Source organism: uncultured Azonexus sp. (assembly GCF_937982035.1).
Lineage (GTDB): Bacteria > Pseudomonadota > Gammaproteobacteria > Burkholderiales > Rhodocyclaceae > Azonexus.
Genome location: NZ_CALJNI010000011.1, coordinates 1 through 109,176 on the forward strand (window position 1 = coordinate 1; position 109,176 = coordinate 109,176).

Here is a 109,176-nt window from a genome sequence, read left to right on the forward strand (position 1 = left end):
GTGCCCCTACCCTGTGAAAGCAAGACCATGAAACCCTCCGACGTGACGATCCGCGATACCGGTGACGAGCGCCGCGCGTGCGGCGAGCGGCTCTCCGCGCTGTTCGACGGCGAATGTGGCGGCGACGAGATCGCGGCGGCGCTCGCGGCGTCCGACCCCGAGACGCAGCGGCGCACGTGGGACGCGTACCGGCGCATCGGCGACGCGCTGCGGGCCCAGGCCGGCGGTGACGAGGCGGCGGATCCGGCGTTCGTGCGGGCGGTGATGGCGCGCGTGGCGGCACAGCCGCTGCCGACCGTGGCGGATGCGGCGGATGCGGTGTCCGCGCCCGCGGCGCTGCCGCGCGCGGCGGCCGCGGCCAACGATGCGGTCTTCCGCTGGCGGCTGGTGGCCGGCGTGGCGGCGGTTGCCGCGGTGGTGTCGATCCTGTGGCAAAGCGGCGCGGTGCCCGGCAGCGCTCCGGGCGAGGTCGCACAGGTGGCGCAGACGCCGGCCCCGCCCGCCGTCGTCGTGGGCGCTACCGCGGGCGTCGTGCCAGCCGCCGTGCCGGTGGCGCGGGTGCGTGATCCGCAGCTCGAGGAGCTGATGGCCGCGCACCGCCAGTGGGGCGGGGCGTCGGCGCTGCAGACGAGCGCGGGCTTTCTGCGCGCGGCCAGTTACGATGTCCCGGCGCGCTGAGCTGCACCGATGTCGCTGACGTCGTCTCTCCGTCATCTCTTCCGTGCCGTCGCCGGCGTTGTGGCGGCGGCGTTGTTTGCGTGGCCGGGCGCGATGGCGCTCGCACAGGCGGTGCCGTCCAACGGCGCGCCGCCGGCCGACGTGCGCGGCTGGTTGCAACGCCTGCACGACGCCACGCGCAACCGCGCCTACAGCGGGGTGTTCGTCGTCACGCGCGGCAGCGAGATTGCGACCGCGCGCATCGCACACGTGTGCGACGGGCGGCAGCAGGTCGAGCGCATCGAGTCGCTCAGCGGCCCGGCGCGCGTGACCTGGCGCCGCGACGACGAGGTGCTCACCGTCTGGCCCGAGCGGCAGTGGGCGCTGCGCGACCGGCGCGAGCTGCTGCGGCTCTTTCCCGGACCGGTCGGGGTGCCGGGCATCGAGGTCGGGGGCTACTACCGCGCCGAGCCGCGCGGCAGCGAGCGCGTTGCGGGCTACGACGCCTGGGTGGTGGACATCGTGCCAGCGGACGCGCTGCGCTACGGCTACCGCCTCTGGTCCGAAAAACGCACCGGGCTCGCGCTGAAGGTGCAAACCCTGCGCGCCGACGGCGAGGTGCTGGAACAGGTGGCGTTCACCGAACTGCAGCTCGACGCTCCGCTGCGCCTGGAGACGCTGGCGCGACAGATGGACGATACACGCGGCATGCGCGTCGAGCGGCCGGTGCTGAACAAGACGACGCTGGAAGCCGAGGGCTGGCGGCTGCGCGCCGAGGTGCCGGGGTTCCGCCCGGTGACCTGCTGGTCGCGGCCGGCCGAAGCGGGGCGCACCCGCGCGCCGTTGCAGTGTGTGTTTTCCGATGGGTTGGCGGCGGTGTCGCTGTTCTTCAGCACCGGCGAGGCGGCTGCCTCGCAGCGCGCCCAGGCCGGCGCGACCCACGTGCTCGTGCAAACCGTCGCGGGCACGCCGGTGACGGCGATGGGCGAGGTACCACTCGCGACGCTGGAGCGCTTCCTCGGCGCGCTGGAAAAGACCCGTTGAGTGAATCGGCAAGGAGCCACAACCGATGACGATGGACGTATCGAACCCCACGCACACCCCGACGCCGCCGGCGCGGCGGCCGTGGGCGCTGGCGGCCGTTTCCGCGGTCGCGGCGGTCGCGCTCGTGTGGAGCGCCGCGCAACACGGCGTCGGCGCGCAGCCGGTCGGTTCCGCCGCCCCGGCCCCTGCGGCCGCGGCGCCGCGCGTCACCGGCCTGCCGGACTTCACGGTCCTGGTGGAGGAGGTCGGCCCGTCGGTGGTCAACATCCGCACGGTTGAGCGCGTGCGGCGCGACGAGTCGATGGGCGACGACGTGGAAGAGCAGATGCGCGAGTTCTTCCGCCGCTTCGGCATCCCGCTGCCGCCGGGGGCGGTGCCGCGCGGGCCGCAGGGGCCCGACCGCGTGCCCGAGCAGCGCCAGCGCGGCGTGGGGTCGGGCTTCATTTACAGCGCCGACGGCTTCATCCTCACCAACGCCCACGTCGTCGACGGGGCCGAGGAGGTCATCGTCACGCTGCCCGACAAGCGCGAGTTCAAGGCGCGCGTGGTCGGCTTCGATCGGCGCACCGACGTCGCGGTGGTCAAGATCGACGCCACCGGGCTCAAGCCGGTGCGCATCGGCGACGTGGAGCGGCTCAAGGTCGGCGAGTGGGTGATGGCGATCGGCTCGCCGTTCGGGCTGGACAACACCGTCACGGCCGGGATCGTCAGCGCCAAGCAGCGCGATACCGGCGACTTCCTGCCCTTCATCCAGACCGACGTGGCGATCAACCCCGGCAACTCCGGCGGGCCGCTGATCAACATGCGCGGTGAGGTGGTCGGCATCAACAGCCAGATCTATTCGCGCTCGGGCGGCTTCATGGGCATCAGCTTCGCGATCCCGATCGACGAGGCGGTGCGCGTGGCCGAGCAGCTCAAGGCCACGGGCAAGGTCACGCGCGGGCGCATCGGGGTGGCGATCGAGCCGGTGGACAAGGAGCTGGCCGAGTCGCTGGGCCTGCCCAAGGCCATCGGGGCGCTGGTGCGTGGGGTGGAGGACGGCTCGCCCGCGGCCAAGGCCGGGATCGAGCCGGGCGATATCATCCTGCGCTTCGACGGCAAGCCGATCGAGAAGTCGGCCGACCTGCCGCGCATCGTCGGCAACACCAAGCCGGGCACGCGCGCGGCGGTGGAGGTCTGGCGGCGCGGCGCGACCAAGACGCTGACGCTGACGGTGGGCACCTTCGAGGAGGAAACGGCCGCCGCGCCCGCCGAGCCGAAGGTGGCCAAGGCCGGGCCGCTGGGCTTGACGGTGCGCGAACTCACCGCCGACGAGCGGCGCGAGCGCAAAGTCGCCGGCGGCGTGTTCGTCGCGGAAGTCGGTGGCCCGGCCGCCGCGGCCGGGGTGCGCGCGGGTGACGTGATCGTCGGGGTCGGCAACCAGTCCGTGGCGGGCGTGCGCGAGTTCGAGCGCGCCGTGGCCGACTGGCCCAAGGGCCGGCCGGTGACGCTGCTGATCCGCCGCGGCGACTGGGCGCAGTGGGTGCTGGTGCGGCCGTAACGCATGGTGTGCCGTGGCCCCGACCACGGCACGCGCCGGGCGTACGACCTACAATCGCACCTTTGCACCGAACGGGCGCGCTGGTTGGGCGCGCCCTTTTTCTGTGGCCATGAAGCACATCCGCAACTTTTCCATCATCGCGCACATCGACCACGGCAAGAGCACGCTGGCCGACCGCCTGATCGCGCGCTGCGGAGGCTTGAGCGAGCGCGAGATGACCGAGCAGGTGCTCGACTCCATGGACCTGGAGAAGGAGCGCGGCATCACCATCAAGGCGCAGACGGCGGCGCTGCAGTACAAGGCGCGCGACGGCAAGGTGTACAACCTGAACCTGATCGACACGCCGGGGCACGTCGACTTCTCCTACGAAGTCTCGCGTTCGCTGTCGGCCTGCGAAGGCGCGCTGCTGGTCGTCGATGCCTCGCAGGGCGTCGAGGCGCAGACGGTGGCCAACTGCTACACGGCGCTCGACCTCGATGTCGAGGTGGTGCCGGTGCTCAACAAGATCGACCTGCCGTCGGCCGACCCGGACAACGCCCGCCAGGAAATCGAGGACGTGATCGGCATCGATGCGACCGATGCGGTGCTGGCCTCGGCCAAGACGGGCCTGGGCGTCGAGGACATCCTCGAAGCCGTGATCGCCCGAGTGCCGCCGCCCAAGGGCGATGTCAGCGCGCCGCTGAAGGCGCTGATCATCGACTCCTGGTTCGACAACTACGTCGGCGTCGTCATGCTGGTGCGTGTCGTCGAAGGCGAGATGAAGCCCAAGGACAAGCTCTACTTCATGTCCACCGGCGCCACCCAACTGTGCGAACAGGTCGGCGTGTTCACCCCGAAATCGCTGCAGCGCCCGTCGCTTAAGGCCGGCGAGGTCGGCTTCGTGATCTCCGGGATCAAGGAACTGAAAGCCGCCAAGGTCGGCGACACGATCACTCTGGCCGACCGCAAGGCGAACGAGCCGCTGCCCGGCTTCAAGGAAATCAAGCCGCAGGTGTTCGCCGGCCTCTACCCGGTCGAGTCGAACCAGTACGACTCGCTACGCGAAGCGCTGGAAAAGCTCAAGCTCAACGACGCCTCGCTGCAATACGAGCCGGAAGTCTCGCAGGCGCTGGGCTTCGGCTTCCGCTGCGGCTTCCTTGGCCTGCTCCACATGGAAATCGTGCAGGAGCGCCTGGAGCGCGAATTCGATCAGGATTTGATCACCACCGCGCCGACCGTAGTGTACGAAGTCGTGCAGCGCGACGGCTCGGTGATCCAGGTCGAGAACCCGGCCAAGCTGCCGGAAATCTCCAAGATCGAGGAAGTGCGCGAACCGATCATCACCGCGACCATCTTCGTGCCGCAGGATTACCTGGGCAACGTCATCACGCTGTGCAACCAGAAGCGCGGCAATCAGGTCGACATGCACTACCACGGCCGCCAGGTGAAGCTGGTCTATGAAATGCCGATGGCCGAAGTGGTCATGGATTTCTTCGACAAACTGAAGTCCTGTTCCAAAGGCTATGCCTCGCTCGATTACGATTTCAAGGAATATCGCTCGGCCGACGTGGTCAAGCTCGACATCCTGATCAACGGCGAGAAGGTCGATGCGCTGTCGCTGATCGTGCACCGTTCCAATTCGCAGTACCGCGGCCGCGAACTGGCCAACAAGATGCGCGAGTTGATTCCGCGCCAGATGTACGACGTTGCCATCCAGGCCGCCATCGGCTCGCACATCATCGCCCGCGAGAACGTCAAGGCAATGCGCAAGGACGTGTTGGCCAAGTGCTACGGCGGCGACATCACCCGCAAGAAGAAGCTGCTCGAAAAACAGAAGGCCGGCAAGAAGCGCATGAAGCAGGTCGGTTCGGTGGAAATCCCGCAGGAAGCTTTCCTCGCCGTGCTGCGCGTCGATAACTGAGATAACGCATGAACTTCGCCCTGATCCTTCTCGTCCTGACCGTCTTCACCGGCATCCTGTACGCGATCGACGTCCTCAAGTTCCGCAAGCTGCGCGCTGCCAACGACAAGCAGCCGTTGTGGGTGGAGTGGGGTGCCGATTTCTTCCCGGTGATCCTGATCGTCTTCGTGCTCCGTTCCTTCCTCTTCGAGCCGTTCAAGATTCCGTCCGGTTCGATGATCCCGACCCTGCTGGTCGGCGATTTCATTCTCGTCAACAAGTACACCTACGGCATCCGCCTGCCGGTGATCAACACCAAGATCATCGACATCAACGAACCGCAGCGCGGCGACGTGATGGTTTTCCGCTATCCGGAAGACCCTTCGCTCGACTACATCAAGCGCGTGGTGGGCCTGCCGGGCGATACCATCGAGTATCACAACAAGCAGTTGCGCATCAACGGCAAGCCCGTAGCCATGGAAAAGCAGCCGGATTTCCTGCATGCGGAGCGTCTGTACTACTCCGAGCAATACACGGAAAAGCTCGGCGACGTCGAGCATAAGATACTGAATGATGCCGATGCGCCGGCCTTCATTCCCGGCGTTTCATCCTTTCCCTATCGGGAAAATTGCACATACAATGCCAGTGGCGTGACCTGCAAGGTGCCGGACGGCCATTACTACATGATGGGCGACAATCGCGACAACAGTCGCGACAGCCGGGCCTGGGGCTTCGTGCCGGAGCAGAATATCGTCGGCAAGGCCTTCTTCATCTGGCTGAATTTCGACGACTTCAGCCGTATCGGTGCATTCAGGTAAGGTGAGAACATGAAATATCAACGTGGTGTAGCGCTTTCCGGCCTGATTTTCTGGGGTATCGTCATCATCCTCGTGGCCGTGCTGGGCATGAAGGTGACGCCTTCGGTGATCGAGTACTACAAGATATTGCAAGGCAGCAAGGCGGTGGTTGCGAAGGCGACGCCGGATACGACCGTGGTCGAACTGCGCCGTTCCTTCGACAAGTATGCCGAAGTCGACCATCTTTCCTTCTCGTCCCGTGACCTTGAAATCTACAAGGACAAGCGTGGCCAGGTGGTCATCGACTTCGCCTACGAAAAACGCATTCCCTTGTTCGCCAATGTCAGCCTGCTGATTGACTACAAGGGGACGACTGCGGAATAAGCATGACACCGCAGAAAATCGCCGCAGGCATCGGGCATGAATTTGCCGATGCCAGTCTCCTGCGTACGGCGCTGACGCACCGCAGTTATGGCACGCCCAACAACGAGCGCCTGGAGTTCCTCGGTGACGGCATCCTCGATTGCGTGATCGCCGACATCCTCTATCAACGCTTCCCGGAATTGCCCGAAGGCGATCTTTCCCGTCTGCGGGCCAATCTGGTCCGTCAGGAAACCTTGCACGGACTCGCGCTGCAACTGGGTGTCGGCCAGGCGCTGCGACTCGGCGAAGGTGAGCTGAAAAGCGGCGGTGCGGCGCGCCCGTCGATCCTCGCCGATGCGCTCGAAGCACTGTTCGGCGCGGTTTATCGGGATGCCGGGTTCGATGTGACGGCCAGGTTGATTGCCCGACTCTATGCACCGCTGCTCGCCGATCTCAAGCCGGGGCAGTTCCAGAAGGATGCCAAGACCCGCCTGCAGGAATGGCTGCAGGGCAAGAAGAAGCCGCTGCCGCGTTACCAGTTGCTGGAAACCAGCGGCGCCGCCCATGAACAATCCTTCGTCGTTGCCTGCGAAATCGACAATCCTTCGCTGCGTACCCAAGGGTGCGGCAGCAGTCGCCGCATCGCCGAACAGAACGCCGCCGAAGCGGCCTTGAAAGCCCTGAATCCATGACCGAAATCCGCTCCGGCTACATCGCCATCGTCGGCCGACCCAACGTCGGCAAGTCGACCTTGCTCAACCACCTGATCGGCGAGAAGATCAGCATCGTTTCGCGCAAGGCGCAGACCACCCGGCACCGCATCACCGGCATCCTGACCGAGCCCGACGCGCAGTTCGTCTTTGTCGATACGCCGGGCTTCCAGACCAAGTTTTCGAACGCGCTGAACCGGGCGATGAATCGCGGCGTGACGCAGACCTTGAACGACGTCGATCTCGTCCTCTTCGTCATTGAGGCCGGCCGCTACGACGCCAAGGACAAGGCGGTGGTGCGCCTGCTGCCGAAGGACCGGCCGGTGATTCTGGTCATCAACAAGACCGATCTGCTGAAGAACCGGGAAGCGCTGCTGCCTTTCCTCGCCGAGGTCTCGGCCGATTTCGACTACACCGCCGTGGTTCCGGTCAGCGCCGCCAAGGGCCGACAGACGCAGGACCTGCTCAAGGAGGCGCGCAAGCACCTGCCGAACGAGGGCCTGATGTTCCCGGAAGACGATCTGACCGACAAGTCGGAGCGCTTCCTCGCCGCCGAATACATCCGCGAGAAGGTTTTCCGCCTGCTCGGCGACGAACTGCCGTACGCCACCGCTGTCGAGATCGAGAAATTCGAGGTCGAGGGCAACCTGCGCCGCATCTTCGCCGCCATCGTCGTCGACCGCGAAAGCCACAAGGCGATCGTCATCGGTAAAGGCGGCGACTCGCTGAAGCGCATCGCCAGCGAAGCGCGCCAGGACATGGAGCGGCTGTTCGACGGCAAGGTCTATCTCGAAGTCTGGGTCAAGGTGAAGTCGGGCTGGAACGACGACGAGCGCCTGCTCAAGAGCCTCGGCTACGAGTAAGCCCCTTACCTGGGTTATCTCGCCATGAGTCTGCGCAGCAAGGTCGACGGCCAGCCCGCCTACGTGCTGCACAGCATGCCGTTTCGCGAGACCAGCCTGATCGTCGAAGTCTTCAGCCGCGATTTCGGCCGCATGGCGCTTTTGGCGCGCGGCGCGCGCCGCCCGCGGGCGGCGATCCGCGGCCTGCTGATGGGTTTCCAGCCGCTGGAAATCGGCTGGGCCGGCAAGGGCGAGGTGCTGACGCTGATGAAGGCTGAATGGGTCGGCGGCCAGCCGCTGCTCGGTGGCGAGGCGCTGTTCTGCGGCTACTACCTGAACGAGCTGCTGATGCACCTGCTGCCGCGCGAGGACGCCCACCAGACGCTGTTCGCCCGCTACGCCGAAACCCTGCAGCGCCTGGCTGCGCACAGCGACGCTGCGACCCGCGAGGGCGACCTGCGCAGCTTCGAGAAGGCGTTGCTGCAGGAGCTCGGCTACGGCCTGATGCTCGACCACGATGCAGCCGGCGAGCCGATTGCCGCCGATGCGTTCTACACTTACCGGATGGAGCAGGGGCCGGTGCGCCTGGCGCATGCTGAAGCAGATGCCCAGGTGGTGCGCGGCAGCAGCCTGCTCGACCTCGGCGCTGGCGATTTCTCCAACCCGCGTTCGCGCGGCGAAGCCAAGACGCTGATGCGCACGCTGCTGAGCTATTATCTGGGCGGCCAGGAACTGGAAACCCGCAAGATTTTCAAGGAGTTGCAGGAACTATGATCGAACTCGGTGTCAACATCGACCACATCGCCACCGTCCGCCAGGCCCGGCGCACCTACGAACCCGATCCCGTCTGGGGGGCCGTCGAGGCGCATCTGGGCGGCGCCGACGGCATCACCGTGCATCTGCGCGAGGATCGCCGGCACATCCAGGATGCCGATGTCCGCCGGCTCAAGGAAACGACGCAGATCAAGCTCAACCTGGAAATGGCGGCGACCGACGAGATGGTCGGCATCGCCAGCGCGACCCGGCCGGAAATGGCCATGCTGGTGCCGGAAGGGCGGCACGAGGTGACCACCGAGGGCGGTCTCGACATCGTCGGCCAGGAAGCTCGCCTCAAGGACGTGATCGCCCGGCTGCGCGACGCCGGCATCACCACCAGCGTCTTCATCGACGCCGAAATCCCGCAGATCGAGGCGGCGGCGCGGATCGGTGCCAGCGTCTGCGAGATCCACACCGGCCCCTACGCCCACGCCTTCTACGAGAAAGGCCGCGACGCCGAGGCGCCGGCGGTGCTCGCCGAACTGCAGAAAATCCGCGTCGCCGGCCGCGCCATCCGCCAGCTCGGCATGCGCTTCAACGCCGGCCACGCGCTCAACTACTACAACGTCCAGCCGGTCGCCCGGCTGGCTGGCATCCGCGAGTTGCACATCGGCCACGCCATCGTCAGCCGCGCCGTGTTCACCGGCCTGCGCGAGGCAGTGCGCGAGATGAAGGCTTTGATGGTCGCTGCCGCGGCGAATTCGGAAGCCGAATGATCGTCGGCATCGGAACCGACATCGTCGCCGTCGCGCGGCTGCGCGGCATGTGGGAAAGGCACGGCGACAAGGCGCTGGACAAGCTGCTGGCGCCGGACGAACTGGACGATTTCGCACGCGCCGCCGACAAGGGTCGCTTCCTGGCCAAGCGCTTCGCCGCCAAGGAAGCCTTCGCCAAGGCCTTCGGCACGGGCGTGCGGCCGCCGGTGCTGCTGCCGACAATTGCCGTCGGCCACGATGCACTGGGCAAGCCAGTCTTCAATTTTCACGGTCAACTGGCGGAAATCGTTGAAAACCGCCGCCTGACCGCGCATCTTTCGATCAGCGACGAAGCCGAATACGCCGTCGCCTACGTTTTGCTGGAGCAAGCATGAGCACCAGGCTGCCCGGTCCGCTGATGATCGACATCGCCGGCACCGAACTCACCGACCTCGACCGTGAACGCCTGTGCCATCCGCTGGTCGGCGGCATCATCCTGTTTACCCGCAACTACCGCGACCGCGCCCAACTGACGGCGCTGTGCGACGAGATCCACGCGCTGCGCGAACCGCGCCTGCTGATCGCCGTCGATCACGAAGGGGGCAGGGTGCAGCGCTTTCGCGAGGGCTTCACCCGGCTGCCGCCGATGCGCACCCTCGGCTTGCTGCACGACAGCGATCCGGATACCGCATTGACCGCTGCCCGCGCCGCCGGTTTCGTGCTCGCCGCCGAACTGCGCGCCTGCGGCGTCGATTATTCGTTCACGCCGGTGCTCGACCTTGATTACGGCCCGTCGCGCGTGATCGGCGACCGCGCCTTCCACCGCGCCCCGGCGGTCGTCGCAGCGCTCGCCGGCGCGCTTGGCGAGGGCCTGAAAGCCGGCGGCATGGGCACTTGCGGCAAGCACTTCCCCGGCCACGGCTACGTCATTCCCGACTCGCATGTCGAACTACCGGTCGACGACCGGCCGCTGGCGGCGATGACCGACGACCTGCATCCCTATCGCGACCTGGCCCTCGACGCGGTCATGGCGGCGCACGTGATCTACGAGTGCTTTGATTGCAATACGGCTGTTTTTTCAAATAAATGGATTACTTATTTGAGAAACGACTTGAAGTTTGACGGCGTGGTTTTTACCGACGATCTGTCGATGGCTGGTGCCGGTGTCGTCGGCGACATGCTGGCTCGCGTCGAAACCGCCTGGGCTGCCGGCTGCGACATGCTGCTCGTGTGCAACGCGCCGGACGCCGTCGCCCAGGTGCTCGCCGGCTGGCAACCGGAAATCGATGCACGGCGCGGCGAACGCGTGGCCCGATTACTGCCGCCGGAAACGCGGCGCTATCCCGATCCGCACGTCTATCGCGAAGCGCTGCAGGTGCTGGCGCGGCTTGCCTGACTCAATCGTCGATTTCGTTGCGGCGCGCGGCTTTCAATGCCGAATGCCGGCGCTTGGCGTCCTGACGACGGCGCAGCGAGCCTTGCGTCGGCTTGGTCGGCCGGCGCGGGCGAACCACCGCGCTCGCAGCGGCAAGCAGCATTTCCAGCCGGCGCAGCGCTTCGGCACGGTTTTTCTCTAGGCTGCGGAATTCCTGGGCTTTGATCACCAGCACGCCGTCCTTGCTGATACGCCGGTCATCAAGCGCCAGTAACCGGGTACGAACGGATTCCGGCAACGACGATGCGGCAATGTCGAAGCGCAGATGCACGGCGTTCGAGACCTTGTTGACGTTCTGTCCACCGGCGCCCTGGGCGCGGATCGCGGTAAACTCGATTTCGTCTATGGGGATGGGGTAGGGCAAAGGCATGGTGGCGAACCGAATATCTTGAGCAGAGAGTGTATAACGACGAAACCAAGGGAACGCTTGAACACACCACAGACTCCAAGCAGCGCCCCGAACCCATGGAGAAGACAATGAATGACAGCCTTTACGATATTCCCCTGCAGACCCTGGACGGTCGACCGGCCAGCCTGCGTGACTACGCCGGCGAGGTGCTGCTGGTGGTCAACGTTGCCTCGCGTTGCGGCCTGACGCCGCAATACGAGGGCCTGGAAAAGCTGCATGAGGCGCTGGCGCCGCGCGGTTTCCAGGTGCTGGGTTTCCCCTGCAACGACTTTGCCGCCCAGGAGCCCGGCACCGCCGACGAAATCCGCGAATTCTGCAGCGCGACCTACGGCGTCAGCTTCCCGCTGTTCGCCAAGGTGCAGATCAACAGCGAACCGCGCCATCCGCTTTACGCCGCGCTGATTGCCGCGATCCCGAATGCCGTTTATCCGGAAGGCAGCGACTTCCGCGACAAGCTCGCCGGCTACAAGCTGCTGCCGGCGCGCGACACCGATGTGCTGTGGAACTTCGAGAAATTCCTGATCGATCGCCAGGGCAAGGTCATCGGCCGCTTCTCGCCGGATACCGCACCGGACGATGCGGCGCTGCGGGCGGCCATCGAGGCGGCACTCGGGTGAGTTCTCCGGCTGCCGGCAACAACTTGCCGATGATTGATGTCTACCTGCCGATGATGAAGTCGGCAGCGATCATCTCGGCCGGCCAGCTCGGCCTGTTCGAAGCGCTGGCCGACGGCCCCTTGAGCACCGACGCATTGGCCGGGCGCCTGGCTGTCTCGGTGCGCGGAGTCGCCACGCTGGCCGATTTTCTGGTCAGCATCGACTATCTCGAACGTGACGGCGCCAGCTATTCCAACAGCGCATCGACCCAGCGCTGGTTCACCTCGCGCGGCGCCGTCGATTACACGCCGGGCCTGTTGTGGACCGCCGAAGCCTGGCCGATGATGGGCGATCTCGGCAGCGCGCTACGCCGCGGCGGGCCGCAGACCACCTTGTGGGAAGCGATGCAGTCGCGGCCCCAGCTCGGCCAGACCTTTGCCGCCTACATGGCGGCCTTCGCCCGCGATCTCGGGCCGAACCTGTTGCGGTTGGTTCCGCTTCGACCGGACCAGCAGCGCCTGCTCGACCTCGGCGGCTCGCACGGCCTGCACAGCATCCGCTTCTGCGAACACTATCCGCAATTGCGTGCGCAGATCGTCGATTTTCCCAGCGCCCTGGCCGACACCCCGGCGCGACTGGCGGCGCACGGCCTGAGCGAGCGCATCGCGCTGACCCCGGCCAGTGTGCTCGACCATCAATGGGCCCCCGGGCAGGACGTGGTTTTTTACCTGTCGGTCGCGCACAACCAGACGGCCGACGACAATCGCCGGGTCATCCGGCGCATCCGCGACAGCCTCAATCCGGGCGGCCTGCTGGTCATCCACGAATACCTTGACGACCAGCCGCCGTCGCCCTATCTGGCAGCATTCAAGCTGACCCTGCTGTACGAGACCGGGACCAGCATCCATCGCGAAGCGGATTACCGCGCCTGGCTGGCCGAAGCCGGTTTCAGCGAGGTCAAACGCATTGACCTCGATCCGCTGGAGAAGGGCGCGTTGTTGTTGGCCAGCGTCTAGGGATTCAGTGCCGCCAGCAGCATGTCGAGAAAGGCCCGGGTCTTGGCCGGCATCAGTCGCCGGCCGGGAAACACCGCCCAGGCCGCATGCGCCGGCAGCGACCAGGCCGGCAGCACCCGGCGCAGCAGACCCTGACGGACCCACGGTGCGGCAAAGTAGTCCGGGACGGCCGTGATGCCGGCACCGGCGCGCGCCAGATGAATCAGCAATTCCGGTGAATTGGCGACGGTATGGGCGCGCGGTGATCCCTGCCAGGCTTGCCGTTCATCCGGGTGGCGCAGCTCCCAGACCGCCGGTTCGCCGGAACGGCCGAACAGGCGCAGGGTCGTGTGCTGCATGAGCGCGTCGGGATGCGCCGGTTCACCGTGCTCGGCCAGGTATTGTGGCGCGGCGTACAAGCCGCCGGGAAAATCGGCCAGTTTTCGTGCCGCCAGCGAGGCATCATCGGGCAGGCTGCCCATGCGGATGGCGAGATCGAAGTTTTCGCCGAGCAGATCGACGCGCCGCGGTGACAGATCGAGTTCCAGCGATACCGCCGGGTGCAGGGTGACGAAAGCGGCGAGCATGTCGGTCAGCAGCAGGGTGGCGAAATCGTTCGGCATCGACACGCGCAGCCGGCCACTCGGCCGGGCCTGGCGGAATTCGCTGAGGGCGCGCACGGCGTCGACTTCCGCGGCGACCTGGCGGGCATGTTCGAGCAACTGACGGCCGTAATCGGTCAGCGTCAGCCGGCGCGTGGTGCGCTGGATGAGGCGCTCGCCCAGGCGCTCCTCAAGCAATGAAACGCGCCGTGAAACGGTCGATTTCGGCAGACCGAGCTGCTCGGCGGCACGGCTGAAGCTTGCCGCATCGGCAACACGGGCGAAGATCAGCAGGTCGTTGGCGTCAAATTGTTCCATATACGGAACAATGTTATCCATTTACCCCGCTTAATCAAGTGATTCGGCTTAAATACAATGGATTCACCCTGACCCCAACGGAGAAACAACATGAACATCCTGCAGATCAACGCCAGCATCCGTGCCGCCGATGCCAATTCCACCCGCGTCGCCCGGCAGGTCGTCGAGCGCTTGCAAGCCGCCAATCCAGCCGCTACTCTCGACGTCCTCGATCTCGGCGCCAATCCGCCGGCGGTGCTCGACGGCGCCGCGCTCGGTGCCTTGTTCACGCCGGGCGACCAGCGCTCCGCCGAACAGGCTGCCCGTGTTGCCAGCGACGATGCGCTGATCTCCCAGGTGCAGGCCGCCGACGTGCTGGTGCTCGGCGTGCCGATGTACAACTTCACCATTCCCGTGCAACTGAAAAGCTGGTTCGACGCGATTGCCCGCAACGGCGTCACCTTCCGCTACACCGCCAACGGTCCCGAAGGCCTGCTCAAGGGCAAGACCGCCTACGTGGCGCTGGCGCGCGGTGGGCGTTACCGCGACACGGCACTCGACAGCCAGGTGCCGCTGATCAGGACTTTCCTCGGTTTTCTTGGCATCACCGACGTCCATTTCATTTATGCCGAGGGCCTGAACATGGGGCCGGAGGCGACCGCGCAGGGTTTCGCCGAGGCGGAAGCCGAGATTGCCCGCCTGTTTTCCTGAGGAGAAATCATGAGCACGCCAACCAACCCGACCGAAAGCATCCGGCAAAGCCGCCGGGTCGAACAGCTCGTCGCCGGCACGGCCACCTCGGACGGTGCCGGCGTGCGCCTGACCCGCCTGCTGACGCAGAACCTGCAGCGCCGCCTCGATCCCTTCCTGATGCTCGACGCCTTCGGCAGCGACAATCCGGACGACTACATCGCTGGGTTTCCCGATCATCCGCATCGCGGTTTCGAAACCGTCACCTACATGATCGCCGGCCGCATGCGCCACCGCGACAGCGCTGGTCACGAAGGCCTGCTGGAGAACGGCGGCGTGCAGTGGATGACTGCCGGCCACGGCCTGATTCACTCCGAGATTCCCGAACAGGAAGACGGGCGCATGGAAGGTTTCCAGCTCTGGCTCAACCTGCCGGGCAAAGACAAGCTGTGCGCGCCCTGGTACCGAGACTTTCCGGCCGATCAACTGCCGCGCTACGATCTGCACGGCGGCATTGCCGTCACCGTCATTGCCGGTGAAAGCGGGGGTGTGGCCGGCGCCGTGACGCGTGCGGCGACGCAGCCGCTCTACCTCGACATCCACCTGCCGGCGGATGCCAGCTTCGAGCACCCGTTGCCGGCTGGGCACAACGCCTTTGTCGTGGTCTATCGTGGCGCCGTGGACATCGCCGGCCAGCGCGTTCCCGAAAAGCAACTGGCCATCCTCGACAACGACGCGGCAGCCGACGGCGTCCGGGTCAGCGCCCGGGAAGACAGCCGTCTGTTGTTGATTGCCGGCCAGCCGCTCGACGAGCCGATCGCCCAGTACGGTCCCTTCGTCATGACTACCGAACAGGAAATCTACCAGGCGATCAATGACTACCGCAGCGGCCGGCTGGGTGCCGCGGAGGCACGCTGATGTCCCGCCTGCCCAGCCTGTTCGTGTCGCATGGGGCGCCGACCTTTGCCCTTTATCCCGGAACAGCGGGGCAGGCCTTGCGCGACATGGCCGCCCGCCTGCTCGAGGCTTACGGCACGCCGCGCGCCATCGTCGTCGTCAGCGCCCATTGGGAAACGGCCGAGGTGACCGTCGGTGCCAGCGAGCAGCCCGCGACCATCCACGATTTCGGCGGTTTTCCGGAAGCGCTTTACGCACTGCGCTACCCGGCCGCCGGTGCGCCGGATGTCGCTGTCGAGATTGTCGCCAGCCTCAACGCCGCCGGCCTGCCAGCCGCCATCGACCGGCAACGCGGTCTCGATCACGGTGTCTGGGTGCCGCTGATGCACATGTTCCCGCAGGCCGACATCCCGGTGATCCCGCTTTCCCTGCCCAGCCACGGCGGGCCGCAACAGGCACTGGCGCTCGGCCGGGCGCTGGCACCGCTGGCCGGGCGCGGCATCCTGATCGTCGGCTCCGGCAGCATCACGCACAATCTCGGCGACTATCGCCGGGCCTGGCAGCAGGGCGGGCAGACGCCGGCCTACGTCGGTGAATTCGCCGACTGGCTGGCCGCACGCCTGGCCGAAAACGACATCGCCAGCCTGCTTGATTACCGCCACGCTTCACCCCACGGCCGCCACGCCCATCCGTCCGAAGAACACCTGCTGCCGCTGTTCGTCGCCCTCGGCGCAGGCGGCGCAGACTGCCGGCCGGAACGTTTCCATGCCGGCGTCGATGACTTGGTGATTGCGATGGATGCTTACGTGTTCTCCTGAACGTATCCATCCGCAGCAGAAGACGATGGTGCATGCAGCTTAATTCGGAACGTAGTGCGTTCCAACTTGTGAACATGACGCAAAACGCCCGCATATTGCCGCCCATTCGGCCGTTTCCGGCTTTTGTCGGTCAAGGGGATTTCTTTGTGCGGTGCTTGATCTTGCTTTCCAGTGCCTTTAGCTCGGCTTCATCCTGCGCATCGGCGGCTTGCGCTTCCAGGGTCTTGCGGCGTTGGTCGTAGGCCAGAAACAGCGCGTTCACCTGCTGTTCCATGCTGGCATGGCTGACCGGGCCCGCGCCGCGCAGCAAGGGAAAACCGTTGGAGGTAATGATCTGGCCCACGTTCTCCTGCCAGATAGGCCGAAATGCGAGTTGGCGGGATTGGCTCGCGCCAGGATGAGTTCGGCGGCGGTCTGCTGCGTTACCGCATATAGCAGCATGTTCTGCACGGTGGCGAAAAATTGCTGGGTGGCGGTGTCGGTCTTGTCGTAATCGCTGGAGAGGGCAAAGAGGTCACGCACCTTTTGATAAAAACGCTTTTCTGAAGCGCGGATGTCGCGGATGCGCGCCAGCATCTCGTCGAAATAATCCGGGCGGCCATCCGGGTTCTTCAGCCGCTCGTCATCCATCGCGAAACCCTTGAGCAGGTATTCCTTCAGCACCGTGCTCGCCCAGCGGCGGAACTGCACCCCGCGCGGCGAACGTACGCGGTAGCCCACGGCCAGGATGGCGTCGAGGTTGTAGAGCGTGAGCGAGCGGCTCACCCGGCGGCTACCTTCGGTTTGAACTGTCAAGGATTCCTTGACAGTTGCCGCCGGGTCCAGCTCACCGTCGGCAAAGACATTTTTCAAGTGCAGCGAAATGTTCTGTTTGGTGGCGCTGAACAGTTCTGCCATCTCCATCTGGCTAAGCCAAACGGTTTGCCCATCGGCGCGCAACTGGATTTGGCTTCGGCCGTCTTCGCTGGTGTAGAGAATGAGTTGCGTCATTTGAGGTCACCCAGCTTGTCCAGTAGGTCGAGCTCGATTATTTGTTCTGATTTCGTCATGAACGCAGACCGGAAATCCTGAACGGGTTGTTACGGCCGCCAGATACAAGCGAAATGGCGCTTGAGTATTTCTTGCAAAGGTCATTTTTCAGCGTGTCGATTTTATCACCGGGTTTAAGCGCTGACTTCCTTGGAAAACACCTGCAGGCGCACATCCACGCTCAGCGCCAGGCGGCTGAGTTGTGCTGCCTTTTCCCGGCCGGCCGGGCTGGCGCGGTAGAAGTGCGGGGTCATCACCAGCAGGTCGGCGATTTGTTCCTGGCTGTCGAGTTCGATGCGGCAGGACAACGATTCGCGTTGTAGCAACGAAAATCCCGGTGGCGCCTGATCGTTCGGCGGTGCCGGGGTTTTCAGCGTCGGGTAGATGATTTCGCGCAGTTCGCGCAGGTGTTCGGGGCCGGCGTCGATCATGAGCAGTGTGCCGCCCGGCTTGAGCACGCGGGCGAACTCCGGATAGATCGGGAAACCGAACAGGCAGAGCACGCGGTCCAGTGTCGTCGGCAGTACCGGCAGCTTGGCGTTGCTGCCGACGACCCAGGTCGCCGTGCCGCGTTGTGCCTTGGCCGCCGCCTGGACGGCCCATTTCGAGATGTCGAGACCGAGCAGGGCCGGGGATTTTCCGGCAGCGTCGGCTTGCGCCGCGAGCTGGCGCAGGTAGTAGCCTTCGCCGCAGCCGGCGTCGAGGCAGGCGGCGTCGGCCGGCAGGTCGGCGAGCACCGCGCGCGCCGCCAGTTCGGCGATCGGCCGGTAATGGCCGGCTTCCAGGAAGCGACGGCGGGCGGCGACCATTTCCTTGCTGTCGCCGGGGTCGCGCGAGCGCTTGTGCTGAACCGGCAGCAGGTTGACGTAGCCTTGCGCGGCCTGGTCGTAGCGGTGGCCGGCCGGGCAGGTCCAGCCGCCGTCCACGCTCGCCAGCGGCGCGCCGTCGAGCGGGCAGGCGAGGGCGGTGAACGCTGTCGTCGCCATCGCCGGCCTCAGGCTGCCTTGAGCAGTGCCGATGCTTCCTCGCGGGCGCGCTTGGCTTCGTCGAGCAGGTAGCGCTGGTAGTCGTCGAGGTCGCCGTCGAAGGGGCCGACGCCGCCGCGCGAAACCAGCCAGAACTCGTCGCACACCGAGCGCAGCATGGCGCGGTCGTGGCTGACCAGCATGACCGTGCCTTCGAACTCGTTGAGCGCAACACACAGCGCTTCGCGGGTGTTGAGGTCGAGGTGGTTGGTCGGTTCGTCGAGGAGCAGCAGGTTGGGCCGCTGCCAGACCAGCATGCACAGCACCAGGCGCGCCTTTTCGCCGCCGCTCATGGTGCCGACCGCCTGCTTGACCATCTCGCCGCCGAAGTTGAAGTTGCCGAGGAAGTTGCGCAATTCCTGCTCGCGGCCCGGCACGTTGCTGCGCCCGGCGGCGATCGCTTCCTTGGCCAGCCGGATCATGTGTTCGAGCGGCGTGTCCTGCGGCCGCAGCACGTCGAGTTCCTGCTGCGCGAAGTAGCCGATGTTCAGCCCCTTGCCTTCGGTGACCTGGCCGCTGATCGCGCCGAGGTCGCGGGCGATGGTCTTGACCAGCGTCGATTTGCCCTGGCCGTTGGCGCCGAGGATGCCGATGCGCTGGCCGGCCATCACCGAACGGTTGATGTTGCGGACGATGGTCGTCGGCGGCGTGCCGGCCGGCGCGTCGTCGGGCGGCGGGTAGCCGATGGCGACATCGACCATCGACAGCATCGGGTTGGGCAGGTTCTGCGGTTCCTGGAACTCGAAGCTGAAGTCGGCGTCGGCCAGCACCGGCGCGATCTTTTCCATGCGCTCCAGCGCCTTGACCCGGCTCTGCGCCTGTTTGGCCTTGCTGGCCTTGGCCTTAAAACGGTTGATGAAGGATTGCAGGTGGGCGATCTTGTCCGCCTGGCGGGCCATCGTCGCCTGCTGCAGCGCCATCTGCTCGGCGCGCATGTCCTCGAACTTGCTGTAGTTGCCGCCGTAGCGGACCAGCTTGGCGTTGTCGATATGCAATGTGACCTGGGTGATCGCGTCGAGGAACTCGCGGTCGTGGCTGATCATCACCAGCGTGCCCGGGTAGCGCTTGAGCCAGGCTTCGAGCCAGACCATGGCGTCGAGGTCGAGGTGGTTGGTCGGCTCGTCGAGAAGCAGGATGTCGGACGGGCACATCAGCGCGCGCGCCAGTTGCAGGCGCATGCGCCAGCCACCCGAGAAACTGTTGACCGGCTGGTAGAGCTCGGAGACCTTGAAGCCGAGGCCGAGGATCAGCGCCTGGGCGCGCGCCTCGGCGTCGTGTTCGCCGGCGTCGTGCAGGGCCATGTAGGCTTCGGCCATGCGCATGCCGTCGTCGCTGGCTTCGGCCTCGAAAACCTCGTTGCGGGCGGCGAGCAGCGGGGTGTCGCCGTCGATGACGAAATCGGTCGCCGACTGGTCGGTTTCCGGCATGTCCTGGGCGACCTGGCCCATGCGCCACTGGCTGGGCATCGAGAAGTCGCCGCCGTCCTCGTGCAGCTTGCCGCTGAGCAGTGCGAACAAGGTCGACTTGCCGGCGCCGTTACGCCCGACCAGGCCGACCTTCTCGCCCGGATTGATGGTGACCGTGGTCTTGTCGAGCAGCACTTTCGTGCCGCGGCGCAGGGTGACTTTGCTGAGGACGATCAAACCAGACCAGCGCTTTCCTCGACGCCGAGATGCACGTTCATCGCCTGCACGGCGGCGCCGGAAGCGCCCTTGCCCAGGTTGTCGAGACGGGCGATCACCAGCATGCGCTCGGCGTTGCCGAAGACGGCGATATCGACGCGGTTGCTGCCGTTGTTGGCTTCGACATTGAAGAAACCGCCGTCGGTGGTCGCTTCGAGATCGACTGGCAGGACATTGATGAAGCGCTCGCCGGCGTAGTAGTCGGCGATGATCTTCTGGACGTCGGCCGGCGTCGCAGGGCGGGTGAATTGCCCCGGCTGCAGGTAGGCGGTGACGGCCAGGCCCTTGTAGAACGGGCCGACGATGGGCTGGAAGATCGGGGCCACGGTCAGACCGGTATAGGCCTGCATTTCCGGCAGGTGCTTGTGGGCCAGGGCGAGCGCGTAGGGACGCGGCGCCTTCAGTTGCGTGGTGCTGGCGGCGGCTTCGTAGTCGGCGATCATCGACTTGCCGCCGCCGGAGTAACCGGTGATGGAATTGGCGGCAATCTGCGTGGCGGCCGGCAGCAGCCCGGCGGCGACCAGCGGACGCAGCGCCAGGATGAAGGCAGTGGCATGGCAGCCGGGATTGGCGATGCGCTTGCTGGCGCGGATTTTGGCACGCTGTTCCGGGCACAGCTCGGGCAGGCCGAAGACCCAGTCCGGATCGACGCGGTGCGCCGTCGAGGCGTCGATGATGCAGGTATTCGGGTTGTCCACCAGGCCGGCCGATTCCTTGGCCGCCGCGTCGGGCAGGCAGAGGAAGGTGATGTCGGAGGCGTTGATCAGGCGCTTGCGCTCGGCGAGATCCTTGCGTTTGTCGGCGTCGATCTTGAGGATTTCGATATCGGCGCGCTGCGCGAGGTATTCGTTGATCTGCAGGCCGGTGGTGCCTTCCTGGCCGTCGACAAAGACTTTGTAGCTCATGGTGGGGTCCGCGGTTCGGGTTGTTCGAATGGGGAATTCTGGCAGAAAAGCATGTCGCTTTGGCGACACCCCGGAAAAAGCAAGGGCAGCCGAAGCTGCCCCTGGCGATTCCGGCAGAAGCAGGAATTACTTGCTGCGGCTGCGGTATTCGTCGGTGCGCGTATCGATTTCGATCTTGTCGCCGATTTCGACGAAGGCCGGAACCGGCAGCTCGAAACCGGTGGAGATCTTGGCCGGCTTCATGACCTTGCCCGAGGTGTCGCCCTTGACCGCCGGCTCGGTGTAGATGACTTCGCGGACCAGCGAGTTCGGCAGTTCAACGGAGATGGCCTTGCCGTCGTAGAACACGACTTCGCAGGGCATGCCGTCTTCGAGGTACTTGAGCGCGTCGACCATGTTCTCGGCTTCGACTTCGAACTGGTTGTAGTCGGCGTCCATGAACACGTACATCGGGTCGGCGAAGTAGGAGTAGGTCACTTCCTTCTTGTCGAGGATGACGACTTCGAACTTGTCATCGGCCTTGTAGACCGCTTCCGACGGGTTGCCGGAGAGCAGGTTCTTCAGCTTCATCTTGACGACGGCAGCGTTGCGGCCGGACTTGTTGTATTCGGTTTTCTGGACGACGAGCGGGTCGCTGCCGACCATGATCACGTTGCCGGAGCGGAGTTCCTGTGCGGTCTTCATGAGAGATATTCCAGAGGCTGAAAATAAAAACGCGCGATTATACCGCGTCGGCACAGAATTTGACGAGGCTTGCACTCAATTCCGGCAGCCGCATGCAATCCTGTTGCCATTTGCGCGCATGCCGGTCGATGGCCGGCAGATGCGCCAGGAAATCCTGCCAGGCGGCGGGCAACGTCGTCGGCGGCACCGGCCTGTTCCAGGCCAGGAAGATGTTGCGCACCGCCGTTGCGGCGGCGGATTCCAGCCCGACTGTGTAGCGGTCGATAAAGGCCGTCAGTTTGTCGAGGTGGGCGTCGTCGTCCTGCGGATAAATGTGCCAGACGAAGGGCCGGCCGGCGAGTTGGGCGCGGACGAAGGAATCCTCGCCACGCACGATGTTGATCGCGCAACGGCGGAGCAGGGCGTCGTAGTCGGCTTGCGCCAGGAAAGGCACCGGCTCGATGCGGGCTGTGCCGAGTTGCCACGGCCCGTCGCCGGGCAGGCAGGCGCGCACGGCAGTCAGCGGCTTGCCCGGCGAGACCAGGCAGCGCAGCGGTTCGGGCGCGCTGGCCAGGGCTTCCAGCCACGGTCCGATCGGGGCGTTGTCATAGCAGAACAGGCTGATCTCGCCAGTGGCCGGCTCGGTGGTCAGCGGCAGGCCCGGTTCGCGCAGCAAGCCGCCGGTCGCCGGGGAAAAGCCGGGGAAGAAGAAATACTTGATCAGCGGCAGGCTGGCGTGCGGCGAGGCGACGCCATGACAACTCTCGGCCCAGGCTTCGGCGGTCAGGTATTCGAGATTGATCCAGGCCGGCGCCTTGGGCAAATCGGCCATGGCTTGCAGGTAGCTGGCGGGCAGTTCGCAGGCAAAGGCCTCGATGACGACATCGGCAACCCGGTCGACGACAAAGGGCGTCGTCCATTGCCGGACCTCGATACCGTCAAGGTGTTGCGCGGCGGCCTGCGGATCGAGCGCCGGGCACAACTGGCGCATGCTGCCCAGGTCGTCGACCCACAGCCTGACCCGGCGGCCATGTACGCCCGACAAATGGCGGGCGAGTCGCCAGCAGACGCCGATGTCGCCGTAGTTGTCGACGACGCGGCAGAAAATGTCCCAATGAAGCTGCATGGCCGGCATGTTAACATCGCTCCCCGTGGCTTTCGACGCAAAATCCTTCCTCGCTTCCCTGACCGAGCTCCCTGGTGTGTACCGGATGATCGGTGCCGACGGCGCCGTGCTCTACGTTGGCAAGGCCAAGAACCTGAAGAAGCGGGTCGCTTCCTACTTCCGCGACAACCTGTCGAGTCCGCGCATCGCCCACATGGTCGGCCAGATCGACCACATCGAGACGACCGCGACGCGTACCGAAGCGGAAGCGTTGCTGCTGGAAAACAACCTGATCAAGTCGCTGGCGCCGCGCTACAACATCCTGTTCCGCGACGACAAGTCCTACCCCTACATCGTGCTGACGCGCGACAAGTTCCCGCGGCTCGGCTTCTACCGTGGCAACCCGGACCGCAAGGCCGATTACTACGGGCCTTATCCGTCGTCGTGGGCGGTGCGCGACAGCATCCACCTGCTGCAGAAGATGTTCCGCCTGCGCACCTGCGAGGACAGCGTTTTCGCCAACCGCTCGCGGCCCTGCTTGCTGTATCAGATCAAGCGTTGCAGCGGCCCCTGTGTTGGCTACATTGCGACCGACGACTACGCCGCCGACGTCCAATATGCGGCGATGTTCCTCGCCGGCAAGCAGCAGGAAGTGATCAAGCGCCTCAACACGGCGATGGAGAAGGCCGCCGAGAAACTCGCCTTCGAACTGGCGGCGATCTACCGCGACCAGATCCAGTCGCTGCACCAGGTCCAGGAAAAGCAGTTCGTTTCGAGCAGCAAGGGCGAGGATGTCGATATCGTCGTCGCCGTGCGTGAAGCCGGACAACTCTGTGTCAACCTGGCGATGGTGCGTGGTGGCCGCCATCTCGGCGACCGCCCGCTGTTCCCGAGCAATGCTGGCGATTCGACCGCCGCCGACGCGCTGACCGCCTTCCTGCGCCAGCATTACGAGCTGCACCCGGTGCCCGGCCGCTTGCTGGTCTCGCCGCTGCCGGAAAGCGAAGAGATCGAGGAAACCGCCGCCAGCCTGGCCGAACTGGCCGGCCGGCCGGTGCCCATCGCCGAAGCACGCACGCTGACGCAGAAGGCCTGGGTCGAAATGGCGCTGCAAAATGCCCGTCTGGCCATCCTCGCGCGCAACCAGGCGTCGGCACAGCAGGAACAGCGCCTGGCCGCGCTGCAGGAGGCATTGCAACTGAGCGAGCCGATTGCCCGCATCGAATGCTTCGACATCAGCCACACCATGGGCGAGAGCGCCGTCGCCTCGTGCGTTGTTTACGACGGTAACAAGATGAGCAAGCGCGATTACCGCCGCTTCAACATCCGCGACATCACGCCCGGCGACGACTATGCGGCCATGCGCCAGGCGGTGACGCGGCGCTACGACGGCATCGCCAGCGGCGAGGGCAGGGCGCCCGACCTGATCCTGATCGACGGCGGTAAAGGCCAGGTCACCTCGGCCTGGGCAGCACTTGCTGACCTCGGCCTGACCCACCTGAACATGATCGGCGTCGCCAAGGGTGAAGAGCGCAAACCCGGCTTGGAAAGCCTGATCTTTCCGGAGGCCGACGGCCGGCCGCCGCTCAACCTGCCGTCCGACCATCCGGCGCTGCACCTGATCCAGGAAGTGCGCGACGAGGCGCACCGCTTTGCCATCACCGGCCATCGCGGCCAGCGCGCCAAGAGCCGCAAGACATCCACGCTGGAAAGCCTGCCCGGCGTCGGCCCGGCTCGCCGTAAAGCCTTGATCGCCCGTTTCGGCGGCCTGGCCGGCGTGCGGGAGGCAAGCGTCGACCAGCTCGCCGAGATTCCCGGCATCGGTCGCGAACTCGCCGAAAAGATCCATTCCGCCTTACACTGACGGCCTATGCCATTCAATCTTCCCATCCTGCTCACCTGGCTGCGCATCGTCGCCATCCCGCTGCTGATCGCGGTCTACTACCTGCCGGCCGATTGTGCGACGGCGCAGGAGCGCAACCTGATCGCCACGCTGATCTTCATCGCCGCCGCGCTGACCGACTGGGCCGACGGCTACCTGGCGCGCAAGCTCAACCAGACCTCGGCCTTCGGCGCCTTCCTCGACCCGGTTGCCGACAAGCTGATGGTCGCCGCCGCGCTGATCGTGCTGGTCCAGCTCGGCCGCGCCGACGCCATCGTCGCCGCCATCATCATCGGTCGCGAGATCACCATCTCGGCGTTGCGCGAATGGATGGCCAAGATCGGCGCGGCGAAGAGCGTCGCCGTCTCAATGCTGGGCAAGGTCAAGACCGCCGCGCAGATGGCAGCGATCCCGCTGTTGCTGTTCCAGGCATCGCTGTTCGGCATCGATACGATGCTGGCTGGCGAGTGGTTGATCTGGCTGGCGGCACTGCTGACCTTGTGGTCGATGGGCTATTACCTGCGCATGGCGTGGCCGGAAATTGCCAGGCGTAGTGCGGAAAAATAGAAGAGGGTGTTGACAAATCCCTTGGAGCGTCTATAATGCGCGCTCTGTTTGACGCGGCAGTAGCTCAGTTGGTAGAGCGATACCTTGCCAAGGTATAGGTCGAGAGTTCGAGACTCTTCTGCCGCTCCAAATTCCTCGGGGAAGCATTGCTTCCTTGTTAGCAGTAAAAGTTTGTAGGCGTGGCGCGATAGCAAAGCGGTTATGCACCGGATTGCAAATCCGTGTAGGTCGGTTCGACTCCGGCTCGCGCCTCCAGAGACATGCGGCAGTAGCTCAGTTGGTAGAGCGATACCTTGCCAAGGTATAGGTCGAGAGTTCGAGACTCTTCTGCCGCTCCAGTCTGAAAAGGGAAAGCGCAATGCGCTTTCCCTTTTTCATATCTGCTTCCCGATATAATCGCGAAGCCGCCCGGATGGTGAAATTGGTAGACACAAGAGACTTAAAATCTCTCGCTCTTTGAGCGTACCGGTTCGACCCCGGTTCCGGGCACCACTAGGCCAGTCATGATCATCTACGACCTGAGTTGCGACAACGATCACCGCTTTGAAGGCTGGTTCCGCAGCCCCGACGATTTCGAAGCACAAAACGCACGCCAATTCATCCGTTGCCCGCAATGCGACAGCGCCAATGTGCGCCGCATACCATCGGCCGTGGCTATCGGCGGCCATGCCGAGGACAGGGAAGTGCCGACCGAATCCCGTTCAGCCAGCACGGTCAGCACGGCGATGGTGCCGGCGAACTCGCAAGTGGCCGCAGCCTACCAGGCGCTGGTCGACGCCATCGTTGAAAGCGCGGAGGACGTCGGCAGCAGCTTCGCCGAGGAAGCCCGTCGCATCCACTACAACGAAGCCCCGGAACGCTCGATCCGCGGCCAGGCCACCAGCGATGAACGCGAAGCCTTGCTGGACGAAGGCATCGATATATTCCAGCTACCGGTGATTCGGAACAAACACTAAGCATTGATCGCCGCTGATCGTATCCATCCCACACGTTCAGCGGCCAAATCGATATCCCTTGCGCAAACACAATTTAACATAATACAAATTATACGAAGTTATTGAAATGCGGGAAAAGGTGTTTTCCGCCTGCCGCCTTCTCCCATCATCAGAACCTTAGTATTTCTAACTACTGAGCCGGCTTCGTTGCTTGCTGGGCTGACACGGCGCGTAATTGTTCGGCGATATCCGTATTGTTGAAGCGAAGCGCGATATCCAGCGCAGACTCACCGCGGTCGGTTCGCAGTTCCGTGTTCGCCTTCGCTGCAAGCAAGGCGTTGACGATGGGCCGGAAACCTCCCCGTGCTGCCGCCATCAGCGCAGACATGCCGCTTTCGCTGACTGCATCGACGTTGGCGCCGTGGCGCAAAAGGAAGGCGACGATCTCCGAATGGCCGCCAAAAGCCGCATAAACGAGCGGCGGCCAGCCCGGAACTTCCTGGGATGCTCCTGCCGCGACCAGGATCTCGACAATGCGTTGGTGCCCACGCAATGCCGCCAGGGCCAGGGCCGTGTCGCCGGCGGCGTTACGGGCGTTGAGTTTGGCTCGGTGATTGACCAGTAATTCGGCCAATTGCGCATGGCCGTCGCGGGCAGCCAGCATCAATAGCGTATTGCCCTCGATGTCCGTCGTGTCTGCCGAAGCGCCACGGGCCAGCAGCCGGCCAATGGCGTTGGCGTCGCCCAGTCTGGCCCCCTGGATCAGATCGTCGTAGGTGCTGCCATGGACAAGCAGCGGCATGGTAGTGGCGAACAGTACGGCAACCAGCGTTTTCTTCAGCATTTTCATGTCTCCGGACGGAACAGGCGCCTGAAATTCTCGGTACTTGCAGCGGCAATGGTTTCAAGCGGCTGTTCACGCAGCCGGGAAATTTCCTCGGCAACATAGCGCACGTAAGCCGGTTCATTCTGTTTGCCGCGATATGGTGCGGGCGCCAGGTACGGCGCGTCGGTTTCGATCAGCAGGCGGTCGAGCGGACATCGGCGTGCCACATCCTTGACGATGTGCGCATTCTTGAATGTGACGATGCCGGAAAAGGAGAGATGGAAACCGATGTCCAGCGCCTGTTGAGCGATTTCCCAATTCTCGGTGAAGCAATGCATGACCCCGCCGACCGCGGAAGCCCCCTCCTCGCGCAGGATGCGGATGGTGTCTTCGGCCGATTCGCGAGTATGCACGACCAGCGGCTTGCCGCAGCGCAAGGCAGCGCGGATGTGGGTGCGGAAACGGGCCCGCTGCCAATCGGGCTTATCCTTGTGCCAGTAATAATCCAGCCCGGTTTCGCCGATACCGAGGACTTTCGGGTGACGGGCCAGCGCCAGCAGCCGCTCCTCGTCCGGTTCTTCGGCATCGGTGTATTCGGGGTGAACGCCCACCGTCGCGTAGAGAATCGGAGATTGCTCGGCAACGGCCAGGACGCGGGAAAAATCTTCGAGATTGACGCCGATGCACAGCGCGGCGCCGATATCGTTGGCCTGCATGGCCGACAGGACGTCCGGCAAGCGCTCGGCGAGTCCGGGAAAATCGAGATGGCAGTGCGAGTCGACCAGCATCGGTCGGATCAGAGCGTGTGGGTTGGGCGAGCCGACTGCAGGACGCCGCCGAGCAGACCTTCGATCTTGCGGCGCGCTTCCTGGCCACTCTCGTCATCATTGAAATGCACACCGATCCCCTGCGCGCGACCATTCTGCGCGCCGGCCGGCGTGACCCAGATCACGGTACCGGCAATCGGCAGCTTGGTCGGGTCGTCCATCAGGGAGAGCAGCATGAAGACTTCGTCGCCCAGGGTGTAGCCGCGTGTTGTCGGAATGAATATCCCGCCATGACGGAGGTGCGGCATGAAGGCCGCGTATAGGGCGGATTTCGAGTTGATGTTCAGCGACAGGACGCTGGGGCGCTGCGGGGCGGTTTTGGCTTCGCTCATCCTCGATCTGCGGAAAACAGTGCTCGGTAGTCCAGAAAAATGCTTTCCAGGAAGAGTCTCGCATTCAGCGGTTGCTCTGCTTCCTGGCGACGCAGGTTCATGTTTCGATAGAAAGTGATCAGTCGAACGGTGGGAATCATATCAGCCAGCATGCCGATTTTGGCCTGCTGGGCCAGAAAATATCTCGCAGAGAAGCCGTTCTTGCTCAGCGTGAGATCGACCAGCCACTTCTGCATGGCTTCTACAACCTGCTTGAGCTGCAGGCTGCCCTTGCTGTCCTTGATCAGCTTTTCCAGGTCGCCGGCCATTTGCAGCGGCGATGCGTTGCGCCCCTCCTGCAGGCGAGTCACCAGAACATCGAGCCAACTCCCCTGCCCGGCGGCGGCCATTTCTTCGGCAAAGCGCGGGGAGCCGCCGCTCAGTGCCAGCCAGCGCTCCGCGTCGGCAATACCGGATGCCTTGAGTGCGGCAACTGCCACCTGCTGGGGCGGCGTTGCCACGGACAGTATCTGGCAGCGGCTGCGTATCGTTGGCAACAAACCGGAAGGCTCTCCAGAAACCAATAAAAACAATATATTTGGTGGAGGTTCTTCAAGTATTTTCAAGATCGAATTCGCGGCATTCCGGTTCATTGCTTCGGCCGGGTTGATCAATACGATGCTGAGCCCGCCGCGGTGGCTGCCAACCCCCAGGAATTCGTCAAGGCCGCGAATCTGGTCAATGGTGATCTGCTGGCTGGGCTTCTTCTTGCCCTCTTCCACCTCGCTTGCCGCAGCGAGCGCTTCCGGTTGCAGCAAACGAAAATCCGGATGATTGCCCTGGGCAAACCAGTTGCAAGCCAGGCAATGGCCACAGGCGGTGCCGTTCTCGGTACGGCTCTCGCACAGTAGCGAAGCAGCAAACTCGCGGGCCAGCGCAAACTTGCCCAGGCCTTTCTGGCCAATCAGCAACAAGGCGTGCGGCAGGCGATCACGCCTGGACTGCAGGCTCTCCCAGGTGTCGGAATGTATCTCTAAAATGTTCATTAACAAATACTTGAAACAATAACTTCAAGTTGTTTGCGAATTTGTTCGATGCTGTTGTCGGCAGCCACCGTGCGAATTCTCGAGGGGCTGGCCTGAGCGCGATCCAGATACGCCTGGCGGACGCGATGATGAAAATCGGCGCGCTCCTGCTCGAATTTGTCGAGTACGCGGTTGGCCAGAACGATGCGTTCCCGCGCAACTTCGAGTGGCAGGTCAAACAACAGGGTCAAATCCGGTTGTAGATGTTCATGGACCCAGTGTTCAAGTGCCAGGAATTTGGCTTTGTCGAGGCCGCGTCCGCCACCCTGATAGGCCCAGGTGGCATCGCTGAAACGATCGCAGATCACCCATTCTCCGCGCGCCAGCGCCGGTTCGATACGCTGGGCCAGGTGTTCCCGGCGGGCGGCGAACATCAGCAGCGTCTCCGTTTCCAGGTGCATCGATTCGTTGAGCAGCAATTCACGCAGCTTTTCACCCAACGGGGTGCCGCCCGGCTCACGCGTAACCAAGACCGTGAGACCGCGACCGCGCAGGGTCTCGGCCAGCCACTCGACATGGCTGCTCTTGCCGGCCCCGTCGATGCCTTCGAAAGTGATGAATTTGCCTCTCATTTTCCGCCTCTCTGGTAACGGTTCACGGCACGGTTGTGCTCGTCGAGTGTTCGTGAAAACTGACTGGTGCCGTCGCCGCGCGCAACGAAATAGATGGCAGTGCTGTCAGCCGGTGAAATTGCCGCGCGCAGCGAGGCTAGCCCCGGCATGGCGATCGGCGTCGGCGGCAGACCGGCTCGCGTATAGGTGTTGTAGGGTGTGTCAGTCTGCAGGTGAATCTTGCGCAGATTGCCATCGAAAGCTTCGCCCAGCCCGTAGATGACCGTCGGATCGGTCTGCAGGCGCATGCCGATGCGCAGTCGGTTGACGAAGACGGCAGCGACATGGGCGCGGTCTTCCTCGCGGCCGGTTTCCTTCTCGATGATCGAGGCCATGGTCAGGACATCGTCCGCCGTCTTGTACGGCAGGCCCGCCGGACGTTGCGACCAGGTTTCGTCCAGTCGGGCCTGCATCGAGGCGACTGCCCGAGCGATCAGTTCGAGATCGCTCGACTCCTTGTCGAACAGGTAGGTATCGGGAAACAGCCTGCCTTCCAGACTGCTCAGCGGCAGTCCCAGGCGGGCGATGATCTGCGCTTCGCTCATGCCCAGCGTATCGTGCCGCAACGCCGGATGGGCATCGAGCCGGGCGCGGAATTGGCGGAAAGTCCAGCCCTCGACCAGCGTGATGCTGGCCTGGATGACTTTGCCGCTGGCCAGTTTTTCGAGCAGGCTGAGCGGTGTTTCGCCGACCGAAGTGCCGTATGTGCCAGGCTTGATCGCGCCACTTTTCCCTTGCCAGCGGGCGAGCAGGACGAACAGGTCGGCATCGACCGACAAGCCTGCCTCGTTCATTTGCCTGACCGCTGCCCGCAGGCTGCTGCCCGGCATGACGCGGAATTCAAGCGCATTTTCGGAAACCTCGATCGGCTGCTGGGTCCACCAGACGAAGCTGGCGGCCAAACCGATGGCGGCAATCAACAACAGGGCAACAAGACGAAAAACAAGACGCATGGGAACTCGTGACGCTTTGGCTGGTCTTGCCCGTCGGAAACGAGCATGGATGTGCGCACGAAAGCGTGCACCGAAACGGGCGATATAATAGCCCAAACCTCAAGGAGCCCTCATGAATCCCCATTGGCGCAGCTTTCTCGAATCGACCGACGCCTGCTTTGCCGCAGATGTTCCGGAAGTCCTGCACTTCGGCGACGCTCAGGCGGAATTGCTGGCAGCCAGCCGGCAAACCGTCCTCGTACCGCTGACGCACCTGGCGATCCTCCGCGCCAGCGGCGACGAAGCCAAGACTTTCCTGCACGGCCAACTGACCAGCGACGTCAATCATCTCGCCCAGGGCGCCGCCCAGCATGCCGGATGGTGTACGGCCAAGGGACGGATGCAGGCCAGCTTCGTCGTCTGGCACGAGAACGAAAGCTACCGGATGTTGCTGGCAGCCGATCTGCTCGAAGCCACCGCCAAGCGCCTGCAGATGTTCATCCTGCGCGCCAAGGTCAAGCTGCAGGTGGAAAGCGACACGGTCCTGCTCGGCCTGGCTGGCCCGCAAGCCGCCGAAGCGCTGACCGATGCCGGACTGCCTATCCCCGATGGCACCATGCGCGCCACGAGCAGCGGCGACGGCACCAGCATCATTCATGTCGACGCCCAACGCTACATCCTGGCTGCCCCGGTGGCCGCCTTGCCCGTGCTTTGGCAGAAGCTCGGCGTCAAGGCACGCCCGGCCGGCGTGCCGGCCTGGCGCTGGCTGGATGTGCAGGCAGCCTTCCCGTTGGTCAGCCTGGCCACCAAGGAAGAATTCGTGCCGCAGATGGCGGATTTCGAAAAGATCGGCGGCGTCAGTTTCAACAAGGGCTGCTACCCGGGGCAGGAAATCGTCGCCCGCACGCAGTACCTGGGCAAGGTCAAGCGCCATCTCTACCGACTGAGTGCCGACATTCCGCTGACTGCCGGTGCCGATCTTTATTCGCCCGACAACCTGGAACAGGCCAGCGGCAAGGTGATGCTGGGTGCGCCCTCGCCCGCCGGCGGTCACGTGGCGCTGGCGGTGGTTCAGTCCAACTACGCTGGCAACCTGCGTCTTGGCAGCCGCGATGGACAACAGGTGACAGCCAGCGCGGTCAATCCGGCCTGACCGGGATCGATGTGCCTGATCCTGGTCGGCTGGCAGGTCCATCCGGCTTACCCGCTGGTGGTCGCCGCCAACCGCGATGAGTTTCATGCCCGGCCGACGGCGTCTGCCGCTTTCTGGGAAGAAGATGCGCGGGTGTTTGGCGGGCGCGATCTCGAAGCCGGCGGCACCTGGCTGGGCGCCACCCGCGACGGTCGCTTCGCGGCCGTCACCAATGTGCGCGAGCCCGGCGCTGTCAAAGGAAAGCGCTCGCGCGGCGAACTCACTGCCCGTTTTCTGCTCGACCAGCAAGCGGCCCAGACCTACGCCGAAGCGCTGACGCCGGGCGATTACTCAGGCTTCAACCTGCTGCTTGCCGACCGGGAAACGCTGGTTTACGCCTCCAATCGCGACCCCGGCTACCGCAGCCTGCCGCCGGGTGTTTATGGATTATCCAACCACCGCCTGGACACGCCCTGGCCGAAACTGCTCAAGGCGCGCGAGAACTTTTCCCGGGCGCTCGATCGGCTACCCGATGAAGCCGCCTTCTTCGAACTCCTGGCTGACCGCAGCATCGAAACCGACGACCGCCTGCCGGATACCGGCGTGCCACTGGCCTGGGAAAGGCTGCTGTCGGCAGTTTTCGTGCAATCGCCGGATTACGGCACGCGCGCCTCGACGCTGCTGCTGCGCAATGCGGCCGGCGACATGGTGTTGTACGAGAAAAGCTTTGCCGCAGACGGCAGCGAAACTCAGTCTTCGCGGATTTCGACGGCCGTATAGCACGGCACCAGGTCGAACAACTCGATGATGTCGGCGTTGCGCATGCGGACGCAGCCATGCGATCCGGGAACCCCCATTTGCGCCGTATCCGGCGAGCCGTGGATATAGACGTAGCGGCGCATCGTATCGACGCAACCGAGACGGTTGTGGCCGGGCTCACACCCCGACAGCCAGAGGATGCGCGTCAGGATCCAGTCGCGTCCCGGAAATTGTTCGGCCAGTTCCGGCGTCCAGATCTCCCCGGTCGGCCGGCGGCGGACGAATACGGTGTTGGCCGCCTGACCGGCACCGATCTTGGCGCGGATGACGTGCATTCCGCGTGGTGTCCGGTAACTACCCGACTGCTCGCCGACCCCGGCCTTGGCGGTCGAAACGGCGTATTCCTTCAGGAGCGTACCATCGTCGTCCTTTACCTGCAGGCGCTGATGGGCGACCGAGATCATGAGTTTCATGTCGTTTTCCGGCGCCGCCCGGCAAAGAAGGCGGACAGCAACTGACTGCATTCGTCGGCCAGAATGCCGCCTTCCACGCTGGCATGATGATTCAGCCGCTGGACACCGAACAGATCGACCACGCTGCCATGAACGCCGGTTTTCGGATCGCGCGCGCCGTAAATGACCCGGCTGATCCTCGCATGCATGATCGCACCGGCGCACATCGCGCAAGGTTCCAGCGTCACGTACAGTTCGCAACCCGGCAAGCGGTAATTGCCCATCGTCCTGGCTGCATCGCGCAAGGCCGCGATTTCCGCGTGCGCCGTCGGATCATGCTCGCCGATCGGCGAATTGAAGCCGCGACCGACGATTTTTCCGTCGAGCACGACGACGGCACCAACCGGAACTTCGCCAAGGCATTCGGCCGCCCGCGCCAAGGATATGGCCTCGCGCATGAAATATTCGTCGCTCAAGCCGGACGGCTGGATATCAACAGTATTTTCCGAAGTCATTATTCGATGTGGCGAGCGAGGCGGAGGCGTAGTATACCGCAGCCTTGAAAGGCACTTCCCCCTCACCGTTTTCGTATTGCGATCATGTTCGAACATATACTGATGTTTATCCTGGGGCTTGCTGCCCTGACCCTGGGCGCTGAACTGCTGGTGCGCGGCGCGGCCCGTCTGGCGCTGACTTTCGGCATTTCACCGCTGGTCATCGGCCTGACCATTGTCGCCTTCGGCACCAGCGCGCCGGAAATGGCCGTATCCGCCGGTGCCGCGCTCAACGGTAGCGGCGACCTGGCGATTGGCAACGTGGTCGGCAGCAATATCGCCAATATCCTCCTGATTCTCGGCCTGTCCGCATTGATCGTCCCGCTGGCAGTCAATGAACAGATCATCCGCCAGGAAATCCCGATCATGATCGGCACCTGCCTGCTGTTCGTAGTTTTTGCCATGGACGGCAACATCGGGCGCGGCGAAGGCGCCCTGCTCTTCACACTGGTCATCGTCTACACGGTCTTCCTGGTCACGCAGTCGCGCCGCGCAAGCAAGGAGGCCGAAGCTGAGTTCGCCGATGAAATGCCGGACACCAGCAGCCGCTGGGATGCCCACTGGAGCGTGCAGGCCCTGCTGGTGATCGGCGGACTGGGCTTGCTGGTTATCGGTGCCGACTGGCTGGTCGATTCGGCTGTCGCGGTCGCAAAGATCTTTGGCGTCAGTGATCTCGTCATCGGCCTGACCGTCGTCGCTGTCGGTACCTCGATGCCGGAAATCGCCACCTCGCTGGTTGCCGCCTGGCGCGGCGAACGCGATATTGCCGTCGGCAATGTGGTCGGTAGCAACATTTTCAACATACTTGCCGTTCTCGGATTCTCCAGCCTCATCGCCGACGGTGGAATCATCGTTTCCGAAGCGGCACGCAATTTCGACCTGTGGGTGATGCTGGCCGTTGCTTTCGCTTGCCTGCCCATCTTTGTTACCGGTCGCGAAATTGCCCGCTGGGAAGGCGGTGTATTCATCGCGTATTACGTCGCCTACACGGCCTACCTCGTACTGGCAGCCACCCAGCACGACAGCCTGTCCGCATTCTCCTCGACCATGCTTGGCTACGTGCTGCCGCTGACGGTAATCACCTTGATCGTCAGTTTTGTGCGAAGTAACGGAAAACAGCCGCCAGCAAACAGCTAAAGAAAAACGCCCCTGGTTTCAGGGGCGTTTTTTATTTTCCCGGGATCATTCCCACTCGATCGTCGCCGGCGGTTTGCCGGAGACGTCGTACACCACCCGGTTCAGCCCGCGCACTTCGTTGATGATCCGGTTGGACACCCGGCCGAGGAGTTCATACGGCAGGTGCGCCCAGTGCGCGGTCATGAAGTCGCTGGTAACGACGGCACGCAGCGCGACGACGTTCTCGTAGGTGCGGCCGTCGCCCATCACGCCGACGCTCTTGACCGGCAGGAAGACGGCGAAGGCCTGGCTGGTCAGGTCGTACCAGGTCTTGCCGACATCAGCTTCGGTGCAGGCGCCGGCCGCGACATCGCGTTCGGTAGCCACGGTCGCGCGCAGCTCATCGATGAAAATGGCGTCGGCCCGCTGCAGCAGTTGCGCGGCCTTCTGCGTGACTTCGCCGAGGATGCGCACGCCCAGGCCGGGGCCGGGGAACGGGTGGCGATAGACCATTTCGCGCGGCAGGCCGAGAGCGACGCCGAGTTCGCGGACCTCGTCCTTGAACAGCTCGCGCAGCGGTTCGAGCAGCTTCAGGTGCATGTCTTCCGGCAGGCCGCCGACGTTGTGGTGACTCTTGATGGTGTGCGCGCCCTTCTTGCCCTTGCCGGCCGATTCGATCACGTCCGGATAGATCGTGCCCTGGGCCAGCCATTTTGCCGACACCAGCTTCTTCGATTCGGCCTGGAAGACCTCGACGAATTCCTTGCCGATGATCTTGCGCTTCTGTTCCGGGTCGGAGACGCCGGCCAGCTTGCCCATGAAGTCGTCGACCGCATCGACGCGGATGACCTTGACGCCGAGGTTGCGCGCGAACATGTCCATGACCATGTCGCCTTCGTTGAGGCGCAAGAGGCCGTGATCGACGAAAACGCAGGTCAGCTGGTCACCGATGGCGCGGTGAATCAGCGCCGCGGCAACGCTGGAATCGACGCCGCCGGACAAGCCGAGGATGACATCATCGCTGCCCACCTGGGCGCGGATCGCGGCAACGGCTTCGGCGATGTAGTCGCCCATCACCCAGTCGGTGCCGCAGCCGCAGATGCCGTGCACGAAACTTTCGAGGATGGCACGGCCCTGCACGGTGTGCGTAACTTCCGGGTGGAACTGCACGGCGTAGAACTTGCGGCTTTCGTCGGCCATGCCGGCGATCGGACAGGAGGGCGTGGACGCCATGGTCTTGAAGCCGGGCGGCAGTTCCATCACGGAATCACCGTGGCTCATCCAGACCTTGAGCATGCCGTGACCTTCGGCCGTGGTGAAGTCGGCGATGTCCTTCAACAACGCCGTATGGCCATGTGCGCGCACTTCGGAATAGCCGAATTCGCGCGCCTTGCCGGCCGCCTCGGCAGTCATCACCTTGCCGCCCAGTTGTTGCGCCATGGTCTGCATGCCGTAGCAGATGCCGAGCACCGGAATGCCCAGTTCGAAAACGATCTTCGGCGCGCGCGGCGTATCGCCCTCGGTGACCGAATTCGGTCCGCCCGACAGGATGATGCCCTTGGCGCCGTAGTTGCGGATGAAGTCATCCGAGACGTCGTAGGGATGGATCTCGCAGAAGACCTTGGCTTCGCGCACGCGACGGGCGATCAGCTGGGTGACCTGGGAACCGAAATCGAGGATGAGGATTTTCTGGTGGGACATGTTCACAACCTTGAATGAAAAAGGCGGCTGAATTAGCCGCCCTTCTGGACACTGGAACGATCAGTCGAGGTGATAGTTCGGCGCTTCCTTGGTGATCTGCACGTCGTGCACGTGCGACTCGCGGATGCCGGCCGAAGTGATCTCGACGAAACAGGCTTTCTCGTGCATGTCGGCGATGCTCGGCGTGCCCAGGTAGCCCATCGACGAGCGCAGGCCGCCCATCAACTGGTGGATCACGGCAAGTACCGAGCCCTTGTACGGGACGCGGCCTTCGATACCTTCCGGCACGAACTTGTCGACGTTACCGGTGTTCTCCTGGAAGTAGCGATCCGAGGAGCCGGCCTGCATGGCTCCCAGGGAGCCCATGCCCCGGTAGGACTTGTAGGAGCGGCCCTGGAACAGCTCGACCTCGCCCGGGGCTTCCTCGGTGCCGGCGAACAGGCCGCCGAGCATGACCGTGTCGGCACCTGCGGCAATCGCCTTGGCGATGTCGCCGGAGTAGCGGATGCCGCCGTCGGCGATCATCGGCACGCCGGTGCCCTTGAGCGCTTCGGAAACGTTCTGGATGGCGGTGATCTGCGGCACGCCGACACCGGCGACGATGCGCGTGGTGCAGATCGAACCGGGGCCGATGCCGACCTTGACCCCGTCGGCGCCGGCATCAACCAGTGCGCGCGCGGCGTCGGCGGTGGCAATGTTGCCGCCGATGACCTGAATCTGCGGGTAGTTCTTCTTGACCCAGCGAACGCGATCAAGCACGCCCTGCGAATGACCGTGGGCGGTATCGACGACCACCACATCGACGCCGGCCTCAGCCAGCAATTCGACGCGCTCTTCCGTACCGGCACCGACGCCGACCGCGGCGCCGGCACGCAAACGACCGCTGGCGTCCTTGTTGGCGAGCGGATGTTCAGTCGACTTGAGGATGTCCTTGACGGTAATCAGGCCCCGCAGTTCAAAATTGGCATTGACCACCAGCACGCGCTCCAGGCGGTGCAGACGGATCAGTTCCTTGGCATCCTCGACACTGGCTTCCTCGTTGACCGTAACCAGGCGCTTGCGCGGCGTCATGATCGACTTCACGGGTTGGTCGAGGTTGGTTTCGAAACGCAGGTCGCGGTTGGTGACGATGCCGACCACCTTGCCGTTCTTGTCGATCACCGGCAGGCCGGAAATCTTGTGCTGGCGGGTGATTTCAAGGACATCGCGCACCGTCATGTTCGGCGTCACGGTGATCGGATCGCGCAGGATGCCCGACTCGAAACGCTTGACCTTGGCCACTTCGGCGGCCTGGGCACGGGACGAGAGGTTCTTGTGAATGATGCCGATACCGCCTTCCTGGGCCATAGCAATAGCCAACCGGCCTTCGGTCACGGTATCCATGGCGGCCGACAGCAGCGGCAGGTTCAGGGTGATGTCGCGGGTCAGGCGCGTGGCGAGGCTGACATCGCGGGGAAGAACTTGAGAATGGGCGGGGACGAGCAGGACGTCGTCGAAAGTCAGGGCTTTTTGCAGAAGTCGCATGGCCTTTGATCCAAGGTCACAAAATCGTATTATACAGAAATCCTTTGCAAAGCCCGATGACCGGACCATGAAGAAATCGCTGATTGTTGCACTGGCACTGGCCTCGAGTGTCAGCCTGATGACCGCGCAGGCCCAGACTTACCAGTGGAAGGACGCCAGCGGCAAGACAGTCATTTCCGACACGCCGCCACCGGCAAGTGCGCGCGGCGCTCGCTCGCTTGGCGTACGGCAGCCGAATGTGGCGACCGGCACGACTGAGCCCGAAAAAGCAAACGCAGAACCGCCGGCCCAGACCGCCCCACAATCGGCGGCAGAACAGGAAGTCGAGTTCCGCAAGCGTCAGCAGGAAGCGCGGGAAAAAGCCGAGAAAGCCGAAAAGGAAGCCGCCGCGCTCAAGGAAAAACGCGAAACCTGCGAGCGGGCGCGCAACAATTACCGCATGCTGCAATCGGATACGCCGGTCAGTCAGGCCGCCAAGGATGGCAGCGTCTCGGTCATCAGCCCGGCTCAACGCCGGCAGGAAATGGACCGCACCCGCCGCATCATGCAGGATGCCTGCAAGTAAGCCTCAGGCGTCGGCATCGCCGGCGCCCTTCTTCATGACCTTGCCTTCGGCCGCCCGTTGCTTGCGTACCTCCTTGGGGTCGGCGATCAGCGGCCGATAGATTTCCACCCGGTCGAAGTCGCGCAACGCGGCATCGAGTTTCGACAGCTTGTTCCAGATGCCGAACTTGTTCTTCGCCAGATCGATTTCCGGGTATTTCTCGACCAGCCCCGAAGCTTCAACCGCCTGCTTCAGCACACTGCCGGCCGGCAGACGCAAACGGACAACTTCCTGCTTGTCGGGCAGCGGGTAACAGACTTCGATGTTGATCATTTCATCCGCCATGGTTGGCTCCATAGACCTGCGCGGCACGGCGCACGAAGGCATCGACGAAGGTGTTGGCGATGTGGCTGAACACCGGGCCGATGATTTTCTCGAACAATTTGCTGGAAAACTCGTAATGCAGCCTGAACTCGATCTTGCAGGCGTTTTCAGCCAAGGGGCGGAAATGCCAGGCCCCCTCGAGATGCCGGAACGGGCCATCGACCAGACGGATTTTCATCAGGGTCGGGAATTCCTTGTCGTTCTCGGTGGTGAAACTCGACTTCACCGCGTGGTAGTTGATGTGCAGCGTCGCCACGGTCTTCGTGTCGTCGCGCAACTTGAGCTCGGTGCGACTGCACCACGGCAGGAAAGCCGGATAGTCCTCGCAACGATCCACCAACTCGAACATCTGCTGCGCAGAATGTTCGATCAAGACTGTTTTTTCGACCAGGGCCATGCGGCGGCAGCGTTCCTGTAATCCTGTAGAATCGCGGATTTTAATGGATCGCGTGGCGGCATGAGCATTACGGTCAACAAAAAAGCCTTTCACGATTACTTCGTCGAAGAGAAGTATGAGGCAGGCATGGTCCTTGAAGGTTGGGAAGTCAAGGCGATTCGTGCTGGCCGCATGAACATCAAGGAATCCTACGTCATCATCCGCCATGGCGAACTGTTCCTGATCGGCATGCACATCAGCCCGCTGTCGACGGCATCGACCCATAACCACCACGACCCGGTACGCACCCGGAAATTGCTGCTGCACGCGCGCGAGATCGGCAAGTTGATCGGCAAGGTCGAGCGTGCCGGCTACGCGCTGGTCCCGCTCGACCTGCATTTCGTCCGCGGCCGGATCAAGCTCGAAATCGGTCTGGCCAAGGGCAAGAAGCAATACGACAAACGTGCCGACCAGCAGGAAAAGGAAGGCAAGCGCGAAGCTCAGCGGGCCATGAAGGAAAACCTGCGCTGACATGAGCATGGACGCCCTGCTCTACTGGGTCGGCATGTCCGCGGTGGCAGTCAACGCACTGACCGGTGTGCTCGACGCCAGCCGCAAGCAGATGGATCTCATCGGGGCGCTATTGGTCGCCGTGGCCACGGCGCTTGGCGGCGGCACCGTCCGCGACCTGCTGCTCGATCGCAACGTTTTCTGGGTGGCCGACCAGGCTTACCTGATGACTGCCCTGGCGACCGGCATGGGGGCTTTTTTCGTGGTCCGCCGCATCAACGTGCCGCAGCAGTTGTTCCAGATACCCGACGCCATCGGCTTGGCCCTGTTTACCATCATCGGCACCCAGATCGCGCTGCAGTGGCATGTGCCCTGGCTGGCCGCCAGCTTGATGGGCGTGATCACCGGCGTGGTCGGCGGCGTGCTCCGCGACATCCTGTGCAATGACGTCCCCAGCATCTTCCTCAAGGGAGAGCTGTATGCAACGGCAGCCTGGATTGGCGCACTGTCACTGATCGCCATGCAGGAACTCGGACTGCCTGCGGTCAACGCGGCCTGGGCCGCGATGGGTATCGTCTTGCTGTTGCGCCTGCTCTCCCTGCGTTTGGGTATCACCATGCCGGTGCTGGGCGCCCCAAGGTAAAACCCCAGTGGGTGGCACAAGGCGGCGGTTTTGGCATATTCTGTCCGCACGATGAATACCGTGCGAATAGTTTTAGTAGACGACCACTTGCTGGTCCGCGCAGGCATTCGGGCTTTGCTCGAATCGCTCCCCGGCTATCAAGTGCTTGCCGAATGCGCTGACGGCCGGCAGGCCATCGCGGAGATCGAACGTAGCTCGCCCGATGTCGTCCTGCTGGATATTGCCATGCCAGGCCTGTCGGGCATTGAGGTGGCGCGACTGGTCCGTCGCAGCAATCCGCAAGTGCGCATCCTGATCCTGTCGAGCATCGACCGGCGTGACGTTGTCGACCAGGCCTTCGATGCCGGCGCGAACGGGTATCTGCTCAAGGATTTCATCCTCGACGAGTTGCAGCAGGCCTTGCTGGCCGTCATGGAACAACGCCCCTTCCTGTCATCGAAAATCAGCGAACAACACGGCACCGATTCGGCTTCGCCTTGCGATGGACTCACCGCACGGCAAACCGAGATCCTGCGCCTGGTTGCCAACGGGCACACCACCAAGGAAATTGCCCGCGATCTCGGCATCAGCCCGAAAACCGTCGAGTTTCATCGGGCGCGTTTGATGCAGCGGATTGGCGTCCACGACGTCACCGGTCTGACACGTTTCGCCGTTCAGAACGGCCTGCTCAACTGAGATCGGAAGCCGGATTCTCTTCCTGGTAACGCCTCAGTTCGTCATGGACTGCGACTAGCGCATTGCGCAGTGCGGCACTGCGCGCCAGCCAGTTGATACCCGCTCCATCCTGGCGGTGGCAATGCAGGACGTATTCGAGTTCCCGCGCCAGCGCAACGGCACGGTGCGCCGAAAACAGGACGCAGCTTCCGCGGATGTCGTGCACGACATCCTGCATCGCTGCAATATCATTCTCCTTTGCCGCATGTTCGAGCCGGGCAAGCAAGTGGGGATGATTTTCGAGGAATAGCTGAACCAGCCGGTTGGCGGCCGCCCGATTACGACCAAGATTCACCAGCAGGTAATCGAGATTGCAAATTGGCCCGCCGTTGTTTGTGTCGAGGGGATTCGACATGGACGAACACCTTCTTCTTCTTTGTGTTGTTCGTCATAGCTTAAAAACAAAGGCATGCCGCGGGAACCGGGTATTACCCTAGGGGCTGTTAATTTTATTGATTTACCCGCTTCAGCAGCCGTCGGGCAAACAGTAGATCTTCCCAGGCCTTGGCCTTGTCCGGCAGGTTGCGCAACAGGTAAGCCGGGTGGTAAGTCACCGCCACAGGGATGCCCTTGTACTCGAAAGACTGGCCGCGCATGGCGCCGAGCGCCCGGTCATCGCCCAGTACCGAATGTACGGCAGCCTTGCCGAGCAGCACGATCACACGTGGTTTGAGCAACTCGATCTGGCGGACCAGCCAGGGGCGGCAGGCCGCCATCTCGGCGGCTTCCGGCGTGCGGTTGTTGGGTGGCCGGCACTTCACGGCATTGGCGATATAAACCTTGTCGCCGCGGGCCAGATCGAGCGCCGCCAGCATGGCGTCGAGCAGCTTGCCGGCCTGCCCGACGAAGGGCTCGCCACGCATGTCCTCTTCCGCTCCCGGCCCCTCGCCGATGAACAGCCAGTCGGGATTGCGGTCGCCCACGCCGGTAACCGCCTGCTTGCGCTGCTGGCAAAGGCCGCAGTTGCGGCATTCGGAGATCGCCGCCTCCAGCGTCGGCCAGTCCATCGTATCGGTGGCGACGGTTGATGGCGATGCCTGCTCCGGGACTAGCTCCACGGCCGGTGCGTCGGCCGCGACCACCGGTATCGGCTCGGGCGGCGATGCCGGCGGCGCGTCCCGCAACACCCACAGGGGCGAGATGCCCATTTCGACCAGCATCTGTTCCCGGCTCAGGCTCATGCCAGCTCCTTTTCGAAAACCAGCGCATCCTCGCGACCGATGGCCGCCGGATAGTATTCCCGACGAACGCCCAGTTGCCGGAAGCCAAAATGGCGATAGAGCTCGACCGCGCGCGCGTTGCTCGGCCTCACTTCAAGGAACATCCGGTGCGTACCGGCCATGCGGGCGGCGTCCATGGCATTGCGCAGCAAACGGGCGCCGTAGCCCTGCCCCTGATATTTACCGGCGACGCCGATGTTCAGCAGATGCGCTTCGTCGAGCACGCGCATGACCACCGAAAACCCGATCAGTTCGCCGCCCAGACGCGCTACCCAGGCACTGTAGCCGGCATGCAGGGAATCGGCAAAATTACCCCGGGTCCAGGGAAAAGCCTGCAGCGAGGCTTCCAGCGCAGCGACTGCGTCGAGATCGGACTCGGCCATCGGAAAATACTCGACGGTCAGCAACGGAAGCGGACGATTCACGCGCGCCCACCTTCGCTCAAGCGTTCACTGATCGTCTTGGCGACCTTGTCACGGATGTACAGCGGTGCCGCCAGCGCCGGATCGATGCCCTCGCCGGCCGCCAATTTCAATGCCCCGAGACGGGCCAGCCATGAGGCTTCCGGCAGGATGGACGGCATTAATGTCAGGGCAGCCCCCAGGCGTTCGGCCAGTGCCGGATAGGCCGTCAGGGCATTGCCGCAGGCTAGCCAGTCGGCGGATGGCAGATCGACATTGTCCGGTGCCGTGACCCGGATACCGCCTTGCAGAACCATGACGTCGCCCCGGCGCCGATAGCTGGCGCTGTAAACCTCGCCCATGCGGGCGTCGAGCAAGGCAAGCACCTGCTCTGCCCCGGTCGCGGCGGCCATGGCTTCCAGACTGACCACCGGCAGCAGCGGCAGGTCGGCGGCGACAGCCAGCCCTTGGGCGGCACCGCAGGCCACGCGCAAGCCGGTAAAGGCACCGGGACCCGTATCGAAGGCTATCGCATCGAGCTGGCCGATGGCGATGCCACTCTCAGCCAGCAATTCGCGCACGAGCGGCAACAGCGTTTCCGAATGCGAGCGCCCGGGCGGACAAATGCGTTCGATCACCGCGCCGTCCTGCCACAAGGCGCAGGAACCCGTTTCGGTGGAGGTTTCTAGGGCAAGTATCTGCATGGGGCATCATTCTACCGGAGAGCCCCAAGGCAGCGGTATTAGTCGCCCTTGCGCGAGCCGCGCTTGTCCCGACGATCATCGCGGTCATTCTGCTGGCGCATTTCCTCGCGCAAGCGGCGGCGTTCATCGGGGGGCAAATCTCGCCAGTTTGCCGGACGTGCATCATCGGCGCGTTGCGGGCCGATGTTTTCGCGATACCAGTGCTCCCGCATCTGCTGGCGCATTTCCCGCTTTTCTTCGGGCGGCAGTTCGCGCCGCGGTGGCTCGGCCAGAGCCGGCGCGGTCGCCATCAGCGAAAGAATCAGGATCAGTGAGCGGGACTTCATGGTGCGGCGTATTCTATCCTTTTCGGAGCACACTCATTGTCCGTCCACGGTTAACCCCACAGCGCGGCAAGTTGTAATCGAATGTTTCCCGGCGTGGCTCGTCGATATCCTTTGTTACCATTTGCCGTACTCCATTTTCCGTCAGGCGCTATCCTTCGAGCATGAACGAAAACAACCAACACCTCCTGGTCGTCGATGACGACGCCCGCCTGCGCGAACTGCTCACCCGCTACCTTGGCGAGCAGGGGTTTGTCGTCAAGGCGGTCGGCGACGGACAGCAAATGGACAAGGCACGCAGCCGCGAGCATTACCACCTGATCGTCCTCGATCTGATGATGCCGGGCGAAGACGGTTTGTCGATCTGCCGCCGCTTGCGCGGCCAGGGCGACCGCACGCCGATCATCATGCTGACCGCCAAGGGCGACGAAGTGGACCGCATCGTCGGCCTGGAGATGGGGGCCGACGACTACCTGCCCAAACCCTTCAATCCGCGCGAACTGCTCGCCCGCATCCACGCCGTCCTGCGCCGCCAGGGCAACATGCCGCCCGGCGCCCCGGAGGAAACCCCGGAAAGCATCCGTTTCGGCAATCTTGAAGTCGATTTTTCGGCTCGTACCCTGAAGCGCGGCGACGAACTGCTGCCGCTGACCACCGGCGAATTCGCCGTACTCAAGGTCCTGCTGCAGAACCCGCGCCAGCCGCTGTCGCGCGACAAGCTGATGACCCTGGCCCGGGGCCGCGAGCAAGGCCCCTTCGACCGGGCCATCGACGTACAGGTCAGCCGCCTGCGCAAGCTGATCGAGAAGGATCCCTCGCAGCCCCGCTACCTGCAGACGGTCTGGGGCTTCGGCTACGTCTTCATGCCTGACGGCGCCGCCAAGGAAAGCTGATGCCGCGCTCGCTGCTGGCGCGCACCTTCCTGTTGCTGGCCCTGCTGGTGCTGAGCAGCACGGCGGGCTGGCTGGCGCTGTTCAGCCATATCGATGTCGAACCGCGCGCCCGCGAGTCCGCCAACATGGCCACCTCGGCGGTCAACCTGATCCGTGCCTCGCTGTTCGCCGCGGCGCCGGACAAGCGCCCCGGGCTGTTCGCCGAGTTCTCGTCGCGCGAGGGCATTCGCCTGCTGCCGGCCGAACCCCAGGATCGCCTCCTGCCGATGCCGGATTCGCGCTTTCACCAGCTGATGCGCGAAGCGGTCGTCGCCCGGCTCGGCCCGGCGACGCGGATCGCCGCCGAGGTCAATGACGAACCGGGTTTCTGGATCAGCTTCCGGCTCGACGAGCGCGACGAGGACGAATATTGGCTGGTTTTGCCACGCGAGCGGGTCAGCCGGAGTTTCGCCACCCGCTGGCTGAGCTGGGCGGCGCTGGCCGTGGCACTGGCCCTGCTGGTCGCCTGGCTGATCGCCTCGCGCATTACCCGCCCGTTGAAAGCCATGGCCAGTTCGGCACAGGCCGTCGGCCGCGGCCAGACACCGTCGCCCTTGCCCGAGGATGGGGCGGAAGAAATGCGGGCACTAGCCTCTGCCTTCAACACCATGGCCAGCGATCTGGCCCGCCATGAGAAGGATCGCTCGGAAGTGCTGGCCGGCATCTCGCACGACCTGCGCACCCCACTGACCCGGTTGCGCCTGGAAGCCGAAATGAGCGTCGCCGACGAAAGCGCCCGCCAGGGCATCGTCGCGGATATCGAGCAGATGGAAGCGGTGATCTCGCAATTCATGGACTACGCCCGCACCGAGTCCGGCGAGGCGCCGGAAGCGACCAACCTGGCCGCCCTGCTCGCCGCCATCGGCGAGCGCCAGGCGGCCATCGGCCGCGGTCTGAAAATCGACCTGGACGGCGTATCGACCGCCAGCGTCCGCCCGCGCGCCATCAGCCGTGCCGTGGTCAATCTGCTCGACAACGCCTGGAAATACGGTGGCGGCGCCATCAGCCTGAAGGCGGTTGCGGTCGACCGGGAAATCCGCATCGAAATCGCCGATTGCGGCCCCGGCATTCCGGAAGGCGAAACCGAGCGCCTCAAGCGTCCGTTCACCCGCCTGGAAAACGCCCGCACCGACGCCAGCGGGACCGGACTCGGCCTGGCCATCGTCGAGCGCATCGCCCAGTTGCACGGCGGCCGGCTGGAATTGCTGGCCAACCCGGGCGGCGGCCTGCTGGCCCGGTTGATACTGCGCGCAGACTGAAGACGCTCAGCCGATGAAGCGGCTGATATCGACCTCGTCGATCTGCTCCGGTTTGAGGAAACGTTCGGCGTAGACGCGGTAAATGCCGGAGGTCAGGAACAGATCGAACAACACCGGATCGATATGCTGATCCTTCTTGAAGAAGGAAAGTATCTTGATCGATTCCGACAGCGTCTTCATCGGCTTGTACGGCCGGTCCGACGCCGTCAGCGCCTCGAAGATGTCGGCAATGGCCATGATCCGCGACGGGATGGAAAGATCGTCGGCGTTCAGCCGTCGCGGGTACCCCGTTCCGATCATCGTCTCGTGGTGCGTGCCGGCGTACTCGGGCACCCGGCGCAGCGATTTCGGCAGCGGCAGTTGTTCCAGCATCAGGATCGTCTGGATGATGTGTTCGTTGATCTTGAAGCGTTCCTCTTCAGTCAGCGTGCCACGGGCAATTCCCAGGTTGTATACCTCGCCGAAGTTGTACAGGTTTTCCGGCACCGTCACCTTCCAGCCATGCGCCGGATCGAAAGTCTGGCGCCCTGGCTCGCGCGGGACCACATGCCACGGCTTGTCGGCCAGCAGCTTCTCGCGCACGGGCAGGGGCTGGGCCGGGAATGGTCCGCGCCGACGGATTTCTTCCTGCGACAGTCCCAGGCTGTCGTCGAAATGACGCAGCCAGGTCTCTTCGGCAATCTGTCCGACGCGCGCCACCTTTTCCGGCGCCATGAATTCGCCGCCGATATTGGCCTCGGCGATGAAGGCAAAATCGTCGAGCAGTTGCGCCCGCCGCTCGGCAAAGCGGGCATCGGCCGCTGCCGCATCCTCGCCGCGCTCGTGGATCGCTCGCAAGCGCTCGATCTCGGCGTCGCGCAGCAGGACCTCGAAACGCGTGCGAACTTCGTGAATCCGGTTATAAATCGTTTCGAGCTTGGTTGCCTTGTCGACCACGTATTCAGGTGTCGTCACCTTGCCGCAATCGTGCAGCCACGCGCCGATGCGGAATTCCCGCCACTCGTCTTCACTGGCGAAACGAAAATCTGCCAGCGGTCCGCTGTCGACCGCGGCAGCCGCTTCGGCGAGCATCATCGCCAGTTCGGGCACCCGTTCGCAATGACCGCCGGTATAGGCACTCTTGGCGTCGATTGCGCCGGCCACCAGCTTGATCAGGGCATCCATCAACTGCTTCTGCGACTCCAGCAGATTGACGTTCTCCAGCGTGACTGCCGATTGTGCGGCCAGGGCCTCGACGAAACTCACCAGTTCCGGAGCAAAGGGGATGACTACCCCGCTTTCCGGATCGAGGGCGTTCATCAACTGCAGCACCCCGATCACCTCGCCCTCGCGTGGCGACAGGGGAATGGTCAGCATCGACACCACGCGCATCCCGGTTTTCTCGCTGAACTGCATGGTCCCCGAGAGATCGAAGCGGGTATCCCCGTATACATCGTCGATGACGACAGTCTCGTTATTCAGCGCCACATAGGTCGATACGTAGCCGGTCATGGGTGCGCCGCTCACCGGATCGTGCAGCGGCACCTCGAAATCATGCAGGTCATCGCTGGCGGTACGCAGGGCAAAGCGCAGGGTATCGTGCTCGGTTTTCAGATATAGCGTCGCCGCCGCACAACGGGATATTTCCTGGGCACTTTTCAGGATGTGGCGCAGCAATTTCTCACGGTTTTTTTCCCGCGACAGCATCAGCCCAATTTCAACCAGGTGCTGCAGCTTGTCCTGGGCCACATTCAGCGCCGAGGTACGGTCCCGGATCGAGTGCTGCAGGACGATCTGGGCATCGCCCAGAGCATTGATCTCGTAGAGGAACGAGGCCGGCTGCTGCGGCTCGACGGAGAAATCCAGGCGCTTCAGGCGCTCCGAATTCCGCGCCAGGGCGGCAAGTGCATGGACTACCCGACGCGAGCCGAGCAAGGCCAGCGGCACCAGCAGCAAGGTGATGCCGATCGAGACCGCCATCACGTCGCCGCGCGCTTTCTCGATCGGACCGGAAAAGTCGCTGATCGGTGCCAGGGCGATGACGGTGAAACGCGCTCCCGGAAATGCCTCGCTCAATTGCCGGACAACCACGAAATCCGCCGGCTTGCCCGACTGCGCAAGCTGCACGACGGCCGCACCATCCTGCTCCTTGAGCGTGGCCAGGCCCTGCAAGGTCGGGTTGAGAATGGCGTCGAGCCGGGTCAGCGGTTCGATTGCCAGAGCCGAAAAAGCCTCACCGCGCAGGCTGTAACCGATCACCCGGTTCTCAGCGTCAAGCAGCATGATCGCGGCATTGGGCGACAAGGGCAGCTCGCCGAGAAAATCCTGCAGTCGGGACAGATTGATATCGACGGCAAATACGCCGGCCTGGCCGGACACGGCACGGGAAATGGTCAACCCCAGCTGGCCGGTGGAGGCAAAGAGATACGGGGGCGTCACCGCCAGCCCCGGATTCTTCATGGCGCTCTGGAACCACGGTCGCGAGGTCGGCGCAAACCGTGCCGCATTTTCCCGCTGGCCCAGCAATTCACGATGCCGGTCAAGGAAGGTCCAGCGCTCCTGACGTTCTCCACCCGTCACGGTTGTGATCCGGCGAATGGCGAACCAGGTGTCGGCCGGCGCCTGCAGCGTCTCGATCAGCCGGCTGTCGCCGCGTATCCCGATGACCTGGACGAACCCATCGTCGGGCAGGCCAAAATACTGACCGTAGAAATCGGGGTTGACCGCCAGTGAGGCAAGCAGCTCCGGTACCGCGCCATCCGGATCAAACGGGCGGCGGTCTTCGGCTCGATTGCCGGCAATCAGTCCCGCCTTGCCGACCAGTTCGCCGGTGGCTTCGATCGACTGGCGGGCGAGCAACGAGAAGCGCTCGCGGGCGTTGTCTTCCATCATCGACTGGAACTTGCCGAAGACCGTAAACAGGAAACCGGCAGTCAGCGACAGGACGATCAGCATGAGTACCGACAACACCCAGTACTGAAAACGGAACTGGAACCTTGCGGGCATGATCAATCCTTTCGGCTGTTCAAGGCAGCGGTCGATTCCTCAACGTCAGCGCAGGGAGATTTCAACCCGCCGGTTGCGCGGTTCGCTGACCTCGTCCCCCGTGGCCACCAGCAGGTTGCGTTCGCCGTGCGATTCGACGCTCAGCGCATGGACTTTCAGTCCCCTGGCCTTGATCAGATCGGCGATCACCTGGGCACGCTGTAAAGCCAGCGCCTCATTGACCTCGGCCTTGCCGATGGTGTCGGTGTGGCCGATGATCGAGACGTCGACCGCCGGACGCCGGTTGGCGGCAGCGATGATTTTCGGCAACAGCGCTGCCGAGGCTTCGGTCAGGCGGGCACCGCCGCTCTCGAAATACAGGAGGAAGCGTTCGGGCAGTATCGGCCGGGCCGCCATGGCGCTACCGAAGTCACGCTGTATTGTTTCCGCCGCCACCGGCGCGGCGCGGGTCGAGCCGTCCAGCGCGGCACCGTGGCCGGACTGATCGACGACCTGCTCCCCCTTGCTGCCCTTGATCACCACTGCACCGGTGGAGCCATCGGGATTGTCGAGCAGGACGACATAGGACTTGCTGGCACAACCGCCGAGCAGGCCGATGCTCAGAAATGCGGCAAGCAGTTTGGCATGAATTCGGCGCATGGTTTACTCCCCGACATTGACCAGAAAATGCGTGCCGCGCACGCCGATGGTGCCGGTCGGGGTTTCTATCGAAACCGCATCGGGCTGCAGTTTGGCGATCACGCCGGAAACATAGTTGAGGCTGCCGCGGGTCAGCTTGCTGCCCATTTTGAGCTTGCCTTGGCCGGGCGCGTAGAGATATTCGGTCACCGTCAGTTCGGTATTGGGGCCAAAGGACATCACCGTCTCGTCCTTGAAGGTGACCCCGAGCGATGCCTGGGCTGCCGTCCTGAGGACCGAACCGGCGAATACCGGCGTACCCACCTCGGCCCTGACCGCTTTGCCCTGATGGCTGACCGAGGCTTCGCCGTTGACCGTCTTGACGAAACCGACCGGCGAATCCGCCGCCAGCACAAGCATGGGAGCGGACAACATCAATGCCAGTATCTTGTTTTTCATTTTGCAACCCTCCGAACAATGTCGTGCATGCTCAAACGACTCGCCATCAGGCTTCAGCGTATCATAGGAAAGTACCGGATAATCAGCCAAATAACCGACCCTGTCAGGTCTTGCGATGAAAAGCGTTTCCCGCTGGACACTTCTCCTACCGCTCGCCGTCATCGTCCTGGTCATCGTCGTCCAGGCGCTCGCCGATACCTCGATGCAGGTCGTCCGCCATGCGGTATTCGATCAGTATCAGCGCTGGCAGCCGCGTGTCTATGTCGAGGTGCCGGTACGGGTCATCGACATCGATGAGGCGAGCCTGGCGCGCTTCGGTCAATGGCCCTGGCCGCGCAACCTCGTTGCCCGGATGAGCGCCCGTTTGACGGATGCCGGCGTCGCCGCCATCGGATTCGATGTCATGTTCGCCGAACCCGACCGCACATCGCCGACGGCCATCGCCGAGCTGTGGCAGCTGGCGGGCGGCCTGCGGCAGGAAATCGAGGCATTGCCCGATCACGACCGGCTGTTTTCCCGACAACTGACGCAGTCGGACGCCGTGCTCGGTTTTGCCCTGACGCGCACCGGCAACGAGGCGAAATCGCCAGCACGCAAGGCCGCCTTCGTCAATCTCGGCGAAAGCCAGGTCGCCTGGGTGCATGGCTTTGCCGGCGCGGTCCCCGCCCTGCCTGAACTGGAAAACGCCGCTCGCGGCAACGGCGCGCTGATTTTCGTGCCCGATAACGACGGCGTGGTCCGGCGTGTGCCGCTCGTCCTGCGCCAGGGCGACATCCCGTTACCGACCCTGGTCAGCGAAAGCTTGCGGGTAGCCCAGGCGGCGCCGGTAATTTTCCTGCGCAGCGCCGGCCATCTGCAACAGATGACCGGCAATCGCGACAACGCCGGCGTGGGGGAAATCCGGATCGGCGAACTGAGCATCCCGACGACGCCGCAGGGGGAAATCTGGGTGCATTACAGCGGCCACCAGAAGGCTCGCACCCTGCCAGCCTGGCGGGTCCTCGAGGACGATGCCGCACTGGCTTCGCTGGCCGGCCATATCGTGCTGGTCGGCAGTTCCGCGCAAGGCCTGATGGACCTGCGCTTCAGTCCGTTCGGCCTGATTCCCGGCGTCGAAGTTCATGCCGAAGCGCTGGAGCAGATCCTGACCGGGCATTACCTTGAACGCCCGGCCTGGGCCCAGGGACTCGAATTTGCCGCGCTGCTCGCCGGCGGCCTGCTGGCCGGTTTCCTGGCGCTGCGCACGCGCGCCATGATGGCAGCCGGCGCCTGCCTGTTGCTGATGCTTGCCGTGCTCGCCGGCTCCTGGCTATCGTTCGCCGGCAGCCGCCTGCTGATCGACCCGACCTTGCCCCTGCTCGGCATCCTGTGGTCGTTCGCCCTCTGCAGCCTGGCCCACCATTTCATCACCGAGCGCGACCAGCGCTGGATCAGGACGGCCTTTGCCCGTTACGTCTCGCCCAACCGCGTCGCCCACCTGATCGAGCATCAGGAAGACATGGCGCTCGGCGGGCAGCGGCGGACCTGCAGTTTCATCTTCACCGACCTGGCCGGTTTCACCTCGCTGATGGAGGGCATCGACCCGGCACGCGCTGTCGCGCTGCTCAACGATTACCTCGACGGGATGATCGCCATCGCCTTCCGTCACGAGGGCACGCTCGACCGGATTGTCGGCGATGCCGTGGCGATCATGTTTTCCGCCCCGCTGGCGCAAGCCGATCACTGTGCCCGGGCGCTGGCCTGCGCGCAGGAGATGGAGGTTTTCGCCAGCGACTACGCACGGCGCCTGAACGAACAAGGCATCCCTTTCGGCGCCACCCGCATCGGGGTGCATGCCGGCGAGGTGATCGTCGGCAACTTCGGCGGCAAGACGATGTTCGACTACCGGGCGTTGGGTGATCCAGTCAATACCGCCGCGCGCCTGGAATCGGCCAACAAGCATCTGGGCACTTACGTCTGTATCTCGGAAACCATCCTGGCCGAGGTGCCCGGCGCCGAAGTGCGACCGGTCGGCAAGGTGGTGTTCAAGGGCAAGACCCGCGCCCTCGCCGTGTTCGAAACCTTGGGTCCATCCAGCGCTGCAGGCCGGGCGCCGCTTGATCGCTACCTGACCGCCTACCGAGCCCTGGTTGCCGATCCCGCCGCGGCGCCGCGCTTGTTTGCCGAACTGCACGCCGAGCACCCCGACGACCGGCTGGTCGCCATGCAGCATCGTCGCCTGCAGGACGGAGCAAGCGGTGAGTTGATCGTGCTCGCCGAGAAATAGGCGCGGCCCGGGCCCGGCGCCGGCTCAGAGGTTTTCGTCGCGACGGACTATTAGAACGACCGCCTGCGCCTCGATCGCTTCCTCGCGACCGAGATAACCGAGCTTCTCGTTGGTCTTGCCCTTGATGTTGACGCAGTCGGCGGCGATGCCGAGATCGGCGGCGACGTTGGCGACCATCGCCGGCGCGTACGGCGCGAGTTTCGGCTTCTGGGCGATCAGCGTGGCGTCGACATTGACCGGTTGCCAGCCCTTTTCAGCCAATAGTGCAACGGCAGCGCGCAGCAGCACGCGACTGTCGGCGCCGGCGTAGCGCGGGTCGGTATCCGGGAAATGGCGGCCGATGTCGCCGAGCGCGACAGCACCGAGCAGCGCGTCGGTGATCGCGTGCAGCAGCGCGTCGGCGTCGGAATGACCGAGCAGCCCGGTCGGATGGTCGATCTCGACGCCGCCGAGGATCAGCTTGCGGCCTTCGACCAGCTTATGGACGTCGTAGCCCTGCCCGACTCGGATATTCATTTGCGGCCTCTCAGGATCATCGCGGCCAGCGCCAGGTCGGCCGGAAAAGTGACTTTCAGGTTGGTCGAATCGCCGCGTACCAGTTTCGGTTTCAGCCCCAGCGCCTCGATGGCACCGGCTTCGTCGGTGACGGCATTGTGCTTTTCCAGCGCCTCGACCAGGCGGCCATAACGGAACATCTGCGGCGTCTGCGCCTGCCACAGGCCGTCGCGCGGCTCGGTCGCGGCGACGCGTTGTTGGTCGTCCGCGCGCTTCAAGGTATCGGCAACCGGCACGGCGAGGATGCCGCCGACCGGGTCGCCGGCCAGTTCGTCGCACAGGGCATCTAGCATCTGCCGGCTGAGACAGGGGCGCGCCGCGTCGTGTACCAGGATCCAGTCATCGTCGGCCGCCGCCAGCGCTGCCGCCTGCAGGCCGTTGCCGACGCTCTCGGCGCGGGTGGCGCCGCCGCAGCGCACGGTTTCGAGCTTGGCGCCAAGTTCGGACCAGTCGTAACGCGGCCACCAGGGGTCGTCCGGCGCCAGCACCACCCACACGCGTTCGATGGCGGGATGCGCGGTCAATGCCGCGAGCGTGTGGAAAATCAGCGGCCGACCGAGCAGGTCGAGGTACTGTTTCGGCTTCTCCGCGCCAAAGCGGGAACCGCTGCCGGCAGCGGGAACGATTGCGTAATGTCTGGGCATGGCTTAATTTTAACGAAGAACACGCAAAAGAGAGGAAAGGCATGAGTTTCGTCGCCCCAGAACTGGCCGCCCCGGTCGAAGCTTTCGCCACGGCGCTCGGCATCGGCCTGCTGATCGGCATGGAGCGCGAGCGGCGCCCGGACTCCGCCGCCGGCTTGCGCACCTTCTCGCTGGTCGCCATGCTCGGCTGCCTGTTTGCCATGCTCGGCGAGAAAAGCGGCAGCCCGTGGCTGCTGGCGGTCGGGCTGGTCGTGCTGGCGGTGTCGATGGTCGCCTCCAACTTTTCCACGCAACAGGAAGAACAGTATCGCGGCTTCACCTCGGAGGCGGCGATCATCGTCACCTACGGCCTGGGCGCCGCCGTCTGGCTGGGTTACGCGACGCTGGCGGTAATGCTGGCGATTACCACGACAGTGCTGCTCTATTTCAAGGCCGAGCTGAAACAGTTCAGCGAGCGGACGACGCCGAAAGACCTCAATTCCATCCTGCAGTTCGCCGTGCTCTCGCTGGTCATCCTGCCCATCCTGCCCAACCAGAGTTTCGGCCCTTACGACGCGATCAACCCACGCCAGGTCTGGTGGATGGTGGTGCTGATTTCCGGCCTGGCACTGGCCGGCTATCTCGCCTTGCGCATCATCGGTGCCCGCCACGGCGCGGCGCTGCTCGGCATTTTCGGCGGTCTGGCCTCGTCGACCGCGACGACCATGATGTTCTCCCGCCACGCCGCCGAACACGGCCATCTGGTGCGCATGTCGGCAATCGTCATCCTGATCGCCAACGTCATGGTCATGATCCGGCTCGGCATCATCGCCAGCGTCGTCGCGCCCAGCATGATCGGACCGATCGCCATCGTCTTCGCCTGTGGCATCGTGCCCGGCGTGATCATGTCGCTGTACGGCTGGAAGATACTCAACGATGCCGGCGAGTTGCCGATGCCGGAAGTGAAGAATCCGACCGAGCTGAAAACCGCCGTTTCCTTCGGCCTGCTCTACGCCGTCGTGCTGCTGGCAGCCGCCTGGCTGCAGGATATCGCGGGCAACAGCGGCCTGTTCATCGTTGCATTGGTATCCGGCCTGACCGACGCCGACGCCAGCGTACTGTCCACGCTGCGCATGTTCAATCTGGAACGCGTGCTGCAGGCCGATGCGGTCATCGCCGTGACGCTGGCGCTGGTCGCCAACCTGGTGTTCAAGATCGGTCTGGTCGTCAGCATCGGCGGCAAGACCCTGGCCCGCCACGCCCTGCCCGGCCTGCTCGCCATCGGCGGCGGCATGGGTGTCGGGTTGGCGCTGGTTTGAGGCAGCCATGACGATCCGACCGACCGCCGTCGCCGGCATGTTCTACCCGGCCGACCCCGCCCAGTTGCAGGCAACGGTCGATCAACTGCTGGCCGTGGCCCAGACGCCGCCCCTGCAGCAACCCAAGGCGCTGATCGTGCCGCATGCCGGCTACGTCTATTCCGGCCCGACCGCGGCCCTTGCCTACGCCACGCTGGTACCATGGCGGGCGACGATCCAACGCGTGATCCTGCTCGGCCCGACGCATCGGGTTGCCGTGCGCGGTCTGGCCTTGCCCGATTGCGAAGCATTCGCCACCCCGCTCGGCGAGGTGCGCCTGGATGCGGCAGCACGCGCACTGATCGCGCAACTGCCGCAGGTCGGCGTCAGCGCGGCGGCACACGCGCAGGAACATTCGCTGGAAGTCCACCTGCCTTTCCTGCAACGCGCCCTCGCCGATTTCACGCTACTGCCGCTGGCCGTCGGCGACACCACGCCGGAAGCCGTTGCCGAAGTGCTCGAACGCCTGTGGGGCGGCCCGGAAACCCTGATCGTGGTCAGTTCCGACCTGTCGCATTTCCTGACTTACGCCACCGCGCAAAAAGTCGACCGCGACACCTGCAGCCACATTCTCGACCTGGCCACCGACATCCGCCCTGAGCAAGCCTGCGGTGCCTTCCCGGTCAACGGTCTGTTGCTCGCCGCGCAACGGCACGGCCTGTGCCCGACCTTGCTCGACCTGTGCAATTCCGGCGACACCGCCGGCGACCGCCAGCGTGTCGTCGGCTACGCCGCCTTCGCGTTTCACGCAAGCGATCATGGATGAACTGGGTCAGGTCCTGCTCCAACTGGCGCGTCGGAGCATCGGCGAAGCACTGGGCGAGGCCGGGCCAGCAACGCCCGACCTGCCGGCGCTGCACGAAAATGCCGCGACCTTCGTCACGCTGACGCAAGCCGGCGAACTGCGCGGCTGCATCGGCAGCCTGGAAGCGCACCGGCCGTTGATCGACGACGTACGCGCCAACGCTCGCGCTGCCGCTTTTCGCGATCCGCGCTTCCCGCCGCTGACCCGCGACGAACTGGCGCGCACACGGGTCGAGGTTTCCCTGCTGTCCCCGGCCGAACCGCTGTTCGTCACCGACGAAGCCGACGCGCTGACCCGCTTGCGGCCACAGGTGGACGGCCTGATCCTGGCCGTTGGCGGACGCCGGGCCACTTTCCTGCCGCAAGTCTGGGAACAACTGCCGGAGCCGGCCGTCTTCCTCGCCCGCCTGAAACAGAAGGCCGGCCTGCCGGCAGCTTACTGGTCGCCGGAACTCCGGCTATGGCGCTACACGGTGCAAAAATGGCAAGAATCTCCCCGTTGACCGCAACGAACCTGTATCCCGCCCGCTGGTGGCACCCCCTGGCTGACGGACGCATCCAGTGCGACCTGTGCCCGCGCGACTGCCAGTTGCACGAAGGCCAGCGCGGCGCCTGCTTTGTCCGCCAGATGCACGACGGGGCGATACAACTGACCACCTACGGCCGCTCCTCCGGTTTCTGCATCGATCCGATCGAGAAGAAACCGCTCAATCATTTCTACCCGGGCAGCAGCGTGCTGTCTTTCGGCACCGCCGGCTGCAACCTCGCCTGCAAGTTCTGCCAGAACTGGGACATCTCGCGGTCGAAGGACATGGATCGCCTGATGGACGAAGCCACCCCGGCGATGATCGCCGACGCCGCCAGGCGCCACGGTGCCGATGCCGTCGCCTATACCTACAACGACCCGGTGATCTTTGCCGAGTACGCCATCGACACCGCACTGGCCTGCCGCGAGCAAGGCATCCGCAATGTCGCCGTCACCGCCGGCTACATCCATGCCGAGCCGGCGCGCGAATTCTTCGCCGTCATGGACGCCGCCAACGTCGACCTCAAGGCCTTCACCGACGACTTCTACCGCAGCCTGTGCGGCGCCCGCCTGCAGCCGGTGCTCGACACCCTGAGCTACCTGCACCACGACACCGCTTGCTGGCTGGAGATCACGACACTGCTGATTCCGGGCCGAAACGACAGCGCCGACGAGATCGCCGCACTGTCCGGCTGGATTGCCCGCGAACTCGGCCCGGACGTGCCGCTGCATTTCACCGCCTTCCACCCCGACTGGAAACTCGACGACATCCCGCCGACGCCGCCGGCAACGTTGACGCAGGCCCGGCGCATCGCCCGCGATGCCGGGCTGAACCATGTCTACACCGGCAATGTCCACGATAGCGAGGGCGGCACGACTTACTGCCCCGGCTGTCATGCCGCCCTGATCGTCCGCGACTGGTACGAAATCCGGCGCTACGACCTTGATGCGCTGGGGCAATGTCCACATTGCCGGAGCCGCCTGGCCGGCCGCTTCGGCAGCCAGCTCGGGCACGACGGCAAGGCTTTCGGCGCCCGGCGCATTCCCGTTCGCCTGGCGCCATGAACCGACACCTGAACATCCAGACCTCGCACGGCACCCTGCTCGGCCATCTGGCCTTGCCGGAGCATCCGCGCAGCCTCGTCCTGCTGCCACAGATACAGCCGTTGGCGGTGGACGATCCGTTCGCCGGCAATCTGTTCAACCGTGGTCATGCGGTACTCACCATGGAATTGATCAGCGAACGCGAACGGCATTTCGTCGATACGACCCAGGACGTTTCGCGTCTGGCACGTCGGATGACCGACATCCTCGACCTGATCCGCCGCGATGGCGACATGCAGAACCTGCCGCTGGCGATTCATGCCGGCGGTGATGCTACCCCGGCGGCGATCCGGGTGGCCGCCCTGCGCGACACCCAGGTCAGCACCTTGAGTTGCCATGGCGGACTGATCGACCGGGCCGGTCTGCAGGCGCTGGAAATGCTGGTGGCGCCGCTGCTGATGCTGATCGATGACAACGACCCGGTAGCGCTCGCCTCATGGCAAAGGGCATACCGTCATCTAGCCTGTCCCAACCAGATGCACTTACTGCAGGCCGGAGAGAATCAGGAAGAACCCGTCTCGGCGTGGTTCGCGCAACACGCGAAGCGTCTGCCGGAAATACCCGGTTCGCTTACTTGACGCCGCTACCGGCCTGTTTCTTGTAGCGGGCGAACTGGGTCGCCCATTCGACGAAGGATATCTCCATCAAGGCAACCTGCCGGCGCTCGGCGGCGCGACGTTCAATCATGATCCTGCCGGTGCGTTCGCGCCCGACACGACGTTCCAGACCTGCACGTTTTTCTTTGAACAAGGACATCTGAATGACCCGGATTGAGCGCTTTCAAGATATGAGGTCGCAATAATATAATGACATCGCCAATTTGCGTACCCTCCCTTGCTTCCTGGACACGACATTGTTCCGAAAACTCCGCATCCTGATTCTCCTGCTCGCGCTCGCCACCGTCGGCCTTGCCGCCTGGCGCGCCACAACCCGTCTCAGCGCCTGGGAACACACCGTCCATGTCGCGCTCTACCCGATCGCCGCCGACAACTCTGCGGCAACCAGTGCCTATCTGAACACGCTGGAGAACGAAAGTTTCGAGGATATCGGCCAGTGGATCGCCCAGGAGAGCCGGCGCTATGGAAAAACCGTGCTGCAACCGGTGGTGGTCCGGGTCGCGCCGCCGCTGCGCGAACAGCCGCCGCTGCCGGTCGAGCACGGCAGTGCACTCGACAACATGCTGTGGAGTCTGAAGCTGCGCTGGTGGGCCATGAACAACGACAGCATTGCCGGCCCGCAACCGCAGGTCCGCCTGTTCGTGCTCTACCACGACCCCGAGCGCAATGCGGAACTGCCGCATTCCACCGGCCTGAGCAAAGGCCAGCTTGGCTTGATCCACGCCTTTGCCAGCCGGCGTCAGCACCGCCAGAACAATGTCGTGATCGCCCACGAATTGCTCCATACCTTTGGTGCCACCGACAAGTACGATCTGGCGAGTCTGCAGCCCATCCATCCGCACGGTTATGCCGAGCCGGATAAAACACCGCTGTTGCCGCAGCGCAGCGCCGAGATCATGGGCGGGCGGATTCCGCTGACCGCCGAGCGCGCCGAAATCCCGGCCAGCCTGCTGCATACCCTGATCGGCGAACAGACGGCACGCGAGATCGGGCTGCTCAAATAGCCATTGCCGGCAAGGCGGTCAACGGCTAACGGCTATAATCGCAACCCCTGTCGTTGCCCTGTAGTCACGCCGTGTCCGTCACCCCGCTCCTGTTGTCCCTCCCCGCCCTGCCCAAGGCCGGCCAGCGCATCGACCTGCCGGCCCATGCCGGTTCCGCCGATGCCCTGACACTGGCCGAACTGGCGGCCAGCAACCCGCAACGGACCTTCGCCGTGGTCACCGCCAGCGCTGCCGACGCGCAGCGACTGCTCGAGGAAATCCCGTGGTTCGCGCCGCAGCTCAAGGTGCGCCTGCTTCCGGACTGGGAAACCCTGCCCTACGACCATTTTTCGCCGCACCAGGACCTCGTTTCCGAACGCCTGGCAACGCTGTGGGCGGCGCTGCAGGGCGAGGTGCAGATCCTGCTGGTGCCGGCGGCGACCGCGGTCAACCGGCTGGCGCCGCCGGAGTTCATGGCCGCCTACACGTTTGCATTCAAGAAGGGCCAGACGCTCGACGCCGAGAAGTTCCGCGCCCAGGTCACGCTGGCCGGCTACGCCAACGTCACCCAGGTGGTGTCGCCCGGCGAATACTCGATCCGCGGCGGCCTGATCGACCTCTTCCCGATGGGCTCGCAACTGCCCTACCGGCTCGACCTGTTCGACGACGAGGTCGAGAGCATCAAGACCTTCGACGTCGACACCCAGCGCACCGTCTACCCGGTGCCGGAAGTGCGCCTGCTGCCGGCACGCGAGTTCCCGTTGGACGACAAGGGCCGCACGCATTTCCGCCAGGCCTTCCGCGAGCGTTTCGAGGGCGACCCGGCGAAGTCGGGCATCTACAAGGACATCTCGACCGGCATCGCCAGCGCCGGCATCGAGTACTACCTGCCGTTGTTCTTCGACGAGACGGCGACGCTGTTCGATTATCTGCCCAAGGATGCGGTCTTCGTCACCCACGGCGACGCGCCAGCCGCCATCGCCGCCTTCTGGAACGACACCCGCTCGCGCTACAACCTGCTGCAAGGCGACAAGGCGCGGCCACTGCTGGCGCCGGAGGAACTGTTCCTGACCGACGAAGCCTTCTTCGTCGCGGCAAAATCCTACGGTCGACTGGCGCTGGACGCGAAAAATGCCACCGCCGGCAAGCTGCCCAACGTCGCCGTCGACCGGCGCAGCGACGACCCACTCGGCGCCTTGAAGAACCATCTCGTCAGCTATCCCGGGCGCGTGCTGCTGCTCGCCGAGACCGCCGGCCGCCGTGAGACGCTGGCCGCGACGTTCGCCGAACACGGTCTCAGGCCCGCTGCCTGCGCCGACTTTGCCGCCTTCGCCAGCGGCAAGGAAACGCTGGCGCTGGCCGTCGGCCCCTTGCAGCAAGGCTTTGCGCTCGACCGCGTCGCCTTCGTCAGCGAAACCGAGCTGTTCGCCGGCAGCCCGCGCCGCACCCGGCGCGAAGCGGCGCGCAAGGCGAGCTTCGACAACTGGCTGAAGGACCTCACCGAACTCAAGGTCGGCGACCCGGTGGTGCATGAAAGCCACGGCATCGGCCGCTATCGCGGCCTGGTGCGCATGGATCTCGGCCTCGGCGAGCAGGAATTCCTCGAACTGCACTACGCCAACGATGCCAAGCTCTTCGTGCCGGTGGCGCAACTGCACGTGATCTCCCGTTATTCCGGCGCCGAGCCGGACGCCGCACCGCTGCACACGCTCGGTTCAGGGCAGTGGGAAAAAGCCAAACGCAAGGCCGCCGAGCAGGCACGCGACACCGCCGCCGAACTGCTCGCGCTGTACGCCGCGCGCGCCGCCCGTCAGGGCCACGCCTTCGACTTCTCGGAAAACGACTACGAGGCTTTCGCCGACGGCTTCGGTTTCGAGGAAACCGCCGACCAGGCTCAGGCCATCGCCGCCGTCATCGCCGACATGAAGTCGGGCAAGCCGATGGACCGGCTGGTCTGCGGCGACGTCGGCTTCGGCAAGACCGAAGTCGCGCTGCGCGCCGCCTTCTGCGCGGTGGCCGGCGGCAAGCAGGTGGCCGTGCTCTGCCCGACCACGCTGCTTTGCGAACAGCATTACCAGACCTTCGTCGACCGTTTCGCCGACTGGCCGGTGAAAGTCGCTGAAATCTCCCGCTTCAAGACCGCCAAGGAAACCGCGCAGGCGCTGCAGGACCTGGCCGAGGGCAAGATCGACATCATCATCGGCACGCACAAGCTGATCGGCAAGGACGTGAAATTCAATCGCCTGGGCCTGGTCATCATCGACGAGGAACACCGCTTCGGCGTGCGCCAGAAGGAAACGCTGAAGGCGATGCGCGCCGAGGTCGATGTGCTGACGCTGACCGCGACGCCGATTCCACGCACGCTGGCGCTGTCGATGGAAGGCCTGCGCGACTTCTCGGTGATCGCCACGGCGCCGCAAAAGCGCCTGGCGATCAAGACCTTCGTCAGCAAGTTCTCCGACGGCATCATCCGCGAAGCGGTGCTGCGCGAATTGAAGCGCGGCGGCCAGGTGTATTTCCTGCACAACGAGGTCGACACCATCGAGAACATGCGCGAGAAGCTGGAAAAGCTGGTGCCCGAAGCGCGCATCGTCATCGGCCACGGCCAGATGAACGAGCGCGAGCTGGAAAAGGTGATGCGCGACTTCACCGGCCAGCGCGCCAACCTGCTGCTGTGCACGACGATCATCGAAACCGGCATCGACAACCCGCACGCCAATACCATCCTGATCAACCGTTCCGAGAAATTCGGCCTCGCCCAGCTCCACCAGCTGCGCGGCCGGGTCGGCCGTTCGCACCACCAGGCCTACGCCTACCTGCTCGTCCAGGACGAGAAGGCGATGACCAAGCAGGCCAAGATGCGCCTGGAGGCCATCCAGGCCATGGAAGAACTCGGTTCCGGCTTCTTCCTGGCCATGCACGACCTGGAAATCCGCGGCGCCGGCGAGGTGCTCGGCGACAACCAGTCGGGCGAGATGCAGGAAGTCGGCTTCACGATGTTCAGCGAGATGCTCAACCGCGCCGTCGCCCACCTGAAACAAGGCAAGGTGCTGGAAACCGCCGATCTGACGCAGCCGATCGGCGTCAGCGGCGAAATCAACCTGCGCACCCCGGCGCTGCTGCCCGACGCCTATTGCCCCGACGTGCACGAGCGGCTGACGCTGTACAAGCGCCTGGCCAACTGCGAGGCCGACGACGAGATCGATACGCTGCAGGAAGAACTGGTCGACCGTTTCGGCGAATTGCCGCTACAGGCGCAGGCATTGGTCGCCACGCACCGGCTGCGTCTGCTGGTCAAGCCACTGCTGGTGCAGAAGCTCGACGCCGGCAACGACCAGGTGACGATCCAGTTCGCGCCGGAATTCTCGAAGAATCCGCCTATCGAACCGATCAAGATCATCAATTTGATCCAGAAGAACCGCAGCTATAAGCTGGCGGGACAGGATAAAATCTCCCTTTTGCGCCACTGCCCGGCCTTGCAGGACAAGGTTGCGGCGGTGAAAGACATGATACGCGAGCTGACCAAATGACCCAGATTCTCGAAAACATCAACGTTTCCGCCTTCGATGCGATGCCGACGCCGGCGGAAATCCACCAGAAACTGCCGCTGACCGCCAAGGCCGAAGCCACCGTCAGCGAAGGTCGCGAGTTGCTGCGCAACATCCTCGACCGCAAGGACCACCGCCTGTTCGTCGTCGTCGGCCCGTGCTCGATCCACGACCCGGTCGCCGGCATGGACTACGCCCGCCGCCTGAAGGCGCTGGCCGAGGAACTCGGCGACACGCTGCAGATCATCATGCGCGTCTATTTCGAAAAGCCGCGCACCACTGTCGGCTGGAAGGGCTACATCAACGACCCGTTCATGGACGACTCTTTCCAGGTCAACGTCGGCATGGAAAAGGCCCGCGACTTCCTGCGCCAGGTCAACGAACTCGGCCTGCCCGCCGGCACCGAGGCGCTCGATCCCTACGGCCCGCAGTACTACGGTGACCTGATCACCTGGACCGCCATCGGCGCCCGCACCACCGAATCGCAGACGCACCGCGAAATGTCGTCCGGGCTGTCCACGCCGGTCGGCTTCAAGAACGCGACCAGCGGCGACCTGACCGTGGCCACCAACGCCATCCTCTCGGCCTCGCGCCCGCACTCCTTCCTCGGCCTGAACAACGAAGGCCGCGTCGCCATCGTCCGCACCACCGGCAACCCGCACGGGCACGTCGTCCTGCGCGGCGGCGACAGCGGCCCGAACTACGACACCGTCTCGGTCGCCGTCGCCGAAGCGGCAATGGTCAAGGCCAAGCTGCCGACCAACATCGTCGTCGACTGCTCGCACGCCAACAGCTCGAAGAAGCCCGAGCTGCAACCGCTGGTCATGGCCGACGTGGTCAACCAGATTCGTGCCGGCAACAAGTCGATTCTCGGCGTGATGATCGAATCGAACATCGAGCCCGGCAACCAGCCCATCCCCGCCGACCTCTCGCAACTCAAGTACGGCTGCTCGGTCACCGACGGCTGCGTCGGCTGGGACACGACCGAGAAGATGCTGCGCGATGCGGCCGTGATGCTGCGCGATGTGCTGCCGGAACGCCTGAACTGATGAATCTCATCATCCAGGGCGGTGCCCTGCCGACTTTCCTGCTGGACCGCATTCTGGCCGCCACCGGCGCGTCGGCCGCAGAACCCTTGCCGCCGCAGGTGGTTCGTCTGCGCGATGCCCAACGTACGCCGGAATTCGACGCACTGATTCCGCTGATCGAAGCGGAAAAACTGGACTGGGCGTTCATCGAGGCGGGACGCAAGCTGTCCGATTTCGGGCTGATCTGCTTCGACATGGATTCGACGCTGATCACCATCGAGTGCATCGACGAACTGGCCGATTTCGCCGGCAAGAAGGCTGAAGTTTCGGAGGTCACCGAAGCCGCGATGCGCGGCGAGATCGATTACCGCGAGAGCCTGCGCCGCCGCCTGGCGCTGATGGCCGGGCTGGATGCCCGCGTGCTGGCGCGGGTGTTCGGCGAGCGCCTGCTGCTCTCCGACGGCGCCCGCGAACTGCTGGAAGCCGTGCAGAACGCCGGCCTGCGCACGGCCATCCTGTCCGGCGGCTTCACCTATTTCACCGAGCGCCTGCGCATCGAGCTGGGTTTCGATTTCGCCACCTCGAACGAACTCGAAATTTCCGGCGGCAAGCTGACCGGCCGGGTCGTCGGCGACATCGTCGATGCCGCCGCCAAGGCGCACCACCTGGGCCGTCTGCGCGACGAACTGGGGCTGCGCAAGGATCAGGTGATCGCCGTCGGTGATGGCGCCAACGACCTGATGATGATGGCCGAAGCCGGCCTGTCGGTGGCCTTCCACGCCAAGCCGGCGACGCGCGCCAAGGCTGACGTGGCGATCAATTTCGGCGGTCTGGACGCCCTCCTCAACCTGTTCGAGGATTAAGCGCCGGCTGTTTCCGGTGCGACCGACTTGCGCCGGAAAATCAGCGGCATCAGATTGTCGGCGAGTAGCAGGCCGACGGCCAGGACGGCGCCGGTGAGCAGCATTTCGGTGATCAAGGCGATGCCGGCGGCGCTGTCCTGCGCCATCAGCGCATGCAGGCCGCGGAAGCCCATGCTGCCGGGGACCAGCGTGATCAGGCCGGGAATCTGCACCAGCACCGAGGGCCGGTTGCTGACGAACTGGTAGAGATGCCCGGCCGCGGCCACGGCAAAAGCGGCACAGAAAGCACCAACGACATTGCCCATGCCGGTGCCAACCACGGAATACACGGCCCAGGCCAGCAGGCAGCCGCCGGCCGAGACCAGCACCGCCGACCACGGCGCCTGCAGCACCGCCAGCAAGGACACGCCGAGCACCGCCACCGCCGGCCAGATCACCCAGGCCGGCAGGCTGGTGACGACGCCCAGGGTTTCGACCGGATAGAGCGTCTGGCCGATCTTGGTGCCGATGGCCAGCCCCGCGCCCATCAGGAAAAGTTGCAGGAAGGCGCCGATCAGCCGGCCGCTGCCGGCGAGGTAGTTCTGGGTCGCCAGTTCGGACATGGCCACGGTGAGCATGAAGCCAGGCAGCAGGAAGACGACGCCGGCCACCGCCGAGACGAAGGGACTCTGCTGTGGGAAGAACCAGGCCAGCGCCTGCGCCATCAGCGCCGCCAGCGTGCACAGGATGACCGGTACCGCCGGGCCGAGCCGTGGAAAACGGGCGCAGCCGAGAACGCCGGCGACAAAAGCGGCCCCGACCGCACCGCCACAGAGCATTTCCATCCAGCCACCGCGCAGCAGCAGGGCCACCGACGCCGACAGCAGGAAACCCATGGCGACGAAAGCCAGGCCGGACCAGGGTGCCGGCGTGGCCATCGCGGCGGCCAGGCGCTGTTCGTAGGCGTCGAGTCGTTCGCTGCCGTCGATCTCGCGGCACAGCGCTTCGAGTTCGATCAAGCGGGCCATGTTGTAGTCGTAGGGCGGCAGACGCAGCATTTCCACCCGCCGCTTGCCGTCGGCGTCGACCAGCGTCAGCGCCAGGAAGGTGAGCACGGCAAAACCTTCGACGCGTACCCCGAGCTGCCGGCCGGTTTCGTTCAGGCGACGCTCCAGTTCGTGCGCCGGCGCCCCGCTGAGATGCAGGGCCCGGCCGAGATCGCGCAGGAAGCGGCCGAGTCGGTAGAGGCGGTCGTCAGTCATCGTTATCCGGATTTTTCCGGCGCGCCAGTTGCCGCGCAAAGGCCTCGTCGCTCTTGGTCATGCGGCGCACCGGCTGCGGGCCGGTGGCATCGACCAGGCGGACGAAATCGTCGAGCGGGAGCGCATCCGAAACATCTCTGTCGTTGCCGTCGATGCGCTCGCGCAACTGGAACAGCCCGGCGCCGGTCATCACCATCAGGTAGTGCCGGCCTGCGCTGCGCTGGTTGAGCCGGGCAACGGCGGCAGTGGCACGGGTCGAGCGCATGTTTACTTGTACTTCTTGTAGACGGCTTTGGCGTCGAGGTGCGCGCGGTCCAGCGTACAGATCGCCGGATTGTCGTCGTGGCCACTGAAGAAATCGTCGGCCTGGGCGCGCATCACCATCTTGATTGCTGCCTGGTCGGCAACATCGTACTTTTCGGTGATCAGCGTGGTCACCTCGTCGAGGTGTTCTTCGTAAGTCATGGCTGCTCCTGTCGTGCAGGCGGGGTGTAATACAGGGTGCGCACGGCGACGCAGTCGCTGTCGCCCATGGCAAAATCGCGGCAGATGTCCGGCCGGCGCTCGTAGATGGTGCAGCGCATGCTGCCACGGTCGAGCGCCGCGCACCAGCCGTCGTCCAGTCGGCGCATCACCTGCCCGCCCCAGCGGTCGTCGGCAACGAAGCGGGCCGGCACGTCCCGGTCGCAGATCAGCATGACCTCAAGCTGGCAGCAACAGGCTGCGCAGCGCTCGCAGGTAACGGCCGGGGTTGCAGAAGATGGGGAGTTCATCGCTGGCATTTTCCCACGACTGGGCATCGGCGTCCGCAGGATTGCACCAGCACGGTGCCCAAGCACCGAAACGAGACCTGCGCTTGTCACATTTTCCAGACAATATCCGGCAAACACGCCCGTTGGCGACTAGTGGAAATGGGCATGTGACTTGCTTCGTATCGCCCATCAGGCAGCAAGCAGGAGTCAGGCGTGGCGAAATACAAGGGAATCGAAGTCAAGGACAGCGTGCGTCAGTTGTTGCCGCACATGCCGCTGATCGAGGAATACCGGGAAATGCTGCAGTCGTTGCAGGCCGTCTGGGACAACCTCAACCTGCTCGGCCAGTTGTCCGGCACCACCGCCGAGATCGGCCAGACCCGCGAGGCTTTCGCCAGCCTGACCGGCGACCTGCTCAACAACCTTGCCGAACAGACGCTGGCCAAGCGCGAACAGGAAATGAAGGCGCGTTCTCAGGTGGTCATCGACATCCTCGTCCGCAATCTGTTCGAACGGACCGCCGACATCGGTTTTCTCAGCACCGACGACGCCATCCGGCAGTTTGCCGCCGAACCGGGCGACCTGTGGACGCTGCAGCAGCGCTTCCAGGAATACGTGCGCAAATACTCGGTTTACGAGGATCTGGTGCTGACCGACCGCAACGGCCGCATCCTCGCCCGGCTGCAGCCCGATGACCGCGTCACCGCCATCCGCGACAATTGGGTCCGCGACGCAGTCAACACCACGGACGCGTATGTCGAATCCTATGCCCATTCCGAACTTTTCCCCGAGCAGGGGCGCTCGCTGATCTACGCCTACCGGATCAAGTCCGAACGCGGCGAAACCCTCGGCGTGCTGGCGCTCTGCTTCCGCTTTGCCGATGAAATGCAACGCATCTTTCACGGCCTGGCGCTGCCCGACGATCCCGGCGTGATGGTCCTGCTGGATGGCGCCAGCCAGGTGATTTCCAGCAGCGACCCCTGGCAGATCCCGATCGGCGCGGAATTGCAGCTCGCCTCCGGCAGCCTGCAGCGCCTGCGCTTTGCCGGGCGCAGTTACCTCGCCTTCGCCAGCGACACCAAGGGCTACCAGGGTTACCAGGGGCCGGGCTGGCGCGGCCTGGTGATGATGCCGGTGGCTCAGGCTTTCGACCTGCACGACGACGATACGCTCGACATCTCCGAACCGGCGCTGCTGGCCTCGGTGATGGCCGGCGGCCGGGCGTTTTCCGAGGAATTGCGGGCGATTCCGCTGAAGGCCGAAGCGATCCAGCGCGATCTCAGCCGCGCCGTCTGGAACGGCACGGTACGCCAGGGCACGGTATCGGCGGCGGTCAACAGCGCGTTCTCGAAAATCCTGCTGCGTGAGATCAGCCGCGTCGGCATGAGCATGCGCGAAGTCTTCTCGCGCTCGATCGGCAACCTGCAGTCGACGGTGCTTTCCTCGCAGCTTGCCGACAGCCAGTTCTTCGCCGCACTGGCCATCGACATCATGGACCGCAATCTCTACGAGCGGGCCAACGACTGCCGCTGGTGGGCGCTCGACTCGACCATCCGCGCCCTGCTCGCCGACACCACGGCCAAGGGCCGACGTGAAGGCCTGGAGCGGGTCATCGGCTACATCAACAGCCTGTACACGGTGTACGACAACATCCTGCTGTTCGATACCGAGGGCCGGGTGCAGGCCGTTTCCAACCCGGACCATGGCGAACTGGTCGGGCAGATGCTCGATGCGCCCTGGGTCGAGGAATGCCTCGGTCTGCGCGACAGCCAGGCCTATGCGGTCTCACGCTTCGACAACAGCCCGCTCTATGGCAACCGGCCGACCTATGTTTACCTGTCGGCGGTGCGTGCGCCAGGCAATCAGCCGGTTGTCGGCGGCATCGCCATCGTCTTCGACAGCGCACCGCAGTTTTCCGCCATGCTCAATGACGCCTTGCCGCGCGAGGCCAACGGCGAACCCGTAGCCGGCAGCTTCGCATTGTTCATCGACGACCAGGCCCGGGTCATCGCCGCCAGCGACACCTGCTACCGTCCCGGCCAACAACTGGCGCTGTTGCCGGAACTGCTCAGGCCCGACACCAACGGCTGTGCGCGCCTGATCGCGCTCGACGGCCAGGTGATGGCCGTCGGTGCCGCGCCGTCCGGCGGTTATCGCGAATTCAAGGGCAAGGACGACGCCTATCGGAACGAGGTCACGGCGCTGGTCTTCATCCCGCTGGGCACCTATGACGCCAATGCCCGCCTGAACACCTCGGCCGGTGAAGTTGCCATGCGCCACACGGCCTTTGCCGCCGATGTGGCGGTACGCGAAATCGCCACCTTCCACCTCGGCGCGCACTGGCTGGGCCTGCCGGTTTCATCGGTGATCGAGGCGGTCGAACTGAACGGTGCGACCACCCTGGCCAACGCACCGAAACAGGTCTATGGCGCGATGATCCACCGTGACGAAACGCTACCGATCTACAACCTGCACGCGGCCCTGGGGCTGCCCGAGCCGGCGGAAAACACCGGCATCCGGCAGCAGGTCGTGGTGGTGCGCGGCGATGACGGCAAGGCCTTCGGCATCCTGGTCGACCGACTGGGCGAGATCATGGAAGTGCCGGAAAGCGACATCGACGATCTCTCGAACATCTATGTCGGCATCGCCTCTGTGCTGGCCTCGGTGGTCAAGACACAACCGGGCAGCGGCCAGCCGATGCTGGTGCTGCTGTCGGTGGCCAGCATGAGCGAGCAGTTGCGCGGCAGCGGCATTGCCGCGGCGGTCGACGCCTGATCAGGCGACTTCGTCGATCCAGGCCTGCTGGATGGCTTCGAGGATTTTCTCGCCGCAGTGCTTGGGATCGTCGTCGAAGCCGGGCAGCGCCATCACCCAGTCGCGCAGGTCGACGAAATTGACCTTCAGCGGATCGGTGTCTGGCTGGCTGTCGGCGAGTTCGATGGCGATGTCGTTGATGTCGGTCCACTTCATTTGCGATGTCCCTCCTTCGCCATGTTGATGCTGTACTTCGGAATCTCGACCACCAGCGGCGTGTCGCTGACGATCGCCTGACAGCCCAGGCGCGAATTCGGCTCCAGGCCCCAGGCCTTGTCGAGCAGGTCTTCCTCGATTTCGCTTGCTTCTTCCAGCGAAGCAAAACCTTCGCGCACGATGACGTGACAGGTCGTGCAGGCGCAGGACATTTCGCAGGCGTGATCGAGTTCGATCTCGTTGGCGAGCAGGTTCTCGCAGATCGACTTGCCGGCTTCGGCCTCGATCACGGCACCGTCCGGGCACAACTCAAGATGCGGCAATACGATGATCTGGGTCATTCTTCGTCTCCCGTGCCGATTTCCTCGACCTTGCGGCCGGACAGCACTTTCTTGATGCTTTGATCCATGCGACGGTGGGCAAATTCCTGGGTTTCGAAGCCGAGGTCGTCCATCGCAATGTTGATGATGCGGCGGTTGTCGCCGGCCGCCGCTTCCTGCAGCTTGGCGATCGCGCTGCGGATCCTGGCGGTTTCCGCTTCGTTGAGCAGATGCGGGTCTTCGGCAAGTGCCGCTTCGGTCGCCTCGATCATGCGTTCGGCCTCGACCTGCGCTTCGCGCAGTGCACGCGCCATCGCGTCGTCCTTGGCGTGGGCCAGCGAATCCTGGAGCATGCCGGCGATCTCGTCGTCGGACAGGCCGTAGGACGGCTTGACGGTGATGCTCGATTCGACGCCGGTGGTCTGTTCGCGCGCGGTGACCGACAACAGGCCGTCGGCGTCCACCTGGAAGGTGACGCGGATGCGCGCCGCACCGGCCACCATCGGCGGAATGCCGCGCAGTTCGAAGCGCGCCAGCGAGCGGCAATCGGCGATCATCTCGCGCTCGCCCTGAACGACGTGGATGGCCATCGCCGTCTGCCCGTCCTTGAAGGTGGTGAATTCCTGGGCGCGCGCGGTCGGGATCGTCGAATTGCGCGGGATCACCTTCTCGGTCAGCCCACCCATGGTTTCCAGGCCGAGTGACAGCGGAATCACGTCGAGCAGCAGCCAGTCGTCCTTGCCGGTCTTGTTGCCGGCCAGCAGATTGGCCTGCGTCGCCGCGCCGAGCGCGACAACCTTGTCCGGGTCGAGATTGGTCAGCGGTTCCTGGCCGAAGAAGTCGCCGACCGCCTTCTGGATCTGCGGCATCCGCGTCGCGCCGCCGACCATGACCACGCCCTTGACGTCATCGGCGCGCAGGCCGGCATCGCGCAGCGCTTTCTTGACCGGCTGCAGCGTCTTCGAGACCAGCGTCCGGGTGATTTCGGCAAAGGTCGCGACATCGAGCTTGAGATCGACCATCTCGCCCGTGGACAGGCGCGCGGTGATCGGCGCCTCCGGGTTCTTGGTCAGGAATTCCTTAGCCTCCCGGCAGCGCATCATCAGCAACCGGCCGTCGGCCGCCGACAGCGGCTGCAGCTTGCCCTGCTCGATCACCCAGCAGAAGATGCGGTGGTCGAAATCATCGCCACCGAGGGCCGAATCGCCGCCGGTGGCCATGACTTCGAAAACGCCCTTGGTCAGCTTGAGGATGGAGATGTCGAAGGTGCCGCCGCCGAGGTCATAGACTGCATAGACCCCCTCGGCGCCGTTGTCGAGCCCATAGGCAATGGCTGCCGCAGTCGGTTCGTTCAACAGGCGCAGAACGTTGAGGCCGGCCAGTTTGGCGGCGTCCTTGGTGGCCTGGCGCTGGGCGTCGTCGAAATAGGCCGGCACGGTAATCACGGCGCCGACCAGTTCGCCGCCGAGACCGGCTTCCGCCCTCGCCTTCAGCGTCTTCAGGATTTCCGCCGAAACCTCGACCGGGCTCTTGATGCCGGCCTGGGTCTTCAGCTTGACCATGCCCGGCGCATCGACGAAGTCGTAGGCCATGCTCTCGATGTGGGCGATGTCGTGCTTGCCCCGGCCCATGAAGCGTTTGACCGAGACGATGGTGTTCTTCGGATCGACCGCCTGGTCCTTGCGCGCGTCGTAGCCGACGACCGTGCTGCCGTCGGCGTTGTAATGGACGACCGAAGGCAGCAGCGGCCGCCCCTGTTCGTCGTTCAGGCAGACGGCAATGCCGGAACGCACCGTGGCGACCAGCGAATTGGTGGTGCCGAGGTCGATGCCGACCGCCAGTTTATGCTCGTGCGGGGCTGCGGATTCGCCGGGTTCGGCGATCTGGAACAAGGCCATTGTTATATTCTTTCAGTCGTCCAGCGACGCCAGTGCGTCGTCGATTTCGTAAAGCAGTTTTTCCAGGAACATCAGCCGGCGCACACGGTCGGTGGCCAGCGCGTAATCCCTAGCGTCGTCGAGCAAGGCGGCAACCTCGGCGTAACGACCGTCGATGTCGCCGCGCAGGCGCTGGTAGAGATGTTCGAGTTCGTGATGATCGCCGCCGGTGCGCGCTTCCATCACCGCCTCGCGCCATTCCATCTGCTCCATCAGGAAATCGGCCGGCATCGCGGTATTGCTCTCGGCCTGCAGGTCGTGCCCGGCCAGCTCAAGCAGGTACTTGGCCCGCTCCAGCGGCTTCTTCAGCGTCAGGTAAGCCTCGTTGGCCCGCGTCGCCCACTGCATCGACAACCGCCGCTCGCCCTCCGGTGCATTGGCGAAACGATCCGGATGCACCTGCGCCTGCACGTCGCGGTAACGCGAATCGAGCTCGGACAGGCTGAGCCGGAACGTTTTCGGCAAGCCGAACAAAGCGAAAAAGTCAGCGGTTAAATCCATCAAACGTTGAAGGACTCACCGCAGCCGCACTGGTCCTTGACGTTGGGGTTATTGAACTTGAACCCTTCGTTCAGGCCTTCGCGGGCGAAGTCGAGCTCCATGCCTTCAAGATACGGCAGGCTCTTGGCATCGACCACGACCTTGACGCCCGAGGTTTCGAAAATCAGGTCGTCTTCATTCACCTCGTCGACGAATTCCAGCTTGTAGGCCATGCCGGAACAGCCGGAAGTCCGTACGCCAAGGCGCAGGCCGATGCCTTTGCCGCGCTTCTGCAGGAAATTGGCAACATGCTTCGCCGCCGAGTCGGTCAAGGTAACGCCCATGCTTATTCTCCGTGCTTTTTCTTGTAATCCGCCACGGCCGCCTTGATGGCGTCCTCGGCCAGGATCGAGCAGTGGATTTTAACCGGCGGCAGCGCCAGTTCTTCGGCAATCTCGGTATTTTTGATGGACAGCGCCTGATCGACTGTCTTGCCCTTGACCCACTCGGTGACCAGCGACGACGACGCGATAGCCGAGCCGCAACCGTAGGTCTTGAACTTGGCGTCTTCGATCACGCCGGACTTGTTGACCTTGATCTGCAGCTTCATCACATCGCCGCAGGCCGGCGCGCCGACCATGCCGGTGCCGACGCTGGAATCGTCCTTGTCGAGCGAACCGACGTTGCGAGGATTCTCATAGTGATCAATGACTTTTACGCTATAGCTCATGTTATTTCTCCGTTGTTTCGTTCAGTGGGCAGCCCATTGAACCGTGTTCAGATCGATGCCTTCCTTGTACATATCCCAGAGCGGGGAAAGGTCGCGCAGTTTCTGGATCTTGGTGTGCAGCAGCTTGACCGCGTAGTCGATTTCTTCCTCGGTGGTGAAGCGGCCGATGGAGAAGCGGATCGAGCTGTGTGCCAGTTCGTCGTCACGCCCGAGTGCGCGGAGCACGTAGGACGGCTCCAGGCTGGCCGAGGTACAGGCCGAGCCGGACGACACGGCAAGATCCTTGATCGCCATGATCATCGACTCGCCTTCGACGTAGGCGAAGCTGATGTTGAGGTTGTGGGCGACGCGATGCTCGAGGTCGCCATTGACGAAAGTCGCTTCAATATCTTGAAGTCCTTTCAGAAGTTTATCGCGTAAGGCTTTGACCCTATTGTTTTCTTCGACCATTTCCTCGCGTGCAATGCGGAAGGCTTCACCCATACCGACGATCTGGTGCGTAGCCAGCGTGCCGGAGCGGAAACCGCGCTCGTGGCCGCCGCCGTGCATCTGCGCTTCCAGGCGGATACGCGGTTTACGACGCACGTAGAGGGCGCCGATGCCCTTCGGGCCGTAGGTCTTGTGGGCCGAGAAGCTCATCAGGTCGACCTTGAGCTTGCTCAGGTCGATATCGACCTTGCCAGTCGCCTGCGCCGCATCGACGTGGAAGATGATGCCCTTCTCGCGGCAGATTTCGCCGAGTTCGGCGATCGGCTGAATGACGCCGACTTCGTTATTGACGAACATCACCGAGGCGAGCACGGTATCCGGGCGAATCGCCGCCTTGAACACTTCCAGATCGAGCAGGCCGTTTTCCTGGACGTCGAGGTAGGTCGCCTCGAAACCCTGGCGCTCCATCTCGCGCACCGTGTCGAGGACCGCCTTGTGCTCGGTCTTGACGGTGATGATGTGCTTGCCCTTGGTGCCAGCGTAGAAATTGGCCGCACCCTTGATCGCCAGGTTGTTCGACTCGGTGGCACCGGAGGTCCAGACGATTTCCTTGGGATCGGCGCCGACCAGCGCGGCAACCTGCTCGCGCGCTTCCTCGACACCGGCTTCGGCAACCCAGCCGAAACTGTGCGAACGCGAGGCCGGATTCCCGAAGTTCTCGTAGAGATAGGGAATCATTTTTTCCGCAACGCGCGGGTCGACCGGCGTCGTCGCCGAGTAATCCAGGTAGATGGGCAGTTTCATCGTCATTCTCGCTAGGTCGTCGGGTGGTTTCAGACGGTCATCGCCGTCAGTCCCTGCAGGCGTCCGACCGTAGCCCGCAAGGCATTGATGAATTGTTCAACGTCGTTTTCGTCGTTGCCGGCGCCGAGGCTGACCCGGACCGCGCCGCGCGCGATCTCCGGGGCCACGCCCATTGCCCGCAACACATGCGACGGCTCCGGATTGGCGCTCGAACAGGCAGCGCCGCTGGCGACCGCAAAACCTTCGCGATCCAGTTTGCCGACCAGGGTTTCGCCGTCGATATCGGCAAAGGCGAAATAACTGGTATTGGGCAGGCGCGACGCGTCGACCGCAAAAATTCTTGCGCCGAGTGCGGTCAGGCCGCGCTCCAGCGTATTTCTCAACTGCGCCAGACGTGCGGGCAATTCGGCAACGCGCTGCGCCGCAAGTTCCGCCGCCACGCCAAAACCGACGATGGCCGGCACGTTTTCCGTACCCGAACGCAAACCGCGCTCGTGGCCACCACCGGCAATCAGCGGCTGCAGTTCGACACGCTTGTCGAGCACCAGCGCCGCCGCGCCCTTGGGGCCGTTGATCTTGTGCGCCGACACCGTCAGGGCATGGACGCCGGCTGCATTAAGCAGACGGAAATCGACCGGTAGTTTGCCCAGGGCCTGCACCGTATCGCTGTGGAACCAGGCACCGCTCGACCGCGCCGCCGCAGCCAGTGCGGCGACATCCTGGATCACGCCGGTCTCGTTGTTGGCCAGCATCACCGAAACCAGCGCCGGGCGCTGCTGCAACAGTTCGGCGTAGTCTTGCGCCTCAACCCGGCCAGCCGCATCGACCGCGATTTCCCGCAGCGTCCAGCCCTGGCGCAGCAGTTGCGCCGCCGGCTTGAGCACGCAGGGGTGCTCGACCGCGCTGACGGCAAGCAGCCCCGGCTTCATGCCGGCTGCCGCGCCCTTGATGAACAGGTTGTTGGCTTCGCTGCCGCCGCTGGTGAACACCACCTCGGTCGGATGCGCGCCGAGCGCCGCCGCCACTTTCTGGCGTGCCTCGTCGATCGCCTGCCGTGCCCGCCGCCCGTATTCGTGCCGGCTCGACGCATTGCCGCACAGGCCGTCAAGCCAGGGCAGCATCGCCGCCTTCACCGCAGGATCGAGCGGTGTCGTGGCATTATGGTCGAGATAGACAGGCTGGAACATGATAGCTCTCAGGCGAGCGCCACAGCCTTTTCACGCACGACGCGACGCGGGTGCGGGCCCAGCGGGCCGCTGATCACCGCTTCACCGCGTGCGGCAGCCTTGACTTTCTCGCGATCGACGAGATCGGCCAGAGTAACCGAGGCCAGGTATTCGAACATTTTCGCGTTCAGCGTGGACCACAGGTCGTGCGTCATGCAGCGATGCTCGTCTTGGCAGTTCTCCTGGCCGCCACACTGGGTGGCGTCGAGATGCTCGTCGACAGCACGGATGATGTCGGCAACGGTGACCCGCTCCAGCGGCCGGGCAATCCGGTAACCGCCGCCGGGACCGCGCACGGAATCGACCAGCTTGTAACGGCGCAGCTTGCCGAACAACTGCTCCAGATAAGACAGCGAGATGCTCTGCCGCTCGGCAACGCCGGCCAGCGCAACCGGCCCTTCCTCGCCGCGCAGGGCAAGATCCATCATCGCCGTTACGGCAAAACGTCCTTTGGTGGTCAAACGCATTTCGGTCTCCCGATCAATAACCTAGTGTTGCGGTCAACTATATACAATCCAGACAAAATCAGTCAACTATTTTGCTCAGGTATTTCGGATCGAAATCGTCGGCCGCCTGGACTTCCTGATCGCACTTCACGCCCTGCGCCTCCAGCTCCTTCAGCAGCGAGGCCAGGCGGCGGTCGGTTTCGGCGGCGTGATCGAGCAGACCGTGGATGGCCTTGGCCAGCGGATCGTCCTGATCGCGGCCGACGGCATAGGCGGAAAAGCCCAGCTTCTCGGCCTGCTGTTCACGTTCGCGGGTCTGCGGATCGAGAACGCGCGCCGGATTGCCGACCGCGGTTGCGCCGGCCGGAACCGGCTTGGTGACGACGGCGTTGGAACCGATCTTGGCGCCGGCGGCAATGACGATGGGGCCGAGCACCTTGGCCCCGGCTCCGACCACCACCCCGTTCTCCAGCGTCGGATGGCGCTTGCCCTTGTTCCAGGAGGTCCCGCCCAGCGTGACCCCGTGATAGAGCGTGACATCGTCCTTGATATCGGCCGTCTCGCCGATCACCACACCCATGCCATGGTCGATGAAGAACCGACGGCCGATGGTCGCCCCGGGATGAATCTCGATCCCGGTCAGGAAACGCGACAGATGCGCGGTAAACCGCGCCAGCCAGCGCAGCCGATGCCCCCACAGCCAGTGGGCCACCCGATGCAGGATCAGCGCATGAATGCCGGGATAACAGGTCAGCACCTCCCAGAACGAGCGAGCCGCCGGGTCGCGGTCGAAGACCGCGCGGATATCCTCACGCAAGTGCCGGAACATGGGGTGCTATCTCCCTATTGAAAGGGGGTGAATTCTAGAATACTCGACTGAATTTGTCAGCTATTTCCTGCAATGTCGACCAGCAGTCGCCCGACACCGGCCAGACAGGCCTCGCGTACAGCAGGCGCGGCCACACTGTCGGCAAGATAGGCGGCAACCAGCCAGGGGTTGCCGCCCGGCGGCCAGACGACACCGATATCGTTGCTATCGCTGCGATTGGTACCGGTCTTGTCGCCAATCAGCCAGCCAGATGGCAAGCCAGCCTTCAGGCGTAGCCCGCCAGTGGTATTGGCCAGCAACCAGCCTTGCAGGACTGCCCGCGACGCCGGCGAGAGCACGTTGCCCAGCAGGAGTTTCTGCATGGTAAGAACCATCGCCCGGGGCGATGTCGTATCCAGTTCGCCTTCGGGATGTTTCGCATTGATCTCAGGCTCATTGCGATCAATGCGCGTCACCTTGTCATTCAGTTGGCGCAACCAGGCGGTCAGCGCCAGCGGTCCGCCGTAGCTTGCCAGGATCAGGTTTGCCGCTGCATTGTCGCTGGTCGTGATGGTCGCTTCGCACAGTGCCGCCAGCGTCATCCCTTGCCCGTCGGCATGGCGCTCGGTCACCGGTGACCAGGGCAACAGCACCGAGCGGTCGAAGACAATGCGCCGATCCAGCATTTCCAGCCCACTATCCACACGCTGCAGAACGAGCGCGCAAGCCAGCAGTTTGAAGGAACTGAGCAGCATGAAGCGCTCGTCCTGGCGATAGCCGTACGCCGCGCCTGTTGCGCTATCCAATACATGTACTCCGAGGCGCCCTCCTGCCTGCTGTTCCAGCTCGCGCAGGCGGGAAAGAACCTGTGCATCGGTCATCCGGCCAGCTGCACGGGCAGCCCCGACGACAGAAAATGTAGCCAGGGAAAAAACGAAACGTCTTCTATTCATCACCTCGATATTCTGCCATCACCCTCAGCCAGCCGCCCAGGAAATCGGCTCGCCGTCGGCGCTCACGCTCAGGCGACCGTCAGCGGAGAAATTCAGGGTGATACTGGCCGACGGGCGACTATCGGCGAACAACCAGGCATATTTGGCGACCACCTTGGCGGCGTCGGCAGCAGAATTGGCCGCGCTGTATTCCTCATGGAACGGGAGGCTTTTCTGCATTTCGACATGAACTGATGAGAGCGCAGCAGCCGTCTGCATGCTTCTGGCCATGACTGGATCGCCGACCAGCGCCGCCTTGAATTCCTTGGCGTAGGGATAATCGGCCGGCAACTGGAGCGCACCGTTGCGGTCGTAGCTGACGCTGGCGGGCGCCTCGGGAATGCCATGGCTGGCCAGGAAACCCGGCATGCGTGCGGATACATGATCGGTCAGGGCCTTGATGTTGTTCGCCGACGGCATCATCAACGGCGGCAATTCGGCGAAACCACCGGGTGGCGGCTGAAAATAGGCATCGATATCGAGCGTCATCGCTCCCTGGTTGGTATCGAAAACCGCCGTCGATGCCGCCGGGTTGCCAGCAGCCTTGGTTTCGGCAGCCAGCAAATCCCGGGCAGCCTGGGAAATGTTCGTCCGGTCGGCAAGATTTTCCGACGCTGCAACATTTGCCGCAGCAAGACCCTCGGGATGATCGAGCCGGACTCGGGAAGAAATGGCCGAAACGGCGGCAGACCAGGTACTGGCAGGCTGAATGAACACGGCGACTCCTGTTTTTCGATGCTTTGAGCGCCACCTCCGCAAGGCTCATGCCATGGCAGCCTGCTCCCTCGCCAAACCCAGCCGCCGGACCAGTTCCGGAATCATCGCCGCGTCGGCCATGCCGTAACCGAGGACCAGGCCGTTGGCGGCACCGGCCCCGGCGAAGTAACGACTGAGCGCCCGGGCGCTGACACCCTGGCCGGCTGCGGCGGCGGCGATTGCGGTATCCGGCGGCGCCGCCGGCAGGTGCAGCGTCAGGTGCAGGCCGGCGTTGCCGCCGGCGATGCGTGCCTCCGGAAAATGTCGGGCCAGCGCCGTGCGCAGCACCTGCTGGCGTTCGCGGTAGATCGGCGCCATCGCACGCAGATGGCGGGTCAGCCTGCCGCTGTCGAGAAAACGGGCCAGCGCACGCTGTTCGACCGCCTGCCCGCCCCGGTAAAGATCGGACAAGGCCTGACCGAAGCTGTCGACCGCCCAGCGCGGGACCACCAGGTAGGCGATGCGCAGCCCCGGATAGAGCAGCTTGCTGAAGGTACCGAGATAGACCACCGGCGCATCCGGGCGCAGCCCCTGGATTGCCGGCAACGGTCGCGCACCGGGACGGGCGTGATTGAATTCGCTGTCGTAATCGTCTTCGATCAGCCAGTTGCTGCCCGCCTCGAGGCGGTTGAGCAAGGCCAGCCGCCGCTCCAGGCTGAGCACGCTGCCGCCCGGATATTGGTGGGACGGCGTCAGGAAGATCAGGCGAGGCGGCTGCGTCCGCCACAAGGTCTCGTCCGCGGCCATGCCGTCGTCGTCAACGGCAACCGGCACGGTACGCAAGCCGGCGGCCAGCATGGCATTTCGTGCCACCTGGTAAGCCGGATCTTCAAGCCAGGCAATGTCCCCGGGGTCGGCCAGCAGACGGGCGCAGGCGTCGAGCGCGACATTGCCGCCCGGGACGATGAACACCTGCTCCGGCGCACAGGCCACGCCGCGCCGGGCCGCCAGGAAATCGGCGACCGCCCGGCGCAGCGCCGGCTCACCGCCGGCGGCGGCATACGCCAGATGGCGCGCCCCGACCTCGCGCCAGGCCGTCTGCAGCAGACGCGCCCAGACCGGCCACGGAAAGGCGTTGAGATCGGGCACGCCCGGCGCGAAGGGCAAGGTGGCCTCACCCGCCTGCATGGCGATCAGGCTGCCGGCGCGCCGCGACAGGACACCGGCCCGCGCCACGCTGGCTGTCACCGTCTTGCGCTGCGGCAAGGCGGCGACCCGGGTACCGCCACGATCGGCTTCGAGAAACCCCTCGGCGACCAGTTGCTGATAGGCGTACAGCACGCCGTTGCGGGACATGCCGCAATCGAGCGCCAGTTGGCGGCTGGCCGGCAAGCGCAGGCCGGCGTGCAGGCGCGCGTCGAGAATCGCCTGCTTGAGCACGCGATAGAGACGTTGCTGACGCGCTTCGCCCGCAAGCGGCAAACGAAGTTCGGCAAGGACAAGTTCGAGGGCCATCTGGCTCCATGAAATCAGACGATCGTGGTTCCATGAATGGTGCCACATGGCGCGCATACTGGCCGAACTTTCCAGGAGACCTCATGCAACATCCAGCCCCCAGCCTGCGCACCCGGGTTCGCCGCAAGCCGCAACGCGGTCATTACGATCCGGCCACCATCGCCGCCATCGTCGATACCGCCCTGATCTGCCAGATTGCCTTCAATCAGGGCGATAGCGTCCATTGCCTGCCGACGGCCTGCTGGCGGGTCGGCGACGCGCTGTACATCCACGGCGCCAACAACTCGCGCCTGACGCAAACCCTGCTCGACAGCGACTGCTCAGTCTGCATCGCCCACGTCGATGGATTGGTCATGGCGCGCTCGGCCTTCCACCACTCGATGAATTTCCGCTCGGTGGTGATTTACGGGCGATTTGTCGCAGTCGACGCGCCGGACGAGAAGAAGGCTGCCCTCACCGCCTTTGTCGAACACGTCAGCCCGGGGCGTGCGGCGCTGGTGCGGCCGCCGAGCGATGCGGAACTGGCGGGTACGGCCGTCCTGCGCCTGGCGCTGGACGAAGCTGCGGCCAAGATCCGCAACTGGGGTGTAGAGGACGACGCTGCCGACCTCGACATCGCCGTCTGGGCAGGCGTTGTACCGCTGCGCCAAGTTGCCGGCCAGCCCGAAAGTGATGCCGGTGCGGCAGAATTCACACCAGCCGCCCTGCCCGAATGGCTGATTTCCTGAGCACCAAAGCAATTCGCCGGCACGAGGCCGGCGAATCGTGTTTCAGGCAGTGGCAATCAATGCGCGCCGGGGTGCGACTGCGTCCGCGAAGCGCCGCCCTCCTTGTTGATCTGCTTCACTGCGTAATAGCCGATATAGACGGCCATCACCAGAATGAATGCAATCGTAAACAGGCTGAGCAAGCCGATATCGGATGTAAAAAGCAGATTCCACGCCATTGCTGTTCTCCCTCGAATTGTTTGAAAGTGCCGATTAAGCGGACATGCCAGCGCAATAAACATGCCCGCTCGATGGAGGCACGGCGACACTTCATGACATTCAGCGGAAACGACCGCAACCAGCGGCTTGCCGGACTACCGACGAAAATCGGGGAGCAGGAAGCATGGTCGCCCATGGCGCATTTCGCGCCATAAATGACAGTCACGCTCCGCCAGCCTTGACAATTTCGACACAGTATCAGCGCCGAGCCGCCACCAGGAAAGCGTCGAGCACAGGTGCACAGTCAAGCAAACCGCCGTCGCCGTGGTGGTGGAACTCCGGGTGCCACTGGACACCGCAGACGAAACTGCGCCCCTTCCAGCGGATCGCTTCGATGATGCCGTCGTCGGCCTCAGCCTCGACAATCACCTCGTTCCCCAGGCGATGCACCGCCTGGTGGTGGATCGACACCACCTCACCCCCCGCCGCACCGCCGAACCAGTGCGTGAACTGGCCGTCGGCGGAAAAACGTACGCCATGCGCATGGCGGTCGTAATCCTCGTGCTCGTGAGCAATTGCCGTCGGGCACTGGGTCGGCAGGTCCTGGTACAGGGAACCGCCGAGTGCGACATTGATCAACTGCATGCCGCGACAGATGCCGAGCACCGGCTTGCCCGCCTCCATGAACTCGTGCAGCAGCTCCAGCTCGTAGGCGTCGCGCACCGGATCGCCGGCCCATGCCGACTGCAGCGGCGTTTCGCCGTAGGCCAGCGGGCTGACGTCGGCGCCGCCCTGCAGGATCAGGCCGTCGAGATATTCGGCATAGTCGCGCAGGCGGATGTTGCTGCGCATCAGGATGCCGTCCTGCAGGACCGACGGCACCATCAGCACCAGCACGTCGCGCGATTGCACCCACTGGGCAATCGACTGCTCCAGCACCTGCAGCGTACGCGTATGGATACCCCGGCTGTCCGGCTGCGGATGGTGGATCCGCGCCGACAGGCCGATATGGATGGGACGACGGCGAAAGATCATGATTCATCTCCCCGGAAAGTGCGTACCGCGGCATCGACCATACCGCGCAGTCCGCCTGACTCGCCATGCCAGCGGCGCAAGTCGCCGGCATGGTTGCCGGTAGCAACCACCCGGCGCAGCACATCGAGCGCACCGGTGCTACCCAGAACGGCAGCGTGCGGTGCCAGTTGGTTCAGGGTTGCCAGCACATCGTCGCGCAAGGCCAGCGTTTCATGCCGGCGCGGATGCACCAGCGTCGCGTCGAGCCCGAAACGGCAAGCCTGGAAGCGGTTGTAGTTGTAGACCAGGTAGTCGTCTTCGCTGACCGGCTCGCCCTGCTCGCGCAGCATCCGGCACAGGGCCTGCAGGTAGGCGGCCAGGGCAGCCGCCCGCTCGACGCTGAGCGGGGTGTCGCAGACGCGCAGTTCGATGGTCCCGTACTCGGGCTTGGGCCGGATGTCCCAGTAGAAATCCTTCATGCTCTTGACCACGCCGGTGCTTTCCATCTTGGCGAAATAGCCCTCGGCAAAATCCTCCCAGCGCAACAGGAAAGGCGCTCGCCCGGACAAGGGAAAGGCAAACACCGAGTTCAGCCGCGCCGAATCGAACAGCGTGTCGACCCCCTGCAGAAAGGGCGACGACGCCGACAGCGCGATGAAATGCGGCAGATAACGATTGAGCGCGTGCAGGAGGTAGAGTCCCTCGTCGGCGCTGGCGCAACCGATATGCACATGCTGGCCGAAAACCGTGAACTGCTTGGCTAGGTAACCGTACAGTGCCGATAGTTCCTGGAAGCGCGGCTTGTCGAAAATACGCTGTTCCGACCAGCGCTGGAAGGGATGCGTGCCACCACCGCAGATGCCGACGTTGAGGCGGTCGCCGGCCTCGACCAGGGCGTTCCGCATCTGCCCAAGCTGGCCGAGCAAGGCGCCGTAATCGGTGTGAACGTCGGTCGAAATCTCGATCATGCTCTCGGTGATTTCTGGCTTCACATCACCCGGAAAAGGCTGCTTGCCGAGCAGGAAAAGCATGTCGGCCGCCGCCGCGGTCAGGTCGAAATCGGTCAGGTCAACCAGTTGCAGCTCCAGCTCGACGCCCATGGTCAGCGCTTCCCCTGCCTTGAATGCTTCCAGCGTCATCTCAGCTTCCCTCCTCGCGCCCGGCTTCACCGGCCAGGATCAACGCCCGCTGCGTCGCCACCGGCCCGAGCAGTTCGAGCGCCAGCACCAGCAGACCCAGACCGGCCACCTGGGCGAATACATCGATACCGAGATGGCGCGTCTGTTCGAGCAGCAGGATGGCGAACACCGACATCGGCGTCAGCGCCAGCCCGGTCAGCGCCCCCTTGCGCCAGCCGATGCCAGACAGACCGGCGAAGGCCACGCAAGCACCGACCTTGCACAGCGTGCGCACCACCAGGACCGCCAGTGCCAGCCCGGCACCCTGGGCCACCTGCGACCAGGACAAGGTCGCCGAAGCATAGACGAACAACAAGATGGTCAGCAGGCTGCCCAGCGTGCCAAAACCACGATCCGCACCGGAAAACACGATGCGCCGGTAACGTACGACCAGCCCAAAGACCAGCGCCGCCAATAGGGCCGAGAACTGCAGGGCGTGCGTCAGGGTCACCAGCAGCAGCGTGGCGATGGCGAGGATCACCGTCGCATCGCCACCACCGCGCCGCTGCCAGCGCAGCAGGGTCGGCACGGCGACGCCGAACATCGCACCGATCCCCGCCGACACGCCGATCACGGCCAGGCTGCTCCACAAGGCAGGAAGCAGGCCGCCGGCGCTGGTCAGCACCCAGTAACCGGCAATCGCCTTGAAGACCAGCACCGCGAAAACGCAGTTGAACGCCGACAGATGCAGCATGCGTTCGGTGACCTGACCGGAACAGCGCAGTTCGTTGGCCACCCGCAGCGCCGCCACCGGCGACGAAGACATCGCCAGCGCCGCCAGCAACAGGGCCGGCAGCGGTGCCAGGCCGAAGCCCCGGGCCACCAGCAGCACGACGATAAAGGTGCCGAAGGCCTCGACCAGGCTGGTCACGGCCAGCCAGCGGTTATGCCGCAGCCAGTTCAGGTTGATGCGCTGGCCGAGTTCGAACAGCACCAGCGCGATGGCGAAATCGGCCAGCAGCGCCACCGGCGTTCCGGCCGGCTGGGGCAACAGGCCAAGCTGACCGCTGGCCAGCACGAAACCGGCCAACGCATAGCCGCAGACGCGCGGCAACGACAGCCAGCGGCTGATCGCTTCACCAGCCAGCCAGGCCAGCAGCAAAGCCAGCGGCCAGGCCATGCCGGCAAGCGGATTTCCAAGAGACTCAAGCATCATGACGACTCCCGCGATGATTCGGTTGTGTCCTGCGCAGCCTTGAGCTTAACGCAATTTTCGCCGCACATGCCAGAAGTTGCCGACATGCTGCCAGCCAGATCAATGAAAATCCCGGCTACGGGTTTCCAGTCGCCCCAGCCAGGCGGACAGGTCGACCAGGCGCTGGGCGACCAGATGCACCACGCCATCGGCACATTGAAGTTGACCGTAAACCCCGAGCAATGGTGCCCCGAGCAATTCGCGCCGCTGTTTTTCGACCAGCGCCGGCTTGACGACGACGTTGGTCCAGCCGGTTTCATCCTCCAGCGTGACGAAGACGATGCCGGTCGCGGTGCCCGGACGCTGGCGGCCGGTGACGATACCGGCGACGCGGACCAGCGCGCGGTCGCCGCACTGCGCCAGTTCGCCGGCACTGAGGAAGCGCCGCGCTGCGAGATGTTCCCGCAGCAAGGTCAGCGGGTGCGGGCGCAGGCTGTGGCCGAGCTGCTGGTAATCGGCGACCAGGTTGTCGGCCAGCGTCGGCGCCGCCAGCTCGACCGCTGCTTCCGGCGCCGGCAGGCCGGCGAAAAGATCGCCCTGGATCGCCTGCCGGCCGCTGTCGGCGACCGCCCAGGCCGCCTGCCGGCGATGGCCGGCCAGGCTGCGCAGTGCATCGGCAGCAGCGAGCTGATCCAGATCGCGCTTGCCCAGAGCGCAGCGCGCCGCGAGGTCGGCGACGTCGGCAAACGGCGCCCGCCGCCGCGCGTCGGCGATCCGCACGGCCGCTTCCCGGCTCAGCCCCTTGATCTCGCGCAGGCCGAGGCGCACCGCGCCACCCTCGTCGATGCGGCTGTCCCAGTCGCTGGCCGTGACATCGGCGGGCAGCACGCTGACGCCATGGCGGCGGGCGTCCTGGATCAACATCGACGGCGAATAGAAACCCATCGGCTGGCTGTTGAGCAGGCCGCAGAGGAAAGCCGCCGGATGGTGACGCTTGACCCAGGCCGAGGCATAGACCAGCAGCGCGAAGCTGGCGGCGTGCGATTCGGGGAAGCCGTATTCGCCGAAACCCTGGATCTGGGCGACGATGCGTTCGACGAAGGCGGCCGGCACGCCGTTGCGCGCCATGCCGGCGCGCAGCTTGTCCTGATAGCGGGCGAGATTGCCTTTACGCCGCCAGGCCGCCATCGCCCGCCGCAATTCGTCGGCCTCGCCGGGGGTGAAGCCGGCGGCGACGATGGCCAGTTGCATCACCTGTTCCTGGAAGATCGGCACGCCGCAGGTACGCGCCAGCACCGCGTCGATGGCCGGCGTGATCTCCTCGATGCGCTCTTTACCCTGGCGCCGCTTCAGGTAGGGATGGACCATGTCGCCCTGGATCGGCCCGGGCCGCACCAGCGAAACCTCGATCACCAGGTCGTAGTAGTTGCGCGGCTTGAGGCGCGGCAGCATGCTCATCTGCGCCCGCGATTCGACCTGGAAAACGCCCATGCTGTCGGCGCGGCAGAGCATGTCGTAGGTCGCCTTGTCGCCTTCGGGGATTTCGTTCAATGCCAACGGCCCGATCATCGCCAGCATCCGGCGCAGCGCCGACAGCATACCGAGCGCCAGCACGTCGACCTTCATCAGGCCGACCGCGTCGAGGTCGTCCTTGTCCCACTGGATCACCGTGCGCTCGGCCATCGCCGTGTTCTCGACCGGCACCAGTCGCGCCAGCGGTCCGCGCGACATGACGAAGCCGCCGACGTGCTGGGTCAGGTGGCGGGGAAAACCGCGCAGTTGCTCGGCCAGCCACAGCCACTTGGCGACGCGCGGCGACGCCGGGTCCAGCCCCTGCTCGGCGAAGCGTTCCGGCATCTGTTCGCGCTTGTCCCACCAGGCGAGCGATGCGGTCAGCGCGTCGATGCGGGCGATGTCGAAGCCGAGCGCGCGACCGGCGTCGCGCAACGCGCCCTTGGTCCGGTAGGTGATGACGGCGGCGGCCAGCGCCGTGCGCTCGCGGCCGTATTTTTCGTAGATGTAGGCGATGACCTCGTCACGCCGCTCGTGCTCGAAATCGACGTCGATGTCGGGCGGCTCGCCGCGCTCCTTGGAGACGAAGCGCTCGAACAGCATCGCCGAGCGCGCCGGGTCGACCTCGGTGACGCCGAGCGCGAAACAGACCGTCGAGTTCGCCGCCGACCCGCGCCCCTGGCAGAGGATGCCGGCGCCGCGGGCGAAGCAGACGATGTCGTAGACGGTCAGGAAATAGGCTTCGTAGTTCAGCTCGGCGATCAGCCGCAATTCGTGCTCGATGCGCTCGCGCACCGCGTCCGGTACGCCCGCCGGATAGCGCCGGCGCAGCCCGGCCTCGGTTTCGTGGCGCAGCCAGGAGGTCGGCGTGTAGCCGGCGGGGACGATTTCCTCCGGATATTCGTAGCGCAACTCATCGAGCGAGAACGTGCACAAGGCCGCGATGCGCAGCGTCTCGGCCAGCAGCTCGGGCGGATAGAGCCGCGCCAGCCGCAGGCGCGAGCGCAGGTGGCGCTCGCCGTTCGGGAACAGCGCGTGGCCGGCGTCGAACACCGAGGTTTTCAGGCGCAGCGCTGTCAACACGTCCTGCACCGGCCGCCGCGCCCGCACGTGCATGTGCACGTCACCCGCGGCCACCAGCGGCAGGCCGCAGGCGGCGCCGAGCGCCTGCAATTCCGCCAGCCGGGCCGCATCGTCCGGCCCGGCGTGCAGTTCGACGGCGATCCAGCAACGCCCGGGGAAACGTTCGGCCAGCCAGCGCCCGTCGGCGACCGACGGTGCCGCCTCGGGCACCCAGAGCACCAGGCAATCGGGCAAGGCGCCATTCGGCGAGATGGCGTTCAGGTCATGGCGCTGCAGCGTGTAGGCGCCCTTCTCCGCCCGCCGCCGGGCGAGCGTGATCAGCGCCGACAGGTTGCCGTAACCCTCGCGGTTCTGCGCCAGAAAAACCAGTTTCAGGCCGTCGACCGTGCGCATCTCGCTGCCGATGATGAGACGCGTAGCCCCGCCTTGGGCCCGGAACGCCTGATGCACGCGCACCACGCCGGCCAACGAGCACTCGTCGGTCAGCGCCAGCGCCGCGTAACCCTGCGCCACTGCCTGCGCCGCCAGTTCCTCCGGGTGCGAGGCACCACGCAGGAAGCTGAAGTTGGACAGGCAGTGCAGCTCGGCGTAGTCGGGGAGCGCAGACGGGACGGTCAATGCGGGCCTCTGGCAAACAACTGTATTTTCATACAGTCATTTTAGCCCAGCCCGTGTTTCAGTCCCAGCGCTGCTGATAGGAAAAGGTCGGCAGCTTCCAGGCGAAGCGCAGCGCCAGCATGCGGAAGGCGAAACCGGCGCCGAAGCAGACCAGGGTGATCAGGTCGCTGTCCCAGCCGAGGCCGCGCAGCACCAGGAAGAGCACGCAGACGAACAGCGAGACGCTGGCGTAGAGCTCGCGGCAGAAGACCACCGGCACCTGGTTGCACAGCACGTCGCGCAGCACACCGCCGGAAATCCCGGTGAGCATGCCGGCCATGATCACGACCACCACCGGGTAATCGAGTTGCAGCGCGACGTTGCAGCCGATCAGCGAGAAGGCGACCAGGCCGAGCGCATCGAGCATCAGGAAGACGCGCTTCATGTGGTGCATGAAGCGGGCGATCAGCGTCGTCGCCAGGCCGGCGAGGATGACCAGATAAACGTACTCGGGATGCTGGGTCCAGCCGATCGGGTAGTTGCCGAGCACGACGTCGCGGATCGTGCCGCCGCCGAGCGCGGTAACAAAGGCGATCACGGCGACGCCGAAGAAATCCATGTCGCGGCGGCCGGCGGCCAGCGCGCCGGACATCGCCTCGGCGGCGATGGCGACCAGGTAGACGACCAGCAGCAGATCGAACTGCTTGGTGGCGAGCGGTTGAAAAACGTGGGCGAGACTGTCGAACAGCGAGGCAAACATCAAAAGGACTCCGTCAGAAAGCGGAAACCCCTGAACGGGTGTTTCCGTGACGCCTCTCCCCCTGTCCTTTTACCTGAGAGTTTCGGCTCCTCGGAGCCTGCCCCTTCGGTGAGTTGCCAAGCGCCGGGACGCTCGCAACTACTCTCCAGCCGGCGAATCATTTCTGCAGTTCGGCATGCCTGAGCGATTATGGGAGTTTGCGCCTTCGGCGGAGCCTGGCGAACCAGCACTCTCTCTCCTGCAGAGCGGCGGATTATCGGCAGCGCCAGGGCCGCCTGTCAATCGATTCAGGCGAACAGGCCGTGCAGGAACCAGCCCTGCGCGTCGCGAAAGATCCACGCCCACTGCCCTTCGCCGTTGCGGGCGACGAAGTAGTCGCGGCGCAGGTCGCCGACGGCAGACGCCTCGCCGCTGTCCCACCAGCCGCTTTCCAGCCGTTCGCCGCGGGTGACGAGTTGCAGCGGACCGTGCCAGTGTGGGCCGTCGACACGTTCGGCCAGCGGCTGCGGTGCCGGCAGCAGCCAGAGCGGGCGCGGCTTGCCGAATGTTGCGGTCGACGTGGTTTTTGCGGCAAGAATGCCGGCCGGGTCGTCGCTACGGCTGGCGCATTCCGGGCGATGGTCGGCATGCAGCGCCAGGCTGCGCACGGCGTCGTCGCCGAGCCGGGCGCGCAGGCGTTCGATGCAGGCGGCAACACCCTCGCCCAGCACCGCCTGGTCGAACAGGCCAGCGCTGGCGTCGGGCCGGGCGACGAACTCGTCGGCCGTCAGATGCAGCGCCTCGACCGGCGCCGCCAGTTGCAGGCGACCGAGATGCTCGCGCAACAGGCGCATGAAGCGGCCTTCGTCGGCGCAGGGCTCGCCGAAACGCAGCGGCAGCGTGCTGGTCGAGCCGTCGTCGTGGGTCAGCTGCAGCATGCCGACGCGCAGCAGCGACTGGCGCACCTGCAGCCACCCGGCCAGCGCGGCAAACAGACGCTGCGCGGCGAAGGCCAGGCCTTCGGCGAATTCGACGCGCGACGGCAGTTCCAGCCCGGCGGCGAAACGCTCGGGAAAGTCGAAGGCGCGCTGCGGATCGGGCAGTTCGCCGCGGGCGCGCAGCAGGTCGTCGACCGGGCCGTTGCCGATGCGCCGGCGCAGGCCACCAGCCGGCTGCGCGCTCAGTTCGCCGAGACGACGCAGGCCGAAGGCGTCGAGCCGGGCGACAACCTCGGCCGGCCAGTCGGGCACGGCACACGGCAAATCGTCCAGCGCCGCCTGCAGCGCGACCAGGCTCTCGTAGCTGGCCGCCGCGCCGGCACGCGCCAACCAGCGGGCGCCGAGCGGCGTCGGTGCGACTGCCCAGTCCACACTCCAACCCTGTATCCGGCAGCCATCAAGCACGGCCGCGACAATCGCTTCGATACCGCCGAACAGCCGGCGACAGCCGCCGATTTCGAGCAACAGCCCGGCCGGCGGCGCCAGGCTGACGGTCGGCGTGAAGCGCCCGGACCAGCAGGCGAGATCGGCGAGCGCCCGGGCTTCGCGCGCCGGATCGCGCTCGCAGGCGCGCAGCCCGGGCAGCAGGCCGAGTGCGGTCGACAGCTTGTGGCCGGGCAAAATGCCGGCCGCTGCGGCAACCGGATCGGCGGCCAGAACCCGGCCGCGCGCCGTGACGACGCTAGGCGACTGCCGCAGCGGCAGGGCTTCCAGCGTCAGCTGCGGAAAATGCAGGGCCAGCCACAACACGTGTTTTCCTTCCCGGTCTGGGGATCTCGACCTGCAACAGACGCGACGCCGGCCGACCGCGCCGCTTGAGGATGCGCAGCGCCAGCCGGTCGGCACCGGCGGCCAGCGTCAGACGCAAAGGTGCCGGCGACGGGATTGCGGCGTCCACGGTCGACCGCCACAAAACGGCAAAAACCGACTGCCCCTCAGCCGCCACCTGCAGGCGGCGCAGCGCCCGGGCATCGATGCCGGCGTCCGGCCAGGCAAGCAGGCCGGCGAAGCCGCCGCATCTGAGTAATTGTTCGACACACCAGGCCAGCTGCTTACCGGGCCGGATCACCAGCAGACGCTCCGGCGCCACGCCGGCCGCTGCCCAAGCCGGCGCATGCGGCAGCCAGGGCGGTGCGACCAGCGCCAGGCGACCACCCTCGCCCGAGAGCCGGGCCAGCGCTGGCAGCAGCAGGCTGATTTCGCCGATGCCGCTGCGATCCACGAGAATTTCGGTGAGATTTCCGCGCGGCCAGCCGCCGCCCGGCAGTTCGGCGTCGAGTTCGGCGTAACCGCTGGCGATGGTGCCGGCCGGCAGGCCGGGCAAGGCATCGCCGCGCCAGATGTCGCCGCGCGCCAGGACCGCCGCCAAACTCACCGGCGACGGCTGCGCGCTCATGAGAGTTTCGAAATGGCTCCGCGGATCAAGCCGACAGCGACGCCCTCGATGGCGAATTCGACTTCGCCCGGGTTGATCACGATGGGCTCGAAATCCGGGTTTTCGGCGATCAGGCGGATCTGGTTCTTGCCGCGTTCCAGGCGCTTGACGGTGACTTCCTCGTCGATGCGGGCGACAACGATCTCGCCGTCGCGCGCCTGATTCGTCTTATGCACGGCGATCAGGTCACCGTCGAAGATGCCAGCATCGATCATCGACAGGCCGCGCACCTTCAACAGGAAATCGGCACGCGGATTGAACAGGCCGGCATCGAAGTTATAGCGCCCCTGCACGTTCTCGACGGCGAGGATGGGCGAACCGGCGGCGACACTGCCGATCAGCGGCAGACCGAGTTGCTCGACCAGGCGGATGCCGCGCGCCGAGCCAGGTTCGAGGTTGATCGCACCCTTCTTGGCCAGCGCCTTGAGGTGGTCTTCGGCAGCGTTGGCCGAGGCGAAGCCGAAAGCGGTGGCGATTTCGGCGCGGGTCGGCGGCGCCCCGAGCACCTCGACGGTGTTCTTGATGAAATCGAGGATTTCCTGCTGACGCGGGGTGAGTTTCATGACGGGGCTCCGGCAAAATGCATTGCCTGTATTTTTGTACAGTAAGCAGATTTTGGCAAGCGGAGATTGCCGGAAAAATCGGCTAATATCCGCGCACGCCCCGACTCGCCCCGCCCCAGGACCGCGCATGAAACTCCAGCATCTCGCCATTGGTGACCGCTTCGAATACGACGGCAAAATCTTCGTCAAGACCGGCCCGCTGACCGCCTCGTCGGATCAGGGCGGGCAGCAGATCATTCCCCGCTATGCCGTACTCACGCCGCTCGATCAGCCGGCGTCGGGAAACAAGACAGCCGGCCGTGACCGGGTCAACAAGGCGGCGGTGCTCGCCGCTTTCGACCGTTTCTACCGGACCAGCGAACGGCTCTGCGACACTGCCGCGCAGGCCGAGCTGGCAAAGGCGCGGAGCGAATTTCTGAAGATCTTCGAGTAATCAGGTCGGCAGGTCGACACCCTTGAGCTTGCGATACATGTCGACCGCGTAGGAGTCGGTCATGCCGGCGACGAAATCGGCCACCTGCAGTAGACGCACGTAGGGATCGGCATCCGGCTTGCCATCGTGGCCGAGGAATTGCGTCGGCAACAGCCGGAGCAGCATGCGCTCGCGCGTCGTCATCCGGGTTCCCGGCACTTCCGCAGCCGCCTCGACGGCGTTGGTATAGAGCGCCAGCAAGGCACCGAGCACCTCGAAACCGGCGGTTTCGATCTCCAGCGCCGGCCGCGCCGTATAGATGGTTTCCTTGGCCACGCGCAACACCGCCTGCAGCGGCACGCCGACCGGCGACTGGTCGAGCAGCTCCTCGTCGAAACTGCCGTCGAGGATGGCCGCCTCATTTTCCAGGAAGACCGCCGCCGCGCTTTCCAGCAGCCGACCGATGGCCTTGGCGCGCAGGTATTCCAGCCTTTCCTTGGGGTCGTGCAGGCGGTCGAGCCGGCCACCGTTGATCGTGTTGCCGGCCAGGTCGGCAAGCAGGCATTCGGCGTCCTTGTACGGCACGAAGCCGAGCCGGGCGGCATCTTCGAGATCGACGATCAGGTAGCAGGTATCGTCGGCCACCTCGACCAGAAAGGCCAGCGGATGGCGACGCCAGGCGGTGCCGAGAATGCGCTCGACCAGGCCGGTGGAAGCGGCGACACGGGCGAAGTTGTCGGCGTCCTGCTGGAAGAAGCCGAATTTCTTGCCGCTTTTACCGTCCAGTTCGCCGGCCACATGCGAAGGCCGGGGATATTTGGTGAAGGTGGCCAGCACCGCGCTGGTCAGTTGCAGGCCGCCGGGATTGGCCGGGCTCTGCAGGCGGGAAACGATGCGGAAGCCCTGCGCGTTGCCCTCGTAGCGCTCGAAATCGGCACGTTGTGCGGCGGTGAAATCATGGCGTTCGAGCAGGCCGGAAATGCGGAACCATTCGCGGATCGCATCCTCGCCGGCGTGACCGAACGGCGGGTTGCCGATGTCGTGCGCCAGGCAGGCGGCGGCGACGATGGCGCCGAAATCGCCCGATTCGACATCCTTCAACCCATGCCGGGCGATGATCTCGCGGCCGACCACGGCACCCAGCGAGCGGCCGACACAACTGGCCTCCAGGCTGTGCGTCAGGCGGGTGCGCACGTAATCGCTCTTCGACAGCGGAAAAACCTGGGTCTTGTCCTTCAGCCGGCGAAAGGCCGAGGTGAACACGATGCGGTCGTAATCCTGCTGGAAGGCGGTGCGCTCCGCCGTGCCCGGCGCCTTGCCGGCGCCCAGGCGCTCGCTGGAGAGCAGTTTTTCCCAGATTTTCTTCTTGCCCATGTGGCGTCCGTCGTCATTGACCATGGGCGCCGAGTTTACTCCGCTTCGAGCAAGGCCCGCACATGATCCGGCAAAGGCACGGATTTTCCGGTCTGCGTATTCATCCACACCACCTTGGCCGCGCCCTCGGCGTACAACTCACCATCGATCAGCATGTCGACATAGGTCTGGCAGCTGGAACGACCGACCGCGCCGACATAGGTGCGCACCTCGACGGTACCCGGATAGTTCATCGGCTTGAGGAAGGTACAGGCCGCATTGACGATCACCGGACCGTCGCCGCCGGGACGGACCATGACCTTCATGTCCTCGATCCATTCGACCCGAGCCTGCTCCATGTAGCGGAAATAGACGGTGTTGTTGACGTGCCCGTAGGCATCCATGTCGCCCCAGCGAATGGGCAGGCTTGTTGTGTGGATGAGCTTTTTGCGATGGTCCATGAAACGGTCGTTTGAAAAGGGGTTGAAGAAAGGTTTTCCATACTGTACCGTATTGAAAAAACACCGACAACAAACGGAGGAGACAATGATGGAACGCGAAGCCATGGAATTCGACGCGGTCGTCGTCGGCGGTGGTCCCGCCGGCCTGGCCGCTGCCATCCGCCTGAAGCAACTGGCGGCGGCAAACAATCAGGACATCTCGGTCTGCCTGATCGAGAAAGGCGCCGAGATCGGTGCCCACATCCTCTCCGGCGCGGTCATGGACCCTCGCGCCCTCGACGAACTGCTGCCCGACTGGAAAACGACCGGTGCGCCGCTCAACGCCCCGGTCAGCGAAGATCGCTTCCTGATCCTCTCGGAAACCGGCGCCACGCAGGTACCCAACGCCCTGCTCCCTGGCTGCTTTCACAACGAGGGCAATTACGTCATCTCGCTCGGCAACGTCTGCCGCTGGCTGGGCGAACAGGCCGAAGCGCTCGGTGTCGAGATCTACCCCGGCTTTGCCGGCAGCGAAGTGCTGTTCGACGAGAACGGCGCGGTCAAGGGCGTGGCCACTGGCGACATGGGCCGCCTGCACGACGGGTCGGAAGGCCCGAACTTCCAGCCGGGCATGGAACTGCACGGCAAATACACCTTCTTCGCCGAAGGCTGCCGCGGCCACCTCGGCAAGCAGTTGATCGCGCATTTCGCGCTCGACCGCGACGCCGACCCGCAAACCTACGGCATCGGCCTCAAGGAACTCTGGGAAATCGACCCGGCCAAGCACCAGACCGGCCTGGTCATCCACAGCGGCGGCTGGCCGATGCAGCCCGACACCTACGGCGGCGGTTTCCTCTACCACCTGGAGAATAACCAGATCGCCATCGGTTTCGTCGTCGGCCTCGGCTACGAAAACCCGCACCTGTCGCCCTACGAGGAGTTCCAGCGCTTCAAGACGCACCCTGAAATCCGCAAGTTCCTCGAAGGCGGCAAGCGCATCGCCTACGGGGCCCGGGCACTGACCGCCGGCGGCCTGCAGTCGCTACCGAAAACCACCTTCCCCGGCGGCGTGCTGATCGGCGACGACGCGGGGTTTCTCAACGCCGCCCGCATCAAGGGTTCGCACTGCGCGATCAAGACCGGTGCGCTGGCCGCCGAAGCCTGCTTCGAGGCACTGGCCGGCAACCGTCAGCGCGACGAACTGCTCGCCTACCCGGAAGCCTTCCGCCAGAGCTGGCTGTACGAAGAACTGCACCGCGCCCGCAACTTCAAGCCGTGGATGAGCAAGGGCCTGTGGCTGGGTTCGCTGATGTTCGGCATCGACCAGTTGCTGCTGCGCGGCAAGGCGCCATGGACGCTGCGCCATAGCCAGCCCGACCACGCCAAGCTGAAACCGGCCGCCGACTGTCCGAAAATCGCCTACCCGAAACCGGACGGCGTGATCACCTTCGACCGCCTGTCGTCGGTCTTCCTGTCGAGCACCAACCACGAGGAAGACCAGCCCTGCCATTTACGCCTGAAGGACGCCAGCGTGCCGGTCGCGGTCAATCTCGCCACCTACGACGCGCCCGAACAGCGCTACTGCCCTGCCGGTGTCTACGAGATCCTTCATGACGAAAACGGTGCGCCGCGCCTGCAGATCAACGCCCAGAACTGCGTGCATTGCAAGACCTGCGACATCAAGGATCCGACGCAGAACATCACCTGGGTCGTCCCGCAAGGCGGCGAAGGACCGACCTATCCGAACATGTAGGCGTTATAGCCGGGCTTTTCTCGGTTTATAATCTCGCGGCTAAACCCCTTTGGGAGAATAAACACATGGGCTTTCTCGCCGACAAGAAGATTCTGATCACCGGGCTGCTGTCCAAGCATTCCATTGCCTACGGCATTGCCAAGGCCTGCCACCGCGAAGGCGCCCAGCTGGCGTTCACCTACCAGAACGAACGCTTCGAAGACCGCATCAAGAAATTCGCTGCCGAATTCGACAGCGACATCACCATTCCGCTCGACGTCACCAGCGACGAGCAGATCACCAACCTCTTCGTCGAACTCGGCAAGCGCTGGGACGGCCTCGACGGTCTCGTCCATTCGATCGCCTACGCGCCGACCGAAGCCATCGAGGGCGACTTCCTCGAAGGCATCACCCGCGACGCCTTCCGCATCGCCCACGAGATTTCCTCGTACAGCTACCCGGCGCTGGTCAAGGCCGCCCGGCCGATGATGCGCGGCCGCAAGAGCTCGGCGCTGGCGCTGTCCTACCTGGGCGCCGAACGGACCATGCCGAACTACAACACCATGGGTCTGGCCAAGGCCAGCCTGGAAGCCGCCACGCGTTACCTGGCTTTCTGCCTCGGCCCCGAAGGCATCCGCGCCAACGCCATCTCGGCCGGTCCGATCAAGACCCTGGCCGCTTCCGGCATCGGCAACTTCGGCAAGCTGCTCGCCTACAACTCGCACAACGCCCCGCTGCGCCGCAACGTGACCATCGAGGAAGTCGGCAACGCCGCCGCCTTCATGCTGTCCGACCTGGCCAGCGGCATCACCGGCGAAATCACCTACGTCGATGGCGGCATGAACACCGTCGCCCTGGGCAACGCCGAGCCGCTGCCGGCCTGACCGGATTGCGGTCGAGCCGCAAGCACGCCATGAAACGCCGACCCGGCATGTCCCGGTCGGCGTTTTTCTTTGGACCAAGGATTTCCTGATGCGCCTGCTGCCCCACTGGGCCTCGCCCTACCCCCGCCAGCACCTGGGCAGCGACGTCCTGGCCGGCATCATTGTCACCATCCTGGTCATTCCGCAGAGCCTCGCCTACGCGCTGCTCGCCGGTCTGCCGCCGCAGGCCGGGCTCTACGTTTCCATCCTGCCGGTGATCGCCTACGCGCTGTTCGGCAGCAGCATGGTGCAGGCGGTCGGCCCGGTGGCGATCACCGCGATCATGACCTATTCGGTACTGGCACCGATTGCGCCACCGGGTTCGCCGGCCTACATCGGACTGGCGGCAGTCGTCGCGCTGGGCTCGGGCGTCCTGCTGGTGCTCTGCGGCAGCCTGCGCCTGGGTTTCCTGGCCAATCTGCTGAGCCGGCCGGTGATCGCCGGTTTCATTTCCGGTTCGGCCGTGCTCATCGTTTTCAGCCAGTTGAAACATTTCTTTGGCGTGGAACCTCAGGGCAGCGATGCGGCCACGGTCATCCGGGCGCTGCTCGCCGACGGCCGGCTGGACATGGCCAGCGCCATCGGCCTGACGGCCGTCGCCATCCTGGGTTTTGCCCGCCTCTGGCTGGCCGGTCTGCTGGAACGCTGCGGCCTTTCGCCTGCCGCCGGCGGCTTCGTCGTCCGCCTGTTTCCGCTGCTGGTCGTGCTCGGCGCCACGGCGACGGTGATCGCCGGCGATCTCGACCGACTGCATGGTGTCGCGGTGGTCGGCCGCATCGCCGAAGGCCTGCCCGGCCTCACGCCCTTCCTGCCGGCGGCCGGCGAACTTCAGCAACTGGCCCTGCCGATCCTGCTGGTGGCGCTGATCGGCATGGTCCAGAACATTTCCATGGGCCAGGCACTGGCCATCCGTCGCCGCGAACGGCTCGACGCCAATGCCGAGTTGCGCGGCCTGGGCTGCGCCAACATCGTGGCCGCCTTTTCCGGCGGCATGCCGGTCGGCGGCGGCGTATCGCGGACTGCCGTGAACGTCGCTGCCGGTGCCCAGACGCCGCTGGCCAGCATCGTCTCGGCCTTGGCCATGCTCCTGGTCGTTGCCGGTGCGGCGCCCCTGTTTGCCCGCCTGCCGCTGGCCGTCCTGGCCGCCAGCATCATCGTCGCCGCGGTCAGCATGATCGACCTGCGCAGCCTGCGCCAGGCCTGGCGTTACGACCGGGCCGACGGGCTCGCTGCGCTGGGCACGGCAGTCGGCGTTTTCGTGCTTGGCCTGGAAGCCGGCATCGGGCTGGGCATCCTGTTCTCGCTGGCGACCCTGCTCTATCGCGCCAGCACGCCGCATATCGCGGTCATCGGCCGGATTCCGGACAGCGAGCATTTCCGCAACGTCGAACGCTACGCGGTCGAAACCCTGCCCGGCACGCTCTTCCTGCGCATCGACGAAAGCCTGTTCTTCGGCAATCTGCATGCGCTGGAAAGCCGCCTGGCGAGCGAACTGGAAAAAGCCGGCGACACCCGGCACGTGGTCCTGATCATGAATGCGGTCAATCGCGTCGACGCGACTGCGATGGAGGTTCTCAGCGACCTCAACCGCGACCTTTGCGGTCGCGGCATCGCCCTGCACTTTGCCGAAATCAAGGGGCCGGTCCAGGACCGGCTGATCGGCACACCGCTATGGCAGGAATTGTCGGGACGGGTCTTCCTGTCGGTCAATGACGCCTATACGGCGCTAGCCAGCGGAACCCCGCCCCGGGCGGACTGAACTCAGCGCTCGCTGGTGCTCAGCGCCTTCTCGTTGATTTCCACCTTGTAACGCTTGCGCAGGGCATCCAGGTACATCTGGATGTCGTCCTGGGCAGCCAGCGTACGCAACTGGCCGATCAGACCCTGGCGACGCACGTCGTCGAGCTTCTCGCCGGCTTCGACCTTGTTCAGGCGATACAGCGCGTAACCGGCGCCGGGCAGTTCGACGCCGGCGTAGGACGGCAAGGCGTCGGTACGCATGCGGAACACCGGCTGCACGGCCTGCGGCGGCAACTGACGGGCATCCATGCGCGAAACGCGACGCGACGCGCCCCAGACCTGCTTGTCGTCGCCGGACTGCAGCGCAGCCAAGCGGGCTTCGCCGTCGGCCTTGGCCAGCTTCATCGCTTCGCGCTCGGTCAGCATGCGCTCGATCACCGGCTTCATTTCCTCGAAGGGCTGCAGCGCTGCCGCCTTGTACTCGACGATGCGGGCAGCGACCAGGGTGTTCGGTGCAACCTCGACGGCTTCGGTATTGCGCTTGTTCTTGACGGCGTCGTCGGAGAACAGGGCTTCCAGCAGCTTGGCGTTGGCCAGCGGGCCGTTGGCCGGATTGGGCTGGCGACCCAGCCAGTCGCTCTGCTGGATTTTCAGCTTGAACTGTTCGGCGGCCGGTTGCAGGCTGTCGGCCTGCTCGTAGACGATATTGCTGAAGGCTTCGGCAGCTTCGGCAAACTTGCGGCCGGCTGCGGCCGCCTTGAGTTCGGCCACGATCTCGCCGCGCACTTCGGCCAGCGGCTTTTCCTTGGCGGCGCGGATGGCGGCCAGCTTGATGATGTGGAAACCGAAATCGGATTCAACGATGCCGGAAACTTCGCCTTCCTTCATGCCGAAGGTGGCCTCCTCGAACGGCTTGACCATCATGCCGCGACCGAAGAAGCCCAGGTCACCGCCCTGGCCGGCCGAACCCGGATCGTCGGAATGCTGGCGGGCCAGTTCGGCAAAGGCCGCCGGCTTCTTCTGCACTTCCTTGAGGACCTCTTCCGCCTTGGCCCGGGCCTTGTCCTTGCCCAGGGCTTCCGAAGCGATCAGGATGTGGCTGGCACGGCGTTCCTCGGGCTGCTGGTAGCGCGCCTTGTGGCCGTCGTACCAGGACTGGACCTCGGCATCACTGACTTCGACCGCCATGCCTTCCTGGCTGAGGACGACGAATTCGGCGCGGGCCTGGTCCGGCGTCCGGAACTGCTGGCTGTTTTCGTCGTAGAACTTGCGGGCGGCATCGTCGGCCAGCTTGACCTTGGCCAGGTAGCTGCCGGCCGGCAGGATCAGTTCCTGAATCTGGCGCTGTTCGGTCTGCAGGGCCAGGATGCGTTCGCCGACGGTGGTCGACAGCATGCCGGTCTGACCGATGGTGCCGGCCAGTTGCTGCAGGGTCAGATCCTGGCGGACCTGGGCTTCGAAGCCGGCCGGGCTCAGGCCCTGGGCGCGCAACAGGGCTTCGTAGCGCTCATTGGAGAACTGACCGTCCTGCTGGAAGGCCTCGATCCCGGCAATGCTGTTACGCACCGCGTCGTCGGTCACGAACAGGCGACGCTGGGCCGCTTCCAGGGCCAGCAGGCGACGATCGATGACGTCGTCGAGAATGGCCTTGCGGAACTCGGGGTTGTCGAGCATCTTCGGATCGACCTGGCCGAGCTGGTTGCGCAGGCGCTCCTGCTGCTCGCGCATGACCTGCTGGAATTCCTGTTGCGAAATCCCGACACCGCCAACGGTGGCAACATCGGCACCACCAGCGCCATCACTGACGTAGGATTCGAGACCGAAGAAGGCAAACGGGAGGGCGATCAGCACCAGGAACACCTGGACGATCTTCTTGTTGTTGCGGACTGCGTCGAACATGAGCAGAAAATCCTTCGAATTCGTTCAGAACGGCAAGGCGAAGCTTGCCCAAAAAGGGGCAATGATACCGTAGTTGCTCATTTGGCGCCCCCGAACAGCAGCCCCAGACGGCGAACGGCATCGTCGATTTCCGGGGTGTGCGGATTGCCGCAATTCAGGCGCAGGCAATTGCGGTACATCCCGCTGGCCGAGAACAGCGCGCCCGGCACATAGGAAAGCTTCTCGCGCAGCGCCCGCCCGTGCAGTTGCGTGGTGTCGATGTGCTCGGGCAACTCGACCCACAGCACATAGCCCCCCTGCGGCTGGGCAATGCGCGTGCTCGCCGGAAAATAGCGGGACACCGCCGCCTGCATGGCCTCCACCTGGTGCCGGTAACTGCGCCGCAAACCGCGCAGGTGGCGCTCCATGGCACCGGATTCCAGATACTCCGCCAGCACCATCTGGGTCAGCGGGTTGGTGCCGCCGCTGGTGATCGTCTTCTGCAGCGCCACCGCCTGGCGGTAACGGCCGCTGGCGACGAAACCGATGCGCAAGGACGGCGACAGGCATTTCGAGAACGAGGCGCAGAGCATCACGTTGCCGGCCGTATCGAAGGCCTTCAACGGCCACGGTCGCTCGTCGGAGAAATGCAGGTCGCCGTAGATGTCGTCCTCGATCACCGGGATGCCGCGTGCCGCCGTCAATGCCGCCAGACGGCGCTTCTTGTCGTCGGGCATCAGGCTGCCCAGCGGGTTGCTGCCGTTGGCGACCAGCAGGCAGGCGGCGATGCCGCCGTTGCGCGAGGCCAGTTCCAGCGCCTCGACCGACATGCCGGTACGCGGATCGCAGGGAATTTCCAGCGCTTTCAGGCCCAGGGTCTCGAGCAACTGCAGCATCAGGTAATAGCCGGGCGACTCGACGGCAACGGTGTCGCCGGGCTTGGTCACCGCCCGCAGGCAGAGATTGAGCGCCTCGGTGCAGGAATTGGTGATGATGAATTCCTCCGGCGCCAGCGGCCCGCCCCAGGCCAGCGAGCGACGCACCAGCTGACGCACCAGCGCCGGCTGGTCCATGTTGACGTGACTGTCCACCTCCAGCAGATGCGGATGGCGCCGGGCGACCCCGGCGTAGAGGCGGTGCAGCGCCGCAATCGGCAGCAGGGAATTGGCCGGCAAGGCTGCCGACAGCGGCGCCACGTCCGGACGGGCACCGGCCTGCAGCACATGCACCAGGCGTTGCGAGATATCGACCGGCATCGGCGCATCCGGCGTCGACCGCGTTTGCGGTTCGCTGCGCACGACCGGTGCCGGGCGGACGAAATAACCGGATTGCGGCCGGGCCTCGACCAGCCCGCGCTCCTCGAGCTGGCGCAGCGCCTGCACCACGGTGGACACCGACAGCCGCCGCTCCTGTGCCAGACGGCGCACCGATGGCAGGCGTTCGCCATGCGACAGGATGCCGCCGCTGATCATGCCGGCCAGTTCGCCGGCCAGTTTCTCGTAACGAAGGGGTTCAACGGCCATGGGTCACCAATACAGTTGTCATTCAAACAGACCAGCACAGTTGGAAACACGAGCAACTGTAATGGTCACAATTTTGTTTTTGTGTGACTGTATCAGTATTTCTTTCGCCCCTAAACTGTGCGTGCATACAGAAAGGAGATGCACATGAAGATCGATCTTGGTGAAAGGGAACTCCAGTTGCGGGAACACTGCCCGCTCCGCCTCTCGGACGCATCGGGCATCATCGTCCGCTGCACGCGCGGCGTCCTGTGGATGACGATTACCGGCGACGCCGGCGACATCGTGCTGGCCAGCGGCGAAAGCTATCGCGTTCGCGGTGCCGGCCGCATCGTCATCGAAAGCATCGGCGGCGACGCGGCGGTCCGCTTCGAACACAGCGCCAGCGTCCGTCTGGTCCGCGCCATTACCCAGATCGGCGACAAAATGCGGCACGCGGCAGCCATGGCGGTCGGCCGCCTGACGGCCTGAGCCAATCAGGTACCGAGATAGCGGCCAGCCTTGTGGTTGGCCGCCAGCACCAGATTCAGCGCCAGCGCCCCGACAATCGACAGGGCCACGGTAAACGGGTCGCGGATGTACAGGCCGGCAACCAGGATCAGCACGTCGGCCGCCATCTGCACCTTGCCCGCCGGCCAGCCGCGCGTGTTCTGCAGGTAGAGCGCAAGCACGCCGAGGCCGCCGAGACTTGCCTTGTGGCGGATGATCATCAACAGACCGACACCGATCAGGAAACCGCCCATGACGGCGGCGAACAGGCGGTCGACACTCTCCAGCGCGATCACCCCCGGCAACACCGCCGTGTAGATCGACAGCAGGCCGACACAGAAAAAGGTCTTCAGCGTGAACACCGTCCCCATCGCCCGCCAGGCAAAGGCATAGAACGGCAGGTTGATCAGGAACACGACCCAGGCCATCGGCCAGTCGTAGATGTAATGCACCAGGAAGGCCAGGCCGACGGTACCGCCAGTGAGCAGGCCGGCATGCTGGAACAGCATCACGGCGAAGGCGACGAACATCGGCGCCACCAGCAGGGCCTGGGCGTCCTCGAACAGACTGTGGCGGGTAACCTGCTCGGGCTTCATGCGCTGACGACGTTGCGGGCCAGCCGACGCACGGCCGCCGACATGGCGATCCGCCCGCTGCTGGCGAAGGCTTCGAGATTGCTCTCGATTTCCTCGGGGTCATAGCAGTAATTGACCATCATCCCGAACGACTGGGCAAACCCCTTGGCCGAGTTGTCGGCGAGGAAATTCAGACGCTCGACCCGGGCACCGTTGCCCAGATGGAAGCGCGACACCGGATCGTAGGGTGGGCCATCGGCCTGCCCGCCGCGTTTGGCACTGGCCAGGTAACGCGCGGTCAGCCGGGTCAGCGGGTCGCGCAGCCGGCGGACCATCTCCCGGTCCGCCGCCCAGGCGCCGTCGCTCATAGCGTCCTGCGACAAGGGAATGCCGGCCTCGGCCAGCGCCTCGGGGTTCCGGCGCAGCCAGCTGGCCAGCGCCGGAATCGGCGACAGCGTGGCGAACTTGTCGAGCTTGGGGAAATCGCGCTTGAGGTCGTCGATCACGCGCTTGAGCAGGAAACTGCCGAAGGAGACGCCGCGCAGTCCGACCTGGGTATTGGAAATGGAATAGAAAATGGCGGTGTCGGCCTTGCGGTTGTCGAACACCGGTGCGTGCTCGTCGAGCAGCTCCTGGACGTTGCCGGCCAGATGGTCGGTCAGCGCCACCTCGACGAAGATCAGCGGCTCGGCCGGCATGCGCGGATGGAAGAAGGCATACAGGCGGCGGTCGGAATCGAGACGGTTCTTCAGGTCGGCCCAGGACTGGATTTCGTGCACGGCCTCGTATTCGATCAGCTTTTCCAGCAGCGACGCCGGCGTATTCCAGGTCAGCCGCTGCAGCTCAAGAAAACCGACGTCGAACCAGGCATTGAACCGCGACTCCAGTTCGCGGTCGAGGACCGCCAGCTCGCGGTCGTTTTCCAGATAACGCAAGAGGTCGGCGCGCAGATCGACGAGGAACTTGACGCCCTGCGGAATGGCGTTGAACTGGGTCATGATGCGGATGCGCGAGGAGCGCATGGCCGTGCGCAAGGCGGCTTCGGCCCGCCACTGGCCGTCGGTGCCGACCGCCGCCTGGTAGGCCGCATGCGCCGCCGCCACCTTGGCCGGGTCCGGCCCGAATTCGAGCGCGATCAGCTTCAGGAACTGCTGCCGGCCGGCGTCGTCCAGCCCCAGATAGGTTTCCGCCAGCCGCGCCGCCCGCGCCCGCGCCGACACCTCGCCGCCCTGCCCGGCCGCGCATTCGCGCAACTGCGCCCGCAGGCGTTCGATGCCACGCGCATTCAGCGGCGCCGGCCGGGTATCCGGGGCGATCAGGGAACGCAATTTTCCAACCAGGCTGTCGTTCGTCATCGGCTTCTCTCCTCCCCGTCATTTTGCCCGAGAAGCCAGACTGAGTCAGCCTCGGCACCTGGCGGTCTTTTCATGCAATCTGTCCGCGCTTGCAATCGCCATGCCGCCAACAAGGTTCTATCATCATCCGACAATATTCATTCAACAAGGAGACAGCAGATGTCAGCATTTCAGGATTTCTACCCGGAGAACGTCGCCCACTGCTACGGCTGCGGCCGGCTGAACGAGCACGGCCACCAGATCAAGACCTATTGGGACGGCGACGAAACCGTCACCCGCTTCACGCCACGCCCCGAACACACGGCCATTCCCGGCTTCGTCTACGGCGGCCTGCTGGCTTCGCTGATCGACTGCCACGGCACCGGCTCGGCCGCCGCCGCGATGTATCGCGCGGAGAACCGGCCGATGGACAGCGAACCGCCCTTCCGTTTCGTCACTGCCTCGCTGCACGTCGATTACCTGAAGCCGACCCCGCTCGGCCCGGAACTGGAAATCCGCGGCCGGATCAAGGAAATCCGCGGGCGCAAGGTCATCGTCGAAGCCACGGTCTATGCCGAAGGCGTCGCCACCGCCCGCGGTGAAATCGTCGCCGCCCAGATGCCGCCCAGTTTCGCTGCCTGAACCTCGGCAACACATCGTTACAGATACCCCCTGTAAAAAGACGGGGGGTATCGGCACAATGCAGCCATCCCAACCTCGTAGAAAAAAGCCATGACCCCGGAAAACGCCGTCCTGACCATCAGCCTGTTCGCCGCCTTCGCCGATGGCAGCAATGACGACCGCGAACGCGAGCACATCCGTCGCTTCGCCGAATCGATGGGCGCCGATGCGCCGGAACTGCCGAAGCTCTACCAGGACGTGCTGTTCAAGCGGGTCACGCTGGACGCTGCCGTGCAAGCACTGAGCGAACTCGGCCAGCGCCAGTTCGCCTACGAAATGGCCGTCTGCGTCTGCGATGCCGACGGTGTGCAGACGGCAGCCGAGCAGACCTTCCTGGCCAATCTGAAAACCCGTCTCGGCCTCGATGGCGACGCCGAAGTCACCGCCTTTGCCAGCCAGGCCGACACGCTCGCCGCCACCGCCGCTGCCGCCGCACCGGTTGCCGTCGCGGCCGCCGCCAGCGCGCAGCCGGCGGTCAACGAGGCCGAACTCGACAAATCCATCCTCAACTATTCCATCCTCAACGGCGCCCTCGAACTGCTGCCGCAATCCTGGGCCTCGGTGGCGATCATTCCGCTGCAGGTGAAGATGGTCTACCGCATCGGCAAGGCTTACGGCGTCGAACTCGACCAGGGCCATATCCGCGAATTCCTGGCCACCGTCGGCGTCGGCCTGACCTCCCAGTACCTCGAACAATTCGGCCGCAAACTGCTCGGCGGCCTGCTCGGCAAGATGGCCGGCAAAACCGCCGGCAAGATCGGCCGCGCCGCGACCGGCATGGCCTTCTCGTTTGCCAGCACCTATGCCCTCGGCCAGGTTGCCAAGCGCTATTACGCCGGTGGCCGCCAGATGAGCACGCAACTGCTGCAGGAAAGCTTCCAGGGCCTGCTCGGCCCGGCCAAGCAGATGCAGACCCAGTATCTGCCGCAGATCCAGCAACGCGCGCAAACCCTGGACGCCACCCAGATCATGAACCTGGTCCGCGGCGGCGGCGTCTGAGCCCGATGCGCGGGGTTTTTCCGGCGCTGCTGCTGACCCTTGCGCTGGGCGGCTGCACCACGGTCAATAGCTGGTACGACCCCGGCAAGGCTCACCACCGCCCCGACGGTTTCGTGAACAACGATCCGAGCGTGCGCGGCGGCGCGCCCTGGTATGAAGTCATCCAGCGTCGCTGGCGCGGCGACTTCCGCCCACTGGCCGAACCCGAAGGCGGTTACGCCGCCTTTGCCGAACGCTGGCTGGCAACCCCGGATCGCGCCCAGCTCAATGACCCAGCCGGCCCACCGCGCATCACCTGGCTCGGTCACGCCAGCCTGCTGCTGCAGGCGGGTGGGCGCAACATCCTGATCGACCCCAACCTGTCCGACCATGCCGGCCCGTTTTCCTGGCTGTCGGCCCGGCGCCAGGTGCCGCCGCCGCTGACCGTCAAGGAACTGCCGCGCATCGACCTGGTGCTGATCTCGCACAACCACTACGACCACCTCGACGAAGCCACGCTGACCGCCCTGCTGGCTCGTGGCGACACGCCGGAATTCATCGTCCCGCTTGGCGTCAAGGCCTGGTTCGACAAGCTCGGCATGGCCCGCGTCCGCGAACTCGACTGGTGGCAGCAAATCGATCTGAGCGACCTGCGCATACATTTCACACCCGCCCAGCACTGGAGCAAACGCACGCCGTTCGACACCAACACCACGCTGTGGGGCGGCTTCTTCCTCGACATCAACCACGACGGCCGCCGCAGCGCCTTCCTCTACACCGGCGACACCGGCTACTCGGCTGACTTCAAGGAAATCCGCCGGCGCCTCGGCCCGGTCGACCTGCTTGCCGTTCCCATCGGCGCTTACGAGCCGCGCGACTTCATGCGCCCCCAGCACAACAATCCGGACGAGGCCGTCCAGATCATGGAAGACACCGACGCGCGCCACGCCATCGGCGTCCATTGGGGCAGTTTCGCGCTGTCGCAGGAAAGCTTCGACCAGCCGCCACGCGACGTCGCCGCTGCGCTTGAAAGGCGACAATTGCCGGAAAGCCGTTTCTGGCTACCCCGCCAGGGCGAAACCCGGGCACTGCCACTGCGTTGAAATCGCAAAAAAGGCTTGGCAAGTCACGAGCCAGGCATTAGAATCCGCGCCTTCTTTCGACGCCTGCCCAGGTGGCGGAATTGGTAGACGCACTAGTTTCAGGTACTAGCGGGTAACACCGTGGGGGTTCGAGTCCCTTTCTGGGCACCAACGAAAAAACCGGAGAATCGCCTCGTTTCTCCGCGTCCGCGCAAACGGACCAATGCTCTGGTGGTGAAATTGGTAGACACGCTATCTTGAGGGGGTAGTGCCGCAAGGTGTGCGAGTTCGAGTCTCGCCCAGAGCACCAAATTCCTCGACAGGCCCGGGTTTGCCGCCTATCCTCGCAGACATTGCGCACGGATTCGAAAAGCCTCACTCATGTCCCTCGACACCTGGTTCGCCTTCTTCATTGCCTGCTGGGTCATCAGCCTGTCGCCTGGTGCCGGCGCCGTTGCCTCGATGTCCTCCGGACTCAGTTTCGGTTTTCGGCGCGGTTTCTGGAACGCCATCGGCCTGCAACTGGCGCTGATCCTGCAGATCGCCATCGTTGCTGCTGGAGTGGGCGCCATCCTTGCCCGCTCCGAACTGGCCTTTGCGCTGATCAAATGGTTCGGTGTGTTCTACCTGCTCTATCTCGGCTGGAAACAATGGACCTCACCGCCCGGCGACCTGCATGCCGAGGCGGTCGACAAGCGTCGCGGCCATCCCGGCGCGCTGGTGCTGCGCGGCTTCATCGTCAATGCCAGCAACCCTAAGGCCATTGTCTTCATTCTCGCGGTCCTGCCGCAATTCCTTGATGCAACCCGGCCGCTGCTGGCGCAATACCTGACCATGACCATCACCATGGTCGGCGTCGACCTGATCGTCATGGCCGGCTACACCGGCCTCGCCGCCCGCGTTCTGCGACTGCTGCGCGAACCCGGACAACAACGCCTGCTCAACCGGGTTTTCGGTGGATTGTTCGGCGCCGCCGCCGCGCTGCTGGCGACGCTCAGGCAGGCGGCGCACTAGCCTGACGCCACCCACACTGCTCTCCAGACGTTGAAGCGGCACTGAATTTGCTTACCAGGTTCTCCTGGTTGCTCAATCCCGCATTTTTGTCGAGAACCCGACACATGCCCGGATGTGCACCAGTTCATCCACCAACGCAAATTCTCAGGAGAAATCCCGATGTCCGTTGCCAACATCAAGGCATTTTCCGAAAAAGCCCGGGCCGACGCCGCCCTAGGCGAAGCACTCAAGGCCTGCCAGAAACTCAAGGAACTGCGCAGCCTCGCCCGCGAGCATGGTTTTGAATTCGACGAAGACTCGCTCTACCCGCCGAACGAACCGCAATTCACCCACGAACAGCTCTCCGAGCGCCTGGTCAAGAACCTGCTGCCCAGTTGAGTGAATTGAAGAGGCCGGGATCGCTCCCGGCCTTCTTCATTTCCAGCGCAACAATGCGGCAAACTAGAAAATCAAGGGCTTTTCGTGCCGCATCCTCCCAACACAAATCAGAATAGCTCACAAGATAACAAGCCAATTATTGGCACGATCATGCTAATATCTGGACATGTCGATTGCCACCGCCCTTTTCTCCGATAGCCAAGCACGAGTTTTCCGCTGGCTGTTCGGTCAGCCGGAACGCAGCTATCACCTTAGCGAACTGCGTCGCCTGACGCTGCTCGGCAGCGCCTCACTGCAACGCGAATTGAATCGGCTGGTCGATGCCGGACTGGTGCTTTCAGAACACGTCGGCAACCAGCGCCGCTTTCAGGCCAATCCCGATAGCCCGGTGTACGGCGAATTGCTGGCCCTGACTCGCAAGACACTAGGGATCGCGCCGCTGATCGCCGAAGCCCTGCAGCCCCTCGCTTCACGCTTGAGCATCGCGTTCATCTACGGCTCTGTAGCCAAGGGAAGCGATACCGCGCAAAGCGACATCGACCTGTTGCTGGTCGGCGAGCAGCTTTCGCTGAACGAAGTCCTGACCCTACTCCTGCCGCTCGAAGGACAACTCGGGCGGAAAATCAACCCCAACTGCTATACTCAATCGGAATACACGAAACGCTTGGCCGAGCCGGATTCCTTCATCAACCGCATCCTCGCCCAGCCGACCCTGCCTCTGATCGGAGAAAACCTTGCCGCAAGCGGCGCTGGATAACCTGGTTCGTATCGGCCAACTGAAGGCCGAAGCGCGCAACAACCTCGAAGTTGTTCGCCTGCTGAGCATGGCCCGGACCCGCTTCGACGACGCGCAAGTTGCCAGCATTTCCGCCGAAGGCCGCTTCACCTCCATTTACAACGCCGCCCACGCCGCCGCACTGGCCGCATTACGCTGGCACGGCTACCGCAGTGAAAACCGCTACACCGTTTTCCAGTGCCTGCCTCACACGCTAGGCTGGTCGGCCGTGCAATGGCGCATTCTCGACAGCGCGCATCAGAAGCGGAATCTCGCTGAGTACGAGGGATTTCTTGAGGTCGAGGAGTCGACCATCAGCGAGTTGTCTGAATTGGTTGCAGCGCTGATCGCAGCGGTTGATCGATTAACCAAAGACAGAGAATAAAAAAAAGGCCGGGATCGCTCCCGGCCTTTCTGGTTTTTACACCACGATTGATCGCAAGGATCAGCCCTTCTTGTGCGTCGCCAGGCGCGTCCAGGTATCGACGACGGTGTCCGGGTTCAGCGAGATCGAGCTGATGCCCTGATCCATCAGCCACTCGGCGAGGTCCGGGTGGTCCGACGGGCCCTGACCGCAGATACCGATGTACTTGCCGGCCTTGTTGGCAGCGGAGATGGCCATCGCCAGCAGCATCTTGACGGCCGGATCGCGCTCGTCGAAGAGGTTGGCGACCAGACCGGAGTCGCGGTCGAGGCCGAGGCTGAGCTGGGTCAGGTCGTTGGAGCCGATCGAGAAGCCGTCGAAGATCTTCAGGAAATCGTCGGCCAACAGGGCGTTCGACGGGATTTCGCACATCATGATCAACTTCAGTTCGTTCTCGCCCTGCTTCAGGCCGTGTTCGGCGAGCAGGTCGACCACCGCCTGGCCTTCGCCGACGGTGCGCACGAACGGGACCATCAACTGGACGTTGGTCAGGCCCATCTCTTCACGCACGCGCTTCATGGCACGGCATTCCATCTCGAAGCAGTCGCGGAACGACTGCGCGATGTAGCGCGAGGCGCCGCGGAAGCCGAGCATCGGGTTTTCTTCTTCCGGCTCGTACAGTTCGCCGCCGAGCAGCTTGCGGTATTCGTTGGACTTGAAGTCGGACAGGCGGACGATCACCGGGTTCGGCCAGAAGGCGGCGGCGATGGTGGACACGCCTTCGACCAGCTTCTCGACGAAGAAGTCCTTCGGGCTGGCGTAGCCACGGGCGCGGCGCTTGATCTCGTCGCGCTTCGAAGCCGGCAGGCGCTCGACGTCGAGGATGGCCTTGGGGTGGATGCCGATCACGTTGTTGATGATGAACTCGAC

General features: G+C 64.5%; 118 protein-coding genes, 6 tRNA genes and 1 riboswitch (1 of these 125 only partly in view). Of the genes, 59 read left to right on the forward strand and 65 right to left on the reverse strand.

The genetic code is table 11. The annotated features are described in order from the left end of the window. The 12 genes from Q0799_RS08400 to nagZ all read left to right on the forward strand — a co-directional run. On the forward strand, window positions 1–678 hold a 678-nt coding region (locus Q0799_RS08400), incomplete at its 5' end, for a sigma-E factor negative regulatory protein (RefSeq protein ID WP_298397023.1). A 9-nt stretch (window positions 679–687) separates the two neighbouring features. Continuing rightward, a complete protein-coding gene (locus tag Q0799_RS08405; protein ID WP_043703757.1) occupies window positions 688–1,701 on the forward strand; it encodes a MucB/RseB C-terminal domain-containing protein in 1,014 nt (337 codons plus the stop codon). Between the two features lie 25 nt (window positions 1,702–1,726). Beyond that, the gene (locus Q0799_RS08410; protein WP_298397030.1) at window positions 1,727–3,241 is read left to right on the forward strand and encodes a DegQ family serine endoprotease; all 1,515 of its coding nucleotides are present in this window, start codon (window positions 1,727–1,729) and stop codon (window positions 3,239–3,241) included. Between the two features lie 109 nt (window positions 3,242–3,350). Continuing rightward, on the forward strand, window positions 3,351–5,141 hold the full coding sequence (lepA, locus tag Q0799_RS08415; RefSeq protein WP_298397033.1) for a translation elongation factor 4: 1,791 nt from the start codon (window positions 3,351–3,353) through the stop codon (window positions 5,139–5,141). Window positions 5,142–5,149: 8 nt separating this feature from the next. Continuing rightward, window positions 5,150–5,938, forward strand: coding sequence for a signal peptidase I (gene lepB / locus Q0799_RS08420; RefSeq protein ID WP_298397036.1), 789 nt, complete (start codon window positions 5,150–5,152; stop codon window positions 5,936–5,938). Between the two features lie 9 nt (window positions 5,939–5,947). After that, window positions 5,948–6,301 (forward strand): DUF4845 domain-containing protein, encoded by a 354-nt coding sequence (locus Q0799_RS08425; RefSeq protein ID WP_298397039.1) that lies wholly within the window; start codon window positions 5,948–5,950, stop codon window positions 6,299–6,301. A 2-nt stretch (window positions 6,302–6,303) separates the two neighbouring features. Further along, complete coding sequence (gene rnc, locus Q0799_RS08430) at window positions 6,304–6,972, forward strand: ribonuclease III (protein WP_298397042.1); 669 nt, start codon at window positions 6,304–6,306, stop codon at window positions 6,970–6,972. Beyond that, complete coding sequence (gene era / locus Q0799_RS08435) at window positions 6,969–7,853, forward strand: GTPase Era (RefSeq protein WP_298397045.1); 885 nt, start codon at window positions 6,969–6,971, stop codon at window positions 7,851–7,853. Before rnc ends, era begins: the two co-directional genes overlap by 4 nt. 24 nt (window positions 7,854–7,877) lie before the next feature. Beyond that, complete coding sequence (gene recO, locus Q0799_RS08440; protein WP_298397049.1) at window positions 7,878–8,606, forward strand: DNA repair protein RecO; 729 nt, start codon at window positions 7,878–7,880, stop codon at window positions 8,604–8,606. Continuing rightward, the gene (locus Q0799_RS08445; protein ID WP_298397052.1) at window positions 8,603–9,364 is read left to right on the forward strand and encodes a pyridoxine 5'-phosphate synthase; all 762 of its coding nucleotides are present in this window, start codon (window positions 8,603–8,605) and stop codon (window positions 9,362–9,364) included. Before recO ends, Q0799_RS08445 begins: the two co-directional genes overlap by 4 nt. After that, complete coding sequence (acpS, locus tag Q0799_RS08450; protein WP_298397055.1) at window positions 9,361–9,738, forward strand: holo-ACP synthase; 378 nt, start codon at window positions 9,361–9,363, stop codon at window positions 9,736–9,738. Before Q0799_RS08445 ends, acpS begins: the two co-directional genes overlap by 4 nt. After that, window positions 9,735–10,739, forward strand: coding sequence for a beta-N-acetylhexosaminidase (gene nagZ / locus Q0799_RS08455; protein ID WP_298397058.1), 1,005 nt, complete (start codon window positions 9,735–9,737; stop codon window positions 10,737–10,739). The genes acpS and nagZ overlap by 4 nt, the downstream gene beginning before the upstream one ends. A gap of 1 nt (window position 10,740) precedes the next feature. Here the strand turns inward: nagZ and arfB are convergent, their stop codons facing one another. Further along, window positions 10,741–11,148: an alternative ribosome rescue aminoacyl-tRNA hydrolase ArfB gene (gene arfB / locus Q0799_RS08460; RefSeq protein WP_298397061.1), complete on the reverse strand. Its 408-nt coding sequence runs from the start codon at window positions 11,146–11,148 to the stop codon at window positions 10,741–10,743. 107 nt (window positions 11,149–11,255) lie between these two features. Here arfB and Q0799_RS08465 point away from each other — a divergent pair, with 107 nt between their 5' ends. Further along, window positions 11,256–11,804 carry a glutathione peroxidase gene (locus Q0799_RS08465; RefSeq protein ID WP_298397064.1) on the forward strand — a complete coding sequence of 183 codons (549 nt, stop codon included), beginning with the start codon at window positions 11,256–11,258 and terminating at the stop codon, window positions 11,802–11,804. Next, the gene (locus Q0799_RS08470; protein ID WP_298397067.1) at window positions 11,801–12,799 is read left to right on the forward strand and encodes a methyltransferase; all 999 of its coding nucleotides are present in this window, start codon (window positions 11,801–11,803) and stop codon (window positions 12,797–12,799) included. The genes Q0799_RS08465 and Q0799_RS08470 overlap by 4 nt, the downstream gene beginning before the upstream one ends. Here the strand turns inward: Q0799_RS08470 and Q0799_RS08475 are convergent. Next, complete coding sequence (locus Q0799_RS08475; RefSeq protein ID WP_298397070.1) at window positions 12,796–13,698, reverse strand: LysR family transcriptional regulator; 903 nt, start codon at window positions 13,696–13,698, stop codon at window positions 12,796–12,798. The two genes, Q0799_RS08470 and Q0799_RS08475, sit on opposite strands and share 4 nt — an antisense overlap. A 90-nt stretch (window positions 13,699–13,788) precedes the next feature. On the opposite strand from Q0799_RS08475, the gene Q0799_RS08480 reads away from it, so the two are divergent. The 3 genes from Q0799_RS08480 to Q0799_RS08490 are packed head-to-tail and all read left to right on the forward strand — an operon-like array spanning window position 13,789 to window position 16,082. Further along, window positions 13,789–14,388, forward strand: coding sequence for an NAD(P)H-dependent oxidoreductase (locus Q0799_RS08480; RefSeq protein ID WP_298397073.1), 600 nt, complete (start codon window positions 13,789–13,791; stop codon window positions 14,386–14,388). 9 nt (window positions 14,389–14,397) lie between these two features. After that, window positions 14,398–15,285, forward strand: a complete 888-nt coding sequence (locus tag Q0799_RS08485) for a pirin family protein (RefSeq protein WP_298397076.1) — start codon at window positions 14,398–14,400, stop codon at window positions 15,283–15,285. Beyond that, window positions 15,285–16,082, forward strand: a complete 798-nt coding sequence (locus tag Q0799_RS08490) for a class III extradiol ring-cleavage dioxygenase (RefSeq protein WP_298397079.1) — start codon at window positions 15,285–15,287, stop codon at window positions 16,080–16,082. The genes Q0799_RS08485 and Q0799_RS08490 overlap by 1 nt, the downstream gene beginning before the upstream one ends. 130 nt (window positions 16,083–16,212) lie before the next feature. On the opposite strand, the gene Q0799_RS08495 is transcribed toward Q0799_RS08490, so the two are convergent. From Q0799_RS08495 to Q0799_RS08525, 7 genes are all read right to left on the reverse strand, one after another. Beyond that, the gene (locus Q0799_RS08495) at window positions 16,213–16,356 is read right to left on the reverse strand and encodes a hypothetical protein (protein WP_298397082.1); all 144 of its coding nucleotides are present in this window, start codon (window positions 16,354–16,356) and stop codon (window positions 16,213–16,215) included. Then, the gene (gene rhuM, locus Q0799_RS08500; protein WP_298397086.1) at window positions 16,341–17,072 is read right to left on the reverse strand and encodes a RhuM family protein; all 732 of its coding nucleotides are present in this window, start codon (window positions 17,070–17,072) and stop codon (window positions 16,341–16,343) included. Before rhuM ends, Q0799_RS08495 begins: the two co-directional genes overlap by 16 nt. Window positions 17,073–17,245: 173 nt before the next feature. After that, a complete protein-coding gene (locus tag Q0799_RS08505; RefSeq protein WP_298397089.1) occupies window positions 17,246–18,097 on the reverse strand; it encodes a putative RNA methyltransferase in 852 nt (283 codons plus the stop codon). Between the two features lie 8 nt (window positions 18,098–18,105). Further along, on the reverse strand, window positions 18,106–19,779 hold the full coding sequence (locus tag Q0799_RS08510; RefSeq protein WP_298397092.1) for an ATP-binding cassette domain-containing protein: 1,674 nt from the start codon (window positions 19,777–19,779) through the stop codon (window positions 18,106–18,108). Then, a complete protein-coding gene (gene argC, locus Q0799_RS08515) occupies window positions 19,776–20,723 on the reverse strand; it encodes an N-acetyl-gamma-glutamyl-phosphate reductase (protein ID WP_298397094.1) in 948 nt (315 codons plus the stop codon). The genes Q0799_RS08510 and argC overlap by 4 nt, the downstream gene beginning before the upstream one ends. A gap of 126 nt (window positions 20,724–20,849) precedes the next feature. After that, a complete protein-coding gene (gene efp / locus Q0799_RS08520; RefSeq protein ID WP_298397096.1) occupies window positions 20,850–21,407 on the reverse strand; it encodes an elongation factor P in 558 nt (185 codons plus the stop codon). Between the two features lie 37 nt (window positions 21,408–21,444). Beyond that, window positions 21,445–22,512, reverse strand: coding sequence for an elongation factor P maturation arginine rhamnosyltransferase EarP (locus Q0799_RS08525; RefSeq protein ID WP_298397098.1), 1,068 nt, complete (start codon window positions 22,510–22,512; stop codon window positions 21,445–21,447). 7 nt (window positions 22,513–22,519) lie between these two features. Between Q0799_RS08525 and uvrC the strand changes: the two genes are divergently transcribed. The 7 genes from uvrC to Q0799_RS08560 all read left to right on the forward strand — a co-directional run bounded on the left by uvrC (window position 22,520) and on the right by Q0799_RS08560 (window position 25,896). Beyond that, window positions 22,520–24,355: an excinuclease ABC subunit UvrC gene (gene uvrC, locus Q0799_RS08530; protein ID WP_298397101.1), complete on the forward strand. Its 1,836-nt coding sequence runs from the start codon at window positions 22,520–22,522 to the stop codon at window positions 24,353–24,355. Window positions 24,356–24,361: 6 nt separating this feature from the next. After that, window positions 24,362–24,940, forward strand: coding sequence for a CDP-diacylglycerol--glycerol-3-phosphate 3-phosphatidyltransferase (gene pgsA, locus Q0799_RS08535; protein WP_298397104.1), 579 nt, complete (start codon window positions 24,362–24,364; stop codon window positions 24,938–24,940). Between the two features lie 53 nt (window positions 24,941–24,993). Further along, window positions 24,994–25,069: transfer RNA gene (locus Q0799_RS08540), tRNA-Gly, on the forward strand. Between the two features lie 52 nt (window positions 25,070–25,121). Beyond that, window positions 25,122–25,195 (forward strand) — tRNA-Cys (locus Q0799_RS08545). Window positions 25,196–25,202: 7 nt separating this feature from the next. Further along, window positions 25,203–25,278 (forward strand) — tRNA-Gly (locus Q0799_RS08550). Between the two features lie 68 nt (window positions 25,279–25,346). After that, window positions 25,347–25,432 (forward strand) — tRNA-Leu (locus Q0799_RS08555). Window positions 25,433–25,443: 11 nt separating this feature from the next. Beyond that, complete coding sequence (locus Q0799_RS08560; RefSeq protein ID WP_028995589.1) at window positions 25,444–25,896, forward strand: DUF1178 family protein; 453 nt, start codon at window positions 25,444–25,446, stop codon at window positions 25,894–25,896. A 169-nt stretch (window positions 25,897–26,065) separates the two neighbouring features. On the opposite strand, the gene Q0799_RS08565 is transcribed toward Q0799_RS08560, so the two are convergent. From Q0799_RS08565 to mltG, 6 genes are read right to left on the reverse strand one after another with little or no spacing between them, the layout of a single operon-like run. Next, entirely contained in the window at window positions 26,066–26,725 is a 660-nt protein-coding gene (locus Q0799_RS08565; protein ID WP_298397108.1) for an ankyrin repeat domain-containing protein, read from the reverse strand. Next, on the reverse strand, window positions 26,722–27,489 hold the full coding sequence (locus tag Q0799_RS08570; protein ID WP_298397111.1) for a TatD family hydrolase: 768 nt from the start codon (window positions 27,487–27,489) through the stop codon (window positions 26,722–26,724). The genes Q0799_RS08565 and Q0799_RS08570 overlap by 4 nt, the downstream gene beginning before the upstream one ends. Window positions 27,490–27,497: 8 nt before the next feature. Next, window positions 27,498–27,860, reverse strand: coding sequence for a PilZ domain-containing protein (locus Q0799_RS08575; RefSeq protein ID WP_028995586.1), 363 nt, complete (start codon window positions 27,858–27,860; stop codon window positions 27,498–27,500). After that, window positions 27,857–28,885, reverse strand: a complete 1,029-nt coding sequence (holB, locus tag Q0799_RS08580; protein WP_298397116.1) for a DNA polymerase III subunit delta' — start codon at window positions 28,883–28,885, stop codon at window positions 27,857–27,859. The genes Q0799_RS08575 and holB overlap by 4 nt, the downstream gene beginning before the upstream one ends. Further along, window positions 28,885–29,496, reverse strand: coding sequence for a dTMP kinase (gene tmk / locus Q0799_RS08585; protein WP_298397119.1), 612 nt, complete (start codon window positions 29,494–29,496; stop codon window positions 28,885–28,887). The genes holB and tmk overlap by 1 nt, the downstream gene beginning before the upstream one ends. Further along, window positions 29,493–30,488, reverse strand: coding sequence for an endolytic transglycosylase MltG (gene mltG, locus Q0799_RS08590; protein ID WP_298397124.1), 996 nt, complete (start codon window positions 30,486–30,488; stop codon window positions 29,493–29,495). The genes tmk and mltG overlap by 4 nt, the downstream gene beginning before the upstream one ends. A gap of 112 nt (window positions 30,489–30,600) precedes the next feature. Here mltG and Q0799_RS08595 point away from each other — a divergent pair, with 112 nt between their 5' ends. Further along, window positions 30,601–31,620 carry a folate-binding protein YgfZ gene (locus tag Q0799_RS08595; RefSeq protein WP_298397127.1) on the forward strand — a complete coding sequence of 340 codons (1,020 nt, stop codon included), beginning with the start codon at window positions 30,601–30,603 and terminating at the stop codon, window positions 31,618–31,620. Between the two features lie 9 nt (window positions 31,621–31,629). After that, on the forward strand, window positions 31,630–32,379 hold the full coding sequence (locus Q0799_RS08600; RefSeq protein WP_298397130.1) for an NRDE family protein: 750 nt from the start codon (window positions 31,630–31,632) through the stop codon (window positions 32,377–32,379). Here Q0799_RS08600 and Q0799_RS08605 read toward each other — a convergent pair. Then, complete coding sequence (locus tag Q0799_RS08605; RefSeq protein ID WP_298397133.1) at window positions 32,349–32,831, reverse strand: L,D-transpeptidase; 483 nt, start codon at window positions 32,829–32,831, stop codon at window positions 32,349–32,351. The two genes, Q0799_RS08600 and Q0799_RS08605, sit on opposite strands and share 31 nt — an antisense overlap. Then, window positions 32,828–33,325: a tRNA adenosine(34) deaminase TadA gene (gene tadA, locus Q0799_RS08610; RefSeq protein WP_298397136.1), complete on the reverse strand. Its 498-nt coding sequence runs from the start codon at window positions 33,323–33,325 to the stop codon at window positions 32,828–32,830. The genes Q0799_RS08605 and tadA overlap by 4 nt, the downstream gene beginning before the upstream one ends. Before the next feature lie 84 nt (window positions 33,326–33,409). On the opposite strand from tadA, the gene Q0799_RS08615 reads away from it, so the two are divergent. After that, window positions 33,410–34,501, forward strand: coding sequence for a calcium/sodium antiporter (locus tag Q0799_RS08615; RefSeq protein ID WP_298397139.1), 1,092 nt, complete (start codon window positions 33,410–33,412; stop codon window positions 34,499–34,501). Between the two features lie 45 nt (window positions 34,502–34,546). Here the strand turns inward: Q0799_RS08615 and guaA are convergent, their stop codons facing one another. Together guaA and guaB are read right to left on the reverse strand one after the other, a co-directional pair. Then, a complete protein-coding gene (guaA, locus tag Q0799_RS08620; RefSeq protein WP_298397144.1) occupies window positions 34,547–36,181 on the reverse strand; it encodes a glutamine-hydrolyzing GMP synthase in 1,635 nt (544 codons plus the stop codon). A 60-nt stretch (window positions 36,182–36,241) separates the two neighbouring features. Continuing rightward, window positions 36,242–37,705: an IMP dehydrogenase gene (guaB, locus tag Q0799_RS08625; protein WP_298397147.1), complete on the reverse strand. Its 1,464-nt coding sequence runs from the start codon at window positions 37,703–37,705 to the stop codon at window positions 36,242–36,244. 67 nt (window positions 37,706–37,772) lie between these two features. Here guaB and Q0799_RS08630 point away from each other — a divergent pair, with 67 nt between their 5' ends. After that, window positions 37,773–38,270 carry a DUF4124 domain-containing protein gene (locus tag Q0799_RS08630; protein ID WP_298397150.1) on the forward strand — a complete coding sequence of 166 codons (498 nt, stop codon included), beginning with the start codon at window positions 37,773–37,775 and terminating at the stop codon, window positions 38,268–38,270. A gap of 3 nt (window positions 38,271–38,273) precedes the next feature. On the opposite strand, the gene Q0799_RS08635 is transcribed toward Q0799_RS08630, so the two are convergent. Both Q0799_RS08635 and Q0799_RS08640 read right to left on the reverse strand, forming a co-directional pair. Beyond that, window positions 38,274–38,594 (reverse strand): RnfH family protein, encoded by a 321-nt coding sequence (locus Q0799_RS08635; protein ID WP_298397153.1) that lies wholly within the window; start codon window positions 38,592–38,594, stop codon window positions 38,274–38,276. Next, window positions 38,584–39,030 carry a type II toxin-antitoxin system RatA family toxin gene (locus Q0799_RS08640; protein WP_298397156.1) on the reverse strand — a complete coding sequence of 149 codons (447 nt, stop codon included), beginning with the start codon at window positions 39,028–39,030 and terminating at the stop codon, window positions 38,584–38,586. Before Q0799_RS08640 ends, Q0799_RS08635 begins: the two co-directional genes overlap by 11 nt. A 60-nt stretch (window positions 39,031–39,090) precedes the next feature. On the opposite strand from Q0799_RS08640, the gene smpB reads away from it, so the two are divergent. The 3 genes from smpB to Q0799_RS08655 are packed head-to-tail and all read left to right on the forward strand — an operon-like array spanning window position 39,091 to window position 40,837. Further along, window positions 39,091–39,540 carry an SsrA-binding protein SmpB gene (gene smpB, locus Q0799_RS08645; protein ID WP_298397158.1) on the forward strand — a complete coding sequence of 150 codons (450 nt, stop codon included), beginning with the start codon at window positions 39,091–39,093 and terminating at the stop codon, window positions 39,538–39,540. A gap of 1 nt (window position 39,541) precedes the next feature. Continuing rightward, window positions 39,542–40,162 carry a TRIC cation channel family protein gene (locus Q0799_RS08650; RefSeq protein WP_298397160.1) on the forward strand — a complete coding sequence of 207 codons (621 nt, stop codon included), beginning with the start codon at window positions 39,542–39,544 and terminating at the stop codon, window positions 40,160–40,162. Between the two features lie 51 nt (window positions 40,163–40,213). Then, window positions 40,214–40,837: a response regulator transcription factor gene (locus Q0799_RS08655; protein WP_298397442.1), complete on the forward strand. Its 624-nt coding sequence runs from the start codon at window positions 40,214–40,216 to the stop codon at window positions 40,835–40,837. Here Q0799_RS08655 and Q0799_RS08660 read toward each other — a convergent pair. From Q0799_RS08660 to Q0799_RS08680, 5 genes are all read right to left on the reverse strand, one after another. Continuing rightward, window positions 40,830–41,231, reverse strand: coding sequence for an Hpt domain-containing protein (locus Q0799_RS08660; protein ID WP_298397162.1), 402 nt, complete (start codon window positions 41,229–41,231; stop codon window positions 40,830–40,832). The genes Q0799_RS08655 and Q0799_RS08660 overlap by 8 nt on opposite strands. Window positions 41,232–41,325: 94 nt before the next feature. Further along, on the reverse strand, window positions 41,326–42,057 hold the full coding sequence (locus Q0799_RS08665; protein WP_298397164.1) for a uracil-DNA glycosylase: 732 nt from the start codon (window positions 42,055–42,057) through the stop codon (window positions 41,326–41,328). Next, a complete protein-coding gene (rimI, locus tag Q0799_RS08670) occupies window positions 42,054–42,521 on the reverse strand; it encodes a ribosomal protein S18-alanine N-acetyltransferase (RefSeq protein ID WP_366940769.1) in 468 nt (155 codons plus the stop codon). Before rimI ends, Q0799_RS08665 begins: the two co-directional genes overlap by 4 nt. Next, window positions 42,518–43,201 carry a tRNA (adenosine(37)-N6)-threonylcarbamoyltransferase complex dimerization subunit type 1 TsaB gene (gene tsaB / locus Q0799_RS08675; protein WP_298397166.1) on the reverse strand — a complete coding sequence of 228 codons (684 nt, stop codon included), beginning with the start codon at window positions 43,199–43,201 and terminating at the stop codon, window positions 42,518–42,520. Before tsaB ends, rimI begins: the two co-directional genes overlap by 4 nt. A 38-nt stretch (window positions 43,202–43,239) precedes the next feature. After that, on the reverse strand, window positions 43,240–43,527 hold the full coding sequence (locus Q0799_RS08680; protein WP_298397168.1) for a hypothetical protein: 288 nt from the start codon (window positions 43,525–43,527) through the stop codon (window positions 43,240–43,242). Window positions 43,528–43,688: 161 nt separating this feature from the next. On the opposite strand from Q0799_RS08680, the gene ompR reads away from it, so the two are divergent. Both ompR and Q0799_RS08690 read left to right on the forward strand, forming a co-directional pair. Then, entirely contained in the window at window positions 43,689–44,417 is a 729-nt protein-coding gene (gene ompR, locus Q0799_RS08685; protein WP_298397170.1) for a two-component system response regulator OmpR, read from the forward strand. Further along, window positions 44,417–45,715, forward strand: coding sequence for an ATP-binding protein (locus Q0799_RS08690; RefSeq protein WP_298397174.1), 1,299 nt, complete (start codon window positions 44,417–44,419; stop codon window positions 45,713–45,715). The genes ompR and Q0799_RS08690 overlap by 1 nt, the downstream gene beginning before the upstream one ends. Window positions 45,716–45,721: 6 nt before the next feature. On the opposite strand, the gene Q0799_RS08695 is transcribed toward Q0799_RS08690, so the two are convergent. Genes Q0799_RS08695 through Q0799_RS08705 form a run of 3 tightly spaced genes read right to left on the reverse strand, consistent with a single transcriptional unit; the run spans window position 45,722 to window position 49,777 of the window. After that, entirely contained in the window at window positions 45,722–48,700 is a 2,979-nt protein-coding gene (locus tag Q0799_RS08695; protein WP_298397176.1) for an HD domain-containing phosphohydrolase, read from the reverse strand. Between the two features lie 45 nt (window positions 48,701–48,745). Beyond that, entirely contained in the window at window positions 48,746–49,339 is a 594-nt protein-coding gene (locus Q0799_RS08700; protein ID WP_298397179.1) for an OmpA family protein, read from the reverse strand. Between the two features lie 3 nt (window positions 49,340–49,342). Next, window positions 49,343–49,777 (reverse strand): FecR domain-containing protein, encoded by a 435-nt coding sequence (locus Q0799_RS08705; protein ID WP_298397182.1) that lies wholly within the window; start codon window positions 49,775–49,777, stop codon window positions 49,343–49,345. A gap of 115 nt (window positions 49,778–49,892) precedes the next feature. Here Q0799_RS08705 and Q0799_RS08710 point away from each other — a divergent pair, with 115 nt between their 5' ends. Then, a complete protein-coding gene (locus tag Q0799_RS08710; protein WP_298397185.1) occupies window positions 49,893–52,043 on the forward strand; it encodes a CHASE2 domain-containing protein in 2,151 nt (716 codons plus the stop codon). 24 nt (window positions 52,044–52,067) lie between these two features. Here Q0799_RS08710 and ispF read toward each other — a convergent pair whose 3' ends face one another. Then, on the reverse strand, window positions 52,068–52,559 hold the full coding sequence (gene ispF / locus Q0799_RS08715; protein ID WP_298397188.1) for a 2-C-methyl-D-erythritol 2,4-cyclodiphosphate synthase: 492 nt from the start codon (window positions 52,557–52,559) through the stop codon (window positions 52,068–52,070). Continuing rightward, window positions 52,556–53,242, reverse strand: coding sequence for a 2-C-methyl-D-erythritol 4-phosphate cytidylyltransferase (gene ispD / locus Q0799_RS08720; RefSeq protein ID WP_298397191.1), 687 nt, complete (start codon window positions 53,240–53,242; stop codon window positions 52,556–52,558). Before ispD ends, ispF begins: the two co-directional genes overlap by 4 nt. 41 nt (window positions 53,243–53,283) lie before the next feature. On the opposite strand from ispD, the gene Q0799_RS08725 reads away from it, so the two are divergent. From Q0799_RS08725 to Q0799_RS08745, 5 genes are read left to right on the forward strand one after another with little or no spacing between them, the layout of a single operon-like run. Then, window positions 53,284–54,540: an MgtC/SapB family protein gene (locus tag Q0799_RS08725; RefSeq protein ID WP_298397194.1), complete on the forward strand. Its 1,257-nt coding sequence runs from the start codon at window positions 53,284–53,286 to the stop codon at window positions 54,538–54,540. Between the two features lie 7 nt (window positions 54,541–54,547). Further along, complete coding sequence (gene amrB, locus Q0799_RS08730; RefSeq protein ID WP_298397197.1) at window positions 54,548–55,345, forward strand: AmmeMemoRadiSam system protein B; 798 nt, start codon at window positions 54,548–54,550, stop codon at window positions 55,343–55,345. Further along, window positions 55,338–55,886, forward strand: coding sequence for an AmmeMemoRadiSam system protein A (amrA, locus tag Q0799_RS08735; protein WP_298397201.1), 549 nt, complete (start codon window positions 55,338–55,340; stop codon window positions 55,884–55,886). Before amrB ends, amrA begins: the two co-directional genes overlap by 8 nt. Beyond that, window positions 55,865–56,974 carry an AmmeMemoRadiSam system radical SAM enzyme gene (amrS, locus tag Q0799_RS08740; RefSeq protein ID WP_298397204.1) on the forward strand — a complete coding sequence of 370 codons (1,110 nt, stop codon included), beginning with the start codon at window positions 55,865–55,867 and terminating at the stop codon, window positions 56,972–56,974. Before amrA ends, amrS begins: the two co-directional genes overlap by 22 nt. After that, the gene (locus Q0799_RS08745; RefSeq protein WP_298397207.1) at window positions 56,971–57,591 is read left to right on the forward strand and encodes a hypothetical protein; all 621 of its coding nucleotides are present in this window, start codon (window positions 56,971–56,973) and stop codon (window positions 57,589–57,591) included. Before amrS ends, Q0799_RS08745 begins: the two co-directional genes overlap by 4 nt. Here the strand turns inward: Q0799_RS08745 and Q0799_RS08750 are convergent. Further along, window positions 57,584–57,769, reverse strand: coding sequence for a hypothetical protein (locus Q0799_RS08750; protein WP_298397209.1), 186 nt, complete (start codon window positions 57,767–57,769; stop codon window positions 57,584–57,586). The genes Q0799_RS08745 and Q0799_RS08750 overlap by 8 nt on opposite strands. A gap of 97 nt (window positions 57,770–57,866) precedes the next feature. Here Q0799_RS08750 and Q0799_RS08755 point away from each other — a divergent pair, with 97 nt between their 5' ends. From Q0799_RS08755 to serB, 4 genes are all read left to right on the forward strand, one after another. Then, a complete protein-coding gene (locus Q0799_RS08755) occupies window positions 57,867–58,634 on the forward strand; it encodes a hypothetical protein (protein ID WP_298397212.1) in 768 nt (255 codons plus the stop codon). Window positions 58,635–58,705: 71 nt separating this feature from the next. Beyond that, complete coding sequence (gene mfd, locus Q0799_RS08760) at window positions 58,706–62,143, forward strand: transcription-repair coupling factor (RefSeq protein ID WP_298397215.1); 3,438 nt, start codon at window positions 58,706–58,708, stop codon at window positions 62,141–62,143. Further along, window positions 62,140–63,210: a 3-deoxy-7-phosphoheptulonate synthase gene (locus Q0799_RS08765; RefSeq protein ID WP_298397218.1), complete on the forward strand. Its 1,071-nt coding sequence runs from the start codon at window positions 62,140–62,142 to the stop codon at window positions 63,208–63,210. Before mfd ends, Q0799_RS08765 begins: the two co-directional genes overlap by 4 nt. Further along, on the forward strand, window positions 63,210–64,052 hold the full coding sequence (serB, locus tag Q0799_RS08770; protein WP_298397221.1) for a phosphoserine phosphatase SerB: 843 nt from the start codon (window positions 63,210–63,212) through the stop codon (window positions 64,050–64,052). Before Q0799_RS08765 ends, serB begins: the two co-directional genes overlap by 1 nt. On the opposite strand, the gene Q0799_RS08775 is transcribed toward serB, so the two are convergent. The 4 genes from Q0799_RS08775 to Q0799_RS08790 are packed head-to-tail and all read right to left on the reverse strand — an operon-like array spanning window position 64,049 to window position 66,066. After that, on the reverse strand, window positions 64,049–65,293 hold the full coding sequence (locus Q0799_RS08775) for a threonine/serine exporter family protein (protein ID WP_298397224.1): 1,245 nt from the start codon (window positions 65,291–65,293) through the stop codon (window positions 64,049–64,051). The two genes, serB and Q0799_RS08775, sit on opposite strands and share 4 nt — an antisense overlap. Beyond that, complete coding sequence (locus tag Q0799_RS08780; protein WP_298397227.1) at window positions 65,286–65,558, reverse strand: hypothetical protein; 273 nt, start codon at window positions 65,556–65,558, stop codon at window positions 65,286–65,288. The genes Q0799_RS08775 and Q0799_RS08780 overlap by 8 nt, the downstream gene beginning before the upstream one ends. Before the next feature lie 2 nt (window positions 65,559–65,560). Next, on the reverse strand, window positions 65,561–65,758 hold the full coding sequence (locus Q0799_RS08785; RefSeq protein WP_028995549.1) for a hypothetical protein: 198 nt from the start codon (window positions 65,756–65,758) through the stop codon (window positions 65,561–65,563). Continuing rightward, window positions 65,755–66,066: a YkgJ family cysteine cluster protein gene (locus Q0799_RS08790; protein ID WP_298397233.1), complete on the reverse strand. Its 312-nt coding sequence runs from the start codon at window positions 66,064–66,066 to the stop codon at window positions 65,755–65,757. Before Q0799_RS08790 ends, Q0799_RS08785 begins: the two co-directional genes overlap by 4 nt. A 192-nt stretch (window positions 66,067–66,258) precedes the next feature. On the opposite strand from Q0799_RS08790, the gene Q0799_RS08795 reads away from it, so the two are divergent. Beyond that, on the forward strand, window positions 66,259–68,820 hold the full coding sequence (locus Q0799_RS08795) for a chemotaxis protein CheW (RefSeq protein WP_298397236.1): 2,562 nt from the start codon (window positions 66,259–66,261) through the stop codon (window positions 68,818–68,820). Here the strand turns inward: Q0799_RS08795 and iscX are convergent, their stop codons facing one another. The 13 genes from iscX to Q0799_RS08860 all read right to left on the reverse strand — a co-directional run bounded on the left by iscX (window position 68,821) and on the right by Q0799_RS08860 (window position 79,398). After that, window positions 68,821–69,015: a Fe-S cluster assembly protein IscX gene (gene iscX, locus Q0799_RS08800; protein WP_028995546.1), complete on the reverse strand. Its 195-nt coding sequence runs from the start codon at window positions 69,013–69,015 to the stop codon at window positions 68,821–68,823. Continuing rightward, window positions 69,012–69,356 carry an ISC system 2Fe-2S type ferredoxin gene (gene fdx, locus Q0799_RS08805; protein ID WP_298397241.1) on the reverse strand — a complete coding sequence of 115 codons (345 nt, stop codon included), beginning with the start codon at window positions 69,354–69,356 and terminating at the stop codon, window positions 69,012–69,014. The genes iscX and fdx overlap by 4 nt, the downstream gene beginning before the upstream one ends. Beyond that, window positions 69,353–71,233: a Fe-S protein assembly chaperone HscA gene (hscA, locus tag Q0799_RS08810; RefSeq protein ID WP_298397244.1), complete on the reverse strand. Its 1,881-nt coding sequence runs from the start codon at window positions 71,231–71,233 to the stop codon at window positions 69,353–69,355. The genes fdx and hscA overlap by 4 nt, the downstream gene beginning before the upstream one ends. 12 nt (window positions 71,234–71,245) lie before the next feature. Continuing rightward, a complete protein-coding gene (gene hscB, locus Q0799_RS08815) occupies window positions 71,246–71,773 on the reverse strand; it encodes a Fe-S protein assembly co-chaperone HscB (RefSeq protein WP_281984856.1) in 528 nt (175 codons plus the stop codon). After that, complete coding sequence (gene iscA, locus Q0799_RS08820) at window positions 71,773–72,096, reverse strand: iron-sulfur cluster assembly protein IscA (protein WP_028995542.1); 324 nt, start codon at window positions 72,094–72,096, stop codon at window positions 71,773–71,775. Before iscA ends, hscB begins: the two co-directional genes overlap by 1 nt. A 2-nt stretch (window positions 72,097–72,098) precedes the next feature. Next, window positions 72,099–72,482, reverse strand: a complete 384-nt coding sequence (gene iscU, locus Q0799_RS08825; protein ID WP_028995541.1) for a Fe-S cluster assembly scaffold IscU — start codon at window positions 72,480–72,482, stop codon at window positions 72,099–72,101. 21 nt (window positions 72,483–72,503) lie between these two features. Next, a complete protein-coding gene (locus tag Q0799_RS08830; RefSeq protein WP_281984853.1) occupies window positions 72,504–73,715 on the reverse strand; it encodes an IscS subfamily cysteine desulfurase in 1,212 nt (403 codons plus the stop codon). A 29-nt stretch (window positions 73,716–73,744) separates the two neighbouring features. Next, entirely contained in the window at window positions 73,745–74,902 is a 1,158-nt protein-coding gene (locus Q0799_RS08835) for a cysteine desulfurase family protein (RefSeq protein ID WP_298397257.1), read from the reverse strand. A gap of 8 nt (window positions 74,903–74,910) precedes the next feature. Further along, on the reverse strand, window positions 74,911–75,408 hold the full coding sequence (locus Q0799_RS08840; protein ID WP_298397260.1) for a Fe-S cluster assembly transcription factor: 498 nt from the start codon (window positions 75,406–75,408) through the stop codon (window positions 74,911–74,913). Window positions 75,409–75,466: 58 nt separating this feature from the next. After that, the gene (cysE, locus tag Q0799_RS08845; protein WP_298397263.1) at window positions 75,467–76,216 is read right to left on the reverse strand and encodes a serine O-acetyltransferase; all 750 of its coding nucleotides are present in this window, start codon (window positions 76,214–76,216) and stop codon (window positions 75,467–75,469) included. A 56-nt stretch (window positions 76,217–76,272) separates the two neighbouring features. Continuing rightward, window positions 76,273–77,076 carry a class A beta-lactamase gene (bla, locus tag Q0799_RS08850; protein ID WP_298397266.1) on the reverse strand — a complete coding sequence of 268 codons (804 nt, stop codon included), beginning with the start codon at window positions 77,074–77,076 and terminating at the stop codon, window positions 76,273–76,275. Window positions 77,077–77,172: 96 nt separating this feature from the next. Further along, on the reverse strand, window positions 77,173–77,904 hold the full coding sequence (locus tag Q0799_RS08855; RefSeq protein ID WP_298397269.1) for a hypothetical protein: 732 nt from the start codon (window positions 77,902–77,904) through the stop codon (window positions 77,173–77,175). A 45-nt stretch (window positions 77,905–77,949) separates the two neighbouring features. Then, complete coding sequence (locus Q0799_RS08860) at window positions 77,950–79,398, reverse strand: PLP-dependent aminotransferase family protein (RefSeq protein ID WP_298397272.1); 1,449 nt, start codon at window positions 79,396–79,398, stop codon at window positions 77,950–77,952. A gap of 83 nt (window positions 79,399–79,481) precedes the next feature. On the opposite strand from Q0799_RS08860, the gene Q0799_RS08865 reads away from it, so the two are divergent. Beyond that, window positions 79,482–80,126, forward strand: coding sequence for a pyridoxamine 5'-phosphate oxidase family protein (locus tag Q0799_RS08865; RefSeq protein WP_298397274.1), 645 nt, complete (start codon window positions 79,482–79,484; stop codon window positions 80,124–80,126). Window positions 80,127–80,182: 56 nt separating this feature from the next. Here the strand turns inward: Q0799_RS08865 and Q0799_RS08870 are convergent, their stop codons facing one another. The 9 genes from Q0799_RS08870 to lexA form a co-directional block, all read right to left on the reverse strand. After that, window positions 80,183–80,344 carry a DUF3149 domain-containing protein gene (locus Q0799_RS08870; RefSeq protein WP_298397277.1) on the reverse strand — a complete coding sequence of 54 codons (162 nt, stop codon included), beginning with the start codon at window positions 80,342–80,344 and terminating at the stop codon, window positions 80,183–80,185. Between the two features lie 238 nt (window positions 80,345–80,582). Continuing rightward, window positions 80,583–81,359, reverse strand: a complete 777-nt coding sequence (locus tag Q0799_RS08875; protein WP_298397280.1) for a gamma-glutamyl-gamma-aminobutyrate hydrolase family protein — start codon at window positions 81,357–81,359, stop codon at window positions 80,583–80,585. Then, entirely contained in the window at window positions 81,356–82,477 is a 1,122-nt protein-coding gene (locus tag Q0799_RS08880; RefSeq protein WP_298397283.1) for a YbdK family carboxylate-amine ligase, read from the reverse strand. Before Q0799_RS08880 ends, Q0799_RS08875 begins: the two co-directional genes overlap by 4 nt. Before the next feature lies 1 nt (window position 82,478). Then, window positions 82,479–83,672 carry a cation:proton antiporter gene (locus Q0799_RS08885; RefSeq protein ID WP_298397287.1) on the reverse strand — a complete coding sequence of 398 codons (1,194 nt, stop codon included), beginning with the start codon at window positions 83,670–83,672 and terminating at the stop codon, window positions 82,479–82,481. A gap of 99 nt (window positions 83,673–83,771) precedes the next feature. Then, window positions 83,772–86,864 (reverse strand): error-prone DNA polymerase, encoded by a 3,093-nt coding sequence (locus tag Q0799_RS08890; protein ID WP_298397290.1) that lies wholly within the window; start codon window positions 86,862–86,864, stop codon window positions 83,772–83,774. A 58-nt stretch (window positions 86,865–86,922) separates the two neighbouring features. After that, on the reverse strand, window positions 86,923–87,537 hold the full coding sequence (locus Q0799_RS08895; protein WP_366940771.1) for a trimeric intracellular cation channel family protein: 615 nt from the start codon (window positions 87,535–87,537) through the stop codon (window positions 86,923–86,925). A 222-nt stretch (window positions 87,538–87,759) separates the two neighbouring features. Then, window positions 87,760–87,854, reverse strand: a riboswitch (glycine riboswitch). Between the two features lie 36 nt (window positions 87,855–87,890). Then, window positions 87,891–89,330 (reverse strand): DNA polymerase Y family protein, encoded by a 1,440-nt coding sequence (locus Q0799_RS08900; protein ID WP_298397296.1) that lies wholly within the window; start codon window positions 89,328–89,330, stop codon window positions 87,891–87,893. After that, window positions 89,263–89,976, reverse strand: a complete 714-nt coding sequence (gene imuA, locus Q0799_RS08905; RefSeq protein WP_298397299.1) for a translesion DNA synthesis-associated protein ImuA — start codon at window positions 89,974–89,976, stop codon at window positions 89,263–89,265. Before imuA ends, Q0799_RS08900 begins: the two co-directional genes overlap by 68 nt. Then, window positions 89,973–90,578: a transcriptional repressor LexA gene (gene lexA / locus Q0799_RS08910; protein WP_028995681.1), complete on the reverse strand. Its 606-nt coding sequence runs from the start codon at window positions 90,576–90,578 to the stop codon at window positions 89,973–89,975. The genes imuA and lexA overlap by 4 nt, the downstream gene beginning before the upstream one ends. Before the next feature lie 127 nt (window positions 90,579–90,705). Here lexA and Q0799_RS08915 point away from each other — a divergent pair, with 127 nt between their 5' ends. Continuing rightward, a complete protein-coding gene (locus Q0799_RS08915) occupies window positions 90,706–91,011 on the forward strand; it encodes a hypothetical protein (protein WP_298397308.1) in 306 nt (101 codons plus the stop codon). Here Q0799_RS08915 and dgt read toward each other — a convergent pair whose 3' ends face one another. Both dgt and Q0799_RS08925 read right to left on the reverse strand, forming a co-directional pair. Next, window positions 91,012–92,388 carry a dGTP triphosphohydrolase gene (gene dgt / locus Q0799_RS08920; protein ID WP_298397311.1) on the reverse strand — a complete coding sequence of 459 codons (1,377 nt, stop codon included), beginning with the start codon at window positions 92,386–92,388 and terminating at the stop codon, window positions 91,012–91,014. Between the two features lie 11 nt (window positions 92,389–92,399). After that, complete coding sequence (locus tag Q0799_RS08925) at window positions 92,400–92,804, reverse strand: thioesterase family protein (protein WP_298397314.1); 405 nt, start codon at window positions 92,802–92,804, stop codon at window positions 92,400–92,402. 88 nt (window positions 92,805–92,892) lie between these two features. Here Q0799_RS08925 and Q0799_RS08930 point away from each other — a divergent pair, with 88 nt between their 5' ends. The 3 genes from Q0799_RS08930 to sulP all read left to right on the forward strand — a co-directional run bounded on the left by Q0799_RS08930 (window position 92,893) and on the right by sulP (window position 97,197). Further along, window positions 92,893–94,536 (forward strand): electron transfer flavoprotein-ubiquinone oxidoreductase, encoded by a 1,644-nt coding sequence (locus Q0799_RS08930; protein WP_298397449.1) that lies wholly within the window; start codon window positions 92,893–92,895, stop codon window positions 94,534–94,536. Window positions 94,537–94,601: 65 nt separating this feature from the next. Further along, window positions 94,602–95,399 carry an enoyl-ACP reductase FabI gene (fabI, locus tag Q0799_RS08935; protein ID WP_121457152.1) on the forward strand — a complete coding sequence of 266 codons (798 nt, stop codon included), beginning with the start codon at window positions 94,602–94,604 and terminating at the stop codon, window positions 95,397–95,399. Between the two features lie 88 nt (window positions 95,400–95,487). Continuing rightward, window positions 95,488–97,197, forward strand: a complete 1,710-nt coding sequence (gene sulP, locus Q0799_RS08940; RefSeq protein WP_298397321.1) for a SulP family inorganic anion transporter — start codon at window positions 95,488–95,490, stop codon at window positions 97,195–97,197. A gap of 2 nt (window positions 97,198–97,199) precedes the next feature. Here the strand turns inward: sulP and Q0799_RS08945 are convergent, their stop codons facing one another. Further along, complete coding sequence (locus tag Q0799_RS08945; RefSeq protein ID WP_298397324.1) at window positions 97,200–99,077, reverse strand: SurA N-terminal domain-containing protein; 1,878 nt, start codon at window positions 99,075–99,077, stop codon at window positions 97,200–97,202. A gap of 77 nt (window positions 99,078–99,154) precedes the next feature. After that, window positions 99,155–100,579, reverse strand: a complete 1,425-nt coding sequence (locus Q0799_RS08950; RefSeq protein ID WP_298397327.1) for a PLP-dependent aminotransferase family protein — start codon at window positions 100,577–100,579, stop codon at window positions 99,155–99,157. 144 nt (window positions 100,580–100,723) lie between these two features. Between Q0799_RS08950 and Q0799_RS08955 the strand changes: the two genes are divergently transcribed. Continuing rightward, complete coding sequence (locus tag Q0799_RS08955; protein WP_298397329.1) at window positions 100,724–101,047, forward strand: DUF2917 domain-containing protein; 324 nt, start codon at window positions 100,724–100,726, stop codon at window positions 101,045–101,047. 5 nt (window positions 101,048–101,052) lie between these two features. Here the strand turns inward: Q0799_RS08955 and Q0799_RS08960 are convergent, their stop codons facing one another. Together Q0799_RS08960 and Q0799_RS08965 are read right to left on the reverse strand one after the other, a co-directional pair. Beyond that, entirely contained in the window at window positions 101,053–101,661 is a 609-nt protein-coding gene (locus tag Q0799_RS08960; RefSeq protein ID WP_298397331.1) for a YitT family protein, read from the reverse strand. Beyond that, window positions 101,658–102,995: a malonyl-CoA decarboxylase gene (locus Q0799_RS08965; protein WP_298397334.1), complete on the reverse strand. Its 1,338-nt coding sequence runs from the start codon at window positions 102,993–102,995 to the stop codon at window positions 101,658–101,660. The genes Q0799_RS08960 and Q0799_RS08965 overlap by 4 nt, the downstream gene beginning before the upstream one ends. A 159-nt stretch (window positions 102,996–103,154) precedes the next feature. Here Q0799_RS08965 and Q0799_RS08970 point away from each other — a divergent pair, with 159 nt between their 5' ends. The 9 genes from Q0799_RS08970 to Q0799_RS09010 all read left to right on the forward strand — a co-directional run bounded on the left by Q0799_RS08970 (window position 103,155) and on the right by Q0799_RS09010 (window position 108,267). Then, window positions 103,155–103,616, forward strand: coding sequence for a PaaI family thioesterase (locus tag Q0799_RS08970; RefSeq protein ID WP_298397337.1), 462 nt, complete (start codon window positions 103,155–103,157; stop codon window positions 103,614–103,616). 90 nt (window positions 103,617–103,706) lie between these two features. Then, a complete protein-coding gene (locus tag Q0799_RS08975; protein ID WP_298397340.1) occupies window positions 103,707–104,654 on the forward strand; it encodes a DUF533 domain-containing protein in 948 nt (315 codons plus the stop codon). A 5-nt stretch (window positions 104,655–104,659) separates the two neighbouring features. After that, a complete protein-coding gene (locus Q0799_RS08980) occupies window positions 104,660–105,736 on the forward strand; it encodes an MBL fold metallo-hydrolase (RefSeq protein ID WP_298397343.1) in 1,077 nt (358 codons plus the stop codon). A gap of 65 nt (window positions 105,737–105,801) precedes the next feature. Then, window positions 105,802–105,886, forward strand: a tRNA-Leu gene (locus Q0799_RS08985). A gap of 54 nt (window positions 105,887–105,940) precedes the next feature. Continuing rightward, window positions 105,941–106,025 (forward strand) — tRNA-Leu (locus tag Q0799_RS08990). A 71-nt stretch (window positions 106,026–106,096) separates the two neighbouring features. Next, window positions 106,097–106,729: a LysE family transporter gene (locus tag Q0799_RS08995; RefSeq protein WP_298397346.1), complete on the forward strand. Its 633-nt coding sequence runs from the start codon at window positions 106,097–106,099 to the stop codon at window positions 106,727–106,729. A 159-nt stretch (window positions 106,730–106,888) separates the two neighbouring features. Continuing rightward, window positions 106,889–107,107, forward strand: a complete 219-nt coding sequence (locus Q0799_RS09000; RefSeq protein ID WP_028995700.1) for a Nif11-like leader peptide family natural product precursor — start codon at window positions 106,889–106,891, stop codon at window positions 107,105–107,107. Between the two features lie 166 nt (window positions 107,108–107,273). Next, entirely contained in the window at window positions 107,274–107,864 is a 591-nt protein-coding gene (locus Q0799_RS09005) for a nucleotidyltransferase domain-containing protein (protein WP_298397349.1), read from the forward strand. Beyond that, window positions 107,842–108,267: a hypothetical protein gene (locus tag Q0799_RS09010; RefSeq protein WP_298397352.1), complete on the forward strand. Its 426-nt coding sequence runs from the start codon at window positions 107,842–107,844 to the stop codon at window positions 108,265–108,267. Before Q0799_RS09005 ends, Q0799_RS09010 begins: the two co-directional genes overlap by 23 nt. A 60-nt stretch (window positions 108,268–108,327) precedes the next feature. Here Q0799_RS09010 and ppsA read toward each other — a convergent pair whose 3' ends face one another. After that, window positions 108,328–109,176, reverse strand: the 3' portion of a protein-coding gene (gene ppsA, locus Q0799_RS09015) for a phosphoenolpyruvate synthase (RefSeq protein WP_298397355.1). 1,527 nt of this gene lie beyond the right edge of the window; the window shows 849 of its 2,376 coding nt (coding positions 1,528–2,376); its start codon lies beyond the right edge, outside the window — the gene reads right to left on this strand; the stop codon is at window positions 108,328–108,330.

Coding starts and splice junctions, on each gene's coding strand:
- Q0799_RS08700 (WP_298397179.1), bottom strand. CDS start 49,339: ATGCGCCGAATTCATGCCAAACTGCTTGCCGCATTTCTGAGCATCGGC.
- Q0799_RS08765 (WP_298397218.1), top strand. CDS start 62,140: ATGACCCAGATTCTCGAAAACATCAACGTTTCCGCCTTCGATGCGATG.
- arfB (WP_298397061.1), bottom strand. CDS start 11,148: ATGCCTTTGCCCTACCCCATCCCCATAGACGAAATCGAGTTTACCGCG.
- lepB (WP_298397036.1), top strand. CDS start 5,150: ATGAACTTCGCCCTGATCCTTCTCGTCCTGACCGTCTTCACCGGCATC.
- rnc (WP_298397042.1), top strand. CDS start 6,304: ATGACACCGCAGAAAATCGCCGCAGGCATCGGGCATGAATTTGCCGAT.
- uvrC (WP_298397101.1), top strand. CDS start 22,520: ATGTTAACATCGCTCCCCGTGGCTTTCGACGCAAAATCCTTCCTCGCT.
- Q0799_RS08570 (WP_298397111.1), bottom strand. CDS start 27,489: ATGCTGGTCGACTCGCACTGCCATCTCGATTTTCCCGGACTCGCCGAG.
- Q0799_RS08445 (WP_298397052.1), top strand. CDS start 8,603: ATGATCGAACTCGGTGTCAACATCGACCACATCGCCACCGTCCGCCAG.
- ompR (WP_298397170.1), top strand. CDS start 43,689: ATGAACGAAAACAACCAACACCTCCTGGTCGTCGATGACGACGCCCGC.
- Q0799_RS08495 (WP_298397082.1), bottom strand. CDS start 16,356: ATGGAACAGCAGGTGAACGCGCTGTTTCTGGCCTACGACCAACGCCGC.
- amrS (WP_298397204.1), top strand. CDS start 55,865: ATGGCAAGAATCTCCCCGTTGACCGCAACGAACCTGTATCCCGCCCGC.
- Q0799_RS08775 (WP_298397224.1), bottom strand. CDS start 65,293: ATGACTGACGACCGCCTCTACCGACTCGGCCGCTTCCTGCGCGATCTC.
- sulP (WP_298397321.1), top strand. CDS start 95,488: ATGCGCCTGCTGCCCCACTGGGCCTCGCCCTACCCCCGCCAGCACCTG.
- Q0799_RS08925 (WP_298397314.1), bottom strand. CDS start 92,804: ATGGACCATCGCAAAAAGCTCATCCACACAACAAGCCTGCCCATTCGC.
- Q0799_RS08680 (WP_298397168.1), bottom strand. CDS start 43,527: ATGAAGTCCCGCTCACTGATCCTGATTCTTTCGCTGATGGCGACCGCG.
- recO (WP_298397049.1), top strand. CDS start 7,878: ATGAGTCTGCGCAGCAAGGTCGACGGCCAGCCCGCCTACGTGCTGCAC.
- hscA (WP_298397244.1), bottom strand. CDS start 71,233: ATGGCCTTGTTCCAGATCGCCGAACCCGGCGAATCCGCAGCCCCGCAC.
- Q0799_RS08780 (WP_298397227.1), bottom strand. CDS start 65,558: ATGCGCTCGACCCGTGCCACTGCCGCCGTTGCCCGGCTCAACCAGCGC.
- Q0799_RS08950 (WP_298397327.1), bottom strand. CDS start 100,579: ATGGCCGTTGAACCCCTTCGTTACGAGAAACTGGCCGGCGAACTGGCC.
- iscA (WP_028995542.1), bottom strand. CDS start 72,096: ATGGGCGTTACCTTGACCGACTCGGCGGCGAAGCATGTTGCCAATTTC.
- Q0799_RS08915 (WP_298397308.1), top strand. CDS start 90,706: ATGAAACTCCAGCATCTCGCCATTGGTGACCGCTTCGAATACGACGGC.
- Q0799_RS08945 (WP_298397324.1), bottom strand. CDS start 99,077: ATGTTCGACGCAGTCCGCAACAACAAGAAGATCGTCCAGGTGTTCCTG.
- Q0799_RS08485 (WP_298397076.1), top strand. CDS start 14,398: ATGAGCACGCCAACCAACCCGACCGAAAGCATCCGGCAAAGCCGCCGG.
- efp (WP_298397096.1), bottom strand. CDS start 21,407: ATGAAGACCGCACAGGAACTCCGCTCCGGCAACGTGATCATGGTCGGC.
- Q0799_RS08960 (WP_298397331.1), bottom strand. CDS start 101,661: ATGAAGCCCGAGCAGGTTACCCGCCACAGTCTGTTCGAGGACGCCCAG.
- lepA (WP_298397033.1), top strand. CDS start 3,351: ATGAAGCACATCCGCAACTTTTCCATCATCGCGCACATCGACCACGGC.
- Q0799_RS08785 (WP_028995549.1), bottom strand. CDS start 65,758: ATGACTTACGAAGAACACCTCGACGAGGTGACCACGCTGATCACCGAA.
- Q0799_RS08965 (WP_298397334.1), bottom strand. CDS start 102,995: ATGACGAACGACAGCCTGGTTGGAAAATTGCGTTCCCTGATCGCCCCG.
- Q0799_RS08605 (WP_298397133.1), bottom strand. CDS start 32,831: ATGAAACTCATGATCTCGGTCGCCCATCAGCGCCTGCAGGTAAAGGAC.
- guaB (WP_298397147.1), bottom strand. CDS start 37,705: ATGCGACTTCTGCAAAAAGCCCTGACTTTCGACGACGTCCTGCTCGTC.
- Q0799_RS08665 (WP_298397164.1), bottom strand. CDS start 42,057: ATGAGCCTGAGCCGGGAACAGATGCTGGTCGAAATGGGCATCTCGCCC.
- Q0799_RS08840 (WP_298397260.1), bottom strand. CDS start 75,408: ATGCGTTTGACCACCAAAGGACGTTTTGCCGTAACGGCGATGATGGAT.
- Q0799_RS08870 (WP_298397277.1), bottom strand. CDS start 80,344: ATGGCGTGGAATCTGCTTTTTACATCCGATATCGGCTTGCTCAGCCTG.
- rhuM (WP_298397086.1), bottom strand. CDS start 17,072: ATGACGCAACTCATTCTCTACACCAGCGAAGACGGCCGAAGCCAAATC.
- Q0799_RS08830 (WP_281984853.1), bottom strand. CDS start 73,715: ATGAAACTGCCCATCTACCTGGATTACTCGGCGACGACGCCGGTCGAC.
- Q0799_RS08975 (WP_298397340.1), top strand. CDS start 103,707: ATGACCCCGGAAAACGCCGTCCTGACCATCAGCCTGTTCGCCGCCTTC.
- Q0799_RS09005 (WP_298397349.1), top strand. CDS start 107,274: ATGTCGATTGCCACCGCCCTTTTCTCCGATAGCCAAGCACGAGTTTTC.
- tmk (WP_298397119.1), bottom strand. CDS start 29,496: ATGAGAGGCAAATTCATCACTTTCGAAGGCATCGACGGGGCCGGCAAG.
- Q0799_RS08635 (WP_298397153.1), bottom strand. CDS start 38,594: ATGGCGGATGAAATGATCAACATCGAAGTCTGTTACCCGCTGCCCGAC.
- Q0799_RS08885 (WP_298397287.1), bottom strand. CDS start 83,672: ATGATGCTTGAGTCTCTTGGAAATCCGCTTGCCGGCATGGCCTGGCCG.
- era (WP_298397045.1), top strand. CDS start 6,969: ATGACCGAAATCCGCTCCGGCTACATCGCCATCGTCGGCCGACCCAAC.
- Q0799_RS08640 (WP_298397156.1), bottom strand. CDS start 39,030: ATGGCCCTGGTCGAAAAAACAGTCTTGATCGAACATTCTGCGCAGCAG.
- Q0799_RS08560 (WP_028995589.1), top strand. CDS start 25,444: ATGATCATCTACGACCTGAGTTGCGACAACGATCACCGCTTTGAAGGC.
- Q0799_RS08875 (WP_298397280.1), bottom strand. CDS start 81,359: ATGATCTTTCGCCGTCGTCCCATCCATATCGGCCTGTCGGCGCGGATC.
- Q0799_RS08405 (WP_043703757.1), top strand. CDS start 688: ATGTCGCTGACGTCGTCTCTCCGTCATCTCTTCCGTGCCGTCGCCGGC.
- Q0799_RS08615 (WP_298397139.1), top strand. CDS start 33,410: ATGTTCGAACATATACTGATGTTTATCCTGGGGCTTGCTGCCCTGACC.
- fabI (WP_121457152.1), top strand. CDS start 94,602: ATGGGCTTTCTCGCCGACAAGAAGATTCTGATCACCGGGCTGCTGTCC.
- tadA (WP_298397136.1), bottom strand. CDS start 33,325: ATGACTTCGGAAAATACTGTTGATATCCAGCCGTCCGGCTTGAGCGAC.
- Q0799_RS08745 (WP_298397207.1), top strand. CDS start 56,971: ATGAACCGACACCTGAACATCCAGACCTCGCACGGCACCCTGCTCGGC.
- Q0799_RS08705 (WP_298397182.1), bottom strand. CDS start 49,777: ATGAAAAACAAGATACTGGCATTGATGTTGTCCGCTCCCATGCTTGTG.
- smpB (WP_298397158.1), top strand. CDS start 39,091: ATGAGCATTACGGTCAACAAAAAAGCCTTTCACGATTACTTCGTCGAA.
- acpS (WP_298397055.1), top strand. CDS start 9,361: ATGATCGTCGGCATCGGAACCGACATCGTCGCCGTCGCGCGGCTGCGC.
- mltG (WP_298397124.1), bottom strand. CDS start 30,488: ATGCGTCTTGTTTTTCGTCTTGTTGCCCTGTTGTTGATTGCCGCCATC.
- Q0799_RS08750 (WP_298397209.1), bottom strand. CDS start 57,769: ATGTCCTTGTTCAAAGAAAAACGTGCAGGTCTGGAACGTCGTGTCGGG.
- amrB (WP_298397197.1), top strand. CDS start 54,548: ATGACGATCCGACCGACCGCCGTCGCCGGCATGTTCTACCCGGCCGAC.
- dgt (WP_298397311.1), bottom strand. CDS start 92,388: ATGGTCAATGACGACGGACGCCACATGGGCAAGAAGAAAATCTGGGAA.
- iscX (WP_028995546.1), bottom strand. CDS start 69,015: ATGAAGTGGACCGACATCAACGACATCGCCATCGAACTCGCCGACAGC.
- fdx (WP_298397241.1), bottom strand. CDS start 69,356: ATGACCCAGATCATCGTATTGCCGCATCTTGAGTTGTGCCCGGACGGT.
- Q0799_RS08525 (WP_298397098.1), bottom strand. CDS start 22,512: ATGCAGCTTCATTGGGACATTTTCTGCCGCGTCGTCGACAACTACGGC.
- Q0799_RS08410 (WP_298397030.1), top strand. CDS start 1,727: ATGACGATGGACGTATCGAACCCCACGCACACCCCGACGCCGCCGGCG.
- tsaB (WP_298397166.1), bottom strand. CDS start 43,201: ATGCAGATACTTGCCCTAGAAACCTCCACCGAAACGGGTTCCTGCGCC.
- Q0799_RS08425 (WP_298397039.1), top strand. CDS start 5,948: ATGAAATATCAACGTGGTGTAGCGCTTTCCGGCCTGATTTTCTGGGGT.
- Q0799_RS08930 (WP_298397449.1), top strand. CDS start 92,893: ATGGAACGCGAAGCCATGGAATTCGACGCGGTCGTCGTCGGCGGTGGT.
- nagZ (WP_298397058.1), top strand. CDS start 9,735: ATGAGCACCAGGCTGCCCGGTCCGCTGATGATCGACATCGCCGGCACC.
- Q0799_RS09000 (WP_028995700.1), top strand. CDS start 106,889: ATGTCCGTTGCCAACATCAAGGCATTTTCCGAAAAAGCCCGGGCCGAC.
- amrA (WP_298397201.1), top strand. CDS start 55,338: ATGGATGAACTGGGTCAGGTCCTGCTCCAACTGGCGCGTCGGAGCATC.
- Q0799_RS08955 (WP_298397329.1), top strand. CDS start 100,724: ATGAAGATCGATCTTGGTGAAAGGGAACTCCAGTTGCGGGAACACTGC.
- Q0799_RS08650 (WP_298397160.1), top strand. CDS start 39,542: ATGAGCATGGACGCCCTGCTCTACTGGGTCGGCATGTCCGCGGTGGCA.
- Q0799_RS08980 (WP_298397343.1), top strand. CDS start 104,660: ATGCGCGGGGTTTTTCCGGCGCTGCTGCTGACCCTTGCGCTGGGCGGC.
- imuA (WP_298397299.1), bottom strand. CDS start 89,976: ATGAGCGCGCAGCCGTCGCCGGTGAGTTTGGCGGCGGTCCTGGCGCGC.
- cysE (WP_298397263.1), bottom strand. CDS start 76,216: ATGTTCCGGCACTTGCGTGAGGATATCCGCGCGGTCTTCGACCGCGAC.
- Q0799_RS08725 (WP_298397194.1), top strand. CDS start 53,284: ATGAGTTTCGTCGCCCCAGAACTGGCCGCCCCGGTCGAAGCTTTCGCC.
- Q0799_RS08565 (WP_298397108.1), bottom strand. CDS start 26,725: ATGAAAATGCTGAAGAAAACGCTGGTTGCCGTACTGTTCGCCACTACC.
- pgsA (WP_298397104.1), top strand. CDS start 24,362: ATGCCATTCAATCTTCCCATCCTGCTCACCTGGCTGCGCATCGTCGCC.
- Q0799_RS08505 (WP_298397089.1), bottom strand. CDS start 18,097: ATGGCGACGACAGCGTTCACCGCCCTCGCCTGCCCGCTCGACGGCGCG.
- ispF (WP_298397188.1), bottom strand. CDS start 52,559: ATGAATATCCGAGTCGGGCAGGGCTACGACGTCCATAAGCTGGTCGAA.
- ispD (WP_298397191.1), bottom strand. CDS start 53,242: ATGCCCAGACATTACGCAATCGTTCCCGCTGCCGGCAGCGGTTCCCGC.
- Q0799_RS08465 (WP_298397064.1), top strand. CDS start 11,256: ATGAATGACAGCCTTTACGATATTCCCCTGCAGACCCTGGACGGTCGA.
- Q0799_RS08710 (WP_298397185.1), top strand. CDS start 49,893: ATGAAAAGCGTTTCCCGCTGGACACTTCTCCTACCGCTCGCCGTCATC.
- Q0799_RS08600 (WP_298397130.1), top strand. CDS start 31,630: ATGTGCCTGATCCTGGTCGGCTGGCAGGTCCATCCGGCTTACCCGCTG.
- guaA (WP_298397144.1), bottom strand. CDS start 36,181: ATGTCCCACCAGAAAATCCTCATCCTCGATTTCGGTTCCCAGGTCACC.
- hscB (WP_281984856.1), bottom strand. CDS start 71,773: ATGGATTTAACCGCTGACTTTTTCGCTTTGTTCGGCTTGCCGAAAACG.
- Q0799_RS08970 (WP_298397337.1), top strand. CDS start 103,155: ATGTCAGCATTTCAGGATTTCTACCCGGAGAACGTCGCCCACTGCTAC.
- Q0799_RS08880 (WP_298397283.1), bottom strand. CDS start 82,477: ATGACGCTGGAAGCATTCAAGGCAGGGGAAGCGCTGACCATGGGCGTC.
- holB (WP_298397116.1), bottom strand. CDS start 28,885: ATGAACATTTTAGAGATACATTCCGACACCTGGGAGAGCCTGCAGTCC.
- lexA (WP_028995681.1), bottom strand. CDS start 90,578: ATGAAACTCACCCCGCGTCAGCAGGAAATCCTCGATTTCATCAAGAAC.
- Q0799_RS08690 (WP_298397174.1), top strand. CDS start 44,417: ATGCCGCGCTCGCTGCTGGCGCGCACCTTCCTGTTGCTGGCCCTGCTG.
- Q0799_RS08790 (WP_298397233.1), bottom strand. CDS start 66,066: ATGAACTCCCCATCTTCTGCAACCCCGGCCGTTACCTGCGAGCGCTGC.
- Q0799_RS08995 (WP_298397346.1), top strand. CDS start 106,097: ATGTCCCTCGACACCTGGTTCGCCTTCTTCATTGCCTGCTGGGTCATC.
- Q0799_RS08660 (WP_298397162.1), bottom strand. CDS start 41,231: ATGTCGAATCCCCTCGACACAAACAACGGCGGGCCAATTTGCAATCTC.
- bla (WP_298397266.1), bottom strand. CDS start 77,076: ATGACCGATGCACAGGTTCTTTCCCGCCTGCGCGAGCTGGAACAGCAG.
- Q0799_RS08480 (WP_298397073.1), top strand. CDS start 13,789: ATGAACATCCTGCAGATCAACGCCAGCATCCGTGCCGCCGATGCCAAT.
- Q0799_RS08835 (WP_298397257.1), bottom strand. CDS start 74,902: ATGTTCCAGCCTGTCTATCTCGACCATAATGCCACGACACCGCTCGAT.
- argC (WP_298397094.1), bottom strand. CDS start 20,723: ATGAGCTACAAAGTCTTTGTCGACGGCCAGGAAGGCACCACCGGCCTG.
- Q0799_RS08575 (WP_028995586.1), bottom strand. CDS start 27,860: ATGAGCGAAGCCAAAACCGCCCCGCAGCGCCCCAGCGTCCTGTCGCTG.
- Q0799_RS08695 (WP_298397176.1), bottom strand. CDS start 48,700: ATGCCCGCAAGGTTCCAGTTCCGTTTTCAGTACTGGGTGTTGTCGGTA.
- iscU (WP_028995541.1), bottom strand. CDS start 72,482: ATGAGCTATAGCGTAAAAGTCATTGATCACTATGAGAATCCTCGCAAC.
- Q0799_RS08490 (WP_298397079.1), top strand. CDS start 15,285: ATGTCCCGCCTGCCCAGCCTGTTCGTGTCGCATGGGGCGCCGACCTTT.
- serB (WP_298397221.1), top strand. CDS start 63,210: ATGAATCTCATCATCCAGGGCGGTGCCCTGCCGACTTTCCTGCTGGAC.
- Q0799_RS08655 (WP_298397442.1), top strand. CDS start 40,214: ATGAATACCGTGCGAATAGTTTTAGTAGACGACCACTTGCTGGTCCGC.
- Q0799_RS08630 (WP_298397150.1), top strand. CDS start 37,773: ATGAAGAAATCGCTGATTGTTGCACTGGCACTGGCCTCGAGTGTCAGC.
- Q0799_RS08595 (WP_298397127.1), top strand. CDS start 30,601: ATGAATCCCCATTGGCGCAGCTTTCTCGAATCGACCGACGCCTGCTTT.
- Q0799_RS08860 (WP_298397272.1), bottom strand. CDS start 79,398: ATGGCCCTCGAACTTGTCCTTGCCGAACTTCGTTTGCCGCTTGCGGGC.
- Q0799_RS08475 (WP_298397070.1), bottom strand. CDS start 13,698: ATGGAACAATTTGACGCCAACGACCTGCTGATCTTCGCCCGTGTTGCC.
- Q0799_RS08865 (WP_298397274.1), top strand. CDS start 79,482: ATGCAACATCCAGCCCCCAGCCTGCGCACCCGGGTTCGCCGCAAGCCG.